This is a genomic window from Nostoc sp. EspVER01 (assembly GCF_034530635.1).
In the GTDB taxonomy this organism is placed as follows: domain Bacteria; phylum Cyanobacteriota; class Cyanobacteriia; order Cyanobacteriales; family Nostocaceae; genus Nostoc.
Genome location: NZ_JAVRCS010000007.1, coordinates 1 through 115,343, shown reverse-complemented (window position 1 = coordinate 115,343; position 115,343 = coordinate 1). Strand labels below are relative to the sequence as shown.

Below are 115,343 nucleotides of genomic sequence, written 5' to 3'. Positions count from 1 at the left end.
TAAATACGGTAAACCGATAGAATTTTAGTAGTTAATAGTTGGACTGGAAGTAAGCGGTGGTTTTAGCTGTGCTTTAATCCGGCAACATCCTATCAGACTGATTACAACTACAGAAGCATAACAGCCATCTGATGAAAGCATCATACCAGCACTGAATGCCGACATGATTTTTAGGAGAATTACTCCTATGCAAGTTACCTTCCAGTAGAGTAACCCTAGATTTCATTTCAAATCCGGTGAGATTACTCTGTTTCTCAGAAGCTGTTTACGAACGCGTTCGCTTCCGTTATGGATGGAAGAAACAAGTCAAATCCTCTTCCCTTCTGCCTTATTTCTTAGGAGGTGGGTATTTCATGTGTGGCTAGTTGTTCTAGCTTTCAGATGCTCATGTATTGACTCATGACTAAATTTTTGCATTATTTTTTTCCAGTGGAGAACATCTCATGCAAGTAGATCCAAATTCTCATCAAGGTTCCGAGCAAGATACTCAGGCTAATAGCGAAATAGATAAACTGAAACAACCCCGTGTAGCTAGCAAACGTTTTTTTGGTAGTCATGCCAGCAGACGCTCATTTATTGGTCGCGCTGGTTTATTTAGTGCCGCTAGCGTTGTTGCAGGAGTTTTAGGTTCACCTTTCTCCTCAAAGAACGGAGGAGATGTTGGAGACGTTGTACAAGCCCAAGCCGTCAACAGGCGGTATAATAATCGACCCTTCGACTACAGGAGGTTTGTTGATAAAGCCTATCGAGTACGTCTTCAAGCAGCGGCACTTGAACGAAATATTCCGATTCCGGCTCATCCGGCCAACGGCGATGAGGAGCGTTATCCCAACAAAATCGGTTCTGACAGTAGAGGACTACCGCATAACGAGCTAGGCGAAGTCAAGCTGGAAGCTTACAACTCTTTGACCAGAGCATTGACAACACAAAACCCGAATGATTATGAAAATATCATCTTGGGTGGCACTAGAAAGCTGGTCAATCCTCAAGGGGCCCTAGCAATTAGCCTAGAAGGGATCAATGCAGCACAAATAGCTGTACCGTCACCACCATTTCTAGCTAGTGCATCGCGCGCTGCTGAAGCAGTTGAACTCTACTGGCAAGCTTTACTCCGAGATGTACCTCTTTCTAAGCTCCAAAACAATACTGATAACCCAAAAGTCTTGGCAGCCGTTGAAGACCTCAACAAGCTTTCGGCGTTTCAAGGACCAAAACAAAATGGTCGTGTCACCCCTCAAACTTTATTTCGTGGTAGTGTCAACTACGTCGGTTCCGGTTCAAGTACAAAATATGTTACTCCACCAGGGGTGCTAGATGGGCCCTATCTCTCACAATTTTTGTTGCTAACTATTCCTTGGGGAACTCAGTCTGTTTCGCCATTGATTCGTACTGCTCTTCCTGGTAATGACTTTCTACTCAATTTCCAGGAATGGTTGACTGTTCAGAATGGAGGTAGTTCCGGGAAATCTATTAAATACGACCCCAAAAACCGTTACATAGTCACGGTTCGGGATTTAGGTGAGTATGCCCATATTGGCGGCCCTACATACGTGGGAGCCTCGTTGATTCTTGGTAGCATCGGTACTCCTTTGAATCCAGGCAATCCCTACGTCAGATCGAGAACTCAAAGTGGTTCAGCTGCAACCTTTGCAGTGGGACATTTACAAGCCTTGCTTAACTTGGGTACCTCGCGTGCGATTAGAGCCTCGTACTGGCAGAAGTATTATGTCCACCGCATTCTCCGCCCAGAAGCCTATGGAGGGCTAGTCTACAACAACATTGTTAATAAAGCTCAGTATCCAATTAATTCTGAGGTCTTTAATTCCCAAGCTTTGGCTCAGACCTTTAGCACCTTCGGCACCTATCTATTGCCCCAAGCATATCCAGAAGCAGCGCCAATCCATTCATCTTATACAGGTGGTGCGGCTGCTACTGCTGGCGTCAATGTCACACTGTTAAAAGCATTTTTTGATGAAAACTTTGTTATTCCCTCGCCAGTAGTGCCCGATCCCAAAGACCCGACAAAAGTAATTGCTTACAGTGGATCACCATTAACTGTGGGTGGAGAGTTGAATAAACTGGCAACTAATTATGCGATTGGTCGCGGTCACGGCGGTATCCATTGGCGTTCCGATGGTTCCGCTGCTTTGGCTTTAGGAGAAGAGGTTGCTATTAGTCTGCTCAGGGATGAGAGACTGGGTTATAAAGAAATATTCAATGGCTTCACCTTCACCAAATTTGACGGTACAAGAGTCACCGTTTAAACCAATTTTTGGTGTTATGGGAGCGCTGAATAATTGTAACTGCTGGAGTGCCAAAACAAGATATTGTTTTGGGTTTTCATGCTCCTTATAAGCGGAAGTTTACTGAGTTTGCAGCAGGTTAGGCAAGATAACTGTAGGAGTTATAAGTTATGAGTGATGAGTTATGAATTTTTAACTCATCACTTATAACTCATAACTCATAACTCATTTTCTGTAGCGATCGCTCTTGGCATATTACCAGCAGTTGCCAGTTGCACTGTAAAGGTAGAACCTTCAGATAATTTACTTTTTACAGAAATAGATCCACCACAGCGCAACAGCAATTGCTGTACTATCGTTAACCCTAACCCAGCACCACCATAATCTTCGGTTGCTGTTGTACGCACGCGATAAAAGCGATCGAAGATTTTGGGAATTTCGTTTTCGGCAATACCGATACCTGTGTCGCGGAATTCTAATTGGACATAATCGCCTTGACTACGGGCACGCACCCATACTTGACCTCCATTAGGGGTAAACTTAAGGCTGTTGTGCAGCAGATTAATCACAATTTGCCTCAGCTTACCACTCACGCACCAAACAGATGGGAGTTCAGTCGGTACGGTGTAGGCTAGCATAATTCCTTTTTCTTGGGCTACAGGTTGGTAGGTACTGACTACTCCAGGTACTATATCTGAGAGACGCACCAACTCCAAAGTCGTCCCCTCCAAATTTTGTTCTAGCTGCACCAGTTCCAAGAAACCATTAATCAGGGAGTTTTGCTGATCGCACTGAGTATTTAACATCTGTAAATAACGTTGTCGTTGTGGGGGTTTAAGATTAGGGGAATTTAATAACGACAGTGCTGTTTTCATGTGCGTCAAGGGTATACGCAGTTCCTGACAGACATTTTTCAGGTATTCATCTTTAAGTTGCTCTTTGTTATGCAGTTCTTGATTTTGCTGCTCCAACTTATTAGTGCGTACTGTGATGATTTGACGATTAATTTCATCTTGTCGAAGGAGTTGTTTTGCCAACAGTTGATTCATAAGTGCCGCTTGGGGCACGGTTGGACAAATAAAACTAGCAGGTAAAATTGAGGATGATTCTGGTGCGATCGCTTGTTGGATACTATTTAATACTTGCTGAATTACTCTCCCCTCAACAGTAGTTATAATCAGCAATGGCTGGTTTTTATTAGTATTTACCTTCCCCGATGTCTGATTTTTGCGTTTTTTAAGTGGTCGATGAGCCAAAATTAAACTGCAAAACTGTGGCGATAACACCATTAGAAAGTTTTCCCGTCGCATTTGGCTATCTGGTGGTAGGTGAACAGGAATGTGATAGGGGGACAAGGAGGATGAGGGGGACAAGGGGGACAAGGAGGTATTTACTTTTTCCTCTCCCTTGTCTCCCTCTGCTCCCTCATCTCCCCCTGCTTCCCCTTTCCTACTCTCCTCAATCTGGCAAGTATAAATGAGACTAGACGCACCTACCGAGGATTGATAACGCGCTAATTCTGATTGCCAAATTTTATCTGGTGGTAGCTTCACCCATAGAGTGGCTGCAATTTGCTGCTCAATGAGTAAGTCAATTTGCGCTCTCACCAGTGATAGCAGAGTAGCAGGACTGAGGGACAATGGTTTAGGAGGCGCTTGCACTCCCATAACCAGTTGATAAACAGACAGATCCTTAGCCAAAGAAACATTCATGAGTCAAGCACAAAAAGGATGAAGCAAGAAATAATTCTGTCTTCGATTTTCACCTTTATGTGTGCATTTTTTACAAAATTACCACGGAAAGAAATATTAACTATAAAAAAGTCTACCCAATGAGGGGCAGGGAGGCAGGGGGGCAGGGGAGAAGTTGCAGGAAGTTTTTCTCCTCTGCCCCTCTGCCTTTTCCAATGCCCAAATTAAGCTTGTACGTTAAGTCTTTGCTGTAAAGCGTCGCGGGCGTGTTCTCGGTCGTCAAAATGGATTTTTTCGGTGCCGAGAATTTGGTAGTCTTCGTGACCTTTACCAGCAAGCAATACTCCATCACCGGGTTGTGCTTGTAAAATAGCGGTACGAATTGCGATCGCCCGATCGCAAATTACTGTTGGCTGTACTGTATCAGCAATTCCCGCCAAAATATCTTGCAAAATCTTTTCTGGGTCTTCAGTCCGGGGATTATCTGATGTCACTACTGCCACATCAGCTAACTCAGCAGCAATTTTACCCATTTTTGGGCGCTTGGTGCGATCGCGATCGCCTCCACAACCAAATACACAAATCACTTTGCCAGGTATAAACGGACGTGCTGCTTTCAGTAAATTTTCTAAGCTATCGGGCGTGTGGGCATAATCGACAATCACGCTAATATCTTGCTCATTACTAATCTGTACCCGTTCCATCCGTCCGGGAACTCCAGGAAACTCAGGTATTGCATTTGCCACTAACTGCAAATCTAGCCCTAAGTGCAAAACTGCTCCTACGGCTGCTAAAAGATTTTCTAAATTATATTGTCCGACGAGGGGCGATCGAAAAGCCACGTCACCTTTTGGTGTGTGTAATGTCCCACTAACACCATTTGGCTGGTAACTTAAATCGCTCATCCATAAATCAGCGCTGTTGTCGTTGACGCTGTAACTCCAAACCCGTTGGGAATCTAACGAGGAAATTAACCGCTTCCCATAAGAATCATCAGCATTAATTATTGCCCGTCCCTTGAGATAATCAGGGCTAAACAACAACGCTTTGGCAGCAAAGTAATCTTCCATATCGCTGTGATAGTCGAGATGGTCTTGAGTAAGATTACTAAATACTGCCACCTCAAATTCACAACCCAACACTCTACCTTGAGCCAAAGCGTGAGAACTTACTTCCATCACCCCGAACTCACTACCAGCCTTTACCGCCTCTGCTAGCTGCTGTTGGAGTTCCACGGCAAAGGGCGTAGTGTGGGCAGCAGTTTGCTCAAAACCTGCCCAACGAGTGTAGAGAGTTCCCATCAAAGCTGTAGCTAGATTAGCTTTGTTGAGTATAAATTCAATCAGATGAGTAGTTGTAGTTTTGCCATTTGTACCAGTCACGCCTACCAACTTGAGTTTTCGCCCTGGATAACCGTAAAAAGCACTGGCTATCTGCGCACAAGCTTGAGTAATATTACTTGCACTGATGACCACAGCCTGATTTGTGGGAGGATTTTTTTGTGCAGCTTCGGGAGAAACGATCGCAGCTACAGCCCCCGATGCGATCGCACTTTGCCAAAATTCCCCACCATCAACCCGCGTTCCTGGCATCCCAATAAACAAATCACCCACACGACAAGCATGGGAATTCGTCTTTAAACCCCTAACTTCCACATCCTCCAAAGTTGGATAACTAGGCAATTGCTCAACACTGTCTACCGCTGTTAGTAATTCCCGCAATTTCATTTTGTGAACCTCGTCACATTCTTGATCTTGCGCTTATTCTGCATTATTTTTTTCTAATTGGCTAAATATTTACGCAACATTTGCTCCAACTGCTGCACGCTAGCACGAGGAGAAGGACGTGGCAATAATTTCTCACTCCCCTCTGCGTCCTCTGCGCCTCTGCGGTTCGATAAATAAATTACCGGCACTTCATACTCATACGCAGCAAACCAATCTTCACGAGTCGTAATATCCCTAATTTCCAACTCGAAACTGAGATTTTGGATTTGTTCTAGCTTTTCTTGCAAGCCTTCACATAAATGACAGCCGGGTTTACTGTATAAAATTAATCGCATTCTTGATTTAAGTTGGCGCAAGAAGTTATAAGTTTAGAATAACGTAGAGGTTTCGGGTTGTCGCAGCCTACCGCAGAGGGCACGGAGGAGAAGGGTAGCCAATTTCAACACCCCAACCCCTCCCCGCTTGCGGCGAGGGGAGACAAAACGTAGCTTTGGCGTGGGGTTCTTTCTTATTTTTGATTTATGCAAGAGGTCTATTGATTCATGAAAGAAGTCTAATGACCAAATTCTGTGACAATGATTAACAACCAAGCAGAATACTGTATTTAAGCTACTCATGAGCCAAAGTTCTCAAAACAGCCCTTTACCAGGCAAACCTGTTCAATCATATTTCCAGTGGTTATACGCATTCTGGAAATTCTCTCGCCCTCACACAATTATTGGTACAAGTCTGAGTGTTTTTGGTTTATATTTAATTGCCATTGCTATAAGTAGAGACGCGATTAATCATATCTCTACAAACGCTATTCATCACGTCTCTACGTATTCGCTACTCCCTGTCTTTGGTGCATGGATTGGTTGTCTGTGTGGCAATGTTTATATTGTGGGGCTGAATCAATTAGAAGATGTAGAAATTGACAAGATCAATAAGCCTCATTTACCCCTAGCTTCTGGTGAGTTTTCTCAGCAAACTGGGAAATTAATTGTCGCTTTGACTGGGATTTTGGCGCTGGTTGTGGCGTGGCTAACTGGCCCGTTTTTATTGGGTATGGTAGCAATTAGTTTAGCCATTGGTACTGCTTATTCTTTACCGCCAATTCGCTTAAAACAGTTTCCCATTTGGGCGGCGCTGTGTATTTTTTCGGTGCGCGGTACGATTGTTAACTTAGGTTTATATCTGCATTACAGCTGGGCGTTGCAACAAAGCCAAACAATTCCGCCTGTGGTGTGGGTGCTGACGTTATTTATTTTAGTGTTTACCTTTGCGATCGCTATCTTTAAAGATATCCCCGACATGGAAGGCGATCGCCTCTACAATATTACTACTTTCACCATCAAACTTGGCCCCCAAGCCGTGTTCAATCTGTCTCTTTGGGTAATCACTGCCTGTTATCTGGGAATAATTCTGGTTGGGGTGCTGAACGTCGCCTCAGTTAACGCTATATTCCTAGTAGTTACTCATTTGGGGCTGTTGGCTTGGCTGTGGTTGCGGAGTTTGACGGTAGACTTACAAGAGAAAAGTGCGATCGCTCAATTCTACCAATTTATCTGGAAACTCTTTTTTATGGAATATCTGATTTTTCCTATCGCCTGTCTTTTGGCTTAGACAATGCTAGAAACCTTTCCCACTAGTTCGATTATCGCTGCTGTTGTAGTTGTTCTGAGTCTGTCAATCCTTGGCTATTTCGCTTGGAAAACTTTGATAACTTCAGACTTGTTTCAAAAAGGCATCAATCTTGCTCAAGCCAAAGATTACCAAGGTGCAGAAGCAGCTTTTCGCAAAGTGATTTCCATCAACTCTACTAATGATGTAGTACGTTTGTTTTTGGGAGATGTTTTAAACCAGCAAGGACAAGTAGAAGAAGCAACAGAATTATTTCGAGAAGTAATTCGCCGCAGTCCGAAAAATCCTGATGCTTACTTGCGTCTGGCGAATATTCTCATGCAGCAAGAGCAAGAAGAAGAAGCTAAAACTAACCTGGTACAAGCTAAAGATTTATTACAAAAACAGCGCCAACCTGAAAAAGCTAAAAAAATCACTCAACTATTAGATAAAATGAGTGCTAATAGATAAAATGAGTGCTAAGTCAAGTGAATCTTAAGTTTAATGAGAATTGCAGAGATTAAATTTTCCTGTTGTGTCTCCTAATTTTTTGCCATTCCCATCATTATGGTGAGAATGGTTTTTATTTGGTAACTTACTATTGTATCGGACTCCTATTTGATTTTTGAACAAAACTCCGTACAATTTTATTCCTTCTTCTCTGTTCCCTTCCTACACAAATAATTTCAGAAATCAAATCGGATTGCTATATGTCATAATTATGTCCACAATTTCCGCAAGTTTGACCAATCTCTTCACAGCCCTTACAATTGCAATCGGACGCGCTACAAGCTCCATAGCCACCATTAATTCATTTAGGCTTTAGAAAAGAGAATATTGGGAATTTGAAACGATTTATTTTTGCAAAACAGTGATGATACTAACAGCCTTTTTGTTTTGGAAAGATATATTGTAGTTTCCTTAACCAGTACAGAAATTAGACACACTGGATCGCTAATATTTTAGTACTAGAATATTATTTAGTAAGGGTAGAAATTTTGTAATAGATTTTATAGATTAAACAATCCAGTCTTTATGTCAAATATAATATCAGAATTGCGGACTAACTTTTTTACATCAGAATCATTTATTCCACATGGGCACTGCTATCTATGGCAAACAAATTTAGTTTGGCTACACATATTATCTGACGCATTCATTGCACTAGCTTATTACTCAATTCCAGCTACACTCTTCTACTTTGTTCGCAAGCGACAAGATTTGCCCTTTGATTGGATTTTTTTGCTGTTTATTGGATTTATTGTAGCTTGCGGCACTAATCATTTAATGGATATTTGGACACTTTGGTATCCAACCTATTGGGTGTCAGGGTTTCTCAAAGCAGTAACTGCAACAATATCTGTAATTACAGCATTAGAGCTTGTGCCTTTAGTTCCTCAAGCACTAGCACTTCCTAGCCCTACTCAATTAGAACAAGCAAATCAAGAACTTCAAACCCAAATAGCCGAACGCTTACGAGTAGAGGATGAACTGCGAAAATACCAGAATCGTCTCGAAGAAATGGTTGCTGTTCGCACTAATGAAATTACTCAGACTAACGAGCAATTACAACAAGAAATTCTTGAACGCCAACGCATCTTAGAAATTCTCCGGCAAAGCGAAGAACGCTACCGTTACTTGGCTGAGGCAATTCCTCAACTTGTATGGACAACTAAACCTAACGGTGAATGCGATTATTTTAATCAAAATTGGTGCGAATATACTGGGCTAACATTAGAGCAATCTTTGGGTTCTGGTTGGTTGGCTGCATTGCATCCAGATGATGTTCAAAGAGCTGATAAAGTGTGGGCTGATGCTGTAAAAAATAGCACTATATATAACAATGAATATCGCTTTAAACGAGCGGCTGATGGCTCTTATCGTTGGCAGCTAGCGCGAGGTTTACCACTCAAAGATGAGCAAGGTTTTGTAGTTAAGTGGTTTGGAACCTGTACGGATATCCACGAACAAAAACAAATACTTGAAGAACGAGCGCACCTGCTGGAATTAGAACAAGTAGCACGAGCGAAAGCAGAAACAGCCAATCGAATTAAAGATGAATTTTTAGCCGTCCTCTCTCACGAACTACGCACTCCACTCAACGCAATTCTCGGCTGGTCAAAGTTGTTGCAAACCCGCAGATTAGACCAAACAAAGACATCTGAAGCCCTAGCTACAATCGAGCGAAATGCTACCTTACAAGTTCAACTTATTGAGGACTTGCTGGATATTTCCAGAATTTTACAAGGTAAATTGACGCTGAATATCACGAAGATTAATCTAAAGTCTACGGTATTGTCGGCACTACAGACAATGCAGTTAGCAGCAGAAACAAAGTTGATTGAGGTGAATACAGTATTTGAACCGGGTGTGGGACAAATTATGGGCGACTCGATTCGTTTGCAGCAAGTCGTCTGGAATCTCTTTTCTAACGCAATCAAATTTACACCCAGAGGGGGAAAGGTAGAAGTGCGACTCCAGAAAACTGATGGTTATGCTCAAATAATCGTTAGCGATACGGGTAAGGGAATTAGCGCTGACTTTTTGCCATTCGTGTTTGATTACTTCCGCCAAGCAGATAGCACCTCTACGAGAAATTTTGGTGGATTGGGACTGGGATTAGCAATTGTGCGTAATATCATCGAAATGCATGGCGGCATCGTCAAAGCAGATAGCCACGGTGAGGGTAAAGGGGCAATATTTACTGTTAGCTTACCGCTTATACCAGATGAAAGTCTAAGGCTGAGGGATGGACAAAATTACCCTGCATTCTTAGCTACTAACTCCTTACCTCTGAATGGCATCAGGATTTTAGTCGTTGATGATGATACTGATTCACGAGATTTTGCTGCTTTTGTATTAGAGCAAGATGGGGCTTTTGTGATAGCAGTATCTTCTGCTGAAGAAGCATTACAAACCTTAGCAGAGGTCAAGCTAGATGTGTTGGTAAGCGATATTAGTATGCCCAATATGGATGGCTATATGTTAATACATGAAGTGAGAACTCGGACACTAGAACAAGGTGGACAAATTCCAGCAATTGCCTTGACTGCCTTTGCGAGAAACAATGACCACGAAAAAGCCCTAGAAGCTGGGTTTCAGATGCATTTATCCAAACCTCTTAACCCAGAAAAATTAATTGCAGCCATTGTTAAATTGATGGAAACAAAAGTGTCAGCAATTACCTAAAAACGACTTTTTACTTTTAATAAAGCACTATCTATAGTGGGAAAAGGGTAAAGGTTAAAGGGGAAAGGAAAATACAAAACCTTTACCCTTTCCCTTTTCCCGACAAATGCCAAGAAGCCTATTTATATGAGATTACACTTGTATCAAGTTAGCTTAATCACTTATAATTCCAGCTATAACCTCGCCAAAGCTACACTTTTGCTCTCCTAACAACAAGTAAGGAAGGGCTGAAATGGGGTATTTGTATGATGGCAATTAGCCGAACTTGAGATTATATGTAAACCAAGCAGGTAAGGTAATAAAAATGCTGAAAAACAAGAATCTACTCGTAGCAGCTATTATCTGCTTGTGTTTGAGTAATGAAAATACCGCCTTTGGTAAAAATGTTGGCGTTATCTTAGCAAAAATTCACAACTCTACTCAGTCCGCAGTCATTCGCAACAAAAACGCAGTTGCTAACTTCGAGCAAGGAAGCAATCTCTATAAACAGGGAGATTTAAAGGGAGCGGAGGCAGCTTTTCGGAAGGCAATTGAACTAGAACCCAATTTTGCACAAGCTTATATTGCCTTGGGAAATACTCTCGACGATCGCGGTAAACCACAAGAAGCGATCGCTCAATACAATAAAGCCATTAGTCTCGATCCTCAAGACTCTAGAGCATATTTTAATCTGGGTTTGACTTTAGCAAGACTGAATCAGTTAGAACCTGCGATCGCACAATATCAGAAAGCCATCAGCCTTGAACCTAAGTATGCTGAAGCTCACTATAACTTAGGAAATGCTCTCTACGCTCAAGGCAAGCTAAAAGAAGCAGTTACCGAATATACAGCAGCAATTCGCCTCAAACCAGACTATGCGCCGACTTACACCCGTTTAGGAAATGCTCTCTACGATCGAGGTGAGTTAGCAGAAGCAGTTATCCAGTATAAAAAATCTATTAGCTTCGATCCTAACTATGCAGACGCTCACTATTACTTAGGAAACGCCTTGTACGCTCAAGGAAAGCCAGCAGAAGCAATCGCCAACTATACCGAAGCCATTCGCCTCGCCCCGAAAAATCCAGCAGGTTATAATGCCTTGGGAAATACTCTATACGCTCAAGGCAAACTAGAAGAAGCGATCGCACATTACAAAAAAGCCATCAGCTTCGCCCCTAACTATGCAGACGCTCATTATAATTTAGCAAGTGCTTTTTACGCTCAAGGCAAGCTCACAGAAGCAATCGCCAACTATACCGAAGCCATTCGTCTCGATCCCAAACACGCACAAGCTTACACCGGTTTGGGAAATGCAATGGACGATCGAGGTAAACCACAAGAAGCGATCGCACATTACAAAAAAGCCATTAGCCTTGTACCCAACGATGCATTCACTTATTATAATTTGGGAGTCACTTTGGGAAGACAACAACAGCCAAAAGAAGCGATCGTTAATCTCAAAAAAGCCAGAGAATTATTCCAAGCTGAGAAAAACAAGGAGATGGTTGAGCAAGTCGATCGGCTAATCCAAAAAATTAATACCCAGACGAATTGAATATTGGGCATGGGGCATGAGGAGCAGGGGAGCAGGGGAGAATAACTACTGACAAATGAAAAATGACAAAGGCAAAGTCTACCTCGTAGGTGCTGGGCCTGGAGATGTAGCATACCTGACAGTAAAAGCTTACAATCTTTTAGCTACTGCTCAGGTGTTAGTTTACGATGCTTTAGTAGATGCTCAATTATTGCAGTGCGTACCAGATGATTGTCTGAAATTGGATGTCGGTAAACGCGGTGGCAAACCCAGTACAAGCCAAGCACAGATTAACAAGTTACTGGTAAAGCACTGTCTGCAAGGAAAACAAGTTATACGGCTCAAATCAGGCGATCCATTGATTTTTGGGCGTTGCACTTCCGAAATTGAAGCGTTGAAAGCATCCGGTTGTGATTTTGAACTAGTACCAGGAATTTCCTCAGCCCTTGCAGCACCTTTGTTGGCAGGAATTCCCCTAACAGATCCGGTGTTAAGCCGCACTTTTGCAGTGCTTACAGCTCATGAACCAGAGGTTTTAGAATGGGAGGCGCTGTCACGCTTAGAGACACTGGTAATTTTGATGGGAGGGCGACATCTAGCAGAGATCATAGATCAACTGGTGCGACATGGGCGATCGCACTTAACACCCATTGCCATCATCCGTTGGGCAGGAACTCCCGAACAACAAATTTGGACGGCGCAACTGGGCAATATTCTGGAACAAACCACCGGATTATCCCTTTCTCCAGCGGTAATTGTGATTGGCGAAGTTGTTGGGCTACGCAAGTACTTACAACCTGAGAAAATAGATTGTCAGGTTTCGACTACAGCCAAAACTTTTAGCCCCCTTTCTATGTCAAGCAATTTTCCCCTATCTCCTCTTCCTCTTACTGGTAAAATGATCTTGGTTACACGTTCAGTTGGCCAATCGAGTCAATTTAGCGATCGCCTCATTGCATCAGGTGCAACCGTGATCGAAATGCCTACCTTAGAAATCGGCCCGCCCTCCAGTTGGGAAGCTTTGGATCATGCGATCGCTAATTTATCTGACTTCGACTGGTTAATTCTCACTTCTACCAATGGCGTAGACTACTTTTTTGAAAGGCTAATTGCCCAAGGTAAAGATAGCCGTGCCTTAGCTAACATCAAAATTGCCGTCGTTGGTGAGAAAACAGCCCAAAGTCTAAAACAACGCTCTCTGCAAGCAGATTTTATTCCCCCTAACTTTGTTGCCGATTCTTTGGTGGAAAATTTCCCAGATAAATTAGATGGTAAAAAGGTGTTATTTCCCAGAGTTGAAAGCGGCGGCAGAGAAGTTTTAGTTAAGGAATTAACTCTCAAGGGAGCAAAGGTGATAGAAGTTGCGGCATATAAATCTTGTTGTCCTAGTAGTATTCCACCTGCGGCAAAGTTAGCTCTCCAAAACCGCAAGGTAGATGTGATTACCTTTGCCAGTTCTAAAACTGTACAATTTTTCTCTCAACTTACTAATAATATATTTTCCAACAACTCTGATATTAGCCAATTCTTAGAGGGAGTTTGTATTGCCTCTATCGGCCCTCAAACCTCTAAAACTTGCCATGATTTATTCGGACGCGTGGATGTAGAAGCCCAAGAATATACTTTAGATGGTTTAACCCAAGCACTGATCGTATGGGCGACAAATTCGTAGATGAGGGAGCAGGGGAGCAGGGAAGTAATGAGTAATGAGTAATAAGTAATGAGTTGGAGCAGGGGAGCAGGGGAAGAAGAATTATTGACAAATGACAAATGACAAAACGCATAATCGGCTTAACTGGTGGTATCGCCACAGGCAAAACCACTGTCACTAATTATTTAGCTAGCACTTATAACCTGCCGATTTTGGATGCAGATATTTATGCTAGAGAAGCAGTATCTTTAGGTTCGCCTATTTTGGGTGCGATCGCTCAACGTTATGGCGAACAAATTTTACTACCAGATGGCAGCCTCAACCGCCAAAAGTTAGGCGAAATTATCTTTAATCGTCAAGATGAACGCAAATGGATAGACAATTTGATTCATCCTGATGTACGCGATCGCTTTCTCAAAGCAATTGCTCAGTCTTCGTCACAAATACTGGTGTTAGTAGTGCCTCTATTATTTGAAGCTGGGATGACTGATTTGGTAACAGAAATCTGGGTAGTGCGTTGTTCTCAAGAGCAACAACTACAAAGATTGATACAACGAAACCATTTAAATACAGAACAGGCACGAGCCAGGATTAACAGCCAATTATCCATCGAAGAAAAAATAGCTCATGCCGATGTCGTTTTAGATAACTCTTCTACCCTAGAAGTACTACTGAAGCAGATAGATGTAGCTCTAGCCACTACAAGTAGTGACTAAATTATATTGATATTAAAATATATACATATATGACATTTTCAAGACATAAAAAGCTTATTAATTAATACTAGATAGTTAAGCAAAAACCTTATATCTCACCAAATCTTGTCCAACAGTTAGGTGATTTTACAGTTGAATCTGCGGTTAACAGTATTGTAAATTTAAAAGAATCGGCTTTTAAATGAATTATAATTTCTATTTTTTAAATGTTTTTAAGTGCCTTCTCTTCAATCATAACAGGTATGAACTTAAGTTTTAGTTTTTTAAATAAATTATCTCTGGTTATCTCTCCAGTAACAGAATTAAAACAAAAGAATAAAACCCATGATTACAGACAACAAGTTTGTGGAGGCGACTACATATTTGAGCGCCTCAATGAAGGAACAATCGGGTACATGACTGGAGTAGGGAAAAGCGTTAAAGCTTGCGATCGCATTATTTTACGAGAAGGTTGTGAATCTTATCAATATCAAGTTGAAGAAATTGATTACTATTCAGATCCATCTGATATGTGGATAGCTTTACTCAAGCAAATACCGAATGACTAAATATTAAAGTCAACCAGTTTCTTCAATTATAGAGTTCAATACAGTTCATAATGAGCAATAAAATCCTGATATAGAGACGCAATTTATCGCGTCTTGAAAAACCAATTATCTACTTGGAAAAAAGAATGCGACAAATAGATCATTTATAGAGACGCAATTTATCGCGTTTTTACCCAAGAATGTGTTGCAATCTATTAATTGAATTGGTATAAGGTATATCATAGTCGCCTCCTAGCTTGTTATGAGGGTAGTGAGGTTTTTATACCTCACTGAACCGAGAACAGCTATATCTATGTTAAATCGATCAAAAAATGAGCTATTAAAGTATTTCTTTCATAGGATAGCAAGTAAAGATGCAAAAGATTTGGATTATCTTTATCAAGGTGCATCACTGAACCATCAACTGCTAAGTGGTGATGATCTATCCACCGCTCCTGTGAATCTAGTAAAAAACTAAAGTAGGGGCTGACATCTGGATGATTTTTAGTTAATTCTTCATAGCTTTGATAAAAAGGAGGTATCCCAATTCCCATCGGCATATATAAGCCTTTGGAATAATCTGCTACAGGCAATTGAGGAAGTTTTTTCAGATTAACGCCACTGATGAATAATCTATTTTTCTCACCAGTCTTGGTATCTGTGAATCCTAGCTCAATTTCCTGTAAATTTTGTTCAACACCAATTGGTTTAATATTCCTCAAAATGGCTTTATCAAATTTGCCTATTCTCCAGTATTGATTTCCCCAAGGCTTATTTTGGTCGTAAAATCCTGGCGCTCGAAAACTTGCAAACTTAACTTCATTTTTAACGTCGTAAAAATCTCTCCATTTGGTGATATTGGTCGCTAGCGTAGTTCTAACTTTTCTACTTTGCTCTCCTGATACAATTATTCTCTCATCAAGAGGGAACTGAGTAGCAACTTCTTTTTGATCGACGACATTTCTTAAAAGATTAGTTTTTACTATTGTGCCACTCGGATCTTGCCAGTGTTCTAATTTCCACCAATGCTCCCAATATGAAATCTTATTAATTTTTTCAAAAATATTTTTGTAATGTCCAATTGGGAAAGTAAACCAACTTTGATAATAAAGGGTTTTGTTATTATCCTCTTTAGTAAAAAGTAGAATTTCCCAAAATCCGGCATTTAAGCAATTATTAGCCAAAGCTATCTCTACAATATTTTGCTTTTCAAAACCATCTCCTCCAACAATTTCTATATTTTTTGAATTAGCAGGAAAACTAATCTGTTGCCTGTTCCACTCCCTATCTGTAAAAGCGATTATTTCTAAACCTTGATCTTTTTTCACCCATTCGGGTGCTTTAGGAACTAATAGCTCTAAATCAACATTTTTTATAACTATTTTTGCCGTATTTTTGTCTGTTGCTTCCAATACAAAATCGAAATGTGTATCATCTTTCTTAATCAGTGTTAATTTTCGATTAGAATATCTTTTAAAATTTTTTCCTAATGGTGCGGGATTGGCTGGATAATCGACATTAGATAATTCTTGTAGTTTTACACTCATCTGATTATCAACTTTATATCTAGATTTAAACCAGAAACCACCTAGTCCCAGCAAACCAAGGCAGAGAATAAGAGTACTAAACAAAATCTGTTTCTTCGTGACTCTGAAATTAGCTTTGCCGAATTGGGAAATGCCTGCAATTTTTTCTTTCGCAGAGATGTTTTTCATCAGACAAATTTCTTTTTATGAGAATGTTGCTTAACAGCATAGCACTCTGCAAAACGGATGTCTTATTTCTATTTTTAACGAAGATGTTAATAAACAGTTATCCGCAATCAAGAGATTTAATACCAATCTCATCAAGTTGCAATCTGCTGTAGCTTAAATTGTAGTCAGGTCTGAGCCTCGACTTTATCCATTTTTTTCTTTCTTGCGAATACTTGCAGCAAACCGCTAAAAGCGTCTATCCGTAGGCTGAAACCTTTATTGATTAAGAAATTTGACTTTTTCAATTTCACCAAAATTAGTCACAATATAAAAAGTTTCACGCCTCAAAGCAAAACTTTTACCCAACAGGTCATTTACTTTCCTTAGTTGGATCAAGTCGGACTAAGCTGTTGAAGAAACTCAATATTTAAATCTAGCTTTTCTCCTAACCATAGAGAATGAACTGCGTGGTCTGCCACAGCATCCCCTGTCTCAGGATGAACGAGAATATCCAATCCCTCACGATTGAGCATTAACCAAGGAACGACTTTCTCAAACTGATTTGGTAAGAAAGCAACTTGATACATCGCTTTTGGATGGGGCCCGATGGGCTTGTCAAACCAGCGTCCGAGTTGCACCTCAAACCTAGCGCCTAATCCTTCACGTACACGCGCAGCTACATCCCGACTCGCAGGATCGAAGTAAACATGAGCATGAAAACCAGCGATCTCGATAGCATCTTTTTCCATAGATCCACTTGTCGCTCTCAACTCTAATTTTGGTAGCGGGCTTTTTATTTCTTACTATAAAAGCGGGCGTTGCTGAATTAAGGGATGACTCTTGTTGGGTGGGCATCCTGCCCGCCCGGAAATACAAGGGACGCTCATGTTGCCCATCCCACAAAAATAGTAAAATCATCCCGCAAATATGCAACCCCAAAAAGCGATATCTACGATGGGCTACGCCTACGCTCAATTTTAGCCCAATAGAGTGTAGTTAGGATCGTTTGTTGGAGATTCAATTTACAGAGATTATTGATTGAGATAACTAACTTTTATGGGGTAGGCAGCATACTGAGCGTTATCGTTAGCATAGCCTCTCGCACAGAAGTAGCGATCGCGCCGAAGTTTTGCCCACCCTAGTTATACAAGTTAAATGTGGAATAGCTTAGTGGTTAGTTAACGCTGAAAGCGCTTGTAGTTTCTTTGACAACTTCATCTATTTTAGGAGTAACTGAAAGATGCACAACATGCACTGAACAAGGAGCATGGTGAAGAACGTAGTTACTCACACTACCGAGAAATAGTTCCATCAGCCGAGAATGACCCCGACGCCCCATAACAATTAGGTCAGCGTTACAACTATGGGCTAAATCACAAATAATGCGACCAGGATTACCAACATTTTGTGTAAATTCCGTAGTCACACCTGCTGTGTTTGCTTGGGCACAAAAAGATTGCAACATCTGGATTCCTAGATTTTTAAAGGTATCCCACTGTTGTTGGTATAACTCAAAGCTTTGACTGGTCAATCCTGGATAGTAGTCCATATTAGACAGCATAGGAGCATAAGGACTACCCTCTTCTTCGGAAGATAGAACATGAAGTAACATTAAGCTAGCTTGTGTTAACTTTGCTAAATCTAATGCTTCCTCAAAAACCTGTTGCCCTATTTCTGAGCGATCTAATGCAACTAGAATCTTTTTAAACATCATATAGACCTCCGATTTCATTGGTAATTGGTCTTTACGGTTTCGGGTTTCCAGATGCTGGATTGTCAAAAATGACTAATCCCTCAACTATGTTTAGCGACTTTTGAATTTTAAATCTCTTAAAGGTTTTCGCCCTATATTTATATATATAGCAAAACAATTTGAGGAACTTGTGAGGAAAGCCAGCATTTATCTTTGAGCATGAGGGAGCATCCCGTTTTGGAATAAATATCTTTGGGTTTCGAGCCTAAATCCCTTTCTCAAAGTTGCTATGTATGAGTCAAATTTTTATTAAGATTGCTGTAAATAAGTCAGGAACAGGATTGTAGAACAAGGCGATCTGTAGATATTTGACAAAAGCAGAAGAATGTAAATGACGAAAATTTTCTAGGCGATCGCTAACCACAAACTGGAGAATTTGAGTGGATAACTTGTTTTAAGTAAGTTATATTTTTGTTGAGAAAGATTCGGGTAATGGATAGCCTAAAAAGAGAGAAGTCAATATATTGCTACAAACGCAAAGGCTAAAACATTAAACAATCCGGTTGACAATTGTCCATACTTCCCCATCAGAGCGGACATAGGGAACGGAGATTGTCTTAAAGCCAGTAATAAAGGGCTTGTAATAAATCTGCCAATACATTGGACTCAGTTGATTGGCACAAGCCTTAAGAAAACGGACTTCTGCGGCTAGTTCACTTGCTAGTTGATTAATGCGTTCAGCATGAACCTGAGCCACTTCTTTCGCTTCCTCTAGCTGCTGCTGTTGCATAAGTTCTTTTGATGCAACTTGCGATCGCACTAACTTACCTTGTTTTTGTTTTATCTTGCCTTCCAAGGCTGCGATCGCTGCATCTATGCCTTGGAGTTCAACTGATAATTGGGCATTTTCTCTGGCTTGACGGCGGTAAGCTTCTACCATCGCCTGGGGTGAATCATTCTCGCCAGAGATGACATTATTTTTTTTAGTAAGTGCAGCGCGTTCTTCTAAAAGAATCTGAATTTGAGAGTTAAGCGCCGCTATTTCAGCCTGAGTTTGCTCCATAAATCGAGTTTTAAGTGCTGAGTAAAATATTAAAAGCTTTTTGCGCCTTGGGTATCGAGAGAAAGCGATCGCACCTCGGCTGTAATTCCTTCTTCTTGCCAAGCAGCTAACATCGCCGCCTCCACAGCCTTTGAGTGTAACTTATCCGCCAAAGCTAACAGTGTCGGCCCCGCACCACTAATCACCATACCATAAGCACCAGCACTAACTGCTGCGATGTTGACAGCATCATAACCAGGAATCAAGGCTTTGCGATAGGGCTGATGCAACTTATCTTGTAAAGCTGTCTTTAACCATTGTCCGTTACCAGTTTCTAAGCCACGCAACAATAAGCCCAAATGTGCCGTATTGAAAATCGCATCAGCACGACTCACCTCAGTTGGCAGAACGCCCCGCGCCTCGGAAGTAGAAAGTTCAAAATTAGGAATAGCCACAACTGGCACAACATCTTTATGCCAGGGAACATCACAAATTTCCCAACCTGCGCCACTGGTAGCAGCAAGACGACATCCTCCCAACAAAGCTGGAACTACATTATCAGGATGTCCTTCCATTGCGATCGCTAACTCCATCACCTGCGACTGAGACAGAGTTGCACCTTCTAGTTGATTAGCCGCAACCAACCCACCAACAATTGCTGTCGCCGAACTACCCAAACCCCGCGCCAACGGTACACCTAACTTAATTTCTATTTTTACAGTCGGCGGTGTCTGCTCTATGTGTTGATAGAATTTGACAAACGCTTGATAGAGAAGATTGCTTTCATCAGTTTGGACTCGTTCAGCTTCTGTACCAGTGACATGAATACTTAACCCACCTTCTTCCAGGCGAGTGAATTTAAACTCGTTGTACAGCTTTAAAGCTGCACCAATGCAATCAAAACCTGGCCCCAAATTCGCAGTTGTGGCGGGAACGGTAACAGTAACGGTAGAAACAACAGACATTGGTAAAACTCACTAATCATCAACTAGCATCCCATGTATTGGTATCACTTTGAGGCTAGTTTTTTAACCTAATAAAAACGCATATAGTGATCCTAAATGAGTTGTGAAAATCGATAGACTAAGATCCCCGACTTCTCAAAGAAGTCGGGGATCTTATTGTTCACGAATGATTTAGGACTGCTATAGACGGGTAGTACTTAGTTGTAGGCATCGCTCTTTTCGACAAGCTTAGTGGTCAAAAAGCTTACTTCAAAGTTCCCAAAACGGGCGCTGTCTCAACCTCGGAAATTTGCGGAACCAAGAGTCTCTTAGCATAAATCTGGGGATTGCTTTGCGAGACTATGGCATAAGACTGGCGAAGATTAGCATTGATTGCAACGGTCTTCACATCGTACATCTGCATCGCCATCTTAGGATAGAAACCAATACCAATAATCATTAGCAGAAAACAGGCGGCGATAAATACCTCACGGGGTCTAGCATCCTCGTAGACTGCATCTTCTGGCACGAGACAGTCTGTACCAAAACAAACTGTTCCCTCATCTTCTTGATTTTCCAAACCTGCATTATTAATGTCGCATAGTAGTGCTGCGTCTTTACCATAAAACACCTCTCGCAGCATAGAAAGTAGATAAATCGGTGTGAGAATAACTCCAACTGCGGCGAGAAAAACTGTTACGGTGCAGAAAGTCGAACTGTAAACGTCACTGCTTGTCATCCCAACAAATACCGAGAGTTCGCCAGCAAAGCCGCTCATACCAGGAAGTGCCAAGGATGCCATCGCGCCGATGGTAAACAGGGCAAAGACTTTGGGCATGGCTTGACCAATACCGCCCATATCTTTCATTACCATTGTGTGGGTGCGATCGTAAGTAACACCTGCTAAGAAAAACAGCACTGATGCAATTAAACCGTGTGAAATCATCTGCAACATCGCGCCGTTGATTCCCAAATCAGTGAAGGACGCAATCCCCAGCAGTACAAACCCCATGTGAGAAATCGACGAATAAGCTAAACGCCGCTTCATATTGGTCTGAGCAAAGGAGTTTAATGCACCATAGATAATGTTGACAACACCGAGAATCGCTAGAACTGGCGCAAAATAAATGTGTGCATCGGGAAGTAGTTCCAGATTCAGGCGAATCAGTCCATATCCGCCCATCTTCAGCAACACACCAGCTAATATCATTGATACAGGAGAGGATGCTTCGCCGTGGGCATCAGGCAACCAAGTATGCATGGGGAAAACAGCAAGCTTGACACCAAATGCAATCAACAATCCTGCATAAAGTAGCAGTTGTAGACCAAGAGGATATTCTTTTCTGGCGAGGGCAGTGATGTCAAATGTCATATCACCGCCGCCATATAACCCCATTGCCAGGGCTGCCACTAAAATAAATATAGAAGCAGCTGCGGTATACAACAAAAATTTCATAGCTGCATAACGACGCTTTTGTCCACCCCAAATGCAGACTAGTAGGTAGACGGGGATTAGCTCTACTTCCCACATAATGAAAAATAGCAGCAAGTCTTTGGCAACGAACACCCCTACTTGTGCAGAATACAGCACCAGCATCAAAAAATAGAAGAGGCGAGGGCGGTGATCAACTTGCCAAGCCGAAAACATCGAGAGTGTGGTGACAAATCCTGCTAGCAGCACAAGTGGCGCTGATAGTCCATCGACTGATACCGCCCAGTTAAGACCCAACTGAGGCATCCAGGCATAACTTTCCACCATTTGAAAACTAGCACTGCTGGCATCATAATGTTTCCAAAAGGCATAACACATCAAGGCAAAGTCTGCAATACCTATACCTAATGCATACCATCGAACGCGCTTACCATCTTTATCAGGCAGCACAGGGATAAGCAGGGAAGCAATGAGTGGCAGCAAGACAATTGCGGTAAGCCAGGGAAATTGATCCGCTATCATGTATATGAGAAAAAATACTTATTTGGGATGATGTCATTGTACTAAACCTTGTAACAATTTCTTCATAAGTATTTATCCTAGTTAACCATAAATATTTGTCCCAGTTAACCGCTTTGACTCAAAGACAATTGACTGGAAAATGGCGACTGGGCTTGCCGTGACTTGTACTGAGCGCAGTCGAAGTAGCGTAGCCGAACGGGACTGGGGAAGAAAGATTTTTAGTTGCTTAGGGTACTAATCCAGCCCGCAAAGCACGGACAGCAGCCTGTGTCCGGTCAGCAACACAGAGTTTATTAAGAATACCTCGAACATGAGTTTTGACAGTACCTACTGTTAAATAGAGCCTTTTGGCAATTTCTGCATTGTCACAGCCAGCGACAATCAACTCTAAAACATCCATCTCTCTGTGAGTTAAAGGATAGCTGACTATACTTTTCTCAGTATCTGCGTCAATACCTTCAATCAAGACTCTTTTTCCAGATGCGCCTCTGTTGCCATCGGGGAAATCTTGACGTATTTGTTGTAGTACAAGGTCTGCGATCGCTGGATCGATCCATGAGCTACCTGCATAAGTCGTTTGCACAGCCTCTATTAGTTTCTCTGTTTCTATATCCTTCATGCAATAAGAATCTGCACCTGCTGCAAATGCTGCTAAAACTGCTTGTTCGCTATTTTGCATCGTTAAAATTAGCAGCTTTGTTGTGTAGTCTTCATTCTCTGCCTGATGTTGCCTAAATGTGCGTGTTAGCTCAATACCATCCATGTCAGGCAAACCAATGTCAATAGTAGCAACATCCGGCTTGAGAGTTTTCAGAAGCTTGATACCATCCGCTGCATTGGCTGCTTCACCAACAATGTTGAACTCTGGCTGAGTTTGTAAGGCAGACCGCAAGCCGATTCTTGTCAGGTTGTGATCTTCAATCACAAGGATCTTGATTTCGCTCATAGTGCTTAACTTTACTGTTATTTATCTAAAGTACAGATTAAAATAATCTCGTTCTTCTATTCGGGATCTTATACAAAAAGCAATGCGTTTGGCATTATTCCCTGAAGTTCATCTACCATTAGACATAGATAACCTTATCTCGTAAGCTTTTCTAAGGCAAGAGTTTCGATATGACAATATAATTCAATCAAAAAATATTTTTATACATTAATCTAACGCTCGATGTTTTATGCTAAACAATTTTTCATGAACAATCTGGTAGCAAGTAAAAGTAGGTGATTATTAAGTAATTATTCTTGCTTTGAGCGGTCTTATGCACATAAAAGCGACTAAAATAATTCACTCTACCACCCAGGCACTCATATTAATTGGATAATTTAGGCGGCTAATATACTTGTAAAAAGAATATTTTGTCAAATAAATAGCACATAATCCCAAGAGGAAGTCAGTCTAATTACGTAGACAAAAGGTATTTAACTCAGGAAACTCTAAAAGAAAATGTTAATCCTTAATAATCTCAGCACTGGTGAAGTAAGCTATTACTAGATTTGCTAGGGATAGCCAAGCACTTCTTTTTTATTTAAGCCATGTCTTTACCTAAAACTGTCAAAAAAGATAAAATTCTCGTTGTCGATGATGTTTTTGACAATCTACTCGTCTTAGAAGCTGTCCTAGAAGATGAGGACTATGAAATTAGCTTGGTAGAAGATAGTAAGATTGCTCTGGCTATGGTTGAAGAGTCACCGCCAGACATAATTCTCTTAGATGTGATGATGCCAGAGCTAGATGGCTATGAATTTACTCGACGCATCCGACAGAATCAGGCGTTGCCATTTATCCCGATTCTGCTGCTCACGGCTCACTATGAGTCTAGCGTTGTTGAAGGACTAGACGCTGGTGCAGATGACTTCATTCGCAAACCATTCGATCCTGATGAACTACATGCAAGGGTGCGATCGCTCCTGCGCCTCAAGCATAGTATCGACGAACGAGATCAGATGGCGAATCTCCGGGCAGATTTTGTCTCGCGTTTTACTCACGATTTACGTATACCCTTAGTAGCCTCCAACCGCGTATTAAAATTATTGCTGGAAGGCAGGTTTTGCGATGTTTCGCCACAATTGCAAGAGATAATTGATACCATGATTGGCAGCAATCAAGACCTGCTGGAAATGGTAAATACCTTGTTAGAAGTTTATCGTCATGAAGCGGGCTGTAAAACCTTAAAAATTTCTCCCTGCAATATTCAGGAATTAGTGAGTGAAGTTTCCCAAGAATTAACTCCTTTAGCTGAAGAAAAAGGATTAGCTGTAAACATCGATCGAGGTGAAACTGCAAGCACCATTATGGGCGATCGCTTAGAACTGCGGCGAGTTTTGACAAATCTCATCGGCAATGCTATCAAATTTACAGATAAAGGTTCTGTAGATATTCACTGCTATCTGACTCCGGTAGCTGTGAATATTGATATCCGAGATACAGGGCCAGGAATTTCTAAACCAGATCAGGCAATATTATTCGAGCGATTTCGTCAAGGGAAACACCAACGTTCTGGTAGTGGCTTGGGACTATATCTTTCTCGCTGTATTATCGAAGCACATCAAGGCACAATCGATGTGACATCTGAACCAGGCAAGGGTAGCACATTTACTATCCGTCTACCTTTAGCTGACGAAAACTAAAAGTAGGCAGACAAAAAATTATTACCCTAATAACGCTGTTAGTACAATAGAATCAGTAGAGTTATCTTGTAATGTTGGGATGTGTGTTAAAAGATAGGTAAATAGAATATTAATTATGAATTAGCACCTTTGGAAAAATCAGTAATAGATTGAGAAAATGTTTTGCGATCGCTATTATCAAAATCCCTGAAAATCTTAGGCAAAAAATAGAGTTAATAAAGGGAGAAGGTTCAGTAAATAATTATTTAACTTAAACCTTCTTCCTAAATAAAGTTTCACCTATTACATTACCGCCAAAATCTACTTACTTGAGCAACTTGTTACAGTGAGTAAAACCTCGATTGCGCTGTACTATTCTAAAGTCTTTTTAACTTCATCTTTAATATTCTCAGCGGTATGACGGACTTGGGCTTCAGCTTGTTTAGCTTTACCTTCAGCTTTATCTTTAGGATCGCCAGTTACTTCGCCAATTGCCTCTTGTACTTTTCCTTCGACGTTTTTAGCAAAAGCTTTTGCTTTATCTTCGATACTCATATTTCTTGTTCCTAAAGTATGTTGGTTGATTGCTTTTCTCGTGTTTGAAAAGCGCTGTAATGTTTATAGATTACTTCTAGAAAACTTTTAATTCTTCTATCTGACGATGTTTTTATGACAAATATTTTTCTCCATTGTACATAGTTATTTAACCTTGAAATTCATCTTTGGAAATTTAAGTAATATCCAAAAGAGCGAAAGGCTCATTTTATTGTTCTATCTTCAGACAAAATTATTTATTACTTCAGGTAGACAGCGATCATAATAAACTGCAATTTGGCTTATTACCACTGGATATGGTAAATACAGCACTCTTTATCTAAGTCGAGTACACTACATACCATTGGTGTCAACTTAAGCCAAAAACTATATCGGACAGGCGTTTTGCAAATCCCTCACGCCCTCATCCCCTAACCCCTTCTTCCTTGGGGGAAGGGAAATTGAATATCTAACTCCCCTCTCACGATGGGCTACCGATGTACACAAAAGTCTTAAAAACCTTGTTTGATAGGACTTTCCTCGTTTCCAGTCTCTCTGGCAATTGAATATTCAAAAAGAGCTTGAAGAAAAATAATCATGATGTACTTATTTATAGTTTGGGTGCTTATATTCTCTTTAGTCGCTCCTAGCGCGGCGATGTCTGACAACAAGTCGCTTCTCGACGAGAACCTACACCAACACGTCTACACTGAAGTAAAACAGCCATACTACTTAATATCTGGACTTGGCACAATCCACCATCCAGTTTCTACTTCTAATCCCCAAGCCCAAAAGTTTTTCGATCAGGGATTAAATTTAATTTACGCTTTCAATCATGATGAGGCGTTGCGTTCTTTTCAATACGCTGCCAAACTCGATCCGCATTTAGCGATCGCATATTGGGGTGTTGCTTTAGCCTTGGGGCCTAACATTAACTCGCCAATAGACCCCAATCGGGAATTAGCTGCTTACCAAGCGGTACAGCAAGCTTTGGCCGTTTCTACCCAAGCTTCCACCCAAGAACGAGACTACATTACCGCCTTAGCAAAACGTTACTCTCAAGATACCGATGCTGATTTGTATCAACTAGCGGTAGATTACGCCAAAGCAATGGGAAACCTAGTCAAGCGCTATCCTGATGATTTGGATGCAGCGACACTTTACGCTGAAAGCCTGATGGATCTGCATCCTTGGCAGCACTGGACTAAAGATGGTCAGCCACAGCCAGATACAGAAGAAATTGTGGCTATTTTAGAATCAGTTCTCAAACGTAACCCGAATCATGCAGGAGCTAATCATTACTATATCCATGCAGTAGAAGCCTCACCTTCTCCAGAACAGGCCCTTGTCAGTGCTAACCGACTCGGAACTCTAGCACCAGCAGCGGGACACTTGGTACACATGCCAAGTCATATTTATTTTCGTGTGGGAGATTATGAAGGGGCAATGCAGGCAAACAAGCAGGCGATCGCTCAAGATGATATTTACATCAAAAAATATCAAGTCCAGGGCACTTACCCCATGATGTATTACAACCACAACGTACATTTCCTCATGGTGGCTAGTAGCATGGCAGGAAGATATGAAGATGCTCTGAAATCCGCAGAAAAATTAGTTGCAAATGTTACTGCAATTGACCCTTATGTACCAATGCTTGAGGGATTCCTCGGCAGCAAAATGCTGATTCAAACACGCTTTAGTGATTGGGATGCCATCTTAAAAACTCCTGCTCCCGAAGCTAAATTGCCCACTACCTCAGCACTTTGGCATTTTGCTCGCGGTATGGCAAGTGCAGCCACAGGCAAACTTGAAGATGCAGCAAGTGAAAGTCGGGCCTTACTGGCTGCCAAACAGGGAATTTCCACCGAGGCAACTATTGGATTCAGTCCTGCAAGTAATATTTTAGACATTGCCTCAAAAGTTCTAGACGCCAAAATTGCTAGAGAAAAGCATGATTATGAATCTGCCATCCAATTGCTAGAAAAAGCGGTAGTAGCAGAAGATGCCCTAAATTACGTAGAACCACCAGACTGGTACTTTCCGACGCGAGAATCTTTGGGTGCTGTGCTTTTGGCTAAGGGTGACTATAGAGAAGCTGAGAAAGTCTTTCGTGCCGATTTAAAAAAATATCCCCATAATGGACGTTCTCTATTTGGCTTGCAGGCAAGTTTGCAGGCACTAGGCAAAGATGAGGCCGCTCAACTTGTCAAAGCTGAATTGGAGACAGCTTGGAAAGGTGATGTTCGGCAACTTAAGATTGCAACTTTGGTTAATTAGGGAACTCCAAGAAATAAATTATCCAATATTGTGGGGTGGGCAAGATGCCATTGGTGTCAAGTTAAGGCAAATGTCCAAATGTTAAGTGACATAGCAGCAGTGCGTCGGTGTCGCTGACGCACGGCTTTTACCAAGCCCATAGAGCGAGCGTTGATGCTCAACCAAGCAAGCAATAGTTGTAGTTGTGGGTTTTGCAAGAGTGCGCGGGCAAGCTCGCAAGGCGTTGAGATAGAGCTTGCCGACTCACAGACATTGCCTCTACTGGAAACCTACTCAGTAATAATATAATTTTCAACAGAGTCTATCAAAAATTAAAGAAGTTGATAGTCAAAGCAGGAATTTTTTGAACGCTATTGATTGCCATGTTTATCTTCAACAAAAAATATTTCTATCTCACACTTATACTCTTTTTCATAGAAGTATGTATTGCTGTTTTTGTCAATGATAGTTTCATTCGCCCTTTTATCGGTGACGTTTTAGTAGTTATACTAATTTATTGCTTTATCAAAGCTTTTTGGAATATACATTCATCTCTAGTCGCTTTATCAGTTTTTGCTTTTTCTTGTACTATCGAGCTTCTTCAATATTTTAATTTTGTAAATAATTTAGGATTGCAAAAATATAAGATTTTGGCCGTTGCATTAGGAAGTATATTTGATTGGAAAGATATTATTGCTTATGCAATAGGTATCCTAACAATCCTATGGTTTGAAAATAAAACATGATTACTTGAAAGTTGTTAATAGTACAATGTCTAAGCTAATAATAAAAACCGGGGGAAATAAATCCTATCAAAACTTTGTGAGTATCGTTTCAGTTTATAGTCATCAGGAAGGATGGGTGGTTATTCGTGACCATTGGTCAATCGAAAATCAACTTCATTGGGTCAAGGATGTAACTTTAAATGAAGATAACTGTATTCATACTGGCGGTTTTTCGCCAGCTAATTGGGCGATGGTCAGACAGTTTTTAGCCTCTTGGCTGACAGCGCCGATCGCGCCTATTGTTGAGTATAGCGACGCGGCGTATAAACCCAGATATTACCATCGCGGCGTTTGATAGTTCGGGTTTTTGTGGAACCAACAAGAATAATTGTCCGCATATCAGCGCTTGCTGGCGTTAACTGCTCAAGTGCGATCGCTTTTACTGTTTGTCCTGGGCGACCGAGATTTCGGGCCAATACTACTGGTGTATCTGGTGTTCGATGTTGCAGCAAAATATTTCTTGCTTCTGCCAGTTGCCAAGTACGCTCTTTGGAAACAGGATTGTAAAAAGCAATGACGAAATCAGCCTCAGCAGCAGCCGCAATTCGTTGGGCGATCGCAGACCAAGGTTTCAAGATGTCAGAGAGAGAAATAGCACAGAAGTCATGCCCAAGGGGCGCACCAATGGCTGCTGCTGCTGCCTGCATTGCAGAGATGCCTGGGGCCACATGAATGTCGATACTGTCCCATTCTGGTTTAGCATAGCGATCGCACACCTCAAAAACCGCTGTTGCCATTGCATAGATGCCTGGGTCGCCAGATGAAACTACAGCTACATATCGTCCAGATGCAGCCAAATCTAGGGCCATCTTTGCTCGTGCTTCTTCTTCGCGGTTGTCAGATTCATGCCGTTGCTTGCCATCAGCCAGAGAACCAACTAAATCTAAATAAGTTTTATAACCCACTAGGTCAGTTGCCGACTTGAGTATCTCCTTCACTTCTGGAGACATCCACAGCGAACCACCAGGGCCAGTGCCAATAATCGCCAACCGTCCGCGTGGCTGACCGATGGTGTTAGGGTCAATTACTTGAGGGGCAATAGCGATCGCAATGTGGGGAGATGAGAGAGATAAGGGAGATGTGCCTGTGGCGGCGATCGCTGCGGCTTGGGCGGGGCTATAACCTTGTGAAAGTAAGCTTTCTAGCTGATTTGAGGTAAAAAAGCGGGTGGGCACTTTCAAGGCGCTAGCTACGGCGTAGATTGCGGGATCGGCTGCGGCGGTGATGGGTGCAAATATCCCGGCGACTGATGTTTTTTCTAGTTTGGCATCAGCTAGTAGCTGTTGTACTAAAGCAACTGCATCATCAATCATGCCACTAATTGCGATCGCGATCGTTGCTGGGTGGTAAACAAGGCAGTTGGCTGTAGGAGTTACCAAACGTTCTGTAACTTGGATGGTCAAATCTCCCTTGGGATCTATCGGTAATTTACTATCGCTCAACCAAGGTGCTATTCCTTCGAGATTAACTTGCGCCCCAGCTAGCAAATCTGAAATAAATTTCTTCGCATCATCTGGGTTGGCTAAATGGTATCCAGGAGGAGGAGATAACAGCGTTGTGCCCAAACGTAAATCGCCTGTGGTCGTAATTGCAGGTTTGACATCCAGGGCTTCGGCAATGCGACGCGCTAAATCGTTGACTCCACCAAGTCCGCCCAAGAGAGGGACAACAGCACTACCATCTTCAGCCACAGCTAGCACTGGTGGTTCCTGTCGTTTATCCGAGATTACCGGAGCTAACGTCCTAATTAAAATGCCGGCGGCACAAATGCCAATCAGCGGCCTTCCCTGCATAAATAACTCGCGTAGCGTCTCGCCAAAATTTGTAAAGCTGACATCAACTTCCGATGTGCGACCCTCTAAACCGTATAATGTTGCCCCTGGTAAGACGCTGATTATCTTGCGTGCTACTGTCACGCTATTTTGACCTAGTATTACAATGGCAGGTGCAACATTCATCATCATAAATAGATATCTTGCAAAATTTGATATCCTTCAAATGAAACCACAGATTTAGATATGTAGCGACTTCATATTTACAAGCTTGGGGAATTTGTCTACCAAGGACAACTCTTGGAGAGGCTACGCTAACGCCTACGTGCTTCCTGGTTTCAGGATAACTGTTAAAAACCTATTTTGGGTTTATCCTATATTAGGTTTTAGAATTTAACTGAGTTTAGCAATATGGGCGTTGCTGAATTAAGGGATGATTCTTGTGGGATGGGCATCTTGCCCGTCCCTTGTATTTCCGGGCGGGCAGGATGCCCACCCCACAAAAATAGTAAAATCATCCCGCAAATATGCAACCCCGCAATATGTAATAACTCTCATCGAGATCGAATAAACCATCGCCAGAAAAAGGCAAGCTAAAGTGCCTAAATCAGTTTTCAGCGAAGATTACAATCGGTTTCGCCAGTTACTTATAGAAGCGCGGAAAGCTGCAAAGCTCACTCAAACAGAGTTGTCAGCAAAGCTAGAGCTTCCACAATCTTATGTATCAAAGTATGAACGTGGAGAGCGTCGTCTTGACGTGGAAGCGATCGCATTCTCTCAAAAAAGTGCGATCGCTTGTTAAATTAGAGATTAGAACTCCAACCAAAATCCAAAAAATTTCTTCCCTAATCCCCAGTCTCAACTCAATTAGCTTTACGTTCTTTCAGTACTTGATCTAGCAAGTTTCTAGCAGGTTGTGCTTTGGCCAACGCTACTTGATGGTCATTATAAGCACGAACAAGGCGAGAAAGACTGCTCACACCTGTCTTGAGTTGCTCAAGTTCTTCACCAGCAACTAGTTCTCCATCAAGCATCCGCCCAATCAACGGTTTGATATCGCCCACTTCCTGGCGGACTTTTTGGAGCTTTTCTAAAGAACTCAGTAAGGTTTTTAGTGAGTTCAATATATCGTCAATATCTTGGGCATCCTCCACTGGCTCAGGCGGATTTTCAATTGCAATCGTATTTTTGTCTGAAACTGTAGGCAATTCCTCTACAGACGTTTCACTTATAACCCCGTTTGACCGTGCCATCAACGCTTCCTCAAGGAATTTTCCTCAGTGTATCGCTGATTTCAAGTTGCCAAAGATGGTATTGTTATAATTCGTTAAATAAATACTTGTACAAATTCAACTCTACGTTGCGATCGCGAAAGCAAAGAATTCCCTTAGCTACGGCCAACATATAAACACAGCAATAATGATAGATTTTGAACCTTGGGACAGGTTGTTGCGTCAGTATGTCGATCGCCAGGGTCGTGTAAACTATATTGCTTGGAAAACTGAGCAACCTCAAGCGCTAGCTAATTGGTTGTCGAGTCAAAAAAATCTGGCTTTTACATCTAATAGCAACACTTCTGAGCAATTGGCATTGTGGATCAACCTTTACAATGCGTTCACCATTTCGACAATTTTAGAAAGATACCCGCTTGAGTCAATTCGTCCGCGAATCTTAGGCATTCCCAACTGGTTGGCTTTTTTGTGGTTCTTCCAACGTCGTGCTTATTATATATTTGACAAGCATTACAGTTTAGCCCAAATAGAAAACCAGATTCTGCGGAATCAATTGCAGGAGCCACGAATTCATTTTGCAATAGTCTGCGCTTCGGTTGGTTGCCCGTTACTGCGTGCTGGAGCTTATTTTCCTCAACAAGTTACTCAGCAGTTAGATGAAGATACCCGTCGCTTCATTAACAATTCTGAAAAAGTCCGTTATGACTCAGTTAGTAAAACGCTCTACTGTAGCAAAATCTTTAAATGGTATCGTCAAGATTTTCTTAAGGTCAAATCCTCTATTCCAGAATATATCCGCTCTTACCTAGAAACAGACTTGCCAATAAATGCTTCAACGCCGATTTCCTATCTCTACTATGATTGGAGCCTGAATCAGCGAATATCTTGATAAAATTGTTTGAGATAATTTGCATCAACGCCAATTCCCCACAAAAAACCGATGTAAAGGTAGATTGCGTTTGCTTTCCAGCTACCCCATTTTGCTACACGGCGATCTGAAGAGTGAACAATGCGGTTCACCAGATAAATGCGTCCTTTTTTAACCAATTTCAGGCATAAATCTCCATCTTCCATAATCGGTAATGCCTCGTCAAATCCATTGCAATCCCAAAAGTCAGTGCGACGACAAAACATTACCTGATCTCCGAACAACAGGCGCAATCCTCGAAAAAACAGGTGAGGCTTAAATAGCAGTGGTGCGTAGTAGGTTTTTAGATAATTATGTAGAGAGATGCCCCAGCGAGTCGTTTGAGATCCACTCATCAGAGAAATGAACCCCCCACAAGCAATGGTTGGCTCTACTAGGGTTTGCTCGATTACAGTGATTAAGTCATCCGGCACCCAAGTATCTGCATGAAGAAAGCAAAGAATATCTCCAGTTGCAGCCGATGCTCCATAATTCATCTGAATAGAACGCCCACGCTGTTTAGATGAAAGAACTTGTACGCCTAGCGATTGATTGAATGACCCAAAGCATTGCTTTGCAACTGCCACTGTCTCATCATCGCTGCCACCATCTACTACTATCACTTCAAAAGCAGGCGGATTAAGTAAAGTCAATTGGCGCAATGTCCGCTCTAAGCTAACTGCTTCGTTTAAAGTAGGAATGACAATCGAAACTTGAGACATGCAGCATAAGTAGTTTTATCGTTGCTTTTATTCTACTTGCTGAATGTTGACAAGCTCTTAGTCCAAAGGTCAACACTCGTGAGCATGGTAAGTAGCTTTTAGTAATTTTCCCCAGATTGCATTGTAAGGATGTACAACCTTTGTCGGATGCCCATTTTGAAAGATTGGCCTGCCTTGGTTTGCCCACTGAAAAATTCCACCACTCAAGTTATAAATGCACTTAATCCCGGCTTTATCAAGTTTTTGGGCTAATTTTGCGCTTCGGTAGCCAACAGCACAGTAAACAACAATTGGTCTATTTTGGGAAACTGTTGTAACTGCTGTTAAGTCCTCTGTGAGAGGATCTATGCGTACTGCTGTTTCAAGATGACTGACTGCATACTCAGTCTGACTTCGTGCATCTAGTACTAATGGACGAGGCTTTGCAGAATCTAATAGTAATTGAGCTAATTGGTTGCAATTAATTTCCTTAACAGTAGGAAACTGAAATTTGATCAGAAGTTTAAGAAAGTTAAACGTGAGCGATCGCACTTGTCAAAAGACTCTCTGGTTGAGAAACAATACTAACGGGGGCTGTGTTTAATATTTAATAGTAAAAAACGATCGAAGAATAAGCGATCGCACTGGCATAAACTCTCCAAAATAAACAGATAACTCATCCAGATTAGCTTATTTTCAAGTAAATATACTTATAATAATTACAGCATTTACTAATCACCTGCGATTATTTATGGCAATTCTTCAACTGATTGAACCCGAAGTTAAAAATCTGGGTGGTTTTTCTGCCCGCCGCAGTTTGCCATATCCTAATCGCCAAACGGTTGGGCCGTTTATCTTTTTCGATCATCTTGGCCCATCCGTTATGCCCCCCAATCAAGGCATCGATGTCCGACCGCATCCTCATATCAATCTGGCAACCGTAACTTATTTATTTGATGGTGCTTTGATGCATCGCGATAGTTTGGGTACTGTGCAGGAAATCCAACCAGGTGCAGTCAACTGGATGACGGCGGGAAAGGGGATTGTCCATTCAGAACGCTCACCTGACTTTGACCGTCACCAAGAAACTACTATTCATGGCATTCAAACCTGGATCGCCTTGCCTGTTGAACACGAAGAAACAGAGCCAACGTTCATTCACTATCCGGCTGAAATCCTTCCCACTTGGGAAGAGAATGGCGTTATCATCAAACTTATTGCTGGGCAAGCATTTGGCTATACCTCACCTGTAAAAGTTCTCTCACCTATTCTCTATTTAGATGCAGTGTTGTCTGCTAACACCCACTTTACTATCCCTACAGATTATTCACAAAGGGCAGTATATAGTGTTACCGAGGGGTTGAGGATTAATGATGAACCGATGGAGCAATATCGTCTCGCTATTCTAGAGTCAGGCGATCGAGTTGAGGTTTCTGCTACAGATGCTGCTCGATGTATTGTTATTGGCGGTGAGCCGTTAGGTACACGCTACAAATGGTGGAATTTTGTCTCTAGCCGACCAGAGCGAATAGAGCAAGCTAAAGCTGATTGGCGCGACTCTCGTTTTGCGAGCGTGCCAGATGAAACAGAGTTTATTCCACTGCCAGAAGTGGTAACAGAAGCTAATCCTTTTTCATAAGTGTGTCAAAATAATTCGTAATTTATAATTCGTAATTCGTAATTATTTACCCCACGGCTGAAGCCGGGGGCTAAAATGCGGAAAAAATTGTTTTTTTCCATTAATAAATTAAGGGGCTTGTATAGCGTTTCCTAATCATAAAAGGTACATTCTAGTCCCCTCTCGAAGAGCCTACGGTGTACACACAAGTCGAAAAATCCTCTACAGTGAAACTGTCACGCCCACCCATATCCCGCCCAGAACTGAAGTTCTGGGCTGATAGCGAAACTCCACTGAAAGTGGACTAAATAATTAATTCAGTCCACTTTCAGTGGACTTGGGCTATGAGACTCGGAATTCATTCCGAGGCGGGATCAAAACACAGTGCGAGATTCATTAATAAAGAAAGATATAGACTTGTGTGTACACCGTAGCTCGAAGAGCGGGGAGCAGGGTGGTTTCATACAACGAGAGAAAAACTAAAACTGGATTTCAAAGCCTCTCTCCGCTTGCCTAACGGCAGGCTGACGCCAACGGGGAGAGGAATGGAAGTGGGGTCAAAATCTATGGTTATACATGAAGAATCAAGACTTATGTATTTTTCTTTTTTCGTATGAAACCACCCTGCCTCTCGAAGAGCGGGGAGGGGGTTGGGGGTGGGGTTCTTGTACCTCACTTAACGGAGAACCGCTATATCCAGAATTTATTAATTACGAATTACGAATTACGAATTAGTAATTCTTCGGTCAGGATTAGATAATTCAACTAAAGTTTTAGGTGTAACTAGATGCACAATGGTTTTAGGAGTAAGCTGCCACTACTGCTGACATTCTGCTTATTTACTAGCTTTTTGCCTGCCTCTGGTTCAGTTTTATGTCCAGCCGTTGCCTCTGACGAATACTATAAATTAGCCAGAGATTATGGCAGAGATGGACGCACAGGAACCGATGGGCGATCGGGTAGGGACGGTAGCAGCGGTGAAAACCAAAATAGAGTTGTCAATGGTTCACCTGTAAATCTTGACTTGTCGGGTAAAGATGGTGAAGACGGGGAAGACGGTGAAGATGGTTATCAACCTGACTGTGGTTCCCAACGCGGCAATCGCGTCAGCCATGATATAAATGCACCAGATGGTGGTAACGGTGGTAATGGTGGCAAAGGAGGAGATGGGGGAAATGGTGGTTCCCTCACAGTGTATTACAACAATTTGGCAGAATTACGGAATATTTCTGTCCGGGCAACTGGTGGGGAAGGCGGGCGCGGCGGTAGAGGTGGCAACGGTACGGAGGGTTGTAACTGTCACAGACGCAGATGGGAAGTAAAAACCTGCGAGGGAACTCCTGGTAGCCCTGATTATAAGTGTACTGAAAAGGTTTATCGATGTAGCGATGGTAGCGATGGGCGAGATGGCAGCGATGGTAGTGATGGTAGCCAAGGGCGCTTAGGAACTTTGAGTATTGTCAATAGCAAGGAACCTTTGGCAGCTGATACTCCAACTGTGCAGCTAGCAATTTCGGAACTGATAAACAAACAGTTCAAACTCTCCAAGAATAAGTGGAATCAACGCATAGGCGCAGCTTCTCTACTTGCGCCTGGTTCTGCGATCGCCGATGATTATCGAGAGTTTGAACAGCGTCTAGAAGAGGCTTTTCAAATAGTTTGGCAAGAAAGACAACCCATTACCAGCTTTGGCAATCAAGCTGTAACACTAAATTTAACTGATAATAAACAAGTAGAAATTACTTTTTCTGAGGAATTATGGGTTGAAGGTAACAGCAAAAGTGAGGCTAACTTAACAACATTTACCGTTAACCATGCCATTCCCAAAAAAGATGTCACTCGGTTGGCTGTGGCAGAATTTGCCGATGCCGGACAAAATCTCAATTTAAAAATAGTCGATTTGGCAGCCAAGTCTGATGCCATTAATACTCAGTTTCGCGTCAAATTCCGCGCCCAAGATAGCTCGCATGGTTTTTCTGGCTACAAAACTGAATTTGAAGGGGATATTCCCACCGAACTTGTGACTCGTGACTACAACCGTTTTACTCTAGCTTTGGGCAAGCTCAAAATTCCTGACGAAGCTTTACGCCCTGGTGTCAACGTTGATATTGAAGTCGTAGCAACTCGTTCTTTAGGAATACGTTCTGCCAAGCAAACTATTAGCTGGCAGGGTGCAATCCGCAAGGCGGAATTAAAAATTAAAAATTAAAAATTAAAAATGAATACAGCATTAGCATTTCATTGATTTGGAATGGGTGGTTTATTTCCACCGTGTTGTACTAGAAAAGAAAAATTCAGAATCAAGAAGCTGCGCTACCCGCCAGCGATGCACTGAGCCTGTCGAAGTGTCGTACACAATTCATTCTGAATTCTGACTCCTGACTCCTGAATACTGTTCGATAAAGTTTAAGAAGATTTTTTCCCATCTGAAACCATTTGCGAGAGAAGATAGGCTGCGAAATCTAGTAACTGATCCAGCAAAAAGCCAATAATACCGATGTATAAGATTTCCTGGATTATGTAATCAGTATTGCCAGCTTTATAAGCATCCCAGAGGGTGAAGCCAAGTCCTCTTGGGCCTGTTAACATTTCTGTGGCAATAACGATAAACCAGGCTACCCAAATACTAACTTTCAACGCATGAAATATATGAAAAATAGCTACTCGAAAGTTATTATTCTGTCTCTTGAAATGCCGCATCCCTATTGCTGTATTAATAATCATCGTCCAAAGAGTCCCCAGAAAAACTACTACAATAGCAGCCGAGTCGCTCTCTTGAAACGCGATTAGGGCAATAGGTAGCAAAGCGATAGGAGGGATACTATGAGGTATCTGAAATATCAGCCGAAATAGCTGATAAACCATGCTATTTATCCCGATAAAATATCCGATAAAACTACCCAATACAACTGCTGGAATATAACCAACAAATAACCGTTGTAGGCTAGCTAAAATGTCTAAAAACATATTATTTTCTCTGCCTCAGTTCTCATGGAAAACATTCGGGAAATACTGCGGCAACAACACAAAACAGGGCTGAGAAAAATGTATTGAATTACACATTCTATTTTGTTGCTAAAAGATTTTTTATATCTTCTCCTCGTTAATTACTAATTAAAAAACTTAGGTATTATTACGATGTGATAGTAGTAGTACAAAGAAGAGGTAAAGCTTGACTTGACTAAACTTTATCAGAAAAGCAAATTTTAATTAGTAAATTAAATACAATTTCTAGAATTTATCAAAGAAGGCAGTTATTGCTAGAGCTTACGTGCGTAGTTTACCGCACTTCTCTACGAGACGCTCCGCGAACGGCAAGGCTCAGTGACCACCGTAGGCATCGCTCCTTGATTATCTAAGCTGATGCAACGAGCCAGAAAAAGTCTTGAACGGCATGTAAAAATCAATTGGTTGGGGTTTGAATACCCATCCAATTGTAGACAGTTGTAAATAATGACACAGTTCGCTAGTTATCTTTAATAAAAGATGCGATCGCCTTTTTTATCGGAGAACCGGAATCGTCTCTTGTGTAATACGTAAGACCCTGATCGATGAATGCAGAGGTAGTATCTATTAACTGCTGAAGAATCTCGGAATTAGTATTATCTATTTCTTCAGTGACTTTTTCCCCTGTAAATTTATTTTTCCGCTCTTCTGGAGGTAAGACAATGCGAGGATCTTTATAAGTCTCTTTTGGCTTAGGTTTAAATGTCTCATTTAAGTCAAACTGAAGACGTAAGTAACGTTTAGACTCATATCCACCCATAATTTGTCGGCAAATCGTACTATCAATCTCAGATGTAGGTTCCATGAATATGTTAGTAAGATTTTTGATCCAGTCTAAGCCTCTCCATTTGCTGATTTGCTTATATTGATATGGTTGACCAGTTTGACCTGTGCCAATAGAAAGAATAGAAATATCTTCCAATCGCAGATTATCTAGTTTATATTGTTGCTTGATTTCTGGAGATACTGAAGACTGACTAATCCTCATCACTAAACTCAAAGCTGCAAGAGCAGGGTTATTAGCAGAAACTCCTCCATCAATGTGTGGAAATTCCCAGTCACCAAATTTTTGTTTATCTACAGGTTCTAATTTATATGGTGGAAAAAAAGTAGGCGCTGAGGCAGAAGCGGTACATATTTCCCATAAATAGCAGTCATCGTACCATCTGTCTCCTAAATCGGGATGACAATTTGTAAAAAAGGTGGTGTTGCGATATAGCGTATCGTAAGCAAGAATCAAAAGAATGGGTTTTTCGATATCCTTGATTCTTGTGGATTTATAGGCATCTTTGAGTACGCTAGTAATTCCATCATGAGAATATTTAGATGGAGAAAATACCTCAATAATTGATTTGATGATGGACGGAAAGTTTTTGTAGCGCTCTTTGATCTCCAGAGGGAATATATCTTTACCTCTATTTTTATACATTCTAATGAGTTCATCGCTCTCATTTCCGAGAGCAATTCCTCCTGCTAATATTGAACCAGTAGAAGTACCAGCAACCATGTCAAAATATTCGTGTAAAAACTCTCCTTTTCCCTGATTTCTAATTTCTTGTTCTACTTGTTGAAGTATTCGTGCTGCAACAACTCCACGAATACCGCCACCGTCTAAAGCCAAAATTCTGAAGGACATAAGCAATTCTCTTTGATTATTTTTCTGTGGACAAGCATCATGAGATGAATCACAATACGGTTCCATTAGCTTGTTTACTCTTATCCGACTTATCCGACTTATCCGACTGGAAGAATACCTAAGTTTTTTTTAATGAAGTGCCTTCTCTACGAGACACTACGTATAGCTTGCTTTTGCGTAGAGGGGGTATGCCTAGGATTGGTGTTAACTTAACGTGAAAGCCATCTTAGAAGCAGCTTTTAGATATTGTTTCATTCCCAGTCTCCGACTGGAAATTCCGTCCTAGAGGCTCCGCCTCCCTCAACACTGTTCGGTTAAGGCAAGAGACGCGATAAATCGCCGTCTCTACAATAGTCAATCTTTCGTAGAGACGGCGATTTATCGCATCTTTGTGATGATTTAACTTGAAACACTTAGAAATCCAGCAAATTTCTACGTTGTGAGGTACAGAAATACCCCACCTGCACAATCTGGCATGAAGGTTGGGGAGGAATATATCTTATGTAGTTGCTGTAAATTCAGGGTTTTAGTAAGGTTAAATAAATATTTGCTACAAGAAAGTTAAAGCTTGACCCCGCACTTGCGTATTTACCTGGCCTTTGTCATAAACTATTTCACCGCCGACAATGGTGGTTTTAGCCCAGCCAGTCAGGTTCCAGCCTTCAAAGGGACTCCAATGGCATTTGGTTAAAAGTTCCTCACGCTGGACTGGGCGGTATGTATTTAAATCTACAAGCACCAAATCGGCATCGTAACCAGGGGCGATCGCTCCCTTATTAGGAATACCATAAGCCACAGCTACAGCTTTAGACATCCAGTTCACAACTTGAGCAACGGTACACTTGCCCTCCATCGCCGCAGTTAACATCAAAGCGAGGGAAGTTTCTACCCCAGGCATTCCTGAAGGGCTATTGGGATATTCTTGAGCTTTTTCTTCTAAGGTGTGTGGCGCGTGATCTGTGGCAATGAAATCAATCACGCCATCGCGCAAAGCTTGCCAGAGAACTTCGTTATCGTGGGGCGATCGCAAAGGTGGATTCATCTGTGCTAATGTGCCAATTGTTTCATAAGCACTAGTATTTAATAACAAATGCTGTGGTGTCACCTCTGCTGTCACCCAAGTCGGTTTCTCCTGACGCAGCAAATCTGCTTCTTCGGCAGTTGACATGTGGAGAATATGCAGACGACGTTGATATTTTTGAGAAAGTTTTAATGCTAGTTGGGTTGCCAGCAACGCCGCTTGATTATCTTGAATTTGCGAGTGAACGGCTGGATCGTGAATGTTGGCAAATTCTTGGCGGCGTTGGTTGATTCTAGCTTGGTCTTCAGCATGAACGGCAATTAAGCGATCGCCTTTAGCAAATATCGCCTCCAATGCTGTTTCACCATCAATCAACAACTGACCATGCATCGACCCCATGAAAATCTTAATTCCCGGTGTTGGCTTTGCTAAAAGCAAATCTGGTAAATTCTCTGCTGTCGCCCCAATAAAAAAGCCATAATTAACTAAGGATTTGTGTGAGGCCCGTTCTAGCTTGTCGTCTAAAGCCTGTTGTGTCGTAGTTAGGGGGCGCGTATTGGGCATTTCTAAAAAAGAAGTGACTCCCCCTTTAGCACAGGCACAACTGGCGGTGAATAAATCTTCTTTGTGTTCTAGTCCAGGTTCGCGGAAATGCACCTGCGGATCGATAACTCCTGGCAACAAAGTTAAGCCTTCTGCGTCAATCTCAGTGGCTAGTGCTGTTTGGGAGATTTCTGGCGCAACTTCGACTATTTGGCGATCGCGCGTCAACACATCTCCAACCATCAGTTCACCATTGGGTAAGATTATGCGAGCGCGGCGAATCAGTAACATTTTTGGAGATGACATAGGGATAACCAAGTTTAAACAGCGAGCTATGTATTACAGAGAACCATGCTTTTAGGTTAAACTTATTCGCGATCGGAGTAACCAATTTTTGCCGCGCCTTAAAAAAAAGTTTATTTTTAACAAGAGAGGCAGCAGGAGTTTAAGTCCCCCACAAAATCTCCGATTTGGTGGACTGGAATTAGATAGGGGTGAACGCGAGAGCGTCTTATATAAGACCTCTTGCATAAATCAAAAATAAGAAAGAACCCCACCCCGCCAAAGCTACGCTTTGTCTCCCCTCCCCGTTTACGGGGAGGGGTTGGGGGTGGGGTGTTAGGGACTTTTGTAAGAGGTCTATAGAAGCCTGATCTAAATTCAAACCTCCTACCCCCTGTTTGGTTGTTGAGTTTCAACTACGCTCAACTGCCGCGTAGTCGAAACACTGCCCCCTGCCTCCTTCCCAATCCACAATCTCAAATTGGTAGTCAAGATGCAAACATAACTAGGAAATTCAAATTTTCCCGTTAAGATCAACAGATAAAGTCTCACTAGGTGAGTTAATTACCTACATCTTTCGTTAAGTTAAGTAATTTCATGCATAATCAAGTGTCTGATAACAACTCTAGTCAACAACCTGATAATTCTTGGATCGCAGAGCTAGGTAGAACAATTGTATTGAGCATTGTTCTAGCTCTAGGAATTCGTACCTTTGTTGCTGAAGCACGCTGGATTCCTTCTGGTTCAATGGAACCGACTTTGCATGGTACACCAAACCAGTGGGAGGCAGACAAAATTATTGTCGATAAGTTGAAGTATAAATTTGCCGATCCGCAGCGGGGAGACATAGTAGTATTTTCCCCGACGAAAGAGCTGCAAAAAGAACAATATCAAGATGCTTTTATTAAACGTATAATTGCCTTACCTGGAGAAAAAATACAACTTAAGGATGGCAAAGTCTATATCAACAACAAACCTCTCCCAGAAGCCAATTACCTCGGTTCTGGGCAGACTACGGTTATTGATGTTTGCCAATCAGGGCCACAGCCACCTTTTTTGGCCAAACCCCAGACTATACCAGCCGATTCATATTTAGTACTGGGTGATAATCGTAACAGTAGTTATGATAGTCGCTGCTGGGGTGTTGTCCCCCGCCAGAATATTATTGGACGTGCTGTAGTTCGCTTCTGGCCTTTAAATCATGTTGGCGGCATCGATAAATCGCCAGTATATCCATAATTAACAAACAATATTGCTCAAATAGCTCATTAACAAAAGAATTTTAGATTTTAGATTGGGGACTACTAAATCACCAATCTAAAATCCAAAATCCGTCTTGAAAATTTTAGTTCGCTCTTTGCGAGATACTGCGACTTTTCGCCAAATCTCAAATCCAAATATTGCTATGACCGAAAACGAAAAGGATGAACTTTGAATTTTGAATTTTGAATACTTCGACAAGCTCAGTACAAGTTTTGAATTTTGAATTCGGAGCAAAGCGACGTGACGCCTTACCTAGCTAAGATTTTACTGTATCCAGTTAAATCACTGGATGGTGTTGAAGTTGAGAGCGCTAGAGTTCTTGCCAGTGGCGCACTACAGTATGACCGCGAGTTTGCCATTTTTGACGAACAAGGTAGATTTGTCAATGGCAAGCGTCATGCTAAAATCCATTTAATAAGGGCACAATTTGCACTCTTAAATAGAACTATCTCGTTGCAAATCCCCGATCGCAACTTAGAACAAATTTTTCATCTGGATGAGGAACGGCAAGCATTAGAGGCAGCTTTGAGTGATTATTTTGAGTTTGCTGTCACATTGGGACAAAACTCTTTGATGGGTTTTCCTGACGATACACACTCACTTGGCCCAACGGTAATTAGTACGGCCACATTGGCAGAGGTCGCTTCTTGGTTTCCTGGTTTAAGTGTAGATGAAATGCGCCGTCGGATGCGTGCCAACATCGAGATCGATGGCGTCCCAGCATTTTGGGAAGATCGGCTATTTAGCGAACAAGGTGATTTAGTCTTTTTTCGAGTGGGAGATGTAGACTTTTTTGGGGTTAACCCATGTCAGCGTTGTATAGTCCCAACACGCAATTCTTACTTAGGGGAAGCTTACCCAAACTTTCAAAAAATCTTTACAACCCAGCGACAAGCAACTTTGCCAAATTGGGTTGCTTCATCGCCTTTTAATCACTTTTATCGATTGAGTATCAATACTCAACTACCCCCATCATCAGCCGGAAAAGTTTTACAAATCGGTGATGAAGTTGACACAAATGTAGAACAAAGTTAATATTTTGTAAAAATAGAAAATACAAAGTAAATTTTCTTGGATTTTTTTTGTTTATGCTGTGTATTTGCATAACAATTCTAAAATTGCTGTAATTAAATATAAGTTATTGTACAAGTCCAGGGGTTTCCAGACCAGAAAATCAACACGTCAGCAATTAAAAATTAAATTTAAGATTAGGTGCTAATGGCAACCTGAATTTTAGAATGGCATACTGGAGCTTATTGGTTAAATTTCAGTTCATCTGAGAAAATTTGTGGAAATATCGCCAGATAAAACTGAGAAAATTCAGGTGCGATCGCGTACCCACGTTGACGATTTATATAGTGGACTACTCCTGTACAAAGGTTGAAAATTAGGCGTTGGAGGAAGTCAGCCAGTCAAACAATTATAAGTATTTCGTACTATTTTATACTAAAAATATAAAATTTTCATAAAGAGCGATGTCTGCCGTAATTATACTTATATAGAATGTAGCTAGCACGGCAAAATGCACCTAGTAGATGCTGGGGAAGAATAAAACTACAATGTTATCCAAACTTCAGCCCGTCAAATCATTTAATCGCTTAGTTGGCAAAGTTTATGCCAAGATGCCCCTGAGATATGTTCTGATTGTGCCCTTTATCTTGCAAATTTGTGGTGCGGTGGGACTTGTGGGCTATCTTTCGTATCAAAACGGCCAAAAAGCGGTAAGGGAGCTTGCTACTCAATTAGAAAATGAAATCTGCGATCGCATTGAACAGCATCTCGATAGCTATTTAACAACTCCGAAGCAAATTAATCAAATCAACTTAGATGCAATTGAGCTAGGTTTGCTCAACCTTTCGGACTTTCAAACCACCGGCAATTACTTTTGGAAACAAATGCAGGTTTTCAATGTTGGCTACAACAGCTTTGCCAATCCCAAAGGTGAATTTATTGGTGTTGAGCGTCTAGATAATGACCAGTTCTTAATTAATGAAGTTAGTGCCAAGCATGGTGTAGGCAAACTCTATGTTTATCCTACAGACAAACAGGGAAATCGCCGCCATTTACAGGAAGTTAAAAATTACGATCCTCGCTCAGAAGCTTGGTATACAGATCCAGTCAAGATCGGCAAACGAGTTTGGAGTCAAATTTATCAATGGGAAGATAAACCAGAAGTTTTATCCATATCTTCCAGCTATCCTGTTTACGATAAAAATCGCAAATTCGTTGGGGTGATTAGTGTTGATTTGCTTTTGTCACAAATTGGCAAGTTTTTAGCTAAGTTAAAGGTCAAAGAGTCGGGTAAAACTTTTATTTTAGAGCGTTCTGGGTATATAGTGGCTTCTTCTACTAGCGAGCCACCATATACGATCGTTAATGGTAAAGGAAAACGTCTATCAGCATTAGATAGTCAAAATCCTTTAATTAAACTCACAACACAGTCTTTAATCGAACGCTTTGGCAGTCTTAAGTTTGTTGTGGGCAAGCAACAACTAAGTTTTACCGCCGATAGAATGCGTTATTTTGTACAGGTAAAAAGCTGGAAGGACGAACTGGGTTTAGATTGGCTAATTGTGGCGGTGATTCCCGAAGGCGAATTTATGCAGCAAATTAATGCCAACACCCGCATCACTATTTTGCTGTGCATAGTGGCTTTTTTAGTAGCTACAAGAATTGGGATTTTGACTGCTCGTTGGGTAATTAAGCCAATTTTGCAATTAAACAGATCGGCGAAGAAAATTGCTCAAGGTGAATGGGAGGAAACACCAGATATTCAGCGTTCCGATGAACTGGGGGAACTAGCCAAATCATTTGAAACTATGGCAAAGCAACTACAAGCATCCTTTAGTGCTTTAGAAGCAAAGAATGCCGAGATGCAAGTTTTAAATGAGGCGCTATTTCATAATCAGAGTCAGCTAACTCAATTTTTAGAAGCCATACCGGTCGGTATCTTTATCATCGATGCTGAAGGTAAACCTTATTATACAAATCAGATTGGGCAGCAAATTCTCGGTCAAGGAGCGATGTCTAACGACAAGCCGCTAGGCGTCTACGCAGAAGTTACAGTCGAAGAATTGCCAGAGATATATCAAGCTTACCTCGCCGGCACAAATCAACTTTATCCCAGCGATCGCTTGCCGATTTTGAGAGCATTGCTTGGGGAAAGCATCAGAGTTGATGATATGGAAATTCGCCGTTGTGGCAAGATTACTCGCATTGAGGTTTTAGGAAAGCCAATTTATGATGAATCGGGAAATGTGGCTTTTGCGATCGCCACATTTTTTGATATCACCCAACGCAAACAAACAGAAAAGCTATTAGCAGAATACAATCGCACCTTAGAGGCTCAAGTAAAAAAACGTACTGAAGAGTTCCAACAAGTTATCGAGCAACTGCAAACCACCCAAGAAGAACTGATTGAATCGCAAAAAATCGCTGCACAAGAACAACAAGCAGCCATTCGGGAAGCGGCGCGAAGTGCTGCCGCCAATCTCGCCAAAAGCGAATTCCTGGCTAACATGAGCCACGAACTGCGTACCCCACTCAATGCCATTCTTGGTTTTACCCAAGTCATGAGTCGAGATTATTCGCTATCTAGCGAACATCAAGAAAACTTGGCAATAATTAATCGTGCTGGCGAACATCTACTTAAATTAATTAACGACATTCTCGAAATGTCTAAAATCGAAGCTGGCAAAATCACCTTAAATTCCAGCAGCTTTGACTTAATTCACCTGTTGAAGAACTTAGAGGAGATGTTGCACTTACGTGCTGCATCTAAAAATTTAGAATTACTGTTTGAATATGCGCCAGATATTCCTAAATACATAGAAACTGACGAAAATAAATTGTGTCAAGTATTGCTCAACCTCTTGGGAAATGCGATTAAATTTACCGATAAAGGGAGTGTGACGCTACGGGTGAGAGTGGGAGTAGGGGAGCAGGGGGGCAGCACTTCGGCTACGCTCAGTGACCGAGGAGCAGGGGGGCAGGGGAGCAGAGGAGCAGAGGAGCAAGAGGAGCAAAATCTTTCTTATCCATCTCTTCTTTTCTTCGAGGTACAAGATACTGGCTGTGGTATTGCCCCACAAGAACTTGACTTGCTGTTTGAGGCTTTTGAGCAAACTGAAATCGGCAGAAAATTCCAACAAGGGACGGGACTGGGTTTAGCGATTAGCCGTAAATACGTGCAACTGATGGGAGGAGATATTAGTGTCAGCACTACGCCTGGTGTGGGTAGTACATTCGCCTTTGATGTTCAGATTGCTCTAACTTGCCCCAGAGAAATCCCGATCAACCAAATTAAATCACAAATTAGAGCTTTAGCACCTAGTGAAAAGGTATACCGCATCCTAGTAGTTGACGATTCCAAAGAAAGCCGTATATTGCTAGTTAAAATTCTCACATCTCTTGGCTTTGAAGTTAACGAAGCTACAGATGGTAGTGAAGCGATCGCTAGTTGGGAATCTTGGCAACCACACTTGATTTTTATGGATATGCGAATGCCAGTTATGGACGGTTACGAAGCTACAAGAATTATTAAAGCTAGAGAAATCGGGCATGGGACAGCCAATACGTCGCGGAGGTTCCCAAAATTGAAACAACTGGTGTCATCGGGGAGCCAGTACCTTGGAGAAGAGTTAACCGATTCAGGCGAGGGTGAGGTTCTGAAGGTTGTACGCAAAGAGTCTTCCGCAGCAGAAACAACTGGTGTTATCGAAAATGATACTTCTAGTGCGTCCACTTTGCGATCGCGGCCAACAGCCTTGGCTCCCCCTTACGACTTCTCTAGAACAATGCCAGATCCCTCCAATACAAATACAATCATTATTGCCCTAACTGCTAGCGCCTTTGAAGAAGAACGCCAGAAAATTTTGTCCATTGGCTGTGATGATTTTATTCGCAAGCCATTCAAACAGGAAGTATTATTGGAAAAACTGAGCAAACATCTGGGTTTAAAATATACCAATCAACTAGAAACTACAAATACAGTAGTTGTCGATCAAGCTACACAGATTTTTGTAAGTGTTGCCGAACTCCTGGGGCATTTATCACAAATGTCACCTGAGTGGCTCCAACAGATTCACTATGCCGCAGCCAGCTGTAGCGATGAACTGATTTTAGAGTTACTCAAGCAAATTCCATCAGATAATGCTCAAGTTTTCCAAGTTCTCAGGGATTTAGCAAATAACTACCAGTTTGAGAAAATCATGGAATTGACTACAACAAACTTAGAATGAATTACGAGCATTTAGACCCTAATAAAAAAGATATTTTGATCATTGATGATATGGCGGATAACCTCCGGGTTTTATCCTCCATATTGACAAGGGAAGGGTATAACGTTCGTAAAGCTTTAAACTGGCAAATGGCACTGACAGCAACTCAAACATTATTACCTGATTTGATTCTACTCGATATCATGATGCCAGAAGTAGATGGGTATGAAATTTGCCAGACCTTTAAAGCTTGGGATCTAACAGCCGATATCCCAGTAATTTTTATTAGCGCTTTAGATGATGTTTTTGACAAAGTTAAAGCCTTTAAAGTCGGTGGTGTAGACTATATCACCAAACCTTTTGAGTTTCAAGAAGTTTTAGTGCGCGTGCAAAATCAACTGGCATTGAGATCGGCGCGATTAGAAATATTGAAACTAAATGTTGAACTGGAACATCGGGTAAAACAGCGGACTGGAGAGCTAGAAAAAACTCTCCAAAAACTCCAACAAGAAATAGATTCCCGTCAGAAATTGCAAAGTCAACTGCTAGATATAGCACTGCATGATTCCTTGACTGGATTATCAAACCGAGTTTTATTTATTAGGCGACTAGAAAATGCTCTAAATCGCGCGAAACAAGAATCCAATTATCAGTTTGCAGTGCTTTTTTTGGACTGCGATCGCTTCAAAGTTGTCAATGATTCCCTTGGTCATCCGGTAGGAGATGAATTGCTGATAGCCATCGCTCAACGCTTACAAGCATGTATCATACCTATTGATACCTTGGCACGATTGGGTGGGGACGAATTTGGAATTCTCTTAGAAAATATCACAGATATCAATATAGCAATCCAAGTTGCAGAAAGGATTTTGCAACAGTTATCACTTGCTTTTCAACTGTCCAGATATGAAGTATTTATGAATGCCAGTATTGGCATTAGTTGGGGCAATAAAGATTACGATCGGCCAGAGTATTTGCTGCGAGATGCTGATACGGCAATGTATCGGGCTAAGGCTCAAGGAAGGGCTAACTATCACGTTTTTAATCCAGCGATGCATCAGGAAGCTATTCAGCTTTTAGAGTTGGAAAATGACCTGCGGAGGGCTGTAGAAAGGCGAGAATTCCTCGTTTACTATCAGCCAATTATTTCCCTGGTTACAGGTAGAATTTCTGGATTTGAAGCCTTGGTGCGCTGGCAACATCCGATTCGTGGTTTGATTTCTCCCATAGAATTTATTCCTGTAGCCGAAGAAACAGGTTTAATTAATGCCATCAATACTTGGGTATTACAATCAGCTTGTCATCAATTAAGCATCTGGCAACATTATCCAGTGACACCAGAACCTCTAACTATGAGTGTCAATTTGAGTGCAAGGTTATTTTTACAGCCAAATTTGGTAGAACAAATTGACCGAATAATTTATGAACATAAAATAAATCCGGCATATTTAGAATTAGAAATTACCGAAAGTGTAATTATGGAAAATACCGATGCAATCAAAATAATTCTTGAACAACTAAAACAGCGAAAAATTAAGTTAATTATGGATGACTTTGGTACAGGATATTCCTCTTTAAGTTATCTGCACAGCTTTCCTTTGAATGCACTCAAAATTGATAAATCCTTTGTCAAACGGATGCAGGATAACAAAGAGAATATGGGGTTAGTACCAGCAATGATTGGCATTGCCAACTCAATGGGGATGAGTGCGATCGCTGAAGGTGTCGAAACACAAGAACAGTTAGCCCAATTGAGAAGTTTAAACTGTAATTTTGCTCAAGGATATTTATTTTCTAAACCCATAGAACAACGACTGGTTATTGAGTTGCTCACCTCAGCACCTCAATGGTAGCTATCAAGTAGCACCTGGAAAAAACTTAATTGTTGATCCTTGGCTAGATAATCTGTGAGTGCTAGCTACTATAATCCTTACAGCAGTTTATCAGATTGCCAAAGGTGATACTGGCCAATAGCTTCGATAATTTGTAAAACTCTCCAGCCACGTGAGAGTTAAACTATAAATATAAATATTTCGGTGAAATCGGTCAACAAATTTTAAGGTGATTTTAAAGAAGGATTTACTATCCTCAATAATTATACGCATAACTTTTGATCAATAATGCATTTTAATCAAACTAACCATCAGAAAAGAAATATTTTGGTGGTCGATGATACCCCAGATAATTTGCGGCTTTTATCGGCGATGTTGACTGCACAAGGTTTTGAAGTTCGCAAAGCCTTAAACGGTAAAATGGCACTGACTGCATGTCAAATGGTTTTGCCCGATGTGATTTTGCTGGATATCAATATGCCAGGTATGGATGGCTACCAAGTTTGTCAACAACTAAAAGCTGACGATAAAACTAGTGAAGTCCCAGTAATTTTTATTAGCGCCCTGGATGATGTTGTCGATAAGGTAAAGGCATTTGATGTTGGTGGTGTAGATTATATTGCAAAACCTTTTCATGGTGCAGAAGTGGTGTTGCGAATTGAAAATCAAATTAATTTACGTTTGCTCCAAGTAAAACTGCAAGAAAAAAACTTTTTGCTCCAACAGGCTCTTGACAACTTGAAAGCCTCTCAAGTTCAACAAATTCAGAACGAAAAGATGGTGGCACTGGGACAGTTAGTAGCTGGGTTGGCTCATGAGATTAATAACCCGATCAGTTTTATTTATGGAAATCTCCAATATGCTGGTCAATATGTGGAAGACCTAGTAAATATAATTGAGGTCTATCAGCAAGAATATCCCAAACCCACGCCAAAAGTTCAGCAAATAGCCAAAGATTTAGACCTGAATTTTATCATTAAGGATCTACAAAATTTGATAGGTGCAATGTATAGAGGCTCCGATCGCATTCGAGAAATTGTACTGGCGCTACAACATTTTTCTCGGCATGATGAAGCAGAGATGAAACGGGTAAATATCCATGAAGACATCGAAAATACTTTAGTGATGTTACAACATCGGCTCAGGGAAGCAGCCGATCGCCCGGCAATTGTTGTAGTGAAAGATTATGGTAACTTGCCCCTAGTCACTTGTTATGCGAGTGAACTAAATCAAGTATTTATGCATTTATTGAATAATGCTATTGATGCAATAGAGGAGGGAGTGGGGAGTGGGGAGTGGGGGGTGGGGAATCAATCTTCTACTCCTTACTCTCTAAAACCTACTCCCCAAATTCGGATTCATACAGAGGTAACAGACTTGAATCTAGTCAAAATTGCGATCGCTGATAATGGTCTTGGTATTGAAGAGTCGTTGCGATCGCGTTTATTTGACCCATTTTTTACCACAAAACCTGTGGGTAAAGGTAGTGGGCTAGGATTATCTATTAGTTATCAGATTATCGTCCAAAAACACCGAGGAAATATAAGCTGTACCTCGTCTGTTGGCAAAGGAGCAGAGTTTGCGATCGAAATTCCTATAGAGCAGCCTGATATTTCATCGCAATTTTCAAAATCTTGAAAGATTTTCTTTCCCGATAAATCTAATTAATCAACAATTCTGGTGCTACCAATCCTTTTTGGATAGCTAAGACTGCGGCTTGAGTGCGATCGCGTACTTCTAGTTTCTGTAAAATAGCATGGACATGAACCCGCACTGTACCAGGGGCAATGTAGAGAATTTCAGCAATTTCTTGATTGCTTTTGCCCGCTGCTACCAGTGCCAAAATTTCTTGCTCCCGCTTCGTTAAAGGATTTTCTAAAGATTCCTCAGTTTTTGCAGACTGCACCGCCATAGAATTCCCCTCAAAAGCGGCTCTAATTTCAGTTGTTGCCGTTTGATCCCACCAAGAAGCGCCCGCAGCAACCGATCGCACTGCTAATATCAAAGACTCAGCCGGAATACCTTTAAGACAGTAACCTTGCGCCCCGGCGGCAATTAACCGCGAAATCAGGGGTTTTTCAGAACGAGACGTTAGAACCAAAACTGGTAAATTTGGGTGTTTCTCCTTGATTTGGCGACAAGCCTCAATCCCGCCAATTCCCGGTAAACCTATATCCAGCAAGACCAAATCCAGAGGATAGCGATTGGCGAATTCTACAGCTTGTTCCCCATCTTCCGCTTCTGCGACAATCTCCAAACTGGTTTCTTGTTGCAACCGCATCCGCAAACCAAGCCGAAATAATTCATCATCTTCAACTAGTAAGATTTTTGTCATTTGTCATTTGTCATTTGTCATTGGTCATTGGGCATTGGGCATTCAGGACAAGAAGCAGAAGTTATTTAATTTTTAATTTTTAATTTTTAATTGATTTCTCCCCTCACCTCCCCGGTGGCGGACAAGCCGGGAGTCGGAAACCAAATAGTGCGCCGCGTGGTGAGCGATTCTCTGCCCAAATTGTACCCCCATGAGCAGTAATAATTTGCCTGGTTAAATAAAGTCCTAGCCCAGAACCGGAGACGTGGCGATCGCTATTTCCTTGATAAAATCTCTCAAATAAGTGAGGTAACTCTTTTTCGGTAATGCCGGAACCAGTATCGAGGATTTTTACCACTTGATCGCTAGAATAACCTTCAAATACTACTTCCACTTTACCGCCACGAGGGGTATGGTTAATACCATTACTCAAGAGATTGCTGAAAACCCGCCCAAGTTGCAAAGAATCACCATTTACCCAGAGAAAGCTGCGAAAATCTGATTCGCCATAGTGCAGAGAAATATAAACTTGACGTGTTCTCGCTAGTTCCGTCAGTGTAGCGACGATCTCCTCCGCCACTGTCACCAAGTTAACTGGTGATATCTGTAGTTTCAGTCCTTCGGCATCATTGCGGTACACATCTAAAAGTGTTTGGACTAATTGCAATGTACTCTGATGACTACGAGCCATTGTTTGTAATACTTTTGCTTGCATAGGTGTGATTTCACCAAATTGCTCATTTTGAAAATATTTCAGCGTTTCAATTGCTCCTAATAGGGGTGTTTTCAAATCATGCGTTAGGGTAGAAACAAAATCTTCACGCATGATAGCCAGTTGTTCTTGGGAGCGTAATTGTGCTTGGGTATAAGCGATCGCTTCTTCGTTGCGATGGTTGCGATCGCTTAACCAACCTGTTACCATCAACGCCAACACTGCAATTAACCTATTTGCTAACGTTGGGGAATTAATTATTTCCCCTCCGGGCACAAACAAATTCAACAATGTTAATCCTGTTGCTGCAACAGTGATCCCCAAAACTGCTCCCCGATTCAATCGAGAATCTGCTAACAAAATCGTCCCTGTGTAGAGGTAGCCAAATACGTACTCTGGGGGTGTCAAATATTCTAGTATTATCACGATCGCAAAGGCGATCACTATTAGTCCATAGGTCTTTACACGCTCATTTATAGCTTCTTTCATAGTCAATAATCGACTTAATATCGTCATTTATGATTTACTAAAAATCTGGCTAGTCCTGAAATATATTTGGAGCATACTGCCGTCAGCGCGATCGCCATTCTTGCAGAGATATAATTAGCTGTATACTTGTCAACACGAAAGAGAATTTTTAATTAATTTCTAACCCACCTGGTACAAGCGAAATCCAATCAATTCAATTTCTAAATCAATTTTACGACCATTGCCTTTGCGGTTAAGCTACAATTTTCCTAAAATGCCAGGATCGCCCCTAATGCAGTGATTGGAAATATATAGGAGCGATGTCTACGGTGGTCACTGAGCCTTGCCGAAGTGCGGCAAGCTAGCTAATCTCACTCAAGCAATTCTGACTAATCGGGGTCAAATCCTTATAGTCTATAGATTACAGGCTTTCGGCGTACTGCCTTAATCCAGATGAGTAACGCTAGTATCTCACTGCGGGTAATTGCGGAAATCTCAGGGCATCGGAATTTAGAGCAGTTCGAGAGATATTTAGAAGTGTCTGACAATCAGGTATTGAAGGCGGCAGCGGCGTTGTCGATGTTGTTAGGGAGCAATGCAATAGAGGATCTGAGTGTGTAAGTTCTGCAAACTTGGAAAATGTATTGTATAAACAAATAATCCTAACTAGTGAAATAGATGAATTAAGAGTAAAGATTAAATATTATTAATCAAAACTTGAACAAGTATCTGGAAAATAGTGATAAGGGATTACCAAGAAATAAATTATCCAATCTTGTGGGGTGGGCATCTTGCCATTAGTGTCAACTTAACGCTAAACCCGCTTGGTGACAACGTTTTGCCCTCACCCCCAGCCCCTCTCCCATCCGTGAGAGGGGAGCTAGACATTCAATTCCCCTTCTCCCTTGGGAGAAGGGGTTAGGGGATGAGGGCGTGAGGAATTTGCAAAACGCCTGTCCGATATAGTTTTCGGCTTAAGTTGACACCAATGGCGAGACGCCCACCCCACAATAAATAATTGGATATTTTTTTATTTGGAAGTCCCTAACTGAAAATAGTAAATTCCTCAAAATCCGTTATTTATAATAATCGGCTTGCTACCACTTAAATTTAATTTAGCGCGAAATATATGGGACAAGGTTTTTTGCAAATTGGCTTAACGCTGTGTATTGTCATAGCAATCACTCCATTATTCGGAAAATACATAGCTAGTGTCTTTTTGGGAGAAAAAACACTACTTGATTTTTTAATGAATCCCATAGAGCGAAGTATGTTCGTATTTGCGGGTGTTCGGAGAAAAGATGACATGACGGGTTGGGAGTATATCCGGGCCGTACTCTGTTGCAACACGGTCATGGCTATTTCAGTGTATTTTCTGATATATTTTCAGAGGCTTTTACCGTGGAATCCAAACGGCCTCGGCGCGATCAGTTGGGATGTATTGCTGCATACAACGATTTCATTTGTAACGAATACCGATCAACAACACTATGCAGGTGAAACAACCTTAAGCTATTTTAGCCAGGTAGCGGCTTTAGGCTTTTTGATGTTCACCTCCGCAGCCACCGGTTTAGCCGTGGGAATTGCCTTTATTCGCGGGTTGACGGGGAGAAAACTGGGAAACTTTTACGTCGATCTCGTCCGTGGAATTACGCGAATATTGCTGCCGATTTCGATTATTGGCGCGATCGCTTTGCTTATAACAGGTGTACCACAAACCTTAGCTGGGACTATGGATGTGCAAACCTTAGAAGGCGGGACGCAATATCTAGCTAGAGGCCCAGTGGCATCCTTTGAAATGATCAAACTTTTGGGCGAGAACGGCGGTGGCTTTTTTGGCGTCAACTCAGCACATCCCTTTGAAAATCCCAATGGCGCTTCTAACTTGATAGAAATGCTCGCCATGATTTCTATCCCAGCAGCCTTGATTTACACCTACGGTATATTTGCCAATAACATCAAACAAGCTTGGCTACTTTTTTGGATGGTGTTTGTGATTTTTGTCATTCTAGTGGGAGTGACAGCTGTGGGAGAATTGCAAGGTAATCCCCTAGTTAATACCGCCTTTGGATTAGAACAGCCCAATTTAGAGGGTAAAGAAGTTCGATTTGGTTGGGCACAAACAGCATTTTGGGCAGTGATGACTACTGCTACTATGTCTGGTGCTGTAAATGGGATGCATGATTCTCTGATGCCGCAAGGAATATTTTCGACTCTCTTCAACTTATTTATCCAGGTTATCTGGGGTGGTCAAGGAACTGGAACAGCTTACTTATTTATTTACTTAATTCTCACAGTGTTCCTAACTGGACTCATGGCAGGACGTACCCCAGAGTTTTTAGGACGCAAAATTGAAAAGCGGGAAATCGTTCTCGCCAGCGTCGTGCTATTGATTCACCCAATTCTAGTTTTGATCCCCAGTGCGATCGCTTTGGCTTATCCCATCTCCCTATCTGGAATTAGCAACGCTGGTTATCACGGTATTTCTCAAGTAGTTTATGAATATGCCTCAGCAGCAGCAAATAATGGTTCGGGCTTAGAGGGTTTGGGGGATAACACCTTGTGGTGGAACTTGAGTACTTTAGTTAGCTTAATCGGAGGACGCTACATTCCGATGATTGCCATCTTACTGCTAGCTGACGGGATGTCTCGCAAACAACCAGTAGAAGAAACCCCTGCAACCCTGAGAACAGATTCTCTGGTATTTACTGGGATCACGGCTGGAGTAACGCTGGTTTTGGGAGTATTAACTTTCTTTCCCGTTCTGGCTTTAGGCCCCATAGCTGAGGGTTTAAAACTAGCATCTGGCAGTTAGAAAAGTTATGAGTTATAAGTTTGAAATTGAGAAAATATCAAATAATAATTCAGGAGGCAGGAGGAAGGAGTAACCCAGACTTAAAAGTGTGAGATTCAAGCAAGAAAGGTTATATAGCTGTAGTCAGATATGTTAGGACAGTGTTGATTGCTTAACGCCCCGCTAACAGCACTCAGCTATATCTTGCTCTACGCGTCTCGTACCAGTATCTTATTTTTAACTGGGTAATTACTCAGAACTAGAGTTTTTATTCATACTTATTTCTTCCTGGCTCCTGCCGTTATTTTATAAATTATCCGGTTTCGTAGGATGCGTTACTAACGCATCCTACAGTTTGGATATTTTTTTATTAGAAGTTCCTATAACTCCTAACTCCTAACTTCTCACTGCTAACTTTATTTATGAATCCAGTGGCAACTAACTTTAAAGCTAGACGCCCAAGTTCTCGTTCTGGCGATCGCCGCCAAAAACGTAAAAAGACTAGGGCAAATAATAAGTGGCTGTACTTAAGAGCAATTAGAGATGCTTTTGTCAAGCTCAACCCTAAGTATGCAATCAAAAATCCAGTAATTTTTGTGGTTTGGGTGGGGACAATCATCATCCTATTGCTAACGATTGATCCCAACCTATTTGGCCCAGCCCTGCAAAAGAACCCGCAAGTTTTCAACGCCTTGTTGTCGGGGATTTTATTCTTTACAGTTTGGTTTGCCAATTTTGCCGAAGCAGTGGCAGAAGGGCGGGGTAAAGCCCAAGCCGATGCCTTGCGGTTAACAAAGTTAGAGGCGATCGCGAAAAAACTTGCTGCCGATGGCACACTTAGTGAAGTTTCATCCACCAGCCTTAAACAGGGCGATACCATCTACGTCGTTGCTGGCGATATCATCCCCGCCGATGGTGAAGTAATCATGGGTGTTGCTTCCGTGGATGAATCAGCAATTACTGGGGAATCTGCACCAGTATTAAAAGAATCAGGCTCCGATGTTGCCAGTTCTGTCACTGGTGGGACGCGGATTATTTCAGATGAACTAATTATCCGTATTACTACTGATCCAGGGAAAGGCTTTATTGACCGAATGATTACCTTGGTAGAAGGGTCAGAACGCAGCAAAACACCTAATGAAATTGCCCTCACGGTATTGTTGGCAGTTCTCAGCTTAGTGTTTTTGTTAGTTGTAGTCACCTTGCCCGCCCTTGCTTACTATGTCAACAGTCCAGTCAGCGTCCCAATTTTAATTGCCCTATTAGTAGCGTTAATTCCTACCACCATTGGCGGCTTACTAAGTACCATCGGTATTGCTGGTATGGATCGAGTTGCCCAATTTAACGTTATTGCCACATCAGGACGAGCAGTCGAAGCCTGTGGTGATATTAATACTTTACTTCTCGACAAAACAGGTACAATTACCCTCGGCAACCGTCTGGCGGAAGAGTTTATTCCCCTCAACGGTCATTCAATGTCAGAAATTGCTAATGTTGCCTGGGCGGCTAGTGTCTTTGACAATACACCAGAAGGTAAATCCATTGTCCGACTAGCAGAAAAGTTGGGCGCAAGATTTGATTTTGACTCCACTCAGGCAGAAGGAGTTAGTTTTTCCGCCAAAACCCGGATGAGTGGCACGAATTTACCTGGTGGCTATGAGGCCAGAAAGGGAGCAGTAGAAGCTATCAAAGGATTTGTCCGTTCCCGCAACGGACGCGATACACCAGAATTGGATGCTGCCTACGAACGAGTTTCTCGCCTGGGAGGTACACCCTTAGCAGTCAGCCTAGATAACGAAATTTATGGGATTATTTATCTCAAAGATATAGTTAAACCTGGTATCCGCGATCGCTTTGAGCAACTGCGACGGATGGGAGTGCGTACCATCATGCTAACTGGAGACAACCGAATTACCGCTTCTGTCATTGCCAAAGAAGCTGGAGTTGATGACTTCATTGCCGAAGCCACACCAGAAGACAAAATCAGTATCATTAAGCAGGAACAAGCAGCAGGTAAACTGGTAGCCATGACGGGAGATGGAACTAACGATGCTCCCGCATTAGCCCAAGCTAACGTCGGCGTGGCAATGAATACAGGAACGCAAGCTGCAAAAGAAGCCGCTAACATGATCGATTTGGACTCCGATCCCACAAAGCTGCTCGATATCATTGGTGTTGGTAAACAATTGTTGATTACTCGCGGAGCATTGACGACATTTTCCATCGCTAATGATATTGCTAAATACTTTGCAATTATCCCAGTGATATTTGTCGCTGCTAATTTGCAAAGCCTGAATATTATGAATTTGACTAGCCCTAAATCTGCTGTACTCTCAGCATTGATTTATAATGCTTTGATTATTCCTGCTTTGATTCCATTGGCATTAAAGGGTGTGAGGTTTAGACCACTGACAGCTAATCAGTTACTCCAACGCAATATCTTAATTTACGGCTTAGGTGGGGTGATTGCGCCGTTTATTGCAATTAAGTTGATCGATGTACTGATTACACTTGTGGGCTTGGCTTAAGGATAGCAAAAGTAGAGACGCTGAGAAACGATCGCATCTTGACCAAAGTAAAATAATAAACATTTTTACTTTTACCTGTTGACGGGAGGGATAAGAAGAATATGAATAAATATCGTTTTCATTCAGCACTGCTTTGACGATATCCTTTGTTTAGTCGTAATGGCATAAACAACATCTACCACTCGCTATTTTTATCTTGCTGTGCTTGAATGTGGTAACTGCCCCAGTTGTTGTTTATGCTGTTGCTAACAGTATCTTATAACCTCCTGTTAGGTGGGCAAAAAAATTAAAAATTAAAAATTAAAAATTAAATTTTAAGCGCAATTGGAAAACTTTTTATGGCTATTATTCGAGAAACCATCAGAGCAATTTTTATAACTCTAATGCTTTGGTTGTTGACTGCAATCATCTATCCGCTGGGAATTCTTGTAGTGGGTCAAGTTTTTTTGCCCTATCAAGCTAATGGCAGCATCATGCGGAATCTAAGTAATGAACCAATTGGTTCGGCTTTGATTGGTCAGGTGTTCACATCTGAGCGATATTTCCATTCTCGTCCTAGTACTGTTAGATATAGCCAAGGAAGAAAAGCCAAGCCAACTGGCATATCTGGAGCTAGCAATCTCGCTGCCAGCAATCCAGAACTACTAAAGCGGATTTTAGAAGAAGCAGATAAATTGCGAGAGGAAAATCTTCAACCGATAGCCGATATAATTTATACCTCTGGTTCTGGTTTAGACCCGCATATTTCCTTTAGAGCGGCACGGCAGCAATTGACGCGAGTTGCTGGGGCGCGGGGAGTAAAAGAAGATGAGATTTTACCTTTAATTAATAAGTATACTGATGACAGATTTTTATGGATTTTTGGCGAACCGGGAGTTAATGTTCTCCGATTGAATTATGCTCTTGACTTGCAAGATATTAATCGTCAGCAAAATTAATAAATGGGGAGTGGGGAGTTAGGAGTGGGGAGTTAGGAGTTAGGAATAAATAGATAACTTTTTCATTACTCTCTACGCCTCTACGTGAACCAAGGATTATTGTTTTCAAGTATTCATGCAAGAGGCCTAATGTCAGATAAAAGTAATACTGGTTCGGCTGGGAATGCGCCTTTAAATTCTGCAAGTTACTCGCCTTATACAGTACGACGGCGGGGTAAGCATAAAATCTTTATTGGCATGGCTCCTGGAGTAGGCAAAACCTACCGGATGCTGGAAGAGGGACACGCATTCAAACAGGAAGGAATTGATGTTGTCGTTGGGCTTTTGGAAACCCACGGACGCAAGGAAACAACTGAAAAGGCAGAGGGACTGGAAATTATACCCCGTAAGAAATATCCTCGCGGTGAGTTGACGCTGATGGATATGGATACAGATGCTATTTTAAAGCGATCGCCCCAATTAGTTTTAATCGATGAACTTGCCCATACCAATGTCCCTGGTTCGCCACGCGAAAAGCGCTACGAAGATGTAGAAGTAGTTTTGGCAGCCGGGATTGATGTCTACTCCACAATGAATGTGCAACATTTGGAAAGCCTCAACGATCTAGTAGCCAGAATTACAGGTGTGGTAGTCCGGGAGCGCGTTCCTGACAGGATTATGGATGAAGCAGATGAAATAGTGGTAGTAGATGTCACACCGGAAACGCTGCAAGAACGGTTACTAGAAGGCAAGATTTACGCACAGCAAAAAATCCAACAATCCCTCGATAATTTTTTCCAACGCCGCAACCTGATTGCTTTGCGGGAGTTAGCTTTGCGGGAAGTAGCAGACAACGTGGAAGGAAATGCGATCGCTTCTACTCCCAACGGACAATTTTGTAATATTCACGAGCGGGTTTTGGTGTGTGTATCCACCTATCCCAACTCAGTGCAGCTATTACGCCGGGGTGCAAGGTTGGCTAACTACATGAACGCGCCGCTTTATACCTTGTTCGTTGCCGATCCAGAACGCTTCCTTACTAAGGAAGAAAGCTTGCATATCCACACTTGTGAGAAACTGTGTAAAGAATTTGAAGGTACTTTTCTTCGTGTTACCAACAGTAATATAGCTAATGCGATCGCGGAAGTCGCAGAGAAACATCGTATCACCCAAATTGTTATTGGAGAAAGTCAGCGATCGCGCTGGCAAATGCTCCTCAAAGGATCTTTGACGCAAAAATTGGTACGCTTGCTCAAAAACATCGATTTGCATATTATTGCCAGCGAAAAAATGGTTTCATCCAAATAGGGCAGGGGGCAGGGGAGCAGGGGAGCAGGGGGCAGCACTTCTCTACGAGAGGCTGCGCGAACGGCTACGCTCAGTGAACGAGGAGCAGGGGGCAGGGGGAAAGAAGTGAAACTCTTTGTGTCTGATTTTAAATACTCAGCACTTTTTACTCAGCAGTCAGCACTCTTGATCTCATTTACTTGAAAACTGCTGTATTACACTATTCCACTATTTCCGACTTTGATTCTCTTAGTACCAACTCAGGCATCAAATCAGGCGAAAATGATTGTTCTTCATTTTTGAATGTCTCAGTTTGCTCTTCAGTCGCAGGTAGCCATTTGATAAATGGTAGGGGTAACAGCGTGCTGAGGTTAGTAATTAACACCAAGAGCCAAAGTGACTCAAAGTTTGTTGCGGTGATCCCCAGCCAATACGTGATTAATGCCCCGAATGCATGGGAAACTGTTCCGGCTGAATTATAGACTGACATTAACAAGGCAAATAATGTCGCTTCCACACCAGAAGGACAAAGCCTTGCTGCTAGCACCATCACTTGCATAAAGGCAATTTTCCCCATCACAGTCAGAATCAGGCTATCACCCAAACTAAACCAGTGGTCATCTATACCCAATAGCCTGTTTGTGTGAGTCACCAACAACAGCATCGTCATCCCCAAAAGTGATGAAAGGACAGTACTCCAAGCAAAAATCACGCGAAAAGGGATGCTTTTGAGGAAACGTTGAAAAATCCAAACACCTGCCAAAGAAGCAAAACTTCCCACCAAGTTGACTCGCCCCAAAAATTCTGGTTCAAAGTGGAGTTCGTTGGTAGCGAAGTAGAAAAAGGCTGAGTCAGCATTTGGGGTAGCTTGCCAGATGAAGATAAATGCCGTTGGTAGCCAAATTGTTTTTTGACTAATGGCTTGGCGTAGCTGCCCCAGTTGATGTTTGATTGGCAAAGAGTTGGTTTGATTACTATCTTGAGCATCTTTGCTAACGGGGGACTCAGCAATTAACCAAGCCACTCCTGAAACGATTAGAGGAAATAAAGCGGTAATCCCAAAGACGGTACGCGTAGTAAAGTATTGGAGTAGTAGACCGCTACAGTAGGCTGTTATTAAACCTCCGATCGCAGAAGCACCCCAACACAGAGATTGTAGTGAACCGGCTTTTGCTTGCGATTCGCCTCTGGCTCGTTCTACAACCAGCGAGTCAACGATAACATCACTCATGGCGACGGAGAGAGAACCAAAAGCGATCGCTAAGGTAGCTGCCCAGCTAGTATGAACTATTGTGGCCAGACTCATCCAAGAAGCAGTTCCCAGTATCCCGGATAAAATCAAGTAAGGACGGCGACGATAGCCAAATATAGGCAAGCCATCAGAGATAAAACCAAACACCGGCTTGATCATCCAAGGTAGGAAGACAATTCCCAATAGCGCCGATACCTGGACTGGACTCAACAGCAATTCATCTTTGAGGAAAAAGCTAACGGCTAGACGCGATAGCCCTAAAATTCCTTGAACAAAGTAAACGGTGAGAATTGCAATTAACTCCGCATTTGGTTCATTACCCAAGAAGATTTTTTGTGTTAATGAGTCTTTGACCTTGGACAAGCCAGATGATTGATCTACCATTCGATAAATATTTTTTAAATTTTATTTACTTGTCTATCATATCGATTCTTAAGAGGTGGGTTTTTTCTCACCTTTTTCTTTGGTTTCTTCTTGGAGTATTATTTAAGGCTTTTCTAACAACTTTTTTTTCTTTTAGGGGACTTCCAAATAAAAAAATATTCAATTCCCACAAGATTGGATAATTTATTTCTTGGAGTTCCCTAGGAAGATGTTCTCGTTTTTGAACGGCTATTCACCTTTGAATTTGGGACATCAAATACAGTTCTATTTACTTCAATGATTTGCCCCTGGGAGTTGTCTCAAAAGACACATATAAACTGGCGTTACTGATTTGGGAACAATAAATTCAGAAATCACCAGGGTTTAGCAGTATGGTCAGCAGCATGGTCAGTATTCCCGGATACTACATAACTGAAGAAATCTACAACGGTTCCAGAACTCTAGTTTATCGGGGGTATCGAGAAACTGACTCATTACCTGTAGTAATTAAACTGCTAAAAAATTCATATCCCAGTTTCAGCGATCTGTTGCAGTTTCGCAATCAGTACACAATTGCCAAAAATCTTAACTCATCTGCGATCGTCCAAACCTACAGTCTGGAGGCGTATCACAATGGTTATGCGTTGGTAATGGAAGATTTTGGTGGGATTTCTCTGAAAGATTATTTTGCTTCTTACCAGACGCTAGATATCAGGTCTTTACAAGAGTTTTTAGAAATAGCGATCGCTCTGTGTGATGCATTAGATATTCTAATTCATCATCGGATTATTCACAAAGATATTAAACCCGCCAATGTTTTAATTAATCCAGAAACTAAAGAAGTTAAGTTAATTGACTTTAGTATTGCATCTCTACTGCCACGAGAAACTCAAGTCCTGATGAGTCCTAATGTATTAGAAGGAACACTCGGCTATTTGTCTCCAGAGCAAACTGGAAGAATGAATCGGGGGATTGATTACCGTACTGATTTTTATTCTTTAGGTGTAACTTTTTATGAGTTGCTATCAGGGGAATTACCTTTTAAGTCGCACGATCCGATGGAATTGGTACATTGTCATATTGCCAAACTTCCGCCAGTTTTAGGGGAGATGGGAGAGGGGATAGGGAATAGGGAAGAGATTCCTCAAGTTCTCTGTGACATCGTGATGAAATTGATGGCGAAAAATGCTGAAGACCGCTATCAGAGTGCATTCGGGCTAAAATATGATTTAGAAAATTGTTTGGCTCATATGAAGAAGCTGCTTCGGCAGCCTATCTTATGGGCCAGTTTGACGAAGTAGAAGAGTTTGTTGAGCAAGTGCAACAACACGCTAAAGTCTTAATAGATCGGGTGAAATCGATAGAGATTCAAATCCAATCTTATTTAGCTCAGAGTCGTTTTGATGATTCGATTCGGACTGCGATCGCACTGCTAAATCTCTTAGGTGTGAAACTATCTCATCAAGCGAATAAAATACAAACATTACTCAATCTAGCCCAAACCAAATTACGATTTGTAGGTAAATCTCCTTTAAGTTTGATTGATTTACCTAATATGACTGGGGACAAACAACTAGCAGCAATCCGAATTTTGGCTAGTACAAATTCCACAGCTTATATTGCTCGTCCAGATTTACTGCCACCAATAATCTTGAGCGAAGTCAATTTATCGATGCAGTACGGTAATGCTGCGGCATCTGCATTTGGCTATGCCTGGTATGGATTGATAGAGTGTGGCATTCTGGGAAATATTGAGACAGGTTATAAATTTGGTCAATTAGCATTACAAGTTCTCGAAAAATTCCATAGTAAAGAATTCAAAGCTAGAACTTTCTTCATTGTTCAAACATTTATTAATCACTGGCATCAACCACTTAAAGACACAATTGCACCGTTAATTGAAGCCTATCAAGTGGGTTTAGAAACCGGAGATATCGAATATGCAGCTTGGGCTAGCTATAGCTGTAGTTTTCATGGATATTTGATGGGGCAAGAATTAGCTGAGTTAGAAAAACAGATGGGTGACTATGCTGAAGTCTATAGTCATTTTAGACAAGAAAAACCCCAGACTTATATTAATTCATTTCGTCAAGCCATATTGAATTTGTTAGGACAATCTACCGCTCCCAGTTATTTATCAGGTGCTGTTTATGATGCCCAACTTATTCGTTCATTACAAGAGCAAACAGGCGATCGCACTGGATTGAGCTTTAGCTATGCCAATGAACTGATACTTTGCTACCTATTTGAAAATTATACCAGAGCATCTGAGGCAGCAATTCAGGCAATAACTTATTTAGATGGGGTAACATCGGCAGCAGTTGTACCAATAGTTTATTTTTATGAGGCGTTAACCCAACTAAATCTCTATCCAACAGCAACAGCTAACGAACAAAAACAGATTCTTAAAAAAATCACATCCCATCAGAAAAAACTGAAAAAATGGGCGCATCATGCCCCAATGAATCACCAACACAAATTTTATTTAGTCGAAGCAGAACGGCAGCGGATTTTGCTGCACAAAAACAAAGCAATGGAATTGTACAATTGCGCCATAACTCTAGCGAAAGAAAATGCATATATCCAAGAAGAAGCTTTGAGTAATGAACTAGCGGCCAAGTTTTACCTCGACTGGGACAAAGAAAAAATCGCCCAAGTTTATATGCAAGAAGCTTATTACTGTTATGCTCGTTGGGGCGCTAAAGCCAAAACTGAAGACTTAGAAAAACGCTATCCTCAACTCCTGGCTCCCATCTTACAAGGGCAAATTAATCACTTTCAACTGAGTTCAACTGTCGATGCATCATCATTACCAAATCAAACCATCCACACAAACCTCTCTAGCAGCAGTATCTCTGAAGCCCTCGATTTGTCCACAATTTTGAAAGCCTCACAAGCCCTCTCCAGTGAAATTCAATTAGAGCAATTACTCACTACACTTTTGCAAGTAGTGATGGAAAATGCTGGGGCACAAAAAGCTGCATTACTTGTACTCAAACAGGAAAATTTAGTGGTTGAAGCCATAGCCACTATTGATGAAGGAGTCACCCTATTATCTGTACCATTGTCAACCAGCGAAGACATTCCCATTACACTGGTGAACTTTGTCAAACACAGTTTAAAAACTGTTGTACTGGATGATGCAACAGCACAAACTGATTTTATCGCTGATTCATATTTCATGCAGCAACAACCTAAGAGTGTGTTGTGTACGCCAATATTAAATCAGGGAAAAATTATCGGGCTGCTATATCTAGAAAATCCGCTAACAATTGGTGCATTTACTCGCGATCGCACCGAAGTTATCCAACTGCTATGCGCTCAAGCTGCCATCTCTCTAGAAAATGCCCACCTTTATCAAGAATACCAGAATTATGCTCATCAACTAGAGCGATCGCTGCAAGAACTTGAGCAAGCCCAACTACAAATGGTGCAAAACGAAAAAATGGCAACATTGGGCAATTTGGTTGCAGGTGTGGCACATGAAATTAATAATCCCATTGGATTTCTGGAAGGTAGCCTCCACAATGCTGAAGAGTATACTCAAGACTTACTCGCCCATATCCAATTGTTTAAACAACATCATCCCACTCCGGCGATCGCAGTCATTGAGCATGGCGAAAAAATTGACCTCGAATTTCTAATTGAAGATTTACCAAAGCTAGTAAGTTCGATGAAGGTGGCTTCAGAACGGATTAAAGATATTAGTATCAGTCTCCGCACCTTCTCCAGAGCCGATACAACCGAAAAAGTTGCTTGTAACCTCCATGAAGGGATTGAGAGTACCCTGTTAATTTTGAAATATCGCCTCAAAGCTAACGAAAAACGTCCAGCGATTGAAGTCATCACTGAATACGGAAAGTTACCGCCTGTCAAGTGCTTTTTAGGACAGCTAAATCAAGTATTTATGAACATCCTTGCAAATGCAATTGATGTCTTCGATGCATCCATTGAGGGGCGTTCTTTTGCCCAAGTGCAAGGCGATCGTCAGCAAATACTGATTCAAACCGAAGTATCCAGTAACGAACAAACGGTAATAATTCGGATGAAAGATAATGGTCAAGGGATGCCAGAGGAAATTAGATTGCGGATCTTTGACCACCTATTTACAACCAAAGAGGTTGGCAAAGGAACAGGATTAGGATTAGCGATCGCTCGTCAAATTGTTGAGGAAACCCATGATGGAAGCTTGAGTTGCAATTCTGTACTTGGTGAAGGAACAGAATTTGTCATTGAGATTCCAGTATTTTAACTCTACTATTCTGCTCACTAGACCTCTTGCAAAAGTGCTTTTTGCAAGAGGGGGAAAAGGTTAAAGGGGAAGGGGACAATACAGAACCTTTTCCCCTTCCCCCTTACCCTTTTCCCGACTTATGCAAGAAGTCTACTGATTACTAAGACCCCTCACTTATTCGCCAACAGTCTCATAGAATTAGCCAGGACAGGCTGTCTTAAATGAATACTTATTTGAGATAACAATGACAATCTGGCTTATCTATCAGGGACTCAACCAAAGCATTTAGGGCCGTTGCAGCTAATGCGCCACCTCCTAAAGTCCCTTCAACTGTAATATAAGGTATCCCTTGTTGCATCAGTTGTCGCTTGGCTGCGGGAGCGTGGCTAAAGCCAATGGGCATTCCAATTACTAATGCAGGCTGAATTTTTTGGTTAGCAATGGCTTTACAAGCTTCCAGAAGTACTGAGGGAGCATAACCAACTACCAGCACACATCCATTACTTACTTGCAGCAATTTTGTTCGCCATTCTTGATGTTGCCAAAAGGCGAGTTCTGCTTCAGTGGCAGTAGTAATATGAGGGTTATCAATTAAGGTTTCGGTGCGGCATCCTAAGTGAAGTAATCGGGTTTGATCTAAAGCAGCAGCAACCGTTTGAGTATCGACAACAATTTGACAACTTGAAGATAAAGCTTCTCGACTAGCTGCGATCGCATCTCGACTCAATTTAATAAAGGACACTAAACTGACATCGCCACAAGCCAAAACCAACTGAGAAATTAAATGCTGTTCAATTTCCGAACGGTGAGACAAATCAGGAAGTAAGCGTTGTAGCGATTCGGTAAAAGCTTCCGAGTGGGTATGAATTTCGGCATCCAAGCCACTCCAGAGATTTTCCAATCCTCCCAATCCGGCTTGAGTTTCAACATCAAGTAACTTGAGTTGCGCCAAAACTTCCGCCTGGATAATTTGACAATGGCGATCGCGTCCCAATAATCCTTCTAATGCTGATGCAGTTTGCCGCAGTTGGGAGATTTGTTGCATCACCGCGCGATATTGCTGCTGGAGTTGTCCCATCAAGTTAACAGTTGTATCGGCTTCTGGTTCCACCTCCAAAATATTGCGGATATGATTTAGCTGAAACCCTTGCTGCTTGAGTGCGACAATCCGTTGTAACCGGAGAACATCTTTTTGGGTGTAGAGACGGTAATTGCTGCGCGATCGCACTGGTTGCGGTAGCAGTCCCAATTGATGATAATGGCGCACCATCCGCGGAGTCAAACCGCCGCCAACTGCATCAGTAAGTTCTTTAATAGTTAAGCAACCAGCATTCATGATTTACCCCAACAACGGCAAAATTCTTTGTAACTCTTCACAAGCCGCCTGAAGAGATAGTGGCGCATTTTCATCTAAACCTTGGTAACACTGATTTACCAAGTTTTCTACAGATGGTTTGCAGGCTGACTCATTTCTAGGAAATTTTGGATATTCTGTTTCTTCATCAACAGCCTGTCCCCGTAAATAATGTATCCAAGTTTCAATATTTCTTTTTGGCACGAATATTGCTATGGCTTCATCAGGCTGGCGAATCTGCTGTGAATCTTCTTTCAGTGCATCATCTAATTGCTTCAACCTTTCCTCTACCGTTTTTTTATCTGCATCAATCACTACAACCAGCCCAATAGATAAGTAGCTTGCCTTGCTGCGGTATGCTTTCACTTCTTTTGGATAACACAATCGCACATACTGTTCTGCGGATTGGCTTCCATCTGGGCAAGGTAAAAATCTGATTGTTCCATTAAAGCCTCGTATTTTTAGAAAATGACGAGCAAAAACCTCTTGTTGCCTATCCTCACACAAGACAAGAATCTGTATTCTACGCTGGCTCATATAGCCATCCCCGCGCAATCAATTCTGAAACGGGTAATCCAGTATTGTCAGCCAACTCATTACTAATCTTTTTCACCTTCACAGGTTTATTGATTTGACGCTCAAACCAATAACCTATAGGTGATGCTAAAAGATAATTAATTAGTTCTGGATGATGGGAAATCAGCAAAGCTTGTAATTTTTCTTCACTGCAAAAATCATATAGTTTAATTAGCCAGGGCTGAATTTCTGGCAGGGCTAAAAAATTTTCTGGCTCATCTATACATAATGTATAGTCTTCAGATTGAGTACAATACAGGAAAGTATAAAGAGCAAAAAGCGCTTTTTGTCCATCAGATAATTCACTTAAACGATAATCAATAATTTTTGTCTTATCTTCCTCATCTGCAAACTGCAATTTTAGAGTTACATACTCTTCGGTTAAATATTCCCATCTAAAGCCTAAAAAGCCAGGTAACAATGTTTTTAGCACATTAATTAACTCTGCTGTTTTAGCTTCTTCTTGAGTGATATACCGATACCAAGAAGCAAAATTTTCCATTTTCCAATTCAGTTGCAACTCTTCTTTTTTACTCCCATTGGTCATGAAGCTAGGAATAATTTGTACAATGATTAATCGTTCCATCCGCATTTGGAACCATTTCAGTTTGGTATTGCCACTTTCTATTAGTAATAATATTGCAGAATGAGAGGTAGGGAATGGAAAATCAGACATATATGAATTATCATCTCTAGCAAGCTGACCCTTACCATTCTCAATATTTAATAAAAGATTATTATTGAAATACAGGCGCTCATATTTAACATGGCAATTATGTTTCATATGATGTTCAATGGCAAGTTCATATTTATAATCGCCACCATTGCCAGAAATTTCTAACTCAAAACGCTGAATTTCTAAAGTCTGCCAGCGTGTGCAGTCAGAAGATTTAAAAACTTCTCCTGCGTCACAATGAATAGTTAAAAAGGCTTGAATTTTTCTTAATGACTCAAAAACAGTTGATTTTCCTGAACCATTAGCACCAAGAAACAGATTAATCGAGTCAAAATTTATCTCAAAATTTACCAACCCACGAAAGTTATCAATATAAATTCGCTTTAGCATAGATTTTTCCTCTTAATGCAGGAGTGTAAAAGGATTTTACTTTTCATTTTTAACTCCCATATCCTTGACATTAACATCAATGTCAAGGTTTAGCCTGAGAGAGTCACTATAAATTCACCTCTCATGCTCTACCCCCAACGTTTAGGCCAAGTCACCAGAGAACACGCAGATACCGTAGCCGCCCTTTTGTGTGGCTTATTGTTACTTTTCGGATGGTTCGCCTTGCATCTCGGTTGGTTGGGATTAGCGTTCCTGCTACTACCCGCCGCTTATGTAATTGGTGGTTACGAAAGTGCGCGAGAAGGATTGACTACCCTCTTCAAAGAAAAAGAACTCGATGTAGATTTGTTGATGATTGTCGCCGCCATTGGTGCTGCTAGCCTCGGCTTATGGCGAAGAGAATATCATCTAATTATTGATGGGGCAATTTTGATTCTGATCTTTGCCATCAGTGGCGCACTCGAAGGCTATGCAATGCAGAGAACTGAGCGGAGTATCCGCAGTTTGATGAGTTTGACACCAGATACAGCAAGGGTTTTGCTTCAGGGGAGGGAAAAGGAAATTCCGATCAGTCAGCTAAAAGTGGGTGATGAGATTGTCGTCAAACCTGGAGAGCTAATTCCTACTGATGGGATAATTTTATCTGGTTACAGCACCCTCAATCAAGCTGCAATTACGGGTGAGTCTTTACCTGTAGAGAAAACAGTGGGCGCAGAAGTATTTGCTGGTACACTCAACGGCTATGGTGCATTGCAGATTAAGGTACACAAACCAGCCCAAAGTAGTTTAATCCAGCGTGTGATTCGTTTGGTAGAACAAGCGCAGACAGAAGCACCACCTTCCCAAGAGTTTATCGATCGCTTTGAGAAGGGATATGCAAAAGTCATTGTAGTAGCTGGGATATTGCTGGCAACTTTACCGCCATTTCTTTGGGGTTGGGATTGGGAAACAACAATTTATCGCGCCCTTACTTTCCTGGTGGTAGCTTCTCCCTGTGCGCTGATGGCTGCAATTATGCCCACCCTGCTTTCAGGAATCGCCAATGGTGCAAGACAGGGGATTTTGTTTAAAAATGGGGCGCAGTTGGAGAAGATTGGCCAAGTCAGAGCGATCGCATTTGATAAAACTGGTACTCTTACAACAGGACAGGTGCAGGTATTTCAGGTAGTTTCAGCTAGTGAATACACTAATGATGATGTATTAAAAACAGCTGCTAGTGTCGAAGCATCTTCCGAACATCCCATCGGTAAGGCAATTGTACAAGCGGCTAGCGATTTAGATTGGGTTGGTGCAATCGAAGTGCAAGCTATACCGGGACAGGGAATTGTCGGAATTGCTCAAGAACAACAAATAATTGTCGGGAATGCCATTTTTGTGCAGCAGTATGTAACAAATTTACCTGAAGAATTGCGAGAAATCGTTCAATCTTGGGAGCAAGAAGGTAAAACTGTGGTTTGGGTAGCACAGGAAAGCAGGGGAGCAGCACTTCTCTACGAGAGGCTGCGCCAACGGCTACGCTCAGTGAACGAGGAGCAGGGGGGCAGAGGAGCAGAGGTGATGGGTGTAATTGCGATCGCAGATCAAGTAAGAACGCAAGCAGCCGCAACCATCAGCCGATTAAAGAAACTGGGAGTTGAACAAATTGTCATGCTAACCGGGGATAATCAGGAAACTGCTCGCAGTGTAGCCAAAGCAGTCGGAATTGATCAAATATATGCCCAACTTCTACCAGAAGATAAGCTGAATGTTATCCGCCGTTTACAGCAACAATATCAAACAGTTGCAATGGTAGGCGATGGCATTAATGATGCACCAGCTTTAGCGCAAGCATCTGTAGGTATAGCGATGGGAGTATCTGGTAGCGATGTGGCATTAGAAACCGCAGATATCGTACTGATGGCAGACAGGTTAGAAAAAATTGCTGTAGCGATGCATTTGGGCAGGCGATCGCAAGCCATCGTAAAACAAAATATAGTTGTAGCGTTGAGTTTCATTATGTTGCTTTTAGTCGGCAACTTTCTAGGAAATATTAACCTACCCATCGGCGTCATTGGTCATGAAGGTTCCACAGTATTAGTTACCCTCAGTGGACTAAGATTGCTGAAATAATGAACCAAAAAATGGTATTTTGTCATTCGGTTTTTGCCAAACATTTATCAAAACAGAATTCAGGAGTCAGGTGGTCGCCGAGCGACTTGCCTTGAGCGTTCGCGTAGCGTCTCGTAGAGAAGTCGAAAGGAGTCGAAGCGAGCCAGAATTCAGAATGAATTTTGAACGAAAAAGCAGATAGCCAGTATTTTCGAGTCGCGTCTTGATTCTGACTCCTGTTAGCGGTAGCGGGGCGTTTAGCCCATTTTGACTTCTGAATTCTTCTTCAATGTAGAGACGGTGATTTATCGCGTCTCTTAACAGTATTGGGAGTGATTGCACCCTGAAACCACTCAACAACACCATCTGCCAAAACTCGTGCTAATTTTTTTTGTTCATCGGTATTAGCTATCCATTCAAATTCTTCGGGGTTAGTCATAAAACCCAGTTCCATTACCACCGATGGTGCTGTAGAGGGACGAGTTAGCGCCAAGTTATTCCAAAACACCCCCATTGATGAACGTCCTAACTGGTTAACTAGATAATGGTGAAGAAAAACGGCTAGGCTATGGGCTTGAGAATGATACCAAAAAGTTCTAATGCCCTTGGTATTCTCTGCATCTCCGTCGTCGGGTACTGCTGTGTAATGTATGGTTAGAGCGATCGCTGGTTGTTGTTGATCGATCATAGCTTGGCGCTCGGACAAAGCTACTTCTCTGTCATCTTCTCGCGTCATCACTACTAACGCACCTCTTAAGACCAGTTCATCACGCAGCAACTTAGATACTGTGAGGCTAACATCTTTAGCAAAATATCCTGTTGCTCCAGCCGCGCCAGTTTCTTGCCCTCCGTGTCCTGGGTTAACTAAAATCTTAATGCCAGATAATGGTTGTAATTGTCTCTGTGCAAAAGCTGGTGCAGAAATGAATATAGAACTGATCGCTAAACCTAAAATTGGTTTCATTTAAAGATTCCTAATAAAATCAGCTTGCAGAGATAATCTGCATAGTTGGATTAGTTTAACAGGTGTGGTTCAAATACATGAAAACTGCTGTAACTTCAAACTCTTACCTCCTAACTCCTAACTCCTAACTCCTAACTCCTAACTCCTAACTCCTAACTCCTAACTCTTACTCATGCAAACCGATCCAAAACCAGGAACACTTTACGTTGTCGGCACACCAATTGGCAACCTGGAAGATATCACCTTTCGGGCAGTGCGAATTTTGCAAACTGTGGATATCATTGCTGCGGAAGACACGCGTCATACGGGGAAACTGCTACAGCATTTTCAAGTTAAAACACCCCAGGTGAGTTACCACGAACACAATCGTACCAGCCGTATTCCAGAATTATTAGAGCATTTAGTTAATAATAAAGCGATCGCTCTGGTGAGTGATGCTGGGATGCCAGGTATTTCCGATCCTGGATATGAACTGGTGAAAGCCTGTATTGAAGCGGGAATTCCTGTAGTTCCCATTCCTGGCGCTAGTGCAGCAATTACCGCTTTGAGTGCAGCGGGATTACCAACGGATCGGTTTGTCTTTGAAGGCTTTCTCCCGGCGAAAACTCAACAGAGACAAGAACATTTAGAATCTCTGCAAACAGAATCTCGCACTTTGATTTTCTACGAATCGCCGCACCGTTTGCGAGATACTTTGCAAGACTTAGCAGAAATTTGGGGAAGCGATCGCCAAATTGTGCTAGGACGGGAGTTAACTAAATTGTATGAAGAATTTTGGCGGGGGACAATTGCTGAGGCGATCGCTTACTACAGCCAACGAGAACCCCAAGGTGAATATACATTAGTAGTCGCGGGAATTCCAGCCAGTCAGCCCCAACTGACAGAACAAGAATTGAAAGCCGAATTGAAGCAGTTAATTAGTCAAGGAATATCGCGATCGCAAGCTAGCCGTCAGTTAGCAAAATTTACTTCCCTTCCCCGTCGCCAACTATATCAACTAGCTCTTTCTATAGTCTCCAGTCATGAGCCTTGAACGGCTGACATCGCTTTTTTGAAAATCGAAATTATAGATGTGAAATGTATAGATTTCTTTATTTTTTCTTCCTTTTTTGTCCTTTTCGACGAGATACTACGCTTACTTCTACAGGGAAGCAAGCTACACGTCCCGTCTCAGATAGAAGGCGGTTAGCTTCCTTATCTACATCTTGTATGATGTCAAATAGGACTGCTATACAAATACTTGAATGTACAGAATGTGACTAATTTGTATATTCATCCTCAAAGATGACTTGGCGAATATTCAAATGATATCCAAAGATTTCTGATATTAGTTCTCTAGATAGATCGAAAACTTTCCAGGCAAACTTTAATATGAAATAGTCAAATGCAAACAAAGCAGATTCTCAATGAAGGAGAAAATCAATGACTAACATTATTGCTTGGTTGGTTTTGGGTTTAATTGCAGGTGCGTTAGCTAAATTATTTTATCCTGGAACCCAAGGTGGCGGTATTATCTCTACTATTATCTTAGGAATCCTGGGAGCCGTATTCGGGGGTTACTTAGGTCAAGTATTGTTAGGAAGTAGCTCGGCAGCAGCTGCATCTGTAGGAGCTTTATCTCTGGGAAGCATTTTATTTGCTGTTATTGGTGCAATGATCCTAATTTTCCTTTGGGGTTTACTGACTCGTCGAGCTGTGTAATTACCTCAATTTCAGGTAACAATCTTGGGAATCACTTCTAACTGCAATAAACCGATAAAATGACATTAGAAAAAGAGCGAAGAACTATAGGAGTTTTCGCTAGGAATTCCGATGCACAATTGGTACTAAAGGAACTAAAAGCTTCTAATTTTCCAATGGACAAAGTTTCTGTTATTGCACGGAATACAGAAGAAGAAGAAGAAAGTGATATTGCTGGTGTTGAAATTGAAGAATGCACTAGCAATACATCCTCAGAAGATGCTGCTGGAGCCGTTGCTAGTGATACTTTAGACCGTCTTACTGACTTATCAGTCGGTCTAGTCCTCTTGGTAATTCCTGGTATAGGCCCAGTCATCTTAGCCGGAGCGGAAGTAACTGCGATCGCTACCACTTTAGCAGGTGGTTTGCCTGCTTTGTTCCTAAGTTTAGGAATTGCTGAAAATCTTGCACAGGGTTATAGCGATCTTGTCTGTAAAGGTTACTATTTGGTGATAGTAACCGGCATAGACATAGAAATTCGTCTCGCCAAGAGGATTTTTAATCGCCGTGATATTCAACAATGGGGAGTCTTTGAGCCATACTCGACCCCAAATAATCGCTATAAATACGCACTTGGTATTTTTGATCAGCGTCAAGACGCAGAAAGAGCGCTTACTGAACTGAGAAGCGCTGACTTCCCAATGAGTCAAGTATCAATAGTTGTTAAAAATACAAGCAGCTTAAGTGATATTTGTGAGGTAGATATCAGCAGTTCTCAAGAGAAATATACTACTTTTTTAGGAATTTCTGATGAGTTAGCTAGATATTATGAGCATCATCTGACTCTTGGTCATTACTTATTAGTGTTAAAAAGCACTGATATCTATTTAGCAGGTGCAAGAGCTATTTTAGAGAGTAACAAGATTCAACATTTTAGTATTTATAGTCAATCCGAGCTTGATGCAGCTAGAAGCGATCGCCAGTTTATTACCAACTTCTAATTAATCCTCAAGTTAATAATTGAATTGTGCATATTACTAATAACTTAGCTTATATATAGGTTAAGCAATACAATAGTACTATATGCATATACTTCTGTAGATATAGGTTGTCTTTTGAAACCTTAACTTTCCCGTGGAATGAATACCACTTGCGCTGTAGATTGATGTACAATGGCATAGGTGTCATATTCAACTGTAAAAGCGTTTTTTATTAATAAAAATGTCAAATTTCTTAAATAATATTTTTATTTAAATATATAACTATTTAAATTAACGTTACATTTATAAAAAAAATAAGGATACAAATGGTAATAGTTGGTATGCAAAAAAACTATGCATATCTTAACATGAATTAAATATCCTCCATTTATTTGGGATAGCCAAAACATAATCAAAATAGTCTCAAAAACAGAAATAATTAGAAAACCTGTTTGGAATAATGTTGAACCGTTTGAAGATTGGAACCAAGATTGGAGTAAGTTTTGCTTTGAGTTTGGCAACTCTGACCACCATTGGTCTAATCTCCTATCAAAGCACCAATGAGCTAATTGAAACTTCGGGCAAAGAAAGCCATACTTACCAGGTGTTAAGTCAGCTTGAAGACCTCAACTTGCAACTGACAAATGCTGAGACTGGGCAACGCGGTTACATTATTACTGGAGAACAGCGCTATTTAGAACCTTATAACGCTGCTATTCAAGTACTGAATCAAAAAGTTAGGGAACTTCAAAGGTTAATGGGAGATAACCCCAACCAACAAAATCGGCTTAATATTTTGCAGCCGTTACTAACCGAGAGAATGGCTGTAATGGAAGAAGTCATAGAGCTACGGCAAAGCCAAGGCTTAGAAGCTTCTCAGAAAGCTGTTCTCACAGACCAGGGTAAGCAGCTGATGGATAATATCCAGAAAGTTATCCAGGCGATGAAAAATGAAGAGAATGCACTGCTAAAACAGCGGTCTGAGAAAGCACGAGCAGCTGGTCGGCAAACTCTCGCCAGCATAGTTTATAGTATTCCCTTCTTTTCTTTGCTCTTAGCTTTGATCGGCTTCACCCTGACCAGACATATTTCAGTACCGCTGAAGCAAGTTTCTGATTTGGCAGAAAAAATGGCGGATGGGGATTTATCGGTAAGTTTACCAGATAGCGATCGCCATGATGAAATTGGTGTTTTAACGCGCACCTTTAACCAGATGATCGTTAATCTGCGAAATACAACTCAAAAAAATGAGGAGCAAAACTGGCTCAAATCTAACTTAGCTGAATTTACCCAGATGCTCCAAGGGCAAAGAAATCTGGAAAGCGTTTCTAATCTAATCTTGTCGAATTTAGCACCACTAGTTGGGGCATCACAGGGCGTTTTTTATGTAATGGACTCCATCAACGACCAGCCTATATTGAAGTTGTTGAGTGGTTATGCTTACAAAGAGCGGAAAAACTTGGCAAATCAGTTTCGCTTAGGTGAGGGACTGGTGGGACAATCAGCCCTAGAAAAACAAAGAATCCTCCTCACGGAAGTTCCCAATGACTATATCCGCATCAGTTCCGGTTTGGGAGAAGCACCACCGTTAAACATTATTGTTTTGCCCATATTATTTGAGGGACAGGTAAATGCTGTTATTGAACTTGCCTCTTTTGGGTCTTTTAGTGAGTTACACCTAACATTTCTAGAGCAATTAAGTGAAAATCTGGGTGTATTTTTAAATAACATCGCCTCACAATTGCAAACACAGCAACTACTTGAAGAATCTGTTGCTTTAACAGAAGAACTGCAAACCCAGCAAGAAGAACTACAGCAAAGCAATCAACGCTTGGAAGAACAGACGCAAGAACTGGAAGAATCACAATTTCTTGTCAAGCAATCTAACGAAGAATTGCAACAACTAAATGAGGAACTAGAAGAAAAGGCAGAATTGTTAGAAGTTCAAAATCGAGAAGTGGCCCGCAAGAACCAGGAAGTTGAGCGGGCGAGGAAGTCTTTGGAAGAAAAAGCCCAACAACTGGCCTTGTCTTCCAAATATAAGTCAGAATTTCTGGCGAATATGTCCCACGAGCTGCGGACACCGTTAAATAGCCTATTAATTTTAGCAAGGCTGCTGGCAGATAACTCTCTTAACAACTTGACCGACAAACAGGTAGAGTACAGCCGGACTATTTATTCGGCTGGGACTGATTTGCTGGAATTAATCAATGACATTCTCGATTTGGCAAAAATTGAGTCGGGTACTATGTCGCTCGATATTGAGCAAATTGCTCTTGCAGATTTGGAGACATCTCTAGAGCAGACTTTCCGGCAAGTTGCCCACAATAAAGAAATCAGTTTTACTATCGAACGGGATGAGAAGTTACCCCCGACAATTTATAACGACTCCAAACGTCTGCAACAAGTGCTGAAAAATCTCCTAGCTAACGCCTTTAAATTTACAGAACAGGGAGGCGTGAAGTTACAAATATTCCAAGTTGATAATTCCACGATTGCTTTTGCCGTCAGCGACACGGGCATAGGCATTCCAGCGGAAAAGCAGAAGGTTATTTTCGAGGCATTTCAGCAAGCAGATGGCACAACTAGCCGCAAGTATGGCGGGACTGGCTTGGGCTTGTCCATCAGCCGTGAATTAGCTCAACTGTTGGGAGGGAGAATTGAACTACTCAGCCAACCAGGACAGGGAAGCACCTTCACCCTTTACTTGCCCAGGCAACAGGAAAAGCATAGCCCAAATATCACCACACCACCCCTTGAGCCTATCCGCACAGCATCGACCATAAAAGAAGTATCACTGGTGGAAAACAGACCCCCAACTGTGGACATCTCTCCATCAGTGAAAGTACTTCCTAGCTTACCCCACGATATTCCAGATGACCGGGAAATAATTCAATCGGGCGATCGCATTTTGTTAATTATCGAGGATGACGATAAATTCGCCCGTATTTTACTAGATATGGCACGTCAGCAGGGTTTTAAAACGATTGTTGCTTTACAGAGCAAACAAGGTCTAGCACTGGCAGAACAGTTTAAACCCAATGCGATTATGCTAGATATCCACATGCCAGAGATGGATGGTTGGACGGTGCTGGATCGTCTGAAGCATAAACCAGATACCAGACATATACCAGTACACATACTTTCTGTTGATGAAAGACAACAACGGGGATTACAGCTAGGAGCGATTACCTATCTCCAAAAACCCGTGTCTCCAGAAGCCATAACTCAGGTATTAACTGAGATTAAAGGTTTTATTGAGCGTCAGGTAAAAAATCTCCTAATTGTAGAAGATGATCCCGTACAAGCCCAAAGTATTATCGAACTGATTGGTAACGGCGATGTCCAGAGTACAGCAGTGGGTACGGGGGCAGAAGCTCTCTCAATTTTGCGATCGCATCACTTTGATTGTATGGTACTGGATCTTGGTCTGCCCGATATGAGCGGGTTTACCCTAATTGAGCAGATAAAACTTGAACCCAAGCTTTTGAAACTACCGATAATTGTTTACACCGGCAAAGAACTCAGCCGACAAGAAGAAACCCAGTTGCGGGGACTTGCAGAGACAATTATTATTAAAAATGTGCGATCGCCAGAGCGGTTGTTAGACGAAACTGCCCTATTTTTGCATCGGGTGCAAGCAAACTTGCCCACACCAAAGCGGCAAATGCTAGAGCAACTACATCAAACTGACCCGGTGCTGGCTAATCGGAAAATTTTGATTGTAGATGATGACCTGCGAAATATTTTTGCCCTGACTAGCTTTTTAGAAAGTTATCAAATGCAAGTGCTGTTTGCCGAAAACGGCAGAGATGGTATAGAGAGACTGCAAGCTAATCCTGAAATTAATATAGTTTTGATGGATATCATGATGCCAGAAATGGATGGTTACGAAACCACCCGCGCCATCCGCAAGATACAACAGTTTCGCTCACTACCAATCATTGCTTTAACAGCCAAAGCCATGCCAGGGGACAAGGAAAAGTGCATCGAAGCTGGAGCCTCTGACTACATCACCAAACCTGTAGATACTGAGCAACTGCTTTCACTACTCCGGGTTTGGCTGTATCGTTAAGGAAGTAGAGAGTAGGGAGTCTCTCGTTCCCATGCAGAGCCAATCCACGTTATAAAACTAAATTACGTTAGCGCAGCGTAAAGCCTTCGGCATGGCTTCGCTTAGAGCGAGTCCGCGTACTCTGTAAGAGTTGCAAACTACGCTTTTAGTGTCTCGTAGAGAGCGTCATTACGAATTATTTTAACTTTTGCATAAATTCTTGATGTTCAATGGCAGCTAAACCTGCTTGCAGGACAGATAACACCATTGCCATTTCTCCTGACAGCAAGGCAGGTATCGACAACCACAACCCTGGAAACACCTGAGAGCGAATAATTCCTTGCTCATCGGTTGGTAGCGAAACATACTCGTCTGCTTGCAGCCTAAACCAATCCAACTGATTATCTAATGTTCGCCAGACAATATACTCCTGTACTCCATTCCGTCGATAGGTGCGTTTTTTGTCATGTAAATCGATAGCTGCACTGCTTGCTGCCACTTCGATCACCAGTTCGGGTGCGCCTTGGATATAATCATCCTCACTAATCAATGCCTGTCTGCCGGGAATGAATAGTACCGCGTCAGGCTGTGGTTCATTATCCGGATCTAAACGCACTGTGGGTTCAATTCCCAGAACAAGGCCAGGCGTTGCCGTTTTATAATTCCACAACCACCCGATTAAATCTCCATGTGGTTCCCCATGACTTTTAATTCTGAGTGGGGATGCCATGATATACACAACTCCTTCAACCAGTTCAGCTTTTCTTAAATGCGGCATTGCCTGATAGCGCCGCTCAAATTCGCAGCGAGATAAGCGATCGCCATTTTCCAGAGGTAAAACTGAAATTACTTTTTTAGGAGTTGCAACCATCCTTTTGTCCTCTTTACACAAATTGTCCAAACTGAATCAAAATATTCTGATTTGGCAGTGCTGGATCCATTTTACTACCGCACATCAAAAAGCTCTTGTGCAGCGATTGATTAGGGGTGCTTTCGCCCACAAGGGACGTTAGTGTTGGCGTAGGCGTTGCTGAATTAAGGGATGATTCTTGTGGGGTGGGCATCCTGCCCGGAAATACAAGGGACGGGCAAGATGCCATTGGTGTCAACTTAAGCCAAAAACTATATCAGACAGGCGTTTTGCAAATCCCTCACCCCCTCATCCCCTAATATTATGTCCGCCAAATTACCCATAATAAAATAACCCCACCCCCAACCCCCTCCCCGCCTGCGGGGAGGGGAGACAAAGCACAGCTTTGGCGGGGTGGGGTTCTTCGGGTTTAATAAGCAATCAAGCGGACATGATATAACCCCTTCTCCCTTGGGAGAAGGGGAATTTAATGTCTAGCTCCCCTCTCCCTTGGGAGAGGGGCTGGGGGAGAGGGCAAAACGTTTTCACCAAGCAGGTTTCAGGTTAAATTGACACCAATGGCAAGATGCCCATCCCACAAAAATAGTAAAATCATCCCGCAAATATGCAACCCCTTGGCGTAATAACTAAAAGCAAAAGCCCACACTGACCGCTTGAACGGTTACAGTGGGGGCAATTTACGCCAATAACACGAATAACAGTCTAGCGGAACATACTACTAACTGAAGTATCTTCATGAATTCGCCAGATAGTTTCTCCCAACAGATTAGCTACTGACAGCACCACTAGTTGTGGAAAACGATTGCTTTCTGGTATGGGAATGGTATTGGTGACAATGACTTCCTCAAACAAGCCACTAGACAACCGCTCCATCGCTGGTGGAGAGAATACCGCATGAGTTGCACAGGCATATACCTGACGCGCTCCTTCTTCACGCAGTAATCGCGCTCCTTCTGCGATCGTACCCCCGGTGTCGATCATGTCATCTACTAATACTGCCGTTTTGCCTTTAACATCGCCGATGACATTTAACACTTCTGCAACATTATGGGCCTGACGACGTTTGTCAATAATCGCCAGTGGAGCATCACCCAGTTTTTTTGCAAATGCCCTAGCTCTTGCTACACCACCAACATCGGGAGAAACAACTACCAAGTCTGGCAGCTGTTTGCTTTCTAGATAATCGAGCAGGACTGGTGAACCATAAACATGGTCAAAGGGGATATCGAAATAGCCTTGAATCTGAGCTGAGTGTAAATCCATTGCTAGAACGCGGTTGGCACCGGCTTCGGTGATCAAGTTCGCAACTAGCTTGGCGGTTATTGACTCTCGTCCTGCTGTTTTGCGATCGGCACGAGCATAGCCGTAGTACGGAATTACTGCCGTTACCTGTCGCGCAGAAGCTCGACGACAGGCGTCAACCATAATCAATAATTCCATCAAATGATCGTTGACGGGTTGACAACATGGCTGGATTAAATAGACATCACAACCCCGAATCGATTCTTGGATTTGAACGTAAAGTTCTCCATCCGCAAATCTTTTGCGAATCATTGGCCCCAAGTCCATGCCCAGATAACGAGCGACTTCTTGAGACAGTTGTAAATTGGCAGAGCCAGAAAACAGCCGCAGGCGATGATTATCGTTCAGTCCTGTTGCAGATGGTTGCACTTTGAAAGTTGCAGAACTGAGCACAGCAGATCCTCTATGTGCATTCATAGCAATATTATCATTAGAGATTTAATAGATTTAACCAAGAAATAGCCTAAAAAAACATCTGTAAGTTTTATTGAAGCTTCCATACAAAATTTAAACATTTTTGCATAAAATTATTATTCGCTAACTATCTAGTTTTCTTGGCAAACAAGCTATTGATAGCTTAACTGACATCAAGTTAATGCACTAGGTCTATAGTTCAATTTTTTGGTTGAGGTAAATAACCCTAATCGCTTAAACATTATTGGTGTGGTAGGTTCTTTTAATTACCTCATTGATAGCTGATAGTAAAGCATTGACAACTTTAATGATATTAAATAGTTTGTCCTCACACAGTATAGCATCTATCACTAAGTAGTCAAAGGGTAGCTTATTACTCTATGACTTACGCATTGACAAAAATGACAATCATAACAAGCCTAGAAGAGGCTAGCAGTGGACAAAATTAATCCACATACAAGGACGTTTTTAGATAAAGTTTGCATAAATGTTAAATAAATATTAAATAAAGATATTTTTTTTAAACTAAAACATTACTCAAAAAAAATAATCCCATCTAAGTAAATTCCTGTAAATATTTTTACTTAAAAGTTTTTAATTAAATCTAGAAAAGTTGTTCAATATCAATAATATTGTAAATGTTGAACCTGAACCTGAGCATCCTGTCAAGTGTAATATCATGTCCGCTTGATTGCTTATTAAACCCGAAGAACCCCACCCCGCCAAAGCTGTGCTTTGTCTCCCCTCCCCGCCTTCGGGGAGGGGGTTGGGGGTGGGGTTACTTTATTATGGGTAATTTGGTGGACATGATATAAGCTACTAATTGCCTCTGAATTAGTTAGCATCCGTATAGCTGCCGGGATAAAATTAGTACTGTTGGGTTTGCTCTAATCTTTGGGTGGTTGCGATCACTCTAATTGTGTGCAGCAATAACTGCCTCTGCCCTGTGATTCAAAGGAATGATAATTTGGGATGTTGGGGCGATCGCCGCTCGAATAAATTTGGGAAATAGCCGAATAGTAGAAAAATTGACAAAATCAAGATTTTTAGTGCTAAAGGAATCATTCTTGATCTTGATTCTGAATTCTGCATTCTTCTCCAATTTCCCCAAGAATTGATTGAAAAACAGAAGAGTGATTTGTATAAACTGGATTATCAAGTTAATTTTGCATATTTCAAAATCTCTGGTTTTTCTAGGAAGAAAAATTGAATGGGAGATTGGGCACTCTGAAGTTATAGAGTAGGAAAAACCTTACTCTGGTAAAGTCTACTTGTTGAGTATAGTAGAATATTGCCGCAGGTAACTGTCCGTCGCCTCTTGGACTTAATCTTTGTGGGTGATCTCCTCAGTTGCTACTACACTCAATCAACCGATCATGCAACCACCGATTACAGTTGGCACTGTCTTGCAAAACCGTTACCGCATAATTCAAATTCTCGGACAAGGAGGATTTGGTAGAACCTATCTGGCAGAAGACCAGAGGCGCTTTAACGAACTTTGCGCGATCAAGGAATTGAATTCAACAGCAAGGTCGGCTTTGGATTGGGAGAGGGCACAAGAGCTTTTTCACCGAGAGGCTGCCATTTTATATCAAATCGAACACCCACAAGTGCCGAAATTCCGGGAAAGATTTGAGCAAGACCAACGCTTATTTTTGGTGGAGGACTATGTTGCAGGTCAGACGTACCGCACTCTGCTGGTTGAACGTCAAGCTGTGGGTAAAACTTTCACAGAGGCCGAAGTATTGCAGCTGATAGAGTTGTTGTTGCCTGTTTTAGAGCATATTCACAGTCGAGGAATTATTCATCGAGATATCTCGCCAGAAAATATTATTTTGCGAGATAGTGATGCTAAACCTGTGTTAATTGACTTTGGGGTGGTGAAGGAACTGGCAACGCGTTTACAATCGCCAGATAGTCCCATACCAGAAACCACCGTGGGAAAATTAGGCTACTCTCCCAGCGAACAAATGCAAACAGGGGGAGCTTATCCTAGTAGTGATTTGTATGCATTAGCGGTAAGCGCGATTGTTTTGCTGACTGGTAAAGAACCAAAGGATCTATTCGATCAAAACCAACTAACTTGGAATTGGCAACGGTGGGTAAAAGTGAACCCGCGATTTGCTGTAGTGTTGAATCAAATGTTGAATCATATACCGAGCGATCGCTATCAAAGTGCTGCTAGTGTATCTCAAGCTCTACAACCTTTACACGAAGTCAGTCTTCCGAATGTAAATGTGTCTAACTTGCAGACAATGGCAGTTAGTCGTCGTCCTGATTTAGTAGCACCAACAGTTTCACCCAAGAAACCCGATCCTGTGATTCCACCAAGTCCCACCAACTCAATTTTGGATAATCCCTTAGCGATCGCCGCAATTGCCATTGGTGTAGTGATCGTAGCAGGATTTGGTTCTTGGGCACTAGTCAGTTCCATCCGCAGTCAGTCGAAAACATCAGATCAGACGCTTCCACAAAATTTCCCTTCACCAGTAATTTCTGGTGGTACTACATTCACACCGACGCCAACACCAACACCAACACCAACACCAACACCCACACCAACACCTACGAACCAACCTGTTGTATCTACTAAGCGCCTCAAGCTTACAACATCTAACCCGATCGCGGTTGAAGGTACTCTCAAAGCAAATCAAATCATCCAGTACAGCTTTTTTGGGCGAGAAGGTACTAAATTAAACACGTTTATTGACCCAGGAAGCAGCATTCTGCTAACAGTCTTAAGTCCCAATGGACAACCAATTGAGAGTACTGCCCAACAAGTCACATTTTATCAAGGCACATTGTTGGTTACTGGTAGATATACTATTGAGTTAACTCTGCTTTCAGGAGTTGCCGAAAGCAATTACAATCTCAATGTTGCATTAGAAAAACCAGTCAACCCAACACCGACAGAGACACCTTTGCCACTTCCTACAGAAACACCCTTGCCAACACCGACAGAGACACCCTTGCCAATTCCTACAGAAACACCCTTGCCAATTCCCACAGAAACACCTTTGCCAATTCCCACAGAAACACCTTTACCAATTCCGACGATTACTGAAGCGCCAACTTTGCCGCCGGCTGATGAAACACAACCATTTTCTGGCCAAAGAAATTAATGTTAAATACACTACTGATTACTGGAACTGATACAGAAGCTGGTAAAACTGTTTTAACAACAGCGTTAGCAGCTTATTGGCAAAAATATTACCCACAGCGTCGCTGGGGAATCATGAAACCGATTCAATCGGGGATTGGCGATCGCGAGTGGTATCAAAAGCTATTTGCGCTAGAACAATCTGCTGAAGAAATTACACCTTTATACTTTCAAGCACCTCTGGCTCCTCCCATAGCAGCAGCACGGGAAAATCGCCGAGTAGATTTAGCAGTAGTTTGGCAAGCTTTGTCTAAGTTGCGATCGCAGCGTGATTTTGTGCTTGTAGAAGCCTTGGGAGGGTTAGGTTCGCCAATAACTGAGGAATTAACGGTAGCTGATTTGGCGGGGGAATGGTGTTTACCAACAGTATTGGTAGTACCAGTGAGATTAGGTGCGATCGCTCAAGCAGTGGCAAATGTGGCATTAGCTAGACAATCGCGCATCAATCTCAAAGGCATTGTTTTGAACTGCGTACAACCCCGAACAGATGCAGAAATAGCCGACTGGACACCATTTCAATTGATTCAATCACTCACTAACACGCCAGTTTTAGGCTGCTTACCCTATCTAGATAATCTGACTGATTTAGATAAACTTGCTCAAATAGCATCAGATTTAGATTGGGAAACACTAACACTTGAGAATGATTAAATTGGGGCAGGAGGCAGGGGGCAGGGAGCAGGGGAGCAGGGAGCAGGGGAGCAGAGGAAGGGAGTAAAACTTTTTTTATGAAAAGTAGCGGTGAAGCTTGGGATAAACCTAAGTGGAATCAGTAGGGGGGCATTGATAGCGCCTTTGAGAATCCGTTTCTGGATTGCTTAAGAATCCCCATCCGCCTATGCGGTGGGGAGTATCAAGGCTGATTTTCAGTCCTGCATTTTGTACCGTATCTAATTGAAAACTGCTGTATATCCCACGAACTCAATTAGGATACAGCAACATTTTTGAGGATAGTCATCGGCCCTTGGGTTTTGAGAATCTCCATTTCTGCTGCGTTTCGTACCAGCAGGGCACCAGCAAATCCTAATGAATTCACAGAGATGGATTGGAAATGCTCCTGCGATCGCGGTACTATTAACATCCATTCTCGTGTTGCTAGCAGATTGTAAGCACCAGATTGCTTGTCATCTAAACCTACAGCGTGACGCAAAGTGTGATAAATTTCCAGTGTTGCTTGGGCCCCTGCAAATGGCGATCGCACCCAATTAGAATTTAATGGTGCGAAAGCATGTACAAAAGGAAGTTTTGCTAAAGTTGCGTTCGAGTTCTGAAATTGTGCTGATATTAGTAAAGGTTCAATCGGTATTTGCAACCCTGAAGGGGCAAGTGGTAGGGGTACTAATTGTAAATGCTTGTGTCGCTGACTAGCACCTGCGATTTTGCTACTGTTGTAAAATGCTAAACCATCGAAATCAGCTAAACAGGCCCACATAGCCGTAAAATCTTCCAGAGTGAGTAAGCTTTCTTGTTCCTCGAAACCACGGGTGATGATTAGCAGATGATAATCTACAACATTGAATTTATTTAAAATACATACATGGGTATCGGAGATATCCGCCACAAATAAATCCTCTTCGTAGGGCAAAAAAGGATTAAACTCTTCACCAGAAGTAGCAGATTGTTTTTTCTGTTTATCCTTCGCTGCTTTTTTGCGATTCAGGTTAGACAAAATCCGCACCAAAAAGCGCACGCCATCCTGTTCAACAAATTCAAATTCTGTCGGAATTGAGAGTAGCGCCCCGCATTGCAAAGCATATTCAGTTCGTTCTTTAACACTTGTCCATAAAGTGTCAGGTTTAAGTAAGATTTCCCCCTGTGCCATTTTTATTCCTTCAGGCATGATGAAGAGTTCTGAGTGCTGAGTTGAAAGACCGCCCACAAGGGATCTTGCTCAAACCCAAGTACATAAATTACTGAGTAATTTTTAATTTACTCAGGACTCAGCAATGAGTTTGCTAAAGAGTACGCAGCGCTGTTCGTCTCTACGAATGACTATATTCCAATACGGTTCAATAAAATACCAAAGCTTTCACAACAATGCAATACCTTCGCAACAAAACTGTCACAAATTATATCTACATTAGTAATACATCTAAATATCTTTCCAGACAGCAATGCAAAACGAATCTCGCGACAGAGAACACCCATTAAATAGCATTTCACATAACACTGCTGATGCCAAATACCGTAATCAAGCACCCTGGAAAAAGGCTGCCGCCTCTCTATCGCTGGTGCTGCTGGGATCAGGTATGACATTAGCAGGTGGCTATATGGCTGGACATTCTCGGCAGATGTCTGAGAGTGCATCTAATTTGGCAGTTAGTCGAGTCAATGCCGCTTCTCCATTACCAGCCGCCACAGATCCTAATTTTGTAACACGGGTGGTGCAAAAGGTCGGGCCAGCAGTAGTACGGATTAACTCTTCCCGAACGGTAAGAAGTCGGATACCAGATGAATTCAACGATCCGTTTTTTCGCCGCTTTTTTGGTTCCCAACTGCCACAATCAGGAGAAAGGGTACAACGGGGTACTGGTTCAGGTTTTCTCATCAGTGCCGATGGTCGGATTCTCACTAACGCCCATGTTATAGATGGTGCTGATACAGTGACAGTAACACTCAAAGATGGGCGTACCTTGGAAGGTAAGGTGTTAGGAAAAGATGAATTAACCGATGTCGCTGTTGTTAAGATTCAGGCAGAAAATCTACCTTCAGTAGCTTTAGGGAACTCAGATCAACTGCAACCGGGAGAATGGGCGATCGCGATCGGCAACCCCCTTGGACTAGATAATACAGTAACTACCGGAATCATCAGTGCCACCGGACGCAGTAGCAATCTAATCGGTGCTGCCGATAAGCGAGTAGAGTATATTCAAACTGATGCAGCGATTAATCCTGGTAACTCCGGCGGTCCCCTGCTAAATTCTCGTGGGGAGGTAATTGCCATGAATACAGCTATAATCCAAGGGGCACAAGGATTAGGCTTTGCTATTCCCATCAACACAGTACAACGCATTTCCAGCCAACTTATCGCTACAGGCAAAGTAGAACATCCTTATCTGGGAATTCAGATGATGGGGTTAACGCCTCAACTAAAACAAAATATCAACTCAGATCCCAATAGCGGTTTGAGTGTAAATGAAGATAAAGGTGTATTAGTTGTGAAAGTTGTGCCAAATTCGCCAGCCGCTAAAGCAGGGATACGTGCTGGTGATGTGATCCAAACCCTTGGTGGTCAAGCAGTCACAGATGCCAGCAGTGTCCAAAAAGCAGTAGAAAATAGCCAAGTCGGGGGCGATTTACGTATGGAATTACGTCGCAATGGGCAGAGTCTTAACATAGCTGTGCAACCTGGTGCTTTCCCCACGCAAGTGCAATAAAAGTTTTGCTATCAAAAGTCAATTTTCTGGGATGGGTGTTTTACCCGTCCCTTTTTTTCTGGTGGCAAAATTTAGTTGCAGTAACCGTATAGCGTTTCCTAATCACATGAGGTACATCTTAGCCCCCTCCTTGCTTGCGGGGAGGGGGTTGGGGGTGGGGTTCTTGTACCTCACTCAACCGATAACCGCTATATTGCAGTCAGATAAACACTGCCACAAACATCAAAATCGAAGTTTTCGATATTAGCAGTTCTAGCTTCTAAAAATAGTTTTATTCAATAGCAGAGTCATCTTTAGATTTTTGATCCATGACATTAGTCACGGTTTAACTAATGACCTTTCTCACTAGTGTATAGCTCTTTTAAACCCTAATATTTATTTGTCAAAGAGATTAATATTTGGGCAATTATTCATCTCTTTGATGTCAATTTCATAAAAGGGAAGTTTGCGAATGAGTATTAAAAGAATGCTTGCTAGTGCAGCGCTGATTTTACCAATTGCTGTTACCTTTATTCCTTTTCAAGCCGATGCTCAGATCAGACGACCAGTTAGGCGATCGGCTCCAGTTAGAGTAATCAGAAGACCAGTGCGAGTTAGGGTTCGTACCCCTGTTCAAGCGAGAAGGAGAATAGTGGTTCCTGGACGTTGGGTGCAAACAAATCGTGGTCGCCGCTGGATACCTGCTCGCTCTGTATATAGATAAGAAGTCTTACAATTGCAAAAAATATTGCCCATCAATATTTTTTGCAGATTTCTTTTTTCATAGCTTTAGTTAGTGTTTAAAAATCCCCTTTAGAAATATTCTAAAGGGGAATTATTTCACTTTTACAATAAATAGTTAGGCATAATTAAACATACAAAAAAATCCTAGTTTGTAGTGAGCGATTTATCGCTTCTTCGCATTTATCAGGACTAAAGTCCTGACTACAAACTTTAATTTATTTATGCCTAGCAATAAGTTGCAACTGAATTTTAAGCTAGAGCTACTGCTGGTTGCTGCCAGCGTCCTACCGCTTTACCAATTACTGCCAATTCTTGCATCAAGTTATCGAAACGGTCTGGTGTCAGAGATTGGGGCCCATCGGATAAAGCTTTGGCAGGATTAGGGTGAACCTCTATCATCAGGGAATCTGTGCCAGCTGCGATCGCAGCCATTGCCATTGAAGGCACAAATTCAGACCAACCTACGCCGTGGCTGGGGTCAATCATAATTGGCAGGTGAGTCAGTTTTCGCAACACTGGCACTACCGATAAATCCAGTGTATTTCGCGTATACTGACGGTCAAAGGTGCGTATTCCTCTTTCACACAAAATTACATTGGGATTGCCAGATGCCAGAATATACTCGGCTGCCATCAACCAATCTTCAATAGTCGCTGCCATTCCCCGCTTCAAGAGAACTGGTTTCGGCTGCGCTCCCACTTTTTTGAGCAAGGAGAAATTCTGCATATTTCTTGCTCCCACCTGAATCACGTCAGCAACTTCGGCAATTTTATCCAGGTCTGCGGCATCCATTACTTCTGTAATAATCCCAAGTCCGCTGACTTCCCGCGCCCTTGCTAACAAATCCAAAGCACTCTCGCCGTGTCCTTGGAAGGCATAAGGTGAAGTCCGGGGTTTGTATGCCCCTCCGCGCAAAAATGCGGCTCCAGCAGCCTTGACGCGCCGCGCCGTCTCTACAATCATTTCTTCATTTTCTACGGAGCAGGGGCCAGCAACGACTACCAAAGGCTGATGTTCGCCAAATACTACCGCTCCATCAGGAGTATTAACCACCACATCTGACGCTTCGCCGTGGCGGTACTGACGGCTAGCTCGTTTGTAAGGCTGCTCTACCCGTAACACCTGCTCAATCCAGGGGCTAAGTTCCTGAATTTGTAGCGGATCTAAGCTGGCGGTTTCACCTACTAGACCAATAACCACTTTGTGTTGACCTACAATTTTTTCTGGAGTTAGTCCCCAACTGGTTAGTTCCTCATCAATACGGTTTATTTCCGCCTCTGGGGAACCACTTTTCATTACTATAATCATCTGAAATTTCCTGATTAATTAATTGAGTAAAATTTTCTGTAAATAGGCTAACTTTATTGTTACCTATTAGCCTAATTACAAATAGTTAAAAATAAAATTTGTTTACAAAATGAATAGACAAAATGTAGCGCTCAGTCAGTATTTTTACTGCTAAATAACTACATATTGAGTATCACAAGTATGATGTAATTTTAATTACAATGTTGAAGTGATAAAATTTCAACTTCAACATTAACTTTTTCATTTACCCAATATCACAGTTACTTAATACCTGAGCGCCGTTCATTATAAGTTTTTTTGCCGAGTTTCGCGCCAAGCTGCCACCATTCGTCCCAAATTGGTGTTGAACTCACCCAAACCCAACAAACTTCCGACTTTTTCTTCATCCCAAGAGGCAGAGAGAACGCCATAAGTTATCCCTAAAACCCCCAAACCAAATAATCCCATATTCACCAATAACACGGCGATGGGAGGTAGTCGGATATCAGAGTAGGCAGCAAGCAGATAGCTAGCAACCAAGGCGCTAATGCCCAAAGCTGTTGGTACACCAGAGAACCCAGCTACCCGTCGGATCATTCTCTGGCTGACAACTTGGGGAATTGCCATCTCTTGTTTGGTGTAAACCACTTTTTTATCAGCCTGTTTGACGGATTCTTGGGGCTGTGCTGCTGGTTTACTTTGAGTTTTTGCGGGTTTTTGGCGCTTTTTGTTCGGTTCAAAGGGCAAACGACTGCGTTCAGATTCTTCAGCAGACATAAGCGGTAGTCCTATCCACGAATACCGAGACGAGCAATCAAAGCTTGATATTTTTCACGGCTTTCTTGCGATATGTAAGCTAGAAGACGCTTGCGCTGTCCGATTAGCTTCAACAGTCCCCGCCGAGAAGAATGGTCTTTTTTATTTGCCTGGAGATGTTCGCTGAGGCGGTTAATGCGCTCAGTTAGCATGGCAACTTGGACATCGGCCGAGCCAGTGTCAGTTTCGTGAACTTGGTAGTTGGAGATTATTTCTTGTTTCCGCAGTTGCGTGAGGGCCATGGTCGATTCAGTTTCTAGTTTTTCTAAAATGTATGCAGCAGTCTCCTATAATATCACAGCCCTCAAGCTGGATGTGGAATGACTCTTGAGGCAGTAATTGTACTGTTTGATACTAGTTTTTAGAGGATAGCTCTCAGTAGACTTCGTTCCAATCCCTGATAGGGATTTTAGTTGATTGCGATAACGTCGTTGACAAACGTCAATAAAAACGACGTACTGAAACGTTTCAATCCCTAATAGGGATTTTAGTTGATTGCGATGCTGAATTTCGCCTACTAGTGACTGTCTATTAAGGTTTCAATCCCTAATAGGGATTTTAGTTGATTGCGATAAGTTTCAGATGGAAGTTGGGAAATAGCTTTTATGTTTCAATCCCTAATAGGGATTTTAGTTGATTGCGATATTGTGGAAGTGTCGCCATCCTTCATAGTGCAGGCATGTTTCAATCCCTAATAGGGATTTTAGTTGATTGCGATTTGGCAGGAATACCAGCAGCAGTACTATTTGAGCAGTTTCAATCCCTAATAGGGATTTTAGTTGATTGCGATCTCAAGCATCTACCGAAAAAGATGGGGTTTTGGGTGGTTTCAATCCCTAATAGGGATTTTAGTTGATTGCGATCCTAAGTCCACCCCATCAAGGAATACTCGAAGTTTCAATCCCTAATAGGGATTTTAGTTGATTGCGATTTTGCTGTTCAAATTCAAGCGGAAAGATGTCATAGTTTCAATCCCTAATAGGGATTTTAGTTGATTGCGATTGTACGATCGAGACACTTGCAAGCGTTGCAATGGGTTTCAATCCCTAATAGGGATTTTAGTTGATTGCGATCGCAGGTCTCTAAAAGGCTTGTGTTATTTGGTTTTCAAGGTTCAATAGCGCGAATGCAAAAATCATAACATAAGGAGTGGCAATTGTGCTAACTGTAAATAGCTGAAAGTCAGTCTACATAAGGTGCGCGGATGGCTTCAAGATACTAAAGCCGTCAAATCCTTGCATATACGGCAATTCAGCTATTTTTGTATTCACCCCTTTCCCAACACCTATCCATCCGCGCATCTAGCGAAAAAACTAATCTGATTGGAAAGCTGTTTCTGTTTACTTACATATATCCTATTCGATTAGGTCAGCCGACTTTAGGGTGATGCCTACGCTTACGCAATTCCAGCATCCCCATAACTAATCCTTATTTGGCAACGTCTTCAAAATCTGTTATCGCATATGCAAATTCTCTAAAAGCTGTTTTAATTAGAACCTCTTTTGTTCCTCTTTCTAGAGAAGAGTTGCGTATGAGGTCTGTTAATTCTATGAATAACAGAGAAAACATAAAACGATCTTGGCGGTCAACTTGTTTCAAACAAGACGATATAAACTGATAAAGCTCTGTTTTTCTGGGTTTGGTTTGTTCATCCCATATTTGCAAGCCAAGCCGAAAAGTTCTCAAGCGGATTTCATTGGTGTTGAAGGACGCGTCTTTGTAGCGGACTGATACGCGTTGGGGTAGTTCCATGAGTTTTAGCTATACATATTCAACGTAAAGTAATTATTCACTTATATTTTGGCTCAACCGGAAAAATCTGATATTTTGCACCAATGGCAACAGCCGCCAGATGTTAGAAACCAATGACTGGTATGGAATATAGAGAGTTATTTAGGGTAGTACAGCCGTTCTACCCTACGATCGCCAATTTAGAGGATACCCCAGAAATGGAGTACTCCTTGACCAGAAAAAGCTTCAATCAAAATCGCAGAGACAAAACCAATCATTGCAAGACGACCGTTCCAATTTTCACTCTGAGGAGTGAAGCCAAAACGCACAGCATTAGGATCTTCTGAAACAATAGACGCAGAATTCTTAAAATCTGACATAAGCATAACTCCAAGGTTAAAGTGTTGTAGCAGTTGTAACTGTCTGTAAAGTAATGTAACAGATGTTTAAAAAAATGCAAGATTGAATGAATTAAGACTTACTCTCTACAAATTCTTTGTCTACGAAACGCTGCGTGATGTTGATGATGGCAGCGAATTGATGCGACAAGATTGGACTATTAGCTTGAGTATAGATAATGATTTTGGCGATTTTTGATGGTTAAAGCGCTTTTCAAATGCATAGATTTTTCTCCTAAGGGACTTCCAAGAAATAAATTATCCATTTTGTGGGGTGGGCAACATGAGCGCCCTAAATCTAGGACGGGTGGGGACACCCATCCCACAAGAAAATTTGGGATATTTTTTTTACTAGAAGTCCCTTAAAGTTACGCCGGATAAATCCGTAATCTTCTATTTGGTTCTTCGCCAAAACTATGCGACTTGAGGCGATAATGTTCTACCAGCTCATGTTGCATTTTGCGGACTTGGGGAGAACGCGGCAATAACTCGACTGGCTGTCCTTTAGGAATCACAATTTGCTCAACGGCAAGTCTAGCTTCTTCTAAGGCATCCATCTCATCATCGCTACCATTGTGCAAAAACAATTGTAGTTCTCTATCATCGGCCATCTCTGGGTCGTCGATGTTTAGCAACCGCCGCAAGCCACGGGTAATTTGGGGAATGGTGCTGGACTTAATCATGTGGATGGGTACATGACGAGCTTTGGCCATTTGGCGTAATTTGGCGTGGTTTTTGACGTGCGATCGCAGTGCTAAAATTGCATCAGCACTATCTATATCTTTTGTCAATACCACGGGCAAAGTTAGCACGCTAATCACCTGTTCTAGTTGGTGGCGGCTAACCCCATAAGGGTAAACGTGCAATGGCAAATCTTCACCATTCGGACCTGGGTGTCTAGTAACAGCATCAAAATCAATGCTCTCAGAATAATTGAAGGATTCATCCAGTAAACGGTCAAACTCGCTGCGCCCAGTTACCCGCTCTACAGGCAATTGGGGTAGTGCAACCATTTGTCCAGATGAACGCCAGCCATTAGACGGTCGCGCCGGCGGGAAAGAATCCTCCACTGTTCCTAGCTGTCCACCACGACCGTTGACAACAGCTAACTGACGTGTAACCGCAATTTTGCCGTGGTCATCAACGGTTCTCGTTTGTGGAGTAGGTTGACGCCCCCGCAACAGATTATCTACGGTGTCAGCAACACTTTCGTGTACTGTCCAGCGTTGGCGTTCTAACATTTCCACCGCAATTTCAAAGGTAGGCGGGGCTTTGCGCTCCAAAACGGTCTTTTGAGAGCCTCGCCGTCTGGCTTCATCGTCTCCCAAGGTCACAGCTTGGATACCCCCAACTAAATCAGCCAGGGTAGGGTTTTTAATCAGATTTTCGATCTGATTCCCGTGGGCAGTACCTACCAACTGTACGCCCCGTTCCGCAATGGTACGAGCCGCTAAAGCTTCCAGTTCCGTGCCAATTTCATCAATGACAATGACCTCTGGCATGTGGTTTTCCACTGCCTCAATCATCACCTGATGCTGTTCGTTTGGATGAGCCACTTGCATCCGCCGAGCGCGACCAATGGCGGGGTGAGCAACATCACCATCCCCAGCGATTTCGTTGGAAGTGTCAATAATCACCACTCGCTTATGCAGATCGTCCGCTAAAACACGGGCAATTTCCCGTAAGGCAGTAGTTTTACCCACGCCTGGACGCCCCAGCATGAGAATCGATTTACCAGTTTCTACCAAGTCGCGGATCATGCCAATGGTTCCGAATACGGCTCGACCAACGCGACAGGTCAAGCCAATAATCTTACCAGTGCGGTTGCGAATAGCGCTGATCCGATGCAAAGTTTGCTCAATTCCTGCTCGATTATCTCCGCCAAAGATTCCGACTCGTTGAATGCAATCATCTATTTGTTCTTGAGTAACAGGTACTTCGCTCAAATACTCAGCTTGATTAGGAAAGCGAGCTTCTGGGCGACGACCCAAATCCAAGACCACTTCTACTAAACTATCTCGTTTGGGATGACTCTCTAGTACTTGTTGCAGGTCTTGGGGCAAAATGTCTAATAACTTTTGGAGATCGTCTGTAATCGTCATGCGTTCTATGGTGACGTTTTTAGAGATAGCGAGGACATTTGCGTGCAGGAGAAACCGCCCTGGGGATTTTTCCAAACGAGCAATTAACGCTCCTGCTGTGACTTGATCTGGGAAACGAGAGAATGGGCAAGTTCTACAGCTTGCCAAAGCAATACTTCATCTTCTTCTAGGCGAACAGTCGCCTTCATATTGGTGTTACTTACCTCCTTATTCTCTAACTGTTCGAGAATTGGTGACAGCAGTACGCGGGCGTAGCTACCGTAGGCGACCCCGGCGATGGAGGCGGAGGGGCAGAGGGGCAGAGGGGCAGAGGGACAGAGGGGCAGAGGGGCAGAAAATTCTCGCTTCTCCCCTGCTCCCCTGCTCCCCTGCTCCCCTGCTCTTTTCAGCAGTCCCATTGCCTTTAACTTAGCAACAGTATACTTATTTGTGCCGCCTGCTAACTGCACATATCCCGGTAACTTAGCTGCCAAAACTTTTTGCCCTAATTTCACCGCAGCTATTGTGGTGCCATCGCCAATATCACCACTCATTGGACGACCATCGGTTTGCCAAATTAAAGCACTTTTACTTTTGAGTGGGGCAATCAGGTTATACAGCGCTCTCAAGTAGTCAATCATCCCTTCGCCATCAGGACAGCTGATTGCTAGTAACTTTAGTTGATCGGCCCACGGTGAAATTGCTTGCCACAATCGCTCAAATTCTGCCAACCGCCCGACTTGTGTATGGATTTCTACGGCATCTACTCCCGTTGACATTACCAATGGCGCGATCGCTCTCGGCGTTGTCACGTATGAAGCTGTATAAATTATACTATAAGGACAAATTGGTATGCAACGACCGCAGCCATAACACTTTTCGGATACTACTCCTGAAAAATCTTCTTTGATACTGTCAAACACGATCGCTTGTGCTGGACAAATCTGTTCACAGGGTCTAGGGCAGTCTGTAGGACACTCATGAGGATTAAATTCTGCTTTGCGAAAATGGGGGTCTTCTCCATCATTTAGGCTGACCATCAAAAAAGGTAAATTGCCTTTGTAGTCAAAGCCTCGCTTTTGGGCATCCTTAGCCATAGATTTGGCTGCTTGTAGCCCTGATTGCGCTGCTGCAATTACTGCTGGGTCAGCTGCAACATCTATGCAGTCAGCGCCCGCCAAAGTATAGGCTAACGTTAAACTTCTGACTGCCGGCAAATGCTGGAAGCTGGCTCCGCAGATCAGCTTGAACCAGTCACCTTGTTTGAGAGATTGTAAAGGGGCGAACAGATCAGTCACTATTCTATTATGCGTTTATACGACTAAAAATAGTAGTCCGCGATCGAGAAAAAGTCCGAATTTGCTGATTTAGGGTTTATCGAGTTAGGGAGTTAGGAGTTTGGAGTTTGGAGTTTGGAGTTTGGAGTTAGGAGTTTGGAGTTTGGAGTTAGGAGTTTTGTTGATCTCCCCCTGCCTCCCCTGCTTCCCCTGCTCCCCTATCTCCCCACTCCCGCAGCTGTCTTAGGAGGCCGACAACATGACAACTGTATTTTTTGTAGAAGACTCTGCTGAAGATAGAGCTTTGTATCGACGCTTCTTAGAGCGGGACGATCGCTACACTTATGATATTTATGAATTTGAGTCTGGAAATAAGGCCTTACAAGCTTGTCAAGCAAAAATACCAGATGTGATTTTGTTGGACTATCGATTACCAGATTTAGACGGGCTGGAATTTCTCACTCAGCTACAGAGGCAAACTTATAACAACCAAACTTCAGTAATTATATTGACTGGACAGGGAGACGAAACGATCGCAGTCCAAGCGATCAAGAGTGGGGCGCAAGATTATCTAGTCAAGGGAAAATTGACCTCTGATAATTTACGTCGAGCGGTTCATGGGGCGATCGAGCAGATGCAGCTAATGCGGCAGCTAAAACAACAACAGGAAAAACAAAAGTTAGTAGGAGCGATCGCTCTTAATATTCGCCAATCGTTGAAGCTTGAAGATATCCTTGCCACGAGTGTTCAAGAAGTCCGCCAATTACTGGGTGCCGATCGAGTACTGCTGTATCAATTTACGCCACAAATGCGGGGTAACATCGTCGCGGAGTCGGTATTACCCCAATGGACACCAATCTTAGGACTGGAGATTGAAGATACCTGTTTTCAGGAAAATCAGGGAGGAGAATATCGCCGAGGAAAAATTTGGGCAGCCACAAACATCTACGAAGCAGGTTTAAGTGATTGCCATATTCAACTTTTGGAACAGTTTCAGGTGAAGGCGAATTTAGTTGTCCCGATTTTGTTAGAGAGCAAGGAGACTCAAACAGTTGAACTTTGGGGACTATTTATAGCACATCAATGTTCTGCCCCGCGACAATGGCAAAAATTTGAGGTGGAATTGCTCAAGCAACTGACAGTGCAACTAGCGATCGCTATCCAACAAGCCGAACTCTACCACAATCTCCAAATCCTCAACACCGAGTTAGAAGCCAAGGTACAAGAACGCACTGCCAAATTGCACCAAAGCGATCGCCGTTTTTGCGCCATCTTCAATAACACTTTCCAGTTCATAGGACTGCTAACGCCAGCTGGCATTTTACTGGAGGCGAACCAGACGGCGCTAAATTTTGCCGGACTGAAGCTTAAAGATGTTATCAATCGCCCTTTTTGGGAAGCACACTGGTGGACGATTTCACCGCAAACTCAAGCAGAATTAAAACAAGCGATCGCTCGTGCAGCTCAAGGAGAGTTTATCCGCTATGAAGTTGATGTTCTCGGTGCAAATAATCAGGTAGCAACAATCGATTTTTCACTCCGTCCGGTTTTAAACGAGACAGGTCAAGTTGTTTTGTTGATTCCAGAAGGGCGAGATATTACCGAACTCAAACAGGCTAAAGAAAAACTCCAACAAAGTGAAGCACTGCTAGCCACTACTCAACAAATCGCCCATGTAGGCAGTTGGGAATTGAATTTAGAAACCAAAAAGCGCTCTTGGTCAATGGAAACCTTTCGCATCTCTGGTCTAAATCCCACTCAAGGCGAACCCGACCAAGCGGAATTTCTCCAAATAATTCATCCCGATGATCGCGCCTTGGTCAAGGACCAACTCGAAAAGATGATGTCTACCAAGGGCAACGCCTACGCCCCAATAACACCTTTCAATCTTGAGTATCGAATTATCCGACCTGATGGTTCGGTGCGGTACGTTGAGTCGAAAGCAGAGATAGCTTATGACGCTCAAGGGCAGCCATTTAAGCTATTGGGAGCGGTTATAGATATTACAGAACGCAAACAAACCGAGTTAGAAATCATCCGTAGTCGTGACCTGCTAGAAGCTGTTTATAACGAATCCGCTGATGCACTTTTTTTGGTAGATGTCAAAACATTACTGATCGCTGACTGTAACGATCGAGCAGTGGAGCTATTTGCAGCCTCTAGTAAAGCCGAATTAATTAACATTAAAGGTAACACTCTGCAAAAACAACCGTTCACTTCCGATGAGATTGCCACCTTTATGGAAGAAATTAACCAGCAAGGGTTTTGGAGTCGAGAAGTTGAATACATGACTAAGCAGGGCAATTTATTTTGGGGAAGCATCGCAGCCAAACAAATTACGGTCGCTGGTACTGTGATGCAACTAGTACGAATCACGGATATTACTGCCCGGAAGTATGGTGAACAAGAGCAGCAACGGGCAGAAATAGCTCTCCGAGAAAGCGAGGAACGACTACAATTAGCCCTTGAGGCTTCTGGGGATGGTTTGTGGGACTGGAATATTTTGACTGGAGAGGTGTATTACAGCCCTCGCTATTTAGAAATGCTGGGATACCGCTTTGACGAACTCCCACAGAATTTCAGTACTTGGAAGCGATTAGCTCATCCAGACGATCTACCTTGGGTGGAGAACATCTTAACAGATCACCTCAAGGATAGTTCAACACCGTACAAATTTGACTATCGACTCCAAACTAAGTCAGGCGAATGCAAATGGATTGCCAACTACGGCAAGGTTGTGATGCGAGATGTAAATGGTAATCCTCTGCGAATGACTGGTACTCATCGGGATATCAGCGAGCAACAAGCTGCGCTACGCGAACACAAACAAGCCGAAGCAGCCTTAGCCAAAAGTGAAGAACAACTGAGACTAACGTTGGAATTTAATCACATCGGTCTTTGGGACTGGAATGTTCAAACAGGCGAAGTTATCTGGAACGACAACCATTATCGTTTGTTAGGTTTAGAGCCAGAAATATCAGCAGCCAGCTATCAATTATGGCGCGATCGCGTGCATCCAGAGGATGTTGACCGAATCGAACAGGCTGTATCAAATGCACTGGCACAACATATTAATTTTCAAGGTGAATATCGAGTGATTTTTCCCGATGGCAGGGTTCACTGGCTCACGGGGAAAGGACGTGGCGTTTACAACGAAGCAGGCGAATCTGTACGGATGTTAGGAGTAATTATTGATATAAGTGAACGGAAACAAGCAGAAGCAGCTTTGCAAGAAAGTGAAGCCCGATTCCAGGCATTTATGAACAACAGCCCAGTGCTAGCTTGGATAACTGATACAGATGGGCGTGTACTTTACTTAAATCAAACATACCTGCGGACATTTAAATTACTACCCGAACAGGTGATTGGGCAATCTATTTCTGACCTCTACCCAGATGAAATTGCTCGGCAGCATTTCGATCACATTCGCACAGTCATAGAGACAAATCAGGTAATTGAGGCAATTGAAGTCGCTCCTCGACCAGACGGTTCCCTTGGTGAGTTCTTGGTATACAAATTCCCGATTCTCGGATTGTCTGCCCAAAAGCTAGTGGGTAGGGTGGCAATTGACATCACAGAACGCAAGATTCTAGAGCGAGAACTAGCTCACAAGCAAAAGTTATTGGATACCTTCATCAATAATGCACCTGTTGGGATAACCATTCTCGATCAGGAACTGCGTTATTCATTGATTAATGAAGCATTAGCAGAAATTAATGGCATTCCCGCAGCAGAGCATATTGGCAAGACAACGTGGGAGATTGTCCCTGATATAGCACGGAACCAAGATCAAGCCTTTCGACAGGTCTTAACAACGGGTGAACCGATTCTGGATTTGGAAGTCAGGGGAGAAACCCCAAAATTTCCGGGTGTAATTAGGACTTGGCTAGCTTCCTATTTTCCGATTCAGTCTGAAGCTGATGAACCTATGAGCATGGGCATTGTAGTAGTTGAAATCAGCGATCGCAAACGCGCTGAACAAATGTTAGAGTTACAGGCAGTTATTACCCGCAACATGGCTGAGGGAATTTGCCTAGTTCGTGCTACAGATGGCGTGTTTGTCTACGCCAATCCTAAATTCGACCAGATGTTTGGCTATGAGCCTGGTGAATTAATCGGTCAGCATGTGTCAATTGTCAACTACGGTGATAAGCATCATACACCTAAAGATGTTAGTCAGGCGATTTGTGCTGCTATTTTGGAACACCGTGAAGCAATTTATGAAGTCCACAATATTAAAAAAGATGGCACTCCATTCTGGTGTAGCGCTACCGCTTCCGTTTTTGAACATCCTGAGTATGGAAGCGTCCTTGTGGCTATCCAACAAGATATCACCGAGCAAAAGCAAGCGGAGGAAAAAATCAAAGCCTCTCTAAAAGAAAAAGAGGTATTACTCAAAGAAATTCATCATCGTGTTAAGAACAATTTAGGAATTGTCAGCAGTTTGCTACAAATGCAATGCAGACGAACACAAGATCCTGTGGTGACAGCTATTTTGCGCGATAGCCAAAACCGCATTGCTTCTATTGCCTTAGTTCATGAAAAACTATACCGTTCTGAAGACCTCGCTGATATTGATTTCGCTCAATACATTCCAGATTTAACAACTCATTTATTTGATTCCTATAATGTCAGTTCCAGCCAGATTAAACTAAATATTCAAGTTGATAATGCTAGCCTAGACATCGAAACCGCCATTCCTTGCGGCTTAATTATCAATGAACTGGTTTCCAATGCATTGAAATACGCCTTTGTTGGTAATATTGAGGGCAAAATTGAGGTTAAGTTTTATCAAGAATCCGAATCTACTTTGACACTCATTATTAGAGATAATGGTGTTGGCTTACCTGAAAACTTTGATAGTAAGAAAACTAAGACAATAGGCATAACACTTGTCCAGGGTTTAGTCAAGCAGCTAAGAGGAAAACTTGAAATTGACTCTCAACAGGGAACAGAGTTCAAAATTACTTTTACAAACAGCCGGACATGAACATAATTGACATCTCATCAAACACGCAGACAAAAGAGACAGTTCGAGTCCTTGTTGTTGAAGATGAATATATCCTTGCTATCAACTTACAAGAAACTTTAGAGTCTTTAGGATATGTTGTTTTAGATATTGCCGATTCTGCCGAAGAAGCAATTGCAAAAGCAACGGAATTACGCCCAAACTTGATTTTGATGGATATCAGGTTACGGGGTGAAATGGACGGCATCCAGGCAGCGGAGCAAATTTGGCATCATTTGCAGATTCCGATTATCTACGTCACCGGGCACTCTGATAAAAGCACTGTCGAACGAGCAACTCTGACATCCCCCTTTGGATATATTCTCAAACCCATTAAAGAACAAGAACTTTACGTTGCCATTCAAAGCGCCTTAAATCGCTACGATCGCGATCAATTTTTAAGTTCTGTGCTTCGAGGAATGGGCGATGGGGTAATTGTAGTTGATACTGAATTAAATATTAAATACATCAATCAGGTAGCTGAAACCCTAACAGGGTGGCAATGGAATGAAGCTAAAGACAAGACGTTAACTGAAGTTATCAAAATCATTGATGAACAAACTCAGCTCCCGATAGAAAATCCAATCATCGCAGCCCTCCAACAAGAAACTACTATATATTTAGGCGGTGGCGTCCTACTAGTTGCTAGAGACGGGATAACTATACCAATAGCTGATAGCGCTACTCCCCTCAGAAATAGCAGTGGTGTAATTACAGGAGCCGTATTTGTTTTGCGAGATGACACGCAACGACGGTTAACCGAAGAACGTAATCTCGCAGCTGAACGTGCCCAACAACTAGAAATTCGTGTGGCAGAACTTCAACGCCTGAACCAATTAAAAGAGGATTTTCTGGCAACCACTTCTCATGAAATGCGAACGCCCTTGTCAAACATCAAAATGGCAATCTCTGTGCTAGAAAATATTCTCGATCAACAGGGTATCTTAAATTCAAACACACTTTCTCCATCTGAATCTGTAGCCCGCTATTTAGGTATTGTGCGCGAACAGTGCGAACAAGAACTGGATTTGGTAGACAATTTGCTGCATCTACGAATGATTGATGCAGATGTCTATCCATTGGAATTAACATCAATTCAACTCCAAAACTGGCTGCCTCACATTGCCGAGTATTTTCAAGAACGCGCTAAAGCTAGAGAACAGTCTTTGCAAGTTAGTGTTTCTCCAAATTTACCACCTTTAGTTTCAGACTTGGCTAGCCTGACTGAAATTGTCTCAGAATTACTCAACAATGCTTGTAAATACACTCCGCCTGATGGACAGATTGTGTTAAAAGTTCAGCTAATTTATATCACAAAAAGTCCGAGCTATGAGGATGCTAAATCAGGTGTATTACATAATTTTCAAGTTCCTTATTTTCAAATCACAATTAGCAATTCTGGGGTGATAATTCCGAAAAAAGAACAATCTCGAATTTTTGAGCCGTTTTACCGGATTCCTGAAAACGATGCCTACGGCAACCCGAAACGGGAACGCTGGCAACAGAGCGGCACAGGATTAGGTTTAACATTGGTTAAGAAGTTAATAGAATATCTCCAAGGCACGATTGAAGTTACCAGTTCTCAGGGCTGGACAACGTTTACAGTTCAACTGCCTTTAAGTTTGTAATGGTATTTGTCATTTGTCATTAGACGTTGGTTATTAATGCTTCCTGCCACCCTCACCTTCCGAAAAAGTTCAAACTACGCCAAAATCTAAATAAACGCGATCGCATCTTACCGACAATGCAGATTACCCAAAGTCTCCATACAGCGATTCTTGTGACTGACTTAGAACGCTCTGAATATTTTTATGGCAAAGTATTGGGATTATCCAAAATAGATCGTTCCCTAAACTACCCTGGTGCATGGTATCAAGTCGGTGACTATCAAATTCACCTGATAGTTGCAACCAATGTCCCCACGGAAAACCCAAACGAAAAATGGGGACGTAATCCCCACGTCGCCTTCACAGTAGCCGACTTAGACGCCGCCAAACAGGAATTTCTCAATCATAATTATCCCATTCAAGCTAGCGCCTCTGGTCGCGCTGCCCTGTTCACTCAAGACCCAGATGGGAATGTTATCGAGTTGAGTCAGCAGTAGACCTTTTGCAAAAGTGCTTTTTGCAAGAGAGGGGAAAAGGGTAAAGGTTAAAGGGGAAAGGGAAAATAACAAACCTTTCCCCTGCCCCTTATCCCGACAAATGCCAAGAAGTCTAGTGAGGAGTGAAGAAGGGAATAGGGTACAGGTTACAGGGTACAAATTATTTTCTATCACCTTTCCCCTTTCCCCTATTCTGGTAATTTATATTGTCCAACAATACGCTTGGCAAACTCTGGAACGTGCGCTTCTAATTTCTCTGGATGATTGCGCTTCACATATAAATAATTCCGAGTAAAGTGAGAATCAATGGAAAATCGCGCATATTCTAGACCCTTGGGGCCGATTTTTTCGATTACCACACCCATCAGTTTTGCTGCCCACATCGGCAGAGTTACGCCTTTATCGTAAGCGGGAATACTTTGTTGTACGGCTTCTTTCCGGTTGCCTTTAGACGTTACTGGTTGGGTATCTAACTGGTCTTTCACTAAATCCAGCATTTCCTTACCAGTATCATTTCTAACTACAATCCATTGCCAACCGAAGGGTGCGCCCATGTAACCAACAACTAAGTCGGCTAGGGAGTTGACGTAATCAAAGCAACTCATACAGGATGGGGCAAAGACATCTTTGAGTTTGTTGGTCTTCAAGCCAAAGAAAGGCACTGTTTCTGATGATCCATCTTCATGTTTGAAGTGAACCCGAAAGTCTTGCATAAATTCGTAATGCACAACTGTGTCAGGCGATCGGCTGGTGGTTTCTAAGAATTTTTGCAATCCGGCGCGGTTAACGTTATCTACGCAGGGCGTACCTAAAACATACAGCTTTTCTAAACCAAGTTGTTTTTCTACGGCTCGTAATGCCTGGATTTGGCAACCAACACCAATTACCAACAGCCGCTTCATTCCCGATTTTTCCACCTGTTCTAATATGGAAAGGTTTGGAGAAAGGGTTGGTTTATTTACCCGCGCTGCTAGTATTTCTTCTGGGGTACGGGCAATGACGGGCATGGGTTGAAAGCGGTCTTCTTTGGTGTTTTGCACGCAGACTACACCTTCAACTAAGCCGCTATTAAGCATTTCAATGGCAATGCTGCTCACAATACCTGTCCATTGTGCGCCTTCGATGGGCTGCTGTTTCTTCGCAGCTATCATGTCTTGATGAACACCAAAGTAGAGTTCATCGGGGTTTTCGAGATGGCGCGATCGCGTGTGTGTTTCAACTTCTAGTTCGCCTATTTGCTGATTAATAAAAGCGCAAGCTTCCTTGACATAGTGAATATAGTATGTATCGCATAGTCCGCACTCGCTACAGAGTTCCTTTGCAGGGCGGCGGCTGGTAGGTTTTAAGGCTCTGGCTTTTTTGTGAGGAGAAACTGAGGTCATATAAACTTTTTGTTTTATCCAGGAATCGCTTTTATTACAATACCTTCACTCGCTATGAACTTGACGATAGACGATGAAGAAGACATTGTAATATTTTGAAACGCAGAGGGACGCAAAGTAAACGCATAGGCGCTTCTCTACGAGACGCTACGCATAGCTTGCTTCCACGAAGTGGTACGCTTTCCCACAGGGTAGGAACGCAGAGTTTTGCCTAATTTCTTTCGCTACGAATTAATTAAATATTGTTTTGATAAGGAATTATAGAAATACAATCTCATATCATGTCCGCGTAATTAGTTATGCTAACCGCAGTCATTACACCCCACACGCCAGTCGCTCATGGGGGAAACCCCCAAGACCGCGCTGGCTCCCCTTAATCCCCTCCCCGCAAGCGGGGAGGGGAGACAAAGCGTAGCTTTGGCGGGGTGGGGTTCTTCGGGTTTAATAAGCAATCAAGCGGACATGATATCACTCAGCGATGAGTAGGAGAAATAGAATTTGATTTTTGATACACGGATAAAAGCAGACATTCCCAAACTAGACGTGGTTGAGCGTAAGCAAGCAAGTATTTTCGAGATTGTTCTAGCTGGTTAATGATACTAGGTTGATGCCATTGCTGCCAGTAAAATTGCTGAAGATAATCAACTAACCACAGTTGCGCTTCTGTATCTAAATCCTTATCAATTTTTTTGGCTAACTCTAAGGCGTTACGGTAAGATTTAGGCGCTTTTTTCAAGTCTTCGAGTAACTCACGGGGAATTGCTTGTAATTGTTCATAAGATGCGATCGCACTTCCAGCACTACCAGCTGCTATGCTCAATACTGCCTGATTTTGTAAAATTTCCTGATGGCCTGTTTGTGTGAGTACAACAGCCAAAGACTCTGCATCTAACCGATAAAAAGGAATACGTTGACAGCGTGATACCAAAGTCGGCAACACAGATTCAGGTGTCGGTGCAATTAAAATTAATGTCGCCTGTCCCGGTTCTTCCAAGGTTTTAAGTAAAGCATTCGCTGCGGCTTCTGCCATTGTTTGCGCTTCTTCCAGCACTACCACATTCCTCGGCGCTTCCAAAGGCGGACGACCTAAAAACTCGGTAATTTCCCGAATTTGCTCTAGTCTAATTACAGGTGGTGCTTTACGCTTGAGTCCTTTTTCGGCTGCTTCTGCTGCTGTTAATCGTTGTCCCTGGTATTGGTATGTTGGTTGCACCCACAATAAAGCTGGATGGTTCCCTTGACACAAACGGTTTTGCAAAGATGCAGTGACTTCCATGCCACTAGAAAATAGCAATTCCACAAAGCATCTGGCTGCTAAACTCCTGCCTACACCATCTGGCCCCACAAATAAGTAGGCTGGAGGAACCCGGTTTTGTCTGACAGCCTGAGTGAGTAATTCTACAGCTTGCTGTTGTCCGATAACTGGTGCAAATGGATCGTTAGTCATTAATTATTAGTTAGGAGTTAGGAGTTAGGAATTAGGAGTTATTATTTTTTATTTGCTTCTCTATATAGTTTTAGCTAATTAATACTTTAGTAAGTTTTTATGAAGAAAAGCAACCATTTTCAAACAAGTTTTGATAGTTTAAATAAAATTAATACATAAAGGATAAAAAGCAAGGGCTTAAAGTCTTAAATTATCGCCTGCTAACTATCTGCAAGCTTCAACAGGGATTTTAAGCTAGTTTTTTTTGCGGTTACTTTAAATTAAATCAGTGAACACTTAACATCCTTCAGGGCATCTAAATGTTAGTGAAGTTGTTGGCAAAATTGCCGCAGCTAAATATCAGAATATTTTGTGAAGGTGCAATTATTACTATCAGCGATAAAAATATTTGCACCTTCTCTCGAAGGGTTTCTCTAGCAATTTTCATTGAATGAAAACTGCTAGCTGAAGAAGCGCTGAGTATTTTGGCATTTCTACTGGTAAAAACAGCGATAAAAGACCATAACACCGAAATCAAGATTGCCAAAGGAGACTGAGATGGAAATCTTCGATTATGTGATACTGGGAGCCGGATTGGGCGGACTTTCGGCCGCAGCCTGTTTAACTCGACAAGGTTATCGGGTAGCAGTTCTAGAACAACATTATTTACCTGGTGGATGTTGTCACACCTTTGATTACGGGGAATATAGTTTTTGTGCTGACGTACATTACATTTCTCAATGTGGTTCTGGTCAGACTATAGGTAAATTTCTCGACTATCTTAATCAAGATGTACCCCTTAATAGCCTCGATCCTGACTGTATCGATCGAGTTATTACACCAGAGGCAGATTTCAAAATTCCTTTGGGATGGGAAAATTTGCGATCACGTTTACTCTCCACATTTCCAGAAGAAGCTAATGCTATTAACCGTTACTGCAATGAAATTCAGCAACTCCACCAAGAAATTCGCAGCCTAGTGCAGGAAGTACACTGGTTCGATCGGAAGTTGTCTGACTGGTTAAAATTACCAAAATATTTGAATTTATTTTTAAAGCGCAATTGGACTCTACAAGATTTGTATAACCACGTCGGGTTATCGCCTAAACTACAAGCATTGTTGGCAGGACAAAGTGGCGACTATGCACTACCACCAGAAGAAATTGCGCTACTCACGCACACTTCCCTAACTTGGGACTACTCAGAAGGTGCTTATTATCCTAAACATCACTTCAAACACTTTGTTAACACCATTGCAAACGTCATTACCGCAGGTGGAGGTGTAATCAAATACTCAACTCCGGTAAGCCATATTCAAGTTAGCAACCATAATGTCCATAGTGTCATTGCCGATGGTATAAGCTATTGTGCCAACAAAGCTTATATCAGCGACCTCGACCCCAAATTAACAGTGGAGTTGATGCATGATTCTGAAGCTTTGAGTCACAAAGAGCATCAACGTCTAACCAGTTACGAATACTCAGCCAGTGCTTTCAATATCTACTTGGGTTTAGATAGCCGTTTCGATCCTCAACGTTATGGCATCGGTAATTGGAATATTTGGTATTATCCCACAGGCGACCTGAATAGAGAATATCAACAACAATTGGCAGGTAACTTCAGTCATCCGTGGATTTTCCTCTCTTGTCCAACGATGAAATCTAGCGAACCAGGGATGGGGCCAAAAGGACATCACGTTTTAGAGATTGCGACTGTCTGTTCTTATAAACCATTTGAAAATCTGCACAAAACTAATCTAAAAGCCTATAAAGCCAAAAAGCGAGAAGTTTATCAGCAGATGATGACAAGTGTGCGAGATTTGATTCCAGATGTGGACAACTACGCCCGGATGAAAGTTTACGGCACACCTACCACCAGCGAATTTTATCTAGGACAGCCGCAGGGTAATATTTACGGTGCGAAATTAATTCCCAAACAGGTTGGTTTAAATCGTTTGGGATATACGACAGAGTTATCTAACCTATTTTTCGTCGGAGCAAGTGCCGGATATCCGAGTGTACCAGGTGTGATTGGGAATGGGATGGATGTTGTAGAACTGCTAACAGGGAAATCGGTATGGCATAAAGCTGAAATACCTCAGCCTTTGGTGGCAGTTAGTTGATGAGTGCCCAAGTGCTGAGTACGATTCTTACTTTTGTACTCAGCACTGTTTGGATGAAAAGTGCTGAGTGCTGAATTAGTAAATTAGCAATCAAACCTTAGACGTGAGGAATCTGGATATCTCCGCGTGTGCCAACACAGCACCAGGTTCGCGCTGGAGAGCGTTGTAATACTTTCTCTCGAAGGTATTACCCGTCTCTAACGGTACAATAAGTGTACGGACATCAGCAATCAATTTTTGGAAATCGTCCAGTAATATCGGTTCGTCTGCTTGGAGCATTTCATCAACTTGCACAACCATCTCAGAAATGCGATGTAGCCAAGCAAATTGTTCGTGAGCGATGACTAGCTGAAGAAGTTCTCCACTTGATACTCGTCCACTAATCTGTTCGTAGGCAATGCGTTCTGTCTCCAGCAACATCTTGTGAAGGTCGAGTAATTTGTTTCGTAAATCACGCAGATATTGATGCTGACGTATTCTTTGTGTAAGTGTGTTAGAAGTCAATGTTACTTATCCTCTCGTTACAATAGTCTTCAATGGCTTAAATAATTTCTAAGCATTGAGAATTGGGCATTGGGATTAGGGAAGAGGTGACAGGTAACAGGTGATAGGGATCTGTACCCTGTAACCTTTAACCTATTCCCTTCTTCTCCTCCATACCCTTGTGAATGGAGTTTTTTATGTATTTGGTTTCCTTGCTAAGAAGCATTATAATGAGCATGTCTTTTATAAACGTCATGTCTTATATTTGATTAATCATATATTAACATAAAATTATAAGAGCTACATAGTGTAGAACCGAGCGAGAAAGTATCAATTATGGGAAAACCATCTTCATGTCGCTAGCAAATGTAATTTTAGGTCTTCTTCAGCAGCAAGAAATGACGGGCTACGACCTCAAAACGAGCTGCTTCGATCAATGCATTGCCCATTTATGGCCAGCAGATCAGGCACAAATTTACAGAACTCTCGATAAGCTAGTTGAGCAAGGCTGGATTACCTGTAACATTGAGATTCAACACGATCGCCCCAACCGCAAAGTCTACAGTGTGACGGAGCCAGGGAAAGCCGAATTTAGCCGATGGCTAGGGATTCATCAGCCCTTACCGACTATCAGAGAACCTTTACTCGTGCAGTTGCATTTTGCAGATCAGTTATCGAATGAAACCATCATTCACCTACTAGAGCAACAATTGGCGGCTCGAAGCAAAAAGCTGGCTGAATGTGAAACCATCGATTTACCATCACTGAGTGATGAATCTGCCAACCGAAAGCAGGTGATGCAAAGGCTGGTGCTGGAGTTGGTAATCCAAAGAGAAGAGACTTATATTGATTGGTTGAAGACAGCAATCGAAGTTGTCAGTCGCCAAGAGCCATATCCATTTCCCAAGAAAGAATTCAGGAGTCAGGAAGTCACTGAGCGACTTGCCTTGAGCGAAGTCGAAAGGAGTCGAAGCGAGCCAGAATTCAGAATTGAATTTTGAACGAAAGAGCAGATGAATCGTGGATTATTTGTAGGTTTAGTAACTTTAGATTTGATTTACCTTGCTGACTCTGCCCCTAAGAATAATCAAAAGATTGTCGCTACTGACTATACTGTAGCGGCAGGGGGGCCAGCAACAAACGCGGCTGTAACTTTCAATTATTTGGCAAATCAGGCTATTGTCTTAGGTGTAGTAGGTTCTCACCCAATGACGCAGCTCATTCGAGATGACTTGGCAAATTATAAAGTTGCGATCGCAGACCTTGAGCCTAACACTGATTTAGTACCGCCTGTATCTTCGATTATTGTCACTCAAGCCACAGGTGAACGCGCTGTGGTTTCGATCAATGCTGTCAAAACTCAAGCTGGCAGCGCATCTATCCCGCCAGATATTTTGCAGAATATCGATATAGTACTGATTGATGGACATCAGATGGCGGTTGGTGATTCCATCGTTCAAATGGCTAAAGCCAAGAATATCCCAGTGGTAATCGATGGTGGTAGTTGGAAGCCGGGATTTGAGCAAATTCTACCATTTGTAGATTATGCAATCTGTTCAGCTAATTTTTATCCCCCCAACTGCCAAAGTGGAGAAGACGTTTTTAGCTATCTCAGTGGATTTGACATTCCTCACATCGCCATTACCCACGGACAAGAACCAATTGAATACTTGAGTGGCACTAAAACTGGTATCGTAGATGTGCCGCAGATTCAAGCAGTTGATACGTTAGGGGCTGGAGATATTTTCCACGGTGCTTTTTGTCATTACATTTTAAGGGAAAGCTTTACTGATGCACTGGCACTGGCAGCTAATATTGCTGCTGATTCCTGTAAATTTTTTGGTACTCGGCGCTGGATGGATTTAAGATAATTCGTAATACTTCGGCTCCCTTCTCTACGAGAGGCTGCGCCAACGGCTTCGCGGTAGTTGAGCGTAGTCGAAACTCAGGGCAAGACGCTCAGTACAAGTTCGTAATTAGTTAAACTAAGTATCGCTGTGCGTCCCTAATCACGTTATGCATATTTTTAGATAGGCCAAATTAATGAAAGATTTACAAGAAATATTAGCGATCGCTCGTGAGGTAGGTTGGGGCGCAGCAGAGATACTGCGATCGTATTACGACGGCACAGCAAAAGACCCTAACTTAGAAATTCAATATAAACAAAATGAGCCTGTCACCGTTGCCGATGTAGCTGTGAGTCAATACATTTTGCAGAGGCTACAAGCAACTTTGGGTAACGAAGATTTTGCTTACATCAGCGAAGAAACTTATCAATCGTCAAGTAGTGGTAGAAAGGCTTCTGCCCCTTGGGTATGGATAATTGACCCTTTGGATGGCACACGAGATTTTATCGAAAAAACTGGAGACTATGCAGTTCACATTGCTTTAGTCAAGGAAACACGCCCAGTGTTGGCAGTGGTGGCAGTACCAGAGGCTCAAAAGTTATATTACGCTACCAAAGGCGGGGGTACATTTGTAGAAACCCGTGATGGTTCTGTTTCTTTACAAGTGTCTTCAGGTAAACGAATTGAGGATTTAACCTTAGTCGTTAGTCGCTCTCACCGCAACCAACGGTTAGATCATCTGCTACAAAATTTACCCTGTCAAAATCAGAAATCTGTGGGTAGTGTAGGCTGCAAAATCGCCACTATTGTTGAGCAACAGGCAGATATCTACATTTCCCTTTCCGGCAAGTCTGCGCCCAAAGATTGGGATATAGCCGCTCCAGAATTGATTTTAACAGAAGCCGGTGGTCAGTTTACTCACTTCGATGGCACGCCGTTGCAGTATAACACTGGTGATATCAATCAATGGGGAGGTTTGCTAGCTAGTAATGGTGAATATCACGAAGTACTGTGTAAGAAAGCAGAATGTATCTTAGCGCAATTTGACCATAGCTAATAGTGCATTTGAGAATGAATATTTTTTAAATTTCTTTTAAGATAGTTAATCATGGTATGATTAGCACAATCACCGAAATCTTTACTCTTTAGTCCACAGCTTAATTTTCAAAACACTAAATACCTAGGCGATCGCAAGTTAATTACGATTTCCGATTAAAAGTGTAACTTTAATATAGTACAAGCAAAAAAAGCCAGTCTTTAGAAAGTCTGCAAACCGTCTTTAAAGGTTTGATTTGTGAATAAAATTCACTATCAGGCAATATTCAAAGGCTGAAGGCTGTGCTACACTCATGGACATAAAGATTATTTTCGGTTGAGTAACTCGTTTTGATTTCTAAAAACCGTCTCTCCGAATTTAACTCTCTACACTCCCTGAATTCGGAGATTTCTATGTCAATTTACGTCGGAAACCTGTCCTATCAGGTTACAGAAGAGGACCTAAAGCAGGCTTTTGCAGAATACGGAACAGTAAATCGTGTTCAACTACCCACAGATCGGGAAACAGGCCGGCCGCGTGGGTTCGCTTTTGTGGAAATGGAATCAGACACACAAGAACAAGCTGCCATAGATGCACTTGACGGTGCTGAGTGGATGGGACGTGATTTGAAAGTGAACAAAGCTAAACCTCGTGAGGAAAGAAGCGGTTCTCCTCGTGGTAGCTGGGGTGGCGGTAATGCCCGCCGCAACAATAATCGCTACTAAGTCAATTCGTTAAAGTTTCACATCTAGAGTCTCCAGCAGAATAAAGCCTTTGGCTTTATTCTGCTGGAATATTTTATTTGGTATCTAACCTTGAAGTATTCATCCACATGTATTCTTCCTCTATCTCCATACCTATAAAGTTAAAGTATTGTAGATATTATTAGCCTGCAATCCCTGGCTCTGGATTTTGAAAAAATGTTACGACTTTATCATTTATTACTAGGCTCTATTTTGCTGGTGTCAATACCGATAGGAGCCAAATTTGTTCTACCCCAATTTTCTCCACCCAAAGTAGTAAAAGCTCCTACCGTTGCCAAACTTCCCAACTCTAATCAGGGAAATATCTGGCAGAAAATCCTGGGAAGTGCTGCTGCTCCAACTAACTGGCAAGTTACTCCCTGTGAAGGAAATGCACCTCTGTTGTGTGTCTCCTCCCAAGGAAAACGTTTGGGTACAGTTGAGATTAACATTTACCCACTAGCAAACAATGAAGATTTCCGAAAAAAACTCTTAGCAGCTGGTATTCCAACTACTTCCCAAGTAAACTACCAAAATTCCAAGTACCAAACCCAGGTTTTACCAGTACTTAAGACTTGGGTTGTAGATCACTACGCTGCGTTTGCGAAAGATCGTCAGGGTAAATATGGAAAACAGATTACATTCTCAGCTTACCCACCGCAATCAGTACCCATTGGTAAGCTTCAAGGAATCCGCTATGGGTTTGCCGGATTTAAGCAACAAGGTGGAGTACAAGAGCAACATATCGGTCATGTTGCCTTTGATGGCAGTAAACTTTACGTAATTACTACTGCATTTGACACAGGTACGCAAACAGGTACTTTTGATAAACTGGAAAACTTGGCTATTTTTCAACCTTACTTGTATGCGATGGCAGCAGATTTGCATTTACCCCAATAGGCCTTGGGTTAGGAGGTTACAGGTAATAGGGAATAATTTGTCCCCTGTAACCTTGTAACCTTCTTCAATCACTCATCAACCTAAATCTCAGCCACCGCGCGTTCAATCAAGCGATGTGCTAAAGTTTGCGTCCCAGTGTGTTCATAATAATTTGTTGCTACATCCAGGAATGCTGCGAGGTAGTCCAACTTGTCATCAGCAATATCGGTAAAACTTTGCAAGTTGTGGACAACCTTTTGCGGCGTTAAATTATTGGCGCTAACCAACCCACTCATCCAACCTTTAACAGAGTCAAAGCTTTCGCCGATAAAGTTAAGTTTACTGCCAGCATTGTTCCCTGGAATCACATCTTTGATGTTTTGGAAAGTCGAGTTTTGTTCTAACTCCTGTGGATTTGTTTGATTCAGCCCAGATATCGCTTTGCTGATAAAATCTGGGCCCAAAGGTATCAAACCATCAACGCAAACTAACGCCACCATGCGGATCAGTGACTCACCACTATACTCTCCTAAAGAGGCGACAAAATCCCCAATACTGTCTCCCGGAATGCCGTTAATTTGACAGAAGGCTACCAACTCAGCCACTAATTTTAATGTCAAATCAATGGTTTGGGCTTTATCTGGTTTGGGAGTGACAGAGTTTAAAAAACCCAACAGAGGAATTTTTTCGCCGACTTTGTTAGCTAAAGCTGCTGCACCAAGCGCTTTATCGGTATTATCAACAGTTTGATATAACCACAAGGCTCTTTGGTATCCTTGGGATTTATCGTTAAATAGATAAATCGCTCTTTCGCCAATTTGCTGAATTAAATCTTCGTCGTCTTCGCCAGTGACTTTCTTGATAGTGTTGACAAAGCCGACGGTATTTTGCCACTCTCCAGGAGCAACAAAATCGAGAGACTTCAACATAGAAACAGTCAAGCCGCCAGTTGGCAATTGATCAACCAACTCAACAATCGATTTGCTCACAAAAATCTCCTTATTTAGGTTTTATGATCTGAATGTTAGTAGTGGAAATCATTTCAGGTTAGCCAAACCATTAAGATTAAACTTCTCTAACCAATCTTCGCGATCGCTAGCTGTAAATGATGAATCACGAGAAAGTGCTTTTACTTGGTACTTACCTACCAAAATTGCAGTTTGCGTTTTACCAACTTCTACTGCGGGATAACCGCCAATTTTTTTAGTGCTTTTCGAGAACTTTGCCGCTGCACTGGGTGTGCTAGTGGTATCAGAAATAGACAGCACCGCTATATCTTTACCGCCTTTTTTCAACTTTGCTTCCGCAAAGCCTTTTTTCTCTTGGGTATAGACGCGTTGGTAGCCATCACCAGCTTTTGGGAAAAGTTTATTAAATTCGCTACCCTGAGTTGCGGTTTTAGCTACCGATTGACCGCTTTTTTGTTGAGTGCTTTCTTTTTGTGCCTGGTCAAAACGTCCAGGTGTTTTTGGACTACAGGCTGTTGTCAGTAGTACCACTGACAGCAACAAAGCGGCTACTACCCTACGCCCACGGTGTAAAATCATTTTTGGCTTCTCCTTATACTTGAGCTTTGAGGCTATTATCTACGCTGCTAGCAATTATTACTCGTTATGACCCGTTATTAATTGTAAAATTTACTTTTTGATATTATTTCCTAAGTTCTCAACTATAACGATCATTTTTGCACTTTAAATTAACGTAGCAATTAACCCAATGCAAAAACGCCCCCCCTTTTGGGAGAGCGTCTTTTATTTATAGAAAATCGTGAAGAGCGTATCTCAGATTATGATTAACCGTTGATAGCAGGAGCAGTAAGAGCAACAGGAGCAGAATCGCCAGCAGC

The 115,343-nt window shown here is 42.2% G+C and carries 85 protein-coding genes, 3 pseudogenes and 1 CRISPR repeat array; of the genes and pseudogenes, 48 read left to right on the top strand and 40 right to left on the bottom strand.

Annotated features, from left to right (window positions below; translation table 11 throughout):
• Window positions 1-443 precede the first annotated feature (443 nt).
• Complete coding sequence (locus RMX69_RS08520) at window positions 444-2,264, top strand: vanadium-dependent haloperoxidase (RefSeq protein ID WP_322637172.1); 1,821 nt, start codon at window positions 444-446, stop codon at window positions 2,262-2,264.
• Window positions 2,265-2,293: 29 nt separating this feature from the next.
• Window positions 2,294-2,386: an element excision factor XisI family protein gene (locus RMX69_RS29405; protein WP_409878033.1), complete on the top strand. Its 93-nt coding sequence runs from the start codon at window positions 2,294-2,296 to the stop codon at window positions 2,384-2,386.
• A 75-nt stretch (window positions 2,387-2,461) separates the two neighbouring features.
• Here RMX69_RS29405 and RMX69_RS08515 read toward each other — a convergent pair whose 3' ends face one another.
• The 3 genes from RMX69_RS08515 to RMX69_RS08505 all read right to left on the bottom strand — a co-directional run bounded on the left by RMX69_RS08515 (window position 2,462) and on the right by RMX69_RS08505 (window position 5,996).
• On the bottom strand, window positions 2,462-3,955 hold the full coding sequence (locus RMX69_RS08515) for a DICT sensory domain-containing protein (RefSeq protein ID WP_289796558.1): 1,494 nt from the start codon (window positions 3,953-3,955) through the stop codon (window positions 2,462-2,464).
• 203 nt (window positions 3,956-4,158) lie between these two features.
• Window positions 4,159-5,661, bottom strand: coding sequence for a UDP-N-acetylmuramoyl-L-alanyl-D-glutamate--2,6-diaminopimelate ligase (locus RMX69_RS08510; RefSeq protein WP_322637171.1), 1,503 nt, complete (start codon window positions 5,659-5,661; stop codon window positions 4,159-4,161).
• Window positions 5,662-5,714: 53 nt separating this feature from the next.
• Window positions 5,715-5,996, bottom strand: coding sequence for a glutaredoxin family protein (locus RMX69_RS08505; protein WP_322637170.1), 282 nt, complete (start codon window positions 5,994-5,996; stop codon window positions 5,715-5,717).
• Between the two features lie 280 nt (window positions 5,997-6,276).
• Between RMX69_RS08505 and RMX69_RS08500 the strand changes: the two genes are divergently transcribed.
• The 7 genes from RMX69_RS08500 (at window position 6,277) to RMX69_RS08470 (ending at window position 14,880) form a co-directional block, all read left to right on the top strand.
• Window positions 6,277-7,266: a homogentisate phytyltransferase gene (locus tag RMX69_RS08500; protein WP_322637169.1), complete on the top strand. Its 990-nt coding sequence runs from the start codon at window positions 6,277-6,279 to the stop codon at window positions 7,264-7,266.
• Between the two features lie 3 nt (window positions 7,267-7,269).
• A complete protein-coding gene (locus RMX69_RS08495; RefSeq protein ID WP_322637168.1) occupies window positions 7,270-7,734 on the top strand; it encodes a tetratricopeptide repeat protein in 465 nt (154 codons plus the stop codon).
• A gap of 564 nt (window positions 7,735-8,298) precedes the next feature.
• Entirely contained in the window at window positions 8,299-10,452 is a 2,154-nt protein-coding gene (locus tag RMX69_RS08490) for an ATP-binding protein (RefSeq protein ID WP_322637167.1), read from the top strand.
• Between the two features lie 304 nt (window positions 10,453-10,756).
• Window positions 10,757-11,986 (top strand): tetratricopeptide repeat protein, encoded by a 1,230-nt coding sequence (locus RMX69_RS08485; protein ID WP_322637166.1) that lies wholly within the window; start codon window positions 10,757-10,759, stop codon window positions 11,984-11,986.
• A gap of 55 nt (window positions 11,987-12,041) precedes the next feature.
• Window positions 12,042-13,637 carry a uroporphyrinogen-III C-methyltransferase gene (cobA, locus tag RMX69_RS08480; RefSeq protein ID WP_322637165.1) on the top strand — a complete coding sequence of 532 codons (1,596 nt, stop codon included), beginning with the start codon at window positions 12,042-12,044 and terminating at the stop codon, window positions 13,635-13,637.
• A gap of 98 nt (window positions 13,638-13,735) precedes the next feature.
• A complete protein-coding gene (gene coaE, locus RMX69_RS08475; RefSeq protein ID WP_322637164.1) occupies window positions 13,736-14,332 on the top strand; it encodes a dephospho-CoA kinase in 597 nt (198 codons plus the stop codon).
• Between the two features lie 242 nt (window positions 14,333-14,574).
• Window positions 14,575-14,880 (top strand): hypothetical protein, encoded by a 306-nt coding sequence (locus tag RMX69_RS08470; RefSeq protein ID WP_322637163.1) that lies wholly within the window; start codon window positions 14,575-14,577, stop codon window positions 14,878-14,880.
• Window positions 14,881-15,170: 290 nt separating this feature from the next.
• On the opposite strand, the gene RMX69_RS08465 is transcribed toward RMX69_RS08470, so the two are convergent.
• The 7 genes from RMX69_RS08465 to RMX69_RS08435 form a co-directional block, all read right to left on the bottom strand.
• Window positions 15,171-16,574, bottom strand: coding sequence for a hypothetical protein (locus RMX69_RS08465; protein ID WP_322637162.1), 1,404 nt, complete (start codon window positions 16,572-16,574; stop codon window positions 15,171-15,173).
• A 371-nt stretch (window positions 16,575-16,945) separates the two neighbouring features.
• On the bottom strand, window positions 16,946-17,302 hold the full coding sequence (locus RMX69_RS08460) for a DOPA 4,5-dioxygenase family protein (RefSeq protein ID WP_322637161.1): 357 nt from the start codon (window positions 17,300-17,302) through the stop codon (window positions 16,946-16,948).
• 425 nt (window positions 17,303-17,727) lie between these two features.
• Window positions 17,728-18,264 (bottom strand): universal stress protein, encoded by a 537-nt coding sequence (locus RMX69_RS08455; RefSeq protein WP_289799961.1) that lies wholly within the window; start codon window positions 18,262-18,264, stop codon window positions 17,728-17,730.
• A gap of 532 nt (window positions 18,265-18,796) precedes the next feature.
• Window positions 18,797-19,309 (bottom strand): hypothetical protein, encoded by a 513-nt coding sequence (locus RMX69_RS08450; protein WP_322637160.1) that lies wholly within the window; start codon window positions 19,307-19,309, stop codon window positions 18,797-18,799.
• 29 nt (window positions 19,310-19,338) lie between these two features.
• Window positions 19,339-20,253 (bottom strand): homoserine kinase, encoded by a 915-nt coding sequence (gene thrB / locus RMX69_RS08445; protein ID WP_322637159.1) that lies wholly within the window; start codon window positions 20,251-20,253, stop codon window positions 19,339-19,341.
• A 244-nt stretch (window positions 20,254-20,497) separates the two neighbouring features.
• The gene (locus RMX69_RS08440; RefSeq protein WP_322637158.1) at window positions 20,498-22,186 is read right to left on the bottom strand and encodes an NAD(P)H-quinone oxidoreductase subunit 4; all 1,689 of its coding nucleotides are present in this window, start codon (window positions 22,184-22,186) and stop codon (window positions 20,498-20,500) included.
• A gap of 226 nt (window positions 22,187-22,412) precedes the next feature.
• The gene (locus RMX69_RS08435) at window positions 22,413-23,132 is read right to left on the bottom strand and encodes a response regulator (RefSeq protein WP_289796542.1); all 720 of its coding nucleotides are present in this window, start codon (window positions 23,130-23,132) and stop codon (window positions 22,413-22,415) included.
• Between the two features lie 587 nt (window positions 23,133-23,719).
• Here RMX69_RS08435 and RMX69_RS08430 point away from each other — a divergent pair.
• Complete coding sequence (locus RMX69_RS08430) at window positions 23,720-24,814, top strand: hybrid sensor histidine kinase/response regulator (protein ID WP_289796541.1); 1,095 nt, start codon at window positions 23,720-23,722, stop codon at window positions 24,812-24,814.
• A gap of 351 nt (window positions 24,815-25,165) precedes the next feature.
• Here the strand turns inward: RMX69_RS08430 and RMX69_RS08425 are convergent, their stop codons facing one another.
• Complete coding sequence (locus tag RMX69_RS08425) at window positions 25,166-25,348, bottom strand: CsbD family protein (protein ID WP_289796540.1); 183 nt, start codon at window positions 25,346-25,348, stop codon at window positions 25,166-25,168.
• A 576-nt stretch (window positions 25,349-25,924) separates the two neighbouring features.
• Here RMX69_RS08425 and RMX69_RS08420 point away from each other — a divergent pair.
• From RMX69_RS08420 to RMX69_RS08410, 3 genes are all read left to right on the top strand, one after another.
• Window positions 25,925-27,604 carry a tetratricopeptide repeat protein gene (locus RMX69_RS08420; protein ID WP_289796539.1) on the top strand — a complete coding sequence of 560 codons (1,680 nt, stop codon included), beginning with the start codon at window positions 25,925-25,927 and terminating at the stop codon, window positions 27,602-27,604.
• A gap of 362 nt (window positions 27,605-27,966) precedes the next feature.
• Window positions 27,967-28,329: a DUF2809 domain-containing protein gene (locus RMX69_RS08415; RefSeq protein WP_289799960.1), complete on the top strand. Its 363-nt coding sequence runs from the start codon at window positions 27,967-27,969 to the stop codon at window positions 28,327-28,329.
• A gap of 25 nt (window positions 28,330-28,354) precedes the next feature.
• Window positions 28,355-28,663, top strand: a complete 309-nt coding sequence (locus tag RMX69_RS08410; protein WP_289796538.1) for a hypothetical protein — start codon at window positions 28,355-28,357, stop codon at window positions 28,661-28,663.
• On the opposite strand, the gene cobJ is transcribed toward RMX69_RS08410, so the two are convergent.
• Complete coding sequence (cobJ, locus tag RMX69_RS08405; protein WP_409878031.1) at window positions 28,605-30,329, bottom strand: precorrin-3B C(17)-methyltransferase; 1,725 nt, start codon at window positions 30,327-30,329, stop codon at window positions 28,605-28,607. The two genes, RMX69_RS08410 and cobJ, sit on opposite strands and share 59 nt — an antisense overlap.
• Window positions 30,330-30,738: 409 nt before the next feature.
• Between cobJ and RMX69_RS08400 the strand changes: the two genes are divergently transcribed.
• A complete protein-coding gene (locus tag RMX69_RS08400) occupies window positions 30,739-30,942 on the top strand; it encodes a helix-turn-helix transcriptional regulator (RefSeq protein WP_322637156.1) in 204 nt (67 codons plus the stop codon).
• 61 nt (window positions 30,943-31,003) lie between these two features.
• Here RMX69_RS08400 and RMX69_RS08395 read toward each other — a convergent pair whose 3' ends face one another.
• Window positions 31,004-31,393, bottom strand: coding sequence for a hypothetical protein (locus RMX69_RS08395; protein ID WP_322637155.1), 390 nt, complete (start codon window positions 31,391-31,393; stop codon window positions 31,004-31,006).
• A 166-nt stretch (window positions 31,394-31,559) separates the two neighbouring features.
• Here RMX69_RS08395 and RMX69_RS08390 point away from each other — a divergent pair, with 166 nt between their 5' ends.
• Entirely contained in the window at window positions 31,560-32,261 is a 702-nt protein-coding gene (locus RMX69_RS08390; protein ID WP_322637154.1) for a DUF547 domain-containing protein, read from the top strand.
• On the opposite strand, the gene RMX69_RS08385 is transcribed toward RMX69_RS08390, so the two are convergent.
• A complete protein-coding gene (locus RMX69_RS08385; protein WP_322637153.1) occupies window positions 32,246-33,001 on the bottom strand; it encodes a TIGR04283 family arsenosugar biosynthesis glycosyltransferase in 756 nt (251 codons plus the stop codon). The two genes, RMX69_RS08390 and RMX69_RS08385, sit on opposite strands and share 16 nt — an antisense overlap.
• Before the next feature lie 69 nt (window positions 33,002-33,070).
• On the bottom strand, window positions 33,071-33,532 hold the full coding sequence (locus RMX69_RS08380; RefSeq protein ID WP_322637152.1) for a rhodanese-like domain-containing protein: 462 nt from the start codon (window positions 33,530-33,532) through the stop codon (window positions 33,071-33,073).
• A 199-nt stretch (window positions 33,533-33,731) separates the two neighbouring features.
• Here RMX69_RS08380 and RMX69_RS08375 point away from each other — a divergent pair, with 199 nt between their 5' ends.
• Window positions 33,732-34,619 (top strand): pirin family protein, encoded by an 888-nt coding sequence (locus tag RMX69_RS08375; protein WP_322637151.1) that lies wholly within the window; start codon window positions 33,732-33,734, stop codon window positions 34,617-34,619.
• Between the two features lie 766 nt (window positions 34,620-35,385).
• Window positions 35,386-36,807 (top strand): collagen-like protein, encoded by a 1,422-nt coding sequence (locus RMX69_RS08370; RefSeq protein ID WP_322637150.1) that lies wholly within the window; start codon window positions 35,386-35,388, stop codon window positions 36,805-36,807.
• Window positions 36,808-37,004: 197 nt separating this feature from the next.
• Here the strand turns inward: RMX69_RS08370 and RMX69_RS08365 are convergent, their stop codons facing one another.
• The 3 genes from RMX69_RS08365 to RMX69_RS08355 all read right to left on the bottom strand — a co-directional run bounded on the left by RMX69_RS08365 (window position 37,005) and on the right by RMX69_RS08355 (window position 41,110).
• Window positions 37,005-37,565, bottom strand: coding sequence for a nitrate transporter (locus RMX69_RS08365; RefSeq protein ID WP_322637149.1), 561 nt, complete (start codon window positions 37,563-37,565; stop codon window positions 37,005-37,007).
• 499 nt (window positions 37,566-38,064) lie between these two features.
• Entirely contained in the window at window positions 38,065-39,240 is a 1,176-nt protein-coding gene (locus tag RMX69_RS08360) for a patatin-like phospholipase family protein (protein ID WP_322637148.1), read from the bottom strand.
• Between the two features lie 550 nt (window positions 39,241-39,790).
• Window positions 39,791-41,110 carry a dihydroorotase gene (locus RMX69_RS08355; RefSeq protein ID WP_322637147.1) on the bottom strand — a complete coding sequence of 440 codons (1,320 nt, stop codon included), beginning with the start codon at window positions 41,108-41,110 and terminating at the stop codon, window positions 39,791-39,793.
• A gap of 573 nt (window positions 41,111-41,683) precedes the next feature.
• Between RMX69_RS08355 and lepB the strand changes: the two genes are divergently transcribed.
• The 5 genes from lepB (at window position 41,684) to RMX69_RS08330 (ending at window position 51,038) form a co-directional block, all read left to right on the top strand.
• Window positions 41,684-42,325: a signal peptidase I gene (gene lepB / locus RMX69_RS08350; RefSeq protein WP_289796525.1), complete on the top strand. Its 642-nt coding sequence runs from the start codon at window positions 41,684-41,686 to the stop codon at window positions 42,323-42,325.
• Window positions 42,326-42,589: 264 nt separating this feature from the next.
• Window positions 42,590-43,384, top strand: coding sequence for an MOSC domain-containing protein (locus RMX69_RS08345; protein ID WP_322637146.1), 795 nt, complete (start codon window positions 42,590-42,592; stop codon window positions 43,382-43,384).
• Between the two features lie 524 nt (window positions 43,385-43,908).
• Window positions 43,909-47,589: an ATP-binding protein gene (locus tag RMX69_RS08340; protein ID WP_322637145.1), complete on the top strand. Its 3,681-nt coding sequence runs from the start codon at window positions 43,909-43,911 to the stop codon at window positions 47,587-47,589.
• Window positions 47,586-49,421 carry an EAL domain-containing protein gene (locus RMX69_RS08335; protein ID WP_289796519.1) on the top strand — a complete coding sequence of 612 codons (1,836 nt, stop codon included), beginning with the start codon at window positions 47,586-47,588 and terminating at the stop codon, window positions 49,419-49,421. Before RMX69_RS08340 ends, RMX69_RS08335 begins: the two co-directional genes overlap by 4 nt.
• A gap of 267 nt (window positions 49,422-49,688) precedes the next feature.
• Window positions 49,689-51,038 carry a response regulator gene (locus RMX69_RS08330; RefSeq protein WP_289796518.1) on the top strand — a complete coding sequence of 450 codons (1,350 nt, stop codon included), beginning with the start codon at window positions 49,689-49,691 and terminating at the stop codon, window positions 51,036-51,038.
• 22 nt (window positions 51,039-51,060) lie between these two features.
• On the opposite strand, the gene RMX69_RS08325 is transcribed toward RMX69_RS08330, so the two are convergent.
• On the bottom strand, window positions 51,061-51,735 hold the full coding sequence (locus RMX69_RS08325) for a response regulator transcription factor (protein ID WP_289796517.1): 675 nt from the start codon (window positions 51,733-51,735) through the stop codon (window positions 51,061-51,063).
• Window positions 51,736-51,838: 103 nt separating this feature from the next.
• Window positions 51,839-52,915 (bottom strand): HAMP domain-containing sensor histidine kinase, encoded by a 1,077-nt coding sequence (locus RMX69_RS08320; protein ID WP_322637144.1) that lies wholly within the window; start codon window positions 52,913-52,915, stop codon window positions 51,839-51,841.
• A gap of 432 nt (window positions 52,916-53,347) precedes the next feature.
• Here RMX69_RS08320 and RMX69_RS08315 point away from each other — a divergent pair, with 432 nt between their 5' ends.
• The 5 genes from RMX69_RS08315 (at window position 53,348) to RMX69_RS08295 (ending at window position 60,441) form a co-directional block, all read left to right on the top strand.
• On the top strand, window positions 53,348-53,515 hold the full coding sequence (locus tag RMX69_RS08315; protein ID WP_289796514.1) for an integrase: 168 nt from the start codon (window positions 53,348-53,350) through the stop codon (window positions 53,513-53,515).
• Window positions 53,516-54,023: 508 nt separating this feature from the next.
• Window positions 54,024-55,709, top strand: coding sequence for a potassium-transporting ATPase subunit KdpA (kdpA, locus tag RMX69_RS08310; RefSeq protein ID WP_322637143.1), 1,686 nt, complete (start codon window positions 54,024-54,026; stop codon window positions 55,707-55,709).
• 401 nt (window positions 55,710-56,110) lie between these two features.
• Window positions 56,111-58,216 carry a potassium-transporting ATPase subunit KdpB gene (gene kdpB / locus RMX69_RS08305; RefSeq protein ID WP_322637142.1) on the top strand — a complete coding sequence of 702 codons (2,106 nt, stop codon included), beginning with the start codon at window positions 56,111-56,113 and terminating at the stop codon, window positions 58,214-58,216.
• Window positions 58,217-58,554: 338 nt separating this feature from the next.
• The gene (gene kdpC, locus RMX69_RS08300; protein ID WP_289796510.1) at window positions 58,555-59,154 is read left to right on the top strand and encodes a K(+)-transporting ATPase subunit C; all 600 of its coding nucleotides are present in this window, start codon (window positions 58,555-58,557) and stop codon (window positions 59,152-59,154) included.
• Between the two features lie 129 nt (window positions 59,155-59,283).
• Window positions 59,284-60,441, top strand: a complete 1,158-nt coding sequence (locus RMX69_RS08295) for a universal stress protein (protein ID WP_289796508.1) — start codon at window positions 59,284-59,286, stop codon at window positions 60,439-60,441.
• 199 nt (window positions 60,442-60,640) lie between these two features.
• Here RMX69_RS08295 and RMX69_RS08290 read toward each other — a convergent pair whose 3' ends face one another.
• On the bottom strand, window positions 60,641-62,056 hold the full coding sequence (locus tag RMX69_RS08290) for a folate/biopterin family MFS transporter (RefSeq protein WP_322637141.1): 1,416 nt from the start codon (window positions 62,054-62,056) through the stop codon (window positions 60,641-60,643).
• Between the two features lie 371 nt (window positions 62,057-62,427).
• Between RMX69_RS08290 and RMX69_RS08285 the strand changes: the two are divergent.
• Both RMX69_RS08285 and RMX69_RS08280 read left to right on the top strand, forming a co-directional pair.
• Window positions 62,428-63,291: pseudogene (locus RMX69_RS08285) on the top strand (serine/threonine protein kinase); the annotation flags it as partial.
• 23 nt (window positions 63,292-63,314) lie between these two features.
• Window positions 63,315-66,287: an ATP-binding protein gene (locus RMX69_RS08280; protein WP_322637139.1), complete on the top strand. Its 2,973-nt coding sequence runs from the start codon at window positions 63,315-63,317 to the stop codon at window positions 66,285-66,287.
• 211 nt (window positions 66,288-66,498) lie between these two features.
• Here the strand turns inward: RMX69_RS08280 and RMX69_RS08275 are convergent, their stop codons facing one another.
• Genes RMX69_RS08275 through RMX69_RS08265 form a run of 3 tightly spaced genes read right to left on the bottom strand, consistent with a single transcriptional unit; the run spans window position 66,499 to window position 69,265 of the window.
• Window positions 66,499-67,605: a precorrin-8X methylmutase gene (locus RMX69_RS08275; protein WP_289796505.1), complete on the bottom strand. Its 1,107-nt coding sequence runs from the start codon at window positions 67,603-67,605 to the stop codon at window positions 66,499-66,501.
• Window positions 67,606-67,608: 3 nt separating this feature from the next.
• Window positions 67,609-68,160 (bottom strand): hypothetical protein, encoded by a 552-nt coding sequence (locus RMX69_RS08270; RefSeq protein WP_289796504.1) that lies wholly within the window; start codon window positions 68,158-68,160, stop codon window positions 67,609-67,611.
• Window positions 68,147-69,265 carry an AAA family ATPase gene (locus RMX69_RS08265; RefSeq protein ID WP_289796503.1) on the bottom strand — a complete coding sequence of 373 codons (1,119 nt, stop codon included), beginning with the start codon at window positions 69,263-69,265 and terminating at the stop codon, window positions 68,147-68,149. Before RMX69_RS08265 ends, RMX69_RS08270 begins: the two co-directional genes overlap by 14 nt.
• A gap of 123 nt (window positions 69,266-69,388) precedes the next feature.
• On the opposite strand from RMX69_RS08265, the gene RMX69_RS08260 reads away from it, so the two are divergent.
• The gene (locus tag RMX69_RS08260) at window positions 69,389-71,374 is read left to right on the top strand and encodes a heavy metal translocating P-type ATPase (protein ID WP_322637138.1); all 1,986 of its coding nucleotides are present in this window, start codon (window positions 69,389-69,391) and stop codon (window positions 71,372-71,374) included.
• Between the two features lie 265 nt (window positions 71,375-71,639).
• Here RMX69_RS08260 and RMX69_RS08255 read toward each other — a convergent pair.
• A pseudogene (locus tag RMX69_RS08255) lies at window positions 71,640-72,245 on the bottom strand (N-acetylmuramoyl-L-alanine amidase family protein); the annotation flags it as partial.
• A 244-nt stretch (window positions 72,246-72,489) separates the two neighbouring features.
• Between RMX69_RS08255 and rsmI the strand changes: the two are divergent.
• From rsmI to RMX69_RS08235, 4 genes are all read left to right on the top strand, one after another.
• The gene (gene rsmI, locus RMX69_RS08250; protein WP_289796501.1) at window positions 72,490-73,350 is read left to right on the top strand and encodes a 16S rRNA (cytidine(1402)-2'-O)-methyltransferase; all 861 of its coding nucleotides are present in this window, start codon (window positions 72,490-72,492) and stop codon (window positions 73,348-73,350) included.
• Window positions 73,351-73,739: 389 nt separating this feature from the next.
• Entirely contained in the window at window positions 73,740-74,018 is a 279-nt protein-coding gene (locus RMX69_RS08245) for a GlsB/YeaQ/YmgE family stress response membrane protein (protein WP_289796500.1), read from the top strand.
• 59 nt (window positions 74,019-74,077) lie between these two features.
• On the top strand, window positions 74,078-74,998 hold the full coding sequence (locus RMX69_RS08240) for a hypothetical protein (protein WP_322637137.1): 921 nt from the start codon (window positions 74,078-74,080) through the stop codon (window positions 74,996-74,998).
• Between the two features lie 439 nt (window positions 74,999-75,437).
• Complete coding sequence (locus RMX69_RS08235) at window positions 75,438-79,052, top strand: response regulator (RefSeq protein WP_322637136.1); 3,615 nt, start codon at window positions 75,438-75,440, stop codon at window positions 79,050-79,052.
• Between the two features lie 175 nt (window positions 79,053-79,227).
• Here RMX69_RS08235 and RMX69_RS08230 read toward each other — a convergent pair whose 3' ends face one another.
• Together RMX69_RS08230 and RMX69_RS08225 are read right to left on the bottom strand one after the other, a co-directional pair.
• Window positions 79,228-79,902 (bottom strand): Uma2 family endonuclease, encoded by a 675-nt coding sequence (locus RMX69_RS08230; RefSeq protein WP_289796498.1) that lies wholly within the window; start codon window positions 79,900-79,902, stop codon window positions 79,228-79,230.
• Window positions 79,903-80,604: 702 nt separating this feature from the next.
• On the bottom strand, window positions 80,605-81,621 hold the full coding sequence (locus RMX69_RS08225) for a ribose-phosphate pyrophosphokinase (protein ID WP_289796496.1): 1,017 nt from the start codon (window positions 81,619-81,621) through the stop codon (window positions 80,605-80,607).
• 1,373 nt (window positions 81,622-82,994) lie between these two features.
• Between RMX69_RS08225 and RMX69_RS08220 the strand changes: the two genes are divergently transcribed.
• Both RMX69_RS08220 and bioD read left to right on the top strand, forming a co-directional pair.
• A complete protein-coding gene (locus RMX69_RS08220) occupies window positions 82,995-84,740 on the top strand; it encodes a serine/threonine-protein kinase (protein WP_322637135.1) in 1,746 nt (581 codons plus the stop codon).
• On the top strand, window positions 84,740-85,429 hold the full coding sequence (gene bioD / locus RMX69_RS08215; RefSeq protein WP_289796494.1) for a dethiobiotin synthase: 690 nt from the start codon (window positions 84,740-84,742) through the stop codon (window positions 85,427-85,429). The genes RMX69_RS08220 and bioD overlap by 1 nt, the downstream gene beginning before the upstream one ends.
• A 274-nt stretch (window positions 85,430-85,703) precedes the next feature.
• Here the strand turns inward: bioD and RMX69_RS08210 are convergent, their stop codons facing one another.
• Complete coding sequence (locus RMX69_RS08210; RefSeq protein ID WP_322637225.1) at window positions 85,704-86,600, bottom strand: phosphorylase; 897 nt, start codon at window positions 86,598-86,600, stop codon at window positions 85,704-85,706.
• A 292-nt stretch (window positions 86,601-86,892) separates the two neighbouring features.
• Here RMX69_RS08210 and RMX69_RS08205 point away from each other — a divergent pair, with 292 nt between their 5' ends.
• Window positions 86,893-88,155: an HhoA/HhoB/HtrA family serine endopeptidase gene (locus tag RMX69_RS08205; protein WP_289796493.1), complete on the top strand. Its 1,263-nt coding sequence runs from the start codon at window positions 86,893-86,895 to the stop codon at window positions 88,153-88,155.
• Window positions 88,156-88,606: 451 nt separating this feature from the next.
• On the top strand, window positions 88,607-88,858 hold the full coding sequence (locus RMX69_RS08200; RefSeq protein ID WP_289796492.1) for a hypothetical protein: 252 nt from the start codon (window positions 88,607-88,609) through the stop codon (window positions 88,856-88,858).
• A 269-nt stretch (window positions 88,859-89,127) separates the two neighbouring features.
• Here the strand turns inward: RMX69_RS08200 and aroF are convergent, their stop codons facing one another.
• The 5 genes from aroF to RMX69_RS08175 all read right to left on the bottom strand — a co-directional run bounded on the left by aroF (window position 89,128) and on the right by RMX69_RS08175 (window position 93,092).
• Window positions 89,128-90,186 (bottom strand): 3-deoxy-7-phosphoheptulonate synthase, encoded by a 1,059-nt coding sequence (gene aroF, locus RMX69_RS08195; RefSeq protein WP_289796491.1) that lies wholly within the window; start codon window positions 90,184-90,186, stop codon window positions 89,128-89,130.
• Window positions 90,187-90,471: 285 nt separating this feature from the next.
• On the bottom strand, window positions 90,472-90,942 hold the full coding sequence (locus tag RMX69_RS08190) for a PAM68 family protein (protein WP_289796490.1): 471 nt from the start codon (window positions 90,940-90,942) through the stop codon (window positions 90,472-90,474).
• An 11-nt stretch (window positions 90,943-90,953) separates the two neighbouring features.
• A complete protein-coding gene (rpsO, locus tag RMX69_RS08185; RefSeq protein WP_041565894.1) occupies window positions 90,954-91,223 on the bottom strand; it encodes a 30S ribosomal protein S15 in 270 nt (89 codons plus the stop codon).
• Between the two features lie 145 nt (window positions 91,224-91,368).
• Window positions 91,369-92,054: a CRISPR direct-repeat array (repeat unit 37 nt; unit sequence GTTTCAATCCCTAATAGGGATTTTAGTTGATTGCGAT).
• A gap of 355 nt (window positions 92,055-92,409) precedes the next feature.
• Complete coding sequence (locus tag RMX69_RS08180; RefSeq protein WP_194046858.1) at window positions 92,410-92,733, bottom strand: hypothetical protein; 324 nt, start codon at window positions 92,731-92,733, stop codon at window positions 92,410-92,412.
• A gap of 179 nt (window positions 92,734-92,912) precedes the next feature.
• Window positions 92,913-93,092 carry a chlorophyll a/b-binding protein gene (locus tag RMX69_RS08175; RefSeq protein WP_322637134.1) on the bottom strand — a complete coding sequence of 60 codons (180 nt, stop codon included), beginning with the start codon at window positions 93,090-93,092 and terminating at the stop codon, window positions 92,913-92,915.
• 82 nt (window positions 93,093-93,174) lie between these two features.
• On the opposite strand from RMX69_RS08175, the gene RMX69_RS08170 reads away from it, so the two are divergent.
• On the top strand, window positions 93,175-93,309 hold the full coding sequence (locus RMX69_RS08170) for a hypothetical protein (RefSeq protein ID WP_289796488.1): 135 nt from the start codon (window positions 93,175-93,177) through the stop codon (window positions 93,307-93,309).
• 169 nt (window positions 93,310-93,478) lie between these two features.
• Here the strand turns inward: RMX69_RS08170 and RMX69_RS08165 are convergent, their stop codons facing one another.
• Both RMX69_RS08165 and ldpA read right to left on the bottom strand, forming a co-directional pair.
• Window positions 93,479-95,212: a R3H domain-containing nucleic acid-binding protein gene (locus tag RMX69_RS08165; RefSeq protein WP_322637224.1), complete on the bottom strand. Its 1,734-nt coding sequence runs from the start codon at window positions 95,210-95,212 to the stop codon at window positions 93,479-93,481.
• Window positions 95,213-95,295: 83 nt separating this feature from the next.
• Complete coding sequence (ldpA, locus tag RMX69_RS08160) at window positions 95,296-96,489, bottom strand: circadian clock protein LdpA (protein ID WP_322637133.1); 1,194 nt, start codon at window positions 96,487-96,489, stop codon at window positions 95,296-95,298.
• A 238-nt stretch (window positions 96,490-96,727) separates the two neighbouring features.
• Here ldpA and RMX69_RS08155 point away from each other — a divergent pair, with 238 nt between their 5' ends.
• From RMX69_RS08155 to RMX69_RS08145, 3 genes are all read left to right on the top strand, one after another.
• Window positions 96,728-101,458: a PAS domain S-box protein gene (locus RMX69_RS08155; protein ID WP_322637132.1), complete on the top strand. Its 4,731-nt coding sequence runs from the start codon at window positions 96,728-96,730 to the stop codon at window positions 101,456-101,458.
• A complete protein-coding gene (locus tag RMX69_RS08150) occupies window positions 101,455-103,104 on the top strand; it encodes a response regulator (protein WP_322637131.1) in 1,650 nt (549 codons plus the stop codon). Before RMX69_RS08155 ends, RMX69_RS08150 begins: the two co-directional genes overlap by 4 nt.
• 116 nt (window positions 103,105-103,220) lie before the next feature.
• Window positions 103,221-103,580 carry a VOC family protein gene (locus RMX69_RS08145; protein ID WP_322637223.1) on the top strand — a complete coding sequence of 120 codons (360 nt, stop codon included), beginning with the start codon at window positions 103,221-103,223 and terminating at the stop codon, window positions 103,578-103,580.
• Between the two features lie 188 nt (window positions 103,581-103,768).
• On the opposite strand, the gene RMX69_RS08140 is transcribed toward RMX69_RS08145, so the two are convergent.
• Entirely contained in the window at window positions 103,769-104,962 is a 1,194-nt protein-coding gene (locus tag RMX69_RS08140) for a Coenzyme F420 hydrogenase/dehydrogenase, beta subunit C-terminal domain (protein ID WP_322637130.1), read from the bottom strand.
• 472 nt (window positions 104,963-105,434) lie between these two features.
• A complete protein-coding gene (locus RMX69_RS08135) occupies window positions 105,435-106,409 on the bottom strand; it encodes a DNA polymerase III subunit delta' (RefSeq protein ID WP_322637129.1) in 975 nt (324 codons plus the stop codon).
• A 537-nt stretch (window positions 106,410-106,946) separates the two neighbouring features.
• Between RMX69_RS08135 and RMX69_RS08130 the strand changes: the two genes are divergently transcribed.
• The gene (locus RMX69_RS08130) at window positions 106,947-108,509 is read left to right on the top strand and encodes an NAD(P)/FAD-dependent oxidoreductase (RefSeq protein ID WP_322637128.1); all 1,563 of its coding nucleotides are present in this window, start codon (window positions 106,947-106,949) and stop codon (window positions 108,507-108,509) included.
• Between the two features lie 90 nt (window positions 108,510-108,599).
• Here the strand turns inward: RMX69_RS08130 and RMX69_RS08125 are convergent, their stop codons facing one another.
• On the bottom strand, window positions 108,600-109,013 hold the full coding sequence (locus RMX69_RS08125) for a hypothetical protein (RefSeq protein WP_190240786.1): 414 nt from the start codon (window positions 109,011-109,013) through the stop codon (window positions 108,600-108,602).
• A gap of 332 nt (window positions 109,014-109,345) precedes the next feature.
• On the opposite strand from RMX69_RS08125, the pseudogene RMX69_RS08120 reads away from it, so the two are divergent.
• From RMX69_RS08120 to RMX69_RS08100, 5 genes and pseudogenes are all read left to right on the top strand, one after another.
• Window positions 109,346-109,879 (top strand): annotated as a pseudogene (locus RMX69_RS08120) (PadR family transcriptional regulator); the annotation flags it as partial.
• Between the two features lie 126 nt (window positions 109,880-110,005).
• Window positions 110,006-110,863: a sugar kinase gene (locus RMX69_RS08115; RefSeq protein ID WP_322637127.1), complete on the top strand. Its 858-nt coding sequence runs from the start codon at window positions 110,006-110,008 to the stop codon at window positions 110,861-110,863.
• 172 nt (window positions 110,864-111,035) lie between these two features.
• Window positions 111,036-111,896: a 3'(2'),5'-bisphosphate nucleotidase CysQ gene (locus RMX69_RS08110; RefSeq protein ID WP_322637126.1), complete on the top strand. Its 861-nt coding sequence runs from the start codon at window positions 111,036-111,038 to the stop codon at window positions 111,894-111,896.
• 392 nt (window positions 111,897-112,288) lie between these two features.
• Window positions 112,289-112,600, top strand: a complete 312-nt coding sequence (locus RMX69_RS08105) for an RNA recognition motif domain-containing protein (RefSeq protein ID WP_181932305.1) — start codon at window positions 112,289-112,291, stop codon at window positions 112,598-112,600.
• Between the two features lie 195 nt (window positions 112,601-112,795).
• A complete protein-coding gene (locus tag RMX69_RS08100) occupies window positions 112,796-113,518 on the top strand; it encodes a hypothetical protein (RefSeq protein ID WP_289796478.1) in 723 nt (240 codons plus the stop codon).
• An 80-nt stretch (window positions 113,519-113,598) separates the two neighbouring features.
• Here RMX69_RS08100 and RMX69_RS08095 read toward each other — a convergent pair whose 3' ends face one another.
• A complete protein-coding gene (locus tag RMX69_RS08095; protein WP_289796477.1) occupies window positions 113,599-114,486 on the bottom strand; it encodes a hypothetical protein in 888 nt (295 codons plus the stop codon).
• A gap of 48 nt (window positions 114,487-114,534) precedes the next feature.
• Window positions 114,535-115,044, bottom strand: a complete 510-nt coding sequence (locus tag RMX69_RS08090; RefSeq protein ID WP_322637125.1) for a hypothetical protein — start codon at window positions 115,042-115,044, stop codon at window positions 114,535-114,537.
• Window positions 115,045-115,343: the final 299 nt, after the last annotated feature.

Bases quoted from the DNA above. Each gene is read 5' to 3' on its own strand.
- RMX69_RS08220 (WP_322637135.1), top strand. From the start codon at position 82,995: ATGCAACCACCGATTACAGTTGGCACTGTCTTGCAAAACCGTTACCGC.
- RMX69_RS08435 (WP_289796542.1), bottom strand. From the start codon at position 23,132: ATGAGCGAAATCAAGATCCTTGTGATTGAAGATCACAACCTGACAAGA.
- RMX69_RS08265 (WP_289796503.1), bottom strand. From the start codon at position 69,265: ATGCTAAAGCGAATTTATATTGATAACTTTCGTGGGTTGGTAAATTTT.
- RMX69_RS08390 (WP_322637154.1), top strand. From the start codon at position 31,560: ATGATAGATTTTGAACCTTGGGACAGGTTGTTGCGTCAGTATGTCGAT.
- RMX69_RS08100 (WP_289796478.1), top strand. From the start codon at position 112,796: ATGTTACGACTTTATCATTTATTACTAGGCTCTATTTTGCTGGTGTCA.
- RMX69_RS08470 (WP_322637163.1), top strand. From the start codon at position 14,575: ATGAACTTAAGTTTTAGTTTTTTAAATAAATTATCTCTGGTTATCTCT.
- RMX69_RS08290 (WP_322637141.1), bottom strand. From the start codon at position 62,056: ATGGTAGATCAATCATCTGGCTTGTCCAAGGTCAAAGACTCATTAACA.
- RMX69_RS08245 (WP_289796500.1), top strand. From the start codon at position 73,740: ATGACTAACATTATTGCTTGGTTGGTTTTGGGTTTAATTGCAGGTGCG.
- RMX69_RS08365 (WP_322637149.1), bottom strand. From the start codon at position 37,565: ATGTTTTTAGACATTTTAGCTAGCCTACAACGGTTATTTGTTGGTTAT.
- RMX69_RS08105 (WP_181932305.1), top strand. From the start codon at position 112,289: ATGTCAATTTACGTCGGAAACCTGTCCTATCAGGTTACAGAAGAGGAC.
- RMX69_RS08510 (WP_322637171.1), bottom strand. From the start codon at position 5,661: ATGAAATTGCGGGAATTACTAACAGCGGTAGACAGTGTTGAGCAATTG.
- RMX69_RS08425 (WP_289796540.1), bottom strand. From the start codon at position 25,348: ATGAGTATCGAAGATAAAGCAAAAGCTTTTGCTAAAAACGTCGAAGGA.
- RMX69_RS08485 (WP_322637166.1), top strand. From the start codon at position 10,757: ATGCTGAAAAACAAGAATCTACTCGTAGCAGCTATTATCTGCTTGTGT.
- RMX69_RS08500 (WP_322637169.1), top strand. From the start codon at position 6,277: ATGAGCCAAAGTTCTCAAAACAGCCCTTTACCAGGCAAACCTGTTCAA.
- RMX69_RS08505 (WP_322637170.1), bottom strand. From the start codon at position 5,996: ATGCGATTAATTTTATACAGTAAACCCGGCTGTCATTTATGTGAAGGC.
- RMX69_RS08465 (WP_322637162.1), bottom strand. From the start codon at position 16,574: ATGAAAAACATCTCTGCGAAAGAAAAAATTGCAGGCATTTCCCAATTC.
- thrB (WP_322637159.1), bottom strand. From the start codon at position 20,253: ATGTCTGTTGTTTCTACCGTTACTGTTACCGTTCCCGCCACAACTGCG.
- cobA (WP_322637165.1), top strand. From the start codon at position 12,042: ATGAAAAATGACAAAGGCAAAGTCTACCTCGTAGGTGCTGGGCCTGGA.
- RMX69_RS08375 (WP_322637151.1), top strand. From the start codon at position 33,732: ATGGCAATTCTTCAACTGATTGAACCCGAAGTTAAAAATCTGGGTGGT.
- RMX69_RS08430 (WP_289796541.1), top strand. From the start codon at position 23,720: ATGTCTTTACCTAAAACTGTCAAAAAAGATAAAATTCTCGTTGTCGAT.
- RMX69_RS08275 (WP_289796505.1), bottom strand. From the start codon at position 67,605: ATGAATGCTGGTTGCTTAACTATTAAAGAACTTACTGATGCAGTTGGC.
- RMX69_RS08235 (WP_322637136.1), top strand. From the start codon at position 75,438: ATGTTGAACCGTTTGAAGATTGGAACCAAGATTGGAGTAAGTTTTGCT.
- kdpB (WP_322637142.1), top strand. From the start codon at position 56,111: ATGAATCCAGTGGCAACTAACTTTAAAGCTAGACGCCCAAGTTCTCGT.
- RMX69_RS08110 (WP_322637126.1), top strand. From the start codon at position 111,036: ATGAAAGATTTACAAGAAATATTAGCGATCGCTCGTGAGGTAGGTTGG.
- RMX69_RS08315 (WP_289796514.1), top strand. From the start codon at position 53,348: ATGAGTAACGCTAGTATCTCACTGCGGGTAATTGCGGAAATCTCAGGG.
- RMX69_RS08415 (WP_289799960.1), top strand. From the start codon at position 27,967: ATGTTTATCTTCAACAAAAAATATTTCTATCTCACACTTATACTCTTT.
- RMX69_RS08230 (WP_289796498.1), bottom strand. From the start codon at position 79,902: ATGGTTGCAACTCCTAAAAAAGTAATTTCAGTTTTACCTCTGGAAAAT.
- RMX69_RS08155 (WP_322637132.1), top strand. From the start codon at position 96,728: ATGACAACTGTATTTTTTGTAGAAGACTCTGCTGAAGATAGAGCTTTG.
- RMX69_RS08360 (WP_322637148.1), bottom strand. From the start codon at position 39,240: ATGTCCTTCAGAATTTTGGCTTTAGACGGTGGCGGTATTCGTGGAGTT.
- rsmI (WP_289796501.1), top strand. From the start codon at position 72,490: ATGCAAACCGATCCAAAACCAGGAACACTTTACGTTGTCGGCACACCA.
- RMX69_RS08385 (WP_322637153.1), bottom strand. From the start codon at position 33,001: ATGTCTCAAGTTTCGATTGTCATTCCTACTTTAAACGAAGCAGTTAGC.
- RMX69_RS08330 (WP_289796518.1), top strand. From the start codon at position 49,689: ATGCATTTTAATCAAACTAACCATCAGAAAAGAAATATTTTGGTGGTC.
- RMX69_RS08455 (WP_289799961.1), bottom strand. From the start codon at position 18,264: ATGTTTAAAAAGATTCTAGTTGCATTAGATCGCTCAGAAATAGGGCAA.
- RMX69_RS08140 (WP_322637130.1), bottom strand. From the start codon at position 104,962: ATGACCTCAGTTTCTCCTCACAAAAAAGCCAGAGCCTTAAAACCTACC.
- RMX69_RS08180 (WP_194046858.1), bottom strand. From the start codon at position 92,733: ATGGAACTACCCCAACGCGTATCAGTCCGCTACAAAGACGCGTCCTTC.
- RMX69_RS08205 (WP_289796493.1), top strand. From the start codon at position 86,893: ATGCAAAACGAATCTCGCGACAGAGAACACCCATTAAATAGCATTTCA.
- bioD (WP_289796494.1), top strand. From the start codon at position 84,740: ATGTTAAATACACTACTGATTACTGGAACTGATACAGAAGCTGGTAAA.
- RMX69_RS08145 (WP_322637223.1), top strand. From the start codon at position 103,221: ATGCAGATTACCCAAAGTCTCCATACAGCGATTCTTGTGACTGACTTA.
- RMX69_RS08150 (WP_322637131.1), top strand. From the start codon at position 101,455: ATGAACATAATTGACATCTCATCAAACACGCAGACAAAAGAGACAGTT.
- lepB (WP_289796525.1), top strand. From the start codon at position 41,684: ATGCATAATCAAGTGTCTGATAACAACTCTAGTCAACAACCTGATAAT.
- RMX69_RS08260 (WP_322637138.1), top strand. From the start codon at position 69,389: ATGCTCTACCCCCAACGTTTAGGCCAAGTCACCAGAGAACACGCAGAT.
- RMX69_RS08165 (WP_322637224.1), bottom strand. From the start codon at position 95,212: ATGACGATTACAGACGATCTCCAAAAGTTATTAGACATTTTGCCCCAA.
- RMX69_RS08490 (WP_322637167.1), top strand. From the start codon at position 8,299: ATGTCAAATATAATATCAGAATTGCGGACTAACTTTTTTACATCAGAA.
- coaE (WP_322637164.1), top strand. From the start codon at position 13,736: ATGACAAAACGCATAATCGGCTTAACTGGTGGTATCGCCACAGGCAAA.
- kdpC (WP_289796510.1), top strand. From the start codon at position 58,555: ATGGCTATTATTCGAGAAACCATCAGAGCAATTTTTATAACTCTAATG.
- RMX69_RS08325 (WP_289796517.1), bottom strand. From the start codon at position 51,735: ATGACAAAAATCTTACTAGTTGAAGATGATGAATTATTTCGGCTTGGT.
- RMX69_RS08280 (WP_322637139.1), top strand. From the start codon at position 63,315: ATGGGCCAGTTTGACGAAGTAGAAGAGTTTGTTGAGCAAGTGCAACAA.
- RMX69_RS08340 (WP_322637145.1), top strand. From the start codon at position 43,909: ATGTTATCCAAACTTCAGCCCGTCAAATCATTTAATCGCTTAGTTGGC.
- RMX69_RS08090 (WP_322637125.1), bottom strand. From the start codon at position 115,044: ATGATTTTACACCGTGGGCGTAGGGTAGTAGCCGCTTTGTTGCTGTCA.
- RMX69_RS08440 (WP_322637158.1), bottom strand. From the start codon at position 22,186: ATGATAGCGGATCAATTTCCCTGGCTTACCGCAATTGTCTTGCTGCCA.
- RMX69_RS08135 (WP_322637129.1), bottom strand. From the start codon at position 106,409: ATGACTAACGATCCATTTGCACCAGTTATCGGACAACAGCAAGCTGTA.
- RMX69_RS08495 (WP_322637168.1), top strand. From the start codon at position 7,270: ATGCTAGAAACCTTTCCCACTAGTTCGATTATCGCTGCTGTTGTAGTT.
- RMX69_RS08515 (WP_289796558.1), bottom strand. From the start codon at position 3,955: ATGAATGTTTCTTTGGCTAAGGATCTGTCTGTTTATCAACTGGTTATG.
- RMX69_RS08175 (WP_322637134.1), bottom strand. From the start codon at position 93,092: ATGTCAGATTTTAAGAATTCTGCGTCTATTGTTTCAGAAGATCCTAAT.
- RMX69_RS08410 (WP_289796538.1), top strand. From the start codon at position 28,355: ATGTCTAAGCTAATAATAAAAACCGGGGGAAATAAATCCTATCAAAAC.
- RMX69_RS08225 (WP_289796496.1), bottom strand. From the start codon at position 81,621: ATGAATGCACATAGAGGATCTGCTGTGCTCAGTTCTGCAACTTTCAAA.
- RMX69_RS08115 (WP_322637127.1), top strand. From the start codon at position 110,006: ATGAATCGTGGATTATTTGTAGGTTTAGTAACTTTAGATTTGATTTAC.
- RMX69_RS08210 (WP_322637225.1), bottom strand. From the start codon at position 86,600: ATGGCACAGGGGGAAATCTTACTTAAACCTGACACTTTATGGACAAGT.
- RMX69_RS08295 (WP_289796508.1), top strand. From the start codon at position 59,284: ATGTCAGATAAAAGTAATACTGGTTCGGCTGGGAATGCGCCTTTAAAT.
- kdpA (WP_322637143.1), top strand. From the start codon at position 54,024: ATGGGACAAGGTTTTTTGCAAATTGGCTTAACGCTGTGTATTGTCATA.
- RMX69_RS08270 (WP_289796504.1), bottom strand. From the start codon at position 68,160: ATGAGCCAGCGTAGAATACAGATTCTTGTCTTGTGTGAGGATAGGCAA.
- cobJ (WP_409878031.1), bottom strand. From the start codon at position 30,329: ATGATGAATGTTGCACCTGCCATTGTAATACTAGGTCAAAATAGCGTG.
- RMX69_RS08370 (WP_322637150.1), top strand. From the start codon at position 35,386: ATGCACAATGGTTTTAGGAGTAAGCTGCCACTACTGCTGACATTCTGC.
- RMX69_RS08200 (WP_289796492.1), top strand. From the start codon at position 88,607: ATGAGTATTAAAAGAATGCTTGCTAGTGCAGCGCTGATTTTACCAATT.
- rpsO (WP_041565894.1), bottom strand. From the start codon at position 91,223: ATGGCCCTCACGCAACTGCGGAAACAAGAAATAATCTCCAACTACCAA.
- RMX69_RS08395 (WP_322637155.1), bottom strand. From the start codon at position 31,393: ATGGCACGGTCAAACGGGGTTATAAGTGAAACGTCTGTAGAGGAATTG.
- RMX69_RS08460 (WP_322637161.1), bottom strand. From the start codon at position 17,302: ATGGAAAAAGATGCTATCGAGATCGCTGGTTTTCATGCTCATGTTTAC.
- RMX69_RS08450 (WP_322637160.1), bottom strand. From the start codon at position 19,309: ATGGAGCAAACTCAGGCTGAAATAGCGGCGCTTAACTCTCAAATTCAG.
- RMX69_RS08420 (WP_289796539.1), top strand. From the start codon at position 25,925: ATGATGTACTTATTTATAGTTTGGGTGCTTATATTCTCTTTAGTCGCT.
- RMX69_RS08190 (WP_289796490.1), bottom strand. From the start codon at position 90,942: ATGTCTGCTGAAGAATCTGAACGCAGTCGTTTGCCCTTTGAACCGAAC.
- RMX69_RS08240 (WP_322637137.1), top strand. From the start codon at position 74,078: ATGACATTAGAAAAAGAGCGAAGAACTATAGGAGTTTTCGCTAGGAAT.
- RMX69_RS08130 (WP_322637128.1), top strand. From the start codon at position 106,947: ATGGAAATCTTCGATTATGTGATACTGGGAGCCGGATTGGGCGGACTT.
- RMX69_RS08320 (WP_322637144.1), bottom strand. From the start codon at position 52,915: ATGAAAGAAGCTATAAATGAGCGTGTAAAGACCTATGGACTAATAGTG.
- aroF (WP_289796491.1), bottom strand. From the start codon at position 90,186: ATGATTATAGTAATGAAAAGTGGTTCCCCAGAGGCGGAAATAAACCGT.
- RMX69_RS08520 (WP_322637172.1), top strand. From the start codon at position 444: ATGCAAGTAGATCCAAATTCTCATCAAGGTTCCGAGCAAGATACTCAG.
- RMX69_RS08355 (WP_322637147.1), bottom strand. From the start codon at position 41,110: ATGTCATCTCCAAAAATGTTACTGATTCGCCGCGCTCGCATAATCTTA.
- RMX69_RS08335 (WP_289796519.1), top strand. From the start codon at position 47,586: ATGAATTACGAGCATTTAGACCCTAATAAAAAAGATATTTTGATCATT.